This is a genomic window from Streptomyces sp. S063, assembly GCF_002832675.1.
Lineage (GTDB): Bacteria > Actinomycetota > Actinomycetes > Streptomycetales > Streptomycetaceae > Streptomyces > Streptomyces sindenensis.
The window spans coordinates 743484-858826 of record NZ_CP021707.1; the positions used below are offsets into that span (position 1 = coordinate 743484).

91 protein-coding genes, 3 rRNA genes, 10 pseudogenes and 1 riboswitch (2 of these 105 cut by a window edge) are annotated in these 115343 nt (G+C 71.4%); of the genes and pseudogenes, 41 read left to right on the forward strand and 63 right to left on the reverse strand.

Going from position 1 to position 115343, the window contains the following annotated elements:
• Window positions 1-624, forward strand: partial view of an MFS transporter gene (locus CCZ36_RS03275; RefSeq protein ID WP_128816997.1) — the 3' end only. It extends 627 nt beyond the left edge of the window; 624 of the gene's 1251 nt are visible here — the last part of the coding sequence; its start codon lies beyond the left edge, outside the window; the stop codon is at window positions 622-624.
• Between the two features lie 6 nt (window positions 625-630).
• Here the strand turns inward: CCZ36_RS03275 and CCZ36_RS03280 are convergent, their stop codons facing one another.
• Together CCZ36_RS03280 and CCZ36_RS03285 are read right to left on the reverse strand one after the other, a co-directional pair.
• On the reverse strand, window positions 631-1248 hold the full coding sequence (locus tag CCZ36_RS03280; protein ID WP_069736099.1) for a sigma-70 family RNA polymerase sigma factor: 618 nt from the start codon (window positions 1246-1248) through the stop codon (window positions 631-633).
• Window positions 1249-1592: 344 nt separating this feature from the next.
• Window positions 1593-2267, reverse strand: a complete 675-nt coding sequence (locus tag CCZ36_RS03285; protein ID WP_069736098.1) for a hypothetical protein — start codon at window positions 2265-2267, stop codon at window positions 1593-1595.
• A gap of 228 nt (window positions 2268-2495) precedes the next feature.
• Here CCZ36_RS03285 and CCZ36_RS03290 point away from each other — a divergent pair, with 228 nt between their 5' ends.
• The 4 genes from CCZ36_RS03290 to lnt all read left to right on the forward strand — a co-directional run bounded on the left by CCZ36_RS03290 (window position 2496) and on the right by lnt (window position 6940).
• Window positions 2496-3509 carry a ferric reductase-like transmembrane domain-containing protein gene (locus tag CCZ36_RS03290; RefSeq protein ID WP_128816998.1) on the forward strand — a complete coding sequence of 338 codons (1014 nt, stop codon included), beginning with the start codon at window positions 2496-2498 and terminating at the stop codon, window positions 3507-3509.
• Window positions 3510-3582: 73 nt separating this feature from the next.
• The gene (locus CCZ36_RS03295; RefSeq protein ID WP_069736096.1) at window positions 3583-4452 is read left to right on the forward strand and encodes a universal stress protein; all 870 of its coding nucleotides are present in this window, start codon (window positions 3583-3585) and stop codon (window positions 4450-4452) included.
• Window positions 4453-4546: 94 nt separating this feature from the next.
• Window positions 4547-5044 carry a nuclear transport factor 2 family protein gene (locus CCZ36_RS03300; RefSeq protein WP_069742475.1) on the forward strand — a complete coding sequence of 166 codons (498 nt, stop codon included), beginning with the start codon at window positions 4547-4549 and terminating at the stop codon, window positions 5042-5044.
• Window positions 5045-5173: 129 nt separating this feature from the next.
• Complete coding sequence (gene lnt / locus CCZ36_RS03305) at window positions 5174-6940, forward strand: apolipoprotein N-acyltransferase (RefSeq protein WP_128816999.1); 1767 nt, start codon at window positions 5174-5176, stop codon at window positions 6938-6940.
• Here the strand turns inward: lnt and CCZ36_RS03310 are convergent.
• Entirely contained in the window at window positions 6864-7769 is a 906-nt protein-coding gene (locus CCZ36_RS03310; protein ID WP_069736220.1) for a Gfo/Idh/MocA family protein, read from the reverse strand. The genes lnt and CCZ36_RS03310 overlap by 77 nt on opposite strands.
• 135 nt (window positions 7770-7904) lie before the next feature.
• Between CCZ36_RS03310 and CCZ36_RS03315 the strand changes: the two genes are divergently transcribed.
• Window positions 7905-8426, forward strand: a complete 522-nt coding sequence (locus tag CCZ36_RS03315) for a DinB family protein (protein ID WP_443069790.1) — start codon at window positions 7905-7907, stop codon at window positions 8424-8426.
• A gap of 154 nt (window positions 8427-8580) precedes the next feature.
• Window positions 8581-9063 carry a hypothetical protein gene (locus CCZ36_RS03320; RefSeq protein ID WP_128817001.1) on the forward strand — a complete coding sequence of 161 codons (483 nt, stop codon included), beginning with the start codon at window positions 8581-8583 and terminating at the stop codon, window positions 9061-9063.
• Window positions 9064-9097: 34 nt separating this feature from the next.
• Here the strand turns inward: CCZ36_RS03320 and CCZ36_RS03325 are convergent, their stop codons facing one another.
• The 16 genes from CCZ36_RS03325 to CCZ36_RS03405 form a co-directional block, all read right to left on the reverse strand.
• Window positions 9098-9571, reverse strand: coding sequence for a hypothetical protein (locus CCZ36_RS03325; RefSeq protein WP_069736092.1), 474 nt, complete (start codon window positions 9569-9571; stop codon window positions 9098-9100).
• A gap of 116 nt (window positions 9572-9687) precedes the next feature.
• On the reverse strand, window positions 9688-10377 hold the full coding sequence (locus CCZ36_RS03330) for a uracil-DNA glycosylase (RefSeq protein ID WP_176734681.1): 690 nt from the start codon (window positions 10375-10377) through the stop codon (window positions 9688-9690).
• A gap of 98 nt (window positions 10378-10475) precedes the next feature.
• Window positions 10476-12056, reverse strand: coding sequence for an ABC transporter substrate-binding protein (locus CCZ36_RS03335; RefSeq protein WP_128817002.1), 1581 nt, complete (start codon window positions 12054-12056; stop codon window positions 10476-10478).
• Between the two features lie 118 nt (window positions 12057-12174).
• The gene (locus tag CCZ36_RS03340; RefSeq protein ID WP_065489216.1) at window positions 12175-12930 is read right to left on the reverse strand and encodes an SDR family oxidoreductase; all 756 of its coding nucleotides are present in this window, start codon (window positions 12928-12930) and stop codon (window positions 12175-12177) included.
• Between the two features lie 20 nt (window positions 12931-12950).
• The gene (gene fabG / locus CCZ36_RS03345; RefSeq protein ID WP_006122981.1) at window positions 12951-13712 is read right to left on the reverse strand and encodes a 3-oxoacyl-ACP reductase FabG; all 762 of its coding nucleotides are present in this window, start codon (window positions 13710-13712) and stop codon (window positions 12951-12953) included.
• Between the two features lie 239 nt (window positions 13713-13951).
• The gene (locus CCZ36_RS03350; RefSeq protein ID WP_010062244.1) at window positions 13952-14335 is read right to left on the reverse strand and encodes a DUF3037 domain-containing protein; all 384 of its coding nucleotides are present in this window, start codon (window positions 14333-14335) and stop codon (window positions 13952-13954) included.
• Entirely contained in the window at window positions 14332-15213 is an 882-nt protein-coding gene (locus CCZ36_RS03355; RefSeq protein ID WP_079134299.1) for a HipA family kinase, read from the reverse strand. The genes CCZ36_RS03350 and CCZ36_RS03355 overlap by 4 nt, the downstream gene beginning before the upstream one ends.
• A 131-nt stretch (window positions 15214-15344) precedes the next feature.
• The gene (locus CCZ36_RS03365; RefSeq protein ID WP_069736089.1) at window positions 15345-16589 is read right to left on the reverse strand and encodes an ATP-grasp domain-containing protein; all 1245 of its coding nucleotides are present in this window, start codon (window positions 16587-16589) and stop codon (window positions 15345-15347) included.
• 78 nt (window positions 16590-16667) lie between these two features.
• Window positions 16668-17669, reverse strand: a complete 1002-nt coding sequence (locus tag CCZ36_RS03370) for a TauD/TfdA family dioxygenase (protein WP_128817003.1) — start codon at window positions 17667-17669, stop codon at window positions 16668-16670.
• Window positions 17670-17683: 14 nt separating this feature from the next.
• The gene (locus CCZ36_RS03375) at window positions 17684-18715 is read right to left on the reverse strand and encodes a fatty acid desaturase family protein (protein WP_237302589.1); all 1032 of its coding nucleotides are present in this window, start codon (window positions 18713-18715) and stop codon (window positions 17684-17686) included.
• A gap of 63 nt (window positions 18716-18778) precedes the next feature.
• On the reverse strand, window positions 18779-19378 hold the full coding sequence (folE, locus tag CCZ36_RS03380) for a GTP cyclohydrolase I (protein WP_237302590.1): 600 nt from the start codon (window positions 19376-19378) through the stop codon (window positions 18779-18781).
• Window positions 19379-20086 carry a 7-carboxy-7-deazaguanine synthase QueE gene (locus tag CCZ36_RS03385; protein ID WP_237302591.1) on the reverse strand — a complete coding sequence of 236 codons (708 nt, stop codon included), beginning with the start codon at window positions 20084-20086 and terminating at the stop codon, window positions 19379-19381.
• Entirely contained in the window at window positions 20083-20445 is a 363-nt protein-coding gene (queD, locus tag CCZ36_RS03390) for a 6-carboxytetrahydropterin synthase QueD (RefSeq protein ID WP_010070067.1), read from the reverse strand. Before queD ends, CCZ36_RS03385 begins: the two co-directional genes overlap by 4 nt.
• Before the next feature lie 4 nt (window positions 20446-20449).
• On the reverse strand, window positions 20450-21121 hold the full coding sequence (gene queC, locus CCZ36_RS03395; protein WP_069736088.1) for a 7-cyano-7-deazaguanine synthase QueC: 672 nt from the start codon (window positions 21119-21121) through the stop codon (window positions 20450-20452).
• Window positions 21122-21353: 232 nt separating this feature from the next.
• Window positions 21354-22367: an ATP-grasp domain-containing protein gene (locus CCZ36_RS03400; RefSeq protein WP_237302592.1), complete on the reverse strand. Its 1014-nt coding sequence runs from the start codon at window positions 22365-22367 to the stop codon at window positions 21354-21356.
• A 439-nt stretch (window positions 22368-22806) separates the two neighbouring features.
• Complete coding sequence (locus CCZ36_RS03405) at window positions 22807-23799, reverse strand: LuxR C-terminal-related transcriptional regulator (RefSeq protein ID WP_237302593.1); 993 nt, start codon at window positions 23797-23799, stop codon at window positions 22807-22809.
• A gap of 498 nt (window positions 23800-24297) precedes the next feature.
• On the opposite strand from CCZ36_RS03405, the gene CCZ36_RS03410 reads away from it, so the two are divergent.
• The 3 genes from CCZ36_RS03410 to CCZ36_RS03420 all read left to right on the forward strand — a co-directional run bounded on the left by CCZ36_RS03410 (window position 24298) and on the right by CCZ36_RS03420 (window position 27070).
• Window positions 24298-24477, forward strand: a complete 180-nt coding sequence (locus CCZ36_RS03410) for a hypothetical protein (protein ID WP_069736086.1) — start codon at window positions 24298-24300, stop codon at window positions 24475-24477.
• A 119-nt stretch (window positions 24478-24596) separates the two neighbouring features.
• Window positions 24597-25844: an ATP-grasp domain-containing protein gene (locus tag CCZ36_RS03415; protein WP_128817004.1), complete on the forward strand. Its 1248-nt coding sequence runs from the start codon at window positions 24597-24599 to the stop codon at window positions 25842-25844.
• Window positions 25841-27070: an MFS transporter gene (locus CCZ36_RS03420; protein WP_128817005.1), complete on the forward strand. Its 1230-nt coding sequence runs from the start codon at window positions 25841-25843 to the stop codon at window positions 27068-27070. The genes CCZ36_RS03415 and CCZ36_RS03420 overlap by 4 nt, the downstream gene beginning before the upstream one ends.
• 147 nt (window positions 27071-27217) lie before the next feature.
• Here CCZ36_RS03420 and CCZ36_RS03425 read toward each other — a convergent pair whose 3' ends face one another.
• On the reverse strand, window positions 27218-27916 hold the full coding sequence (locus CCZ36_RS03425; protein WP_128817006.1) for a B3/B4 domain-containing protein: 699 nt from the start codon (window positions 27914-27916) through the stop codon (window positions 27218-27220).
• 274 nt (window positions 27917-28190) lie between these two features.
• On the opposite strand from CCZ36_RS03425, the pseudogene CCZ36_RS03430 reads away from it, so the two are divergent.
• The 4 genes and pseudogenes from CCZ36_RS03430 to CCZ36_RS03445 all read left to right on the forward strand — a co-directional run bounded on the left by CCZ36_RS03430 (window position 28191) and on the right by CCZ36_RS03445 (window position 31664).
• Window positions 28191-29190, forward strand: a pseudogene (locus CCZ36_RS03430) (helix-turn-helix domain-containing protein).
• Window positions 29191-29343: 153 nt separating this feature from the next.
• Window positions 29344-30057 carry a C39 family peptidase gene (locus CCZ36_RS03435; RefSeq protein WP_128817007.1) on the forward strand — a complete coding sequence of 238 codons (714 nt, stop codon included), beginning with the start codon at window positions 29344-29346 and terminating at the stop codon, window positions 30055-30057.
• A 47-nt stretch (window positions 30058-30104) separates the two neighbouring features.
• Window positions 30105-31094 carry an alpha/beta hydrolase gene (locus CCZ36_RS03440; RefSeq protein ID WP_128817008.1) on the forward strand — a complete coding sequence of 330 codons (990 nt, stop codon included), beginning with the start codon at window positions 30105-30107 and terminating at the stop codon, window positions 31092-31094.
• A gap of 114 nt (window positions 31095-31208) precedes the next feature.
• Window positions 31209-31664 carry a Rieske (2Fe-2S) protein gene (locus CCZ36_RS03445; RefSeq protein WP_069736082.1) on the forward strand — a complete coding sequence of 152 codons (456 nt, stop codon included), beginning with the start codon at window positions 31209-31211 and terminating at the stop codon, window positions 31662-31664.
• On the opposite strand, the pseudogene CCZ36_RS35510 reads toward CCZ36_RS03445, so the two are convergent.
• Window positions 31651-32062, reverse strand: a pseudogene (locus CCZ36_RS35510) (cysteine hydrolase); the annotation flags it as partial. The gene CCZ36_RS03445 and the pseudogene CCZ36_RS35510 overlap by 14 nt on opposite strands.
• A gap of 102 nt (window positions 32063-32164) precedes the next feature.
• Here CCZ36_RS35510 and CCZ36_RS03455 point away from each other — a divergent pair.
• Entirely contained in the window at window positions 32165-32635 is a 471-nt protein-coding gene (locus tag CCZ36_RS03455; RefSeq protein ID WP_128817009.1) for a pyridoxamine 5'-phosphate oxidase family protein, read from the forward strand.
• 40 nt (window positions 32636-32675) lie between these two features.
• On the opposite strand, the gene CCZ36_RS03460 is transcribed toward CCZ36_RS03455, so the two are convergent.
• Window positions 32676-33590 (reverse strand): LysR family transcriptional regulator, encoded by a 915-nt coding sequence (locus CCZ36_RS03460; protein ID WP_069736080.1) that lies wholly within the window; start codon window positions 33588-33590, stop codon window positions 32676-32678.
• A gap of 74 nt (window positions 33591-33664) precedes the next feature.
• Between CCZ36_RS03460 and CCZ36_RS03465 the strand changes: the two genes are divergently transcribed.
• On the forward strand, window positions 33665-34756 hold the full coding sequence (locus tag CCZ36_RS03465; protein ID WP_128817010.1) for a DMT family transporter: 1092 nt from the start codon (window positions 33665-33667) through the stop codon (window positions 34754-34756).
• Here the strand turns inward: CCZ36_RS03465 and CCZ36_RS03470 are convergent.
• Entirely contained in the window at window positions 34747-36078 is a 1332-nt protein-coding gene (locus CCZ36_RS03470; RefSeq protein ID WP_079149473.1) for an aminotransferase class I/II-fold pyridoxal phosphate-dependent enzyme, read from the reverse strand. The two genes, CCZ36_RS03465 and CCZ36_RS03470, sit on opposite strands and share 10 nt — an antisense overlap.
• A 37-nt stretch (window positions 36079-36115) precedes the next feature.
• Here CCZ36_RS03470 and CCZ36_RS03475 point away from each other — a divergent pair, with 37 nt between their 5' ends.
• Window positions 36116-36811, forward strand: coding sequence for a pyridoxamine 5'-phosphate oxidase family protein (locus CCZ36_RS03475; protein ID WP_069736077.1), 696 nt, complete (start codon window positions 36116-36118; stop codon window positions 36809-36811).
• Window positions 36812-36904: 93 nt separating this feature from the next.
• On the opposite strand, the gene CCZ36_RS03480 is transcribed toward CCZ36_RS03475, so the two are convergent.
• The 3 genes and pseudogenes from CCZ36_RS03480 to CCZ36_RS03490 form a co-directional block, all read right to left on the reverse strand.
• A complete protein-coding gene (locus CCZ36_RS03480) occupies window positions 36905-37864 on the reverse strand; it encodes a DMT family transporter (RefSeq protein ID WP_069736076.1) in 960 nt (319 codons plus the stop codon).
• Window positions 37865-38029: 165 nt separating this feature from the next.
• Window positions 38030-39054 (reverse strand): annotated as a pseudogene (locus CCZ36_RS03485) (EamA family transporter).
• 86 nt (window positions 39055-39140) lie between these two features.
• The gene (locus CCZ36_RS03490; protein WP_079134302.1) at window positions 39141-39683 is read right to left on the reverse strand and encodes a Clp protease N-terminal domain-containing protein; all 543 of its coding nucleotides are present in this window, start codon (window positions 39681-39683) and stop codon (window positions 39141-39143) included.
• Between the two features lie 246 nt (window positions 39684-39929).
• Between CCZ36_RS03490 and CCZ36_RS03495 the strand changes: the two genes are divergently transcribed.
• The 3 genes from CCZ36_RS03495 (at window position 39930) to CCZ36_RS03505 (ending at window position 42093) form a co-directional block, all read left to right on the forward strand.
• Window positions 39930-40124, forward strand: a complete 195-nt coding sequence (locus CCZ36_RS03495; protein ID WP_069736074.1) for a hypothetical protein — start codon at window positions 39930-39932, stop codon at window positions 40122-40124.
• 202 nt (window positions 40125-40326) lie between these two features.
• On the forward strand, window positions 40327-40896 hold the full coding sequence (locus CCZ36_RS03500; RefSeq protein ID WP_069736073.1) for a DinB family protein: 570 nt from the start codon (window positions 40327-40329) through the stop codon (window positions 40894-40896).
• A 78-nt stretch (window positions 40897-40974) separates the two neighbouring features.
• Window positions 40975-42093, forward strand: coding sequence for an NADAR family protein (locus CCZ36_RS03505; RefSeq protein WP_128817011.1), 1119 nt, complete (start codon window positions 40975-40977; stop codon window positions 42091-42093).
• A 46-nt stretch (window positions 42094-42139) separates the two neighbouring features.
• On the opposite strand, the gene CCZ36_RS03510 is transcribed toward CCZ36_RS03505, so the two are convergent.
• The gene (locus tag CCZ36_RS03510; protein WP_128817012.1) at window positions 42140-43111 is read right to left on the reverse strand and encodes a helix-turn-helix transcriptional regulator; all 972 of its coding nucleotides are present in this window, start codon (window positions 43109-43111) and stop codon (window positions 42140-42142) included.
• Window positions 43112-43223: 112 nt separating this feature from the next.
• Here CCZ36_RS03510 and CCZ36_RS03515 point away from each other — a divergent pair, with 112 nt between their 5' ends.
• Window positions 43224-43625, forward strand: coding sequence for a RidA family protein (locus CCZ36_RS03515; protein ID WP_069736070.1), 402 nt, complete (start codon window positions 43224-43226; stop codon window positions 43623-43625).
• A 262-nt stretch (window positions 43626-43887) separates the two neighbouring features.
• The gene (locus CCZ36_RS03520; RefSeq protein WP_128817013.1) at window positions 43888-44709 is read left to right on the forward strand and encodes a PhzF family phenazine biosynthesis protein; all 822 of its coding nucleotides are present in this window, start codon (window positions 43888-43890) and stop codon (window positions 44707-44709) included.
• A 32-nt stretch (window positions 44710-44741) separates the two neighbouring features.
• Here the strand turns inward: CCZ36_RS03520 and CCZ36_RS03525 are convergent, their stop codons facing one another.
• Window positions 44742-45542: a CPBP family intramembrane glutamic endopeptidase gene (locus tag CCZ36_RS03525; RefSeq protein WP_128817014.1), complete on the reverse strand. Its 801-nt coding sequence runs from the start codon at window positions 45540-45542 to the stop codon at window positions 44742-44744.
• Window positions 45543-45706: 164 nt separating this feature from the next.
• Here CCZ36_RS03525 and CCZ36_RS03530 point away from each other — a divergent pair, with 164 nt between their 5' ends.
• Window positions 45707-47500 carry a substrate-binding and VWA domain-containing protein gene (locus tag CCZ36_RS03530; RefSeq protein WP_237302594.1) on the forward strand — a complete coding sequence of 598 codons (1794 nt, stop codon included), beginning with the start codon at window positions 45707-45709 and terminating at the stop codon, window positions 47498-47500.
• 131 nt (window positions 47501-47631) lie between these two features.
• On the opposite strand, the gene CCZ36_RS03535 is transcribed toward CCZ36_RS03530, so the two are convergent.
• The gene (locus tag CCZ36_RS03535) at window positions 47632-49137 is read right to left on the reverse strand and encodes a glutamate--cysteine ligase (protein WP_069736067.1); all 1506 of its coding nucleotides are present in this window, start codon (window positions 49135-49137) and stop codon (window positions 47632-47634) included.
• Window positions 49138-49621: 484 nt separating this feature from the next.
• Between CCZ36_RS03535 and CCZ36_RS03540 the strand changes: the two genes are divergently transcribed.
• Both CCZ36_RS03540 and CCZ36_RS03545 read left to right on the forward strand, forming a co-directional pair.
• Window positions 49622-50206 carry a hypothetical protein gene (locus CCZ36_RS03540; RefSeq protein ID WP_069736066.1) on the forward strand — a complete coding sequence of 195 codons (585 nt, stop codon included), beginning with the start codon at window positions 49622-49624 and terminating at the stop codon, window positions 50204-50206.
• Between the two features lie 331 nt (window positions 50207-50537).
• Window positions 50538-50744 carry a DUF5999 family protein gene (locus CCZ36_RS03545; RefSeq protein ID WP_069736065.1) on the forward strand — a complete coding sequence of 69 codons (207 nt, stop codon included), beginning with the start codon at window positions 50538-50540 and terminating at the stop codon, window positions 50742-50744.
• Window positions 50745-50862: 118 nt separating this feature from the next.
• Here CCZ36_RS03545 and gcvP read toward each other — a convergent pair whose 3' ends face one another.
• Window positions 50863-53787 carry an aminomethyl-transferring glycine dehydrogenase gene (gcvP, locus tag CCZ36_RS03550; RefSeq protein ID WP_128817015.1) on the reverse strand — a complete coding sequence of 975 codons (2925 nt, stop codon included), beginning with the start codon at window positions 53785-53787 and terminating at the stop codon, window positions 50863-50865.
• 152 nt (window positions 53788-53939) lie between these two features.
• Window positions 53940-54037: riboswitch (glycine riboswitch) on the reverse strand.
• A 132-nt stretch (window positions 54038-54169) separates the two neighbouring features.
• Here gcvP and CCZ36_RS03555 point away from each other — a divergent pair.
• Entirely contained in the window at window positions 54170-54544 is a 375-nt protein-coding gene (locus CCZ36_RS03555) for a PRC-barrel domain-containing protein (protein ID WP_069736210.1), read from the forward strand.
• Here the strand turns inward: CCZ36_RS03555 and CCZ36_RS03560 are convergent.
• From CCZ36_RS03560 to CCZ36_RS03625, 13 genes and pseudogenes are all read right to left on the reverse strand, one after another.
• Window positions 54463-55923, reverse strand: coding sequence for a DNA polymerase IV (locus CCZ36_RS03560; protein ID WP_069736063.1), 1461 nt, complete (start codon window positions 55921-55923; stop codon window positions 54463-54465). The genes CCZ36_RS03555 and CCZ36_RS03560 overlap by 82 nt on opposite strands.
• A gap of 125 nt (window positions 55924-56048) precedes the next feature.
• Window positions 56049-56675: a MerR family transcriptional regulator gene (locus tag CCZ36_RS03565; RefSeq protein WP_069736062.1), complete on the reverse strand. Its 627-nt coding sequence runs from the start codon at window positions 56673-56675 to the stop codon at window positions 56049-56051.
• A 170-nt stretch (window positions 56676-56845) separates the two neighbouring features.
• On the reverse strand, window positions 56846-57319 hold the full coding sequence (locus tag CCZ36_RS03570; protein ID WP_006123076.1) for a bifunctional nuclease family protein: 474 nt from the start codon (window positions 57317-57319) through the stop codon (window positions 56846-56848).
• Between the two features lie 53 nt (window positions 57320-57372).
• The gene (ftsR, locus tag CCZ36_RS03575; protein ID WP_128817016.1) at window positions 57373-58116 is read right to left on the reverse strand and encodes a transcriptional regulator FtsR; all 744 of its coding nucleotides are present in this window, start codon (window positions 58114-58116) and stop codon (window positions 57373-57375) included.
• Window positions 58117-58157: 41 nt separating this feature from the next.
• Window positions 58158-58936: pseudogene (locus CCZ36_RS03580) on the reverse strand (FHA domain-containing protein).
• Between the two features lie 190 nt (window positions 58937-59126).
• Window positions 59127-59939: a DUF881 domain-containing protein gene (locus CCZ36_RS03590; RefSeq protein ID WP_069744129.1), complete on the reverse strand. Its 813-nt coding sequence runs from the start codon at window positions 59937-59939 to the stop codon at window positions 59127-59129.
• A 5-nt stretch (window positions 59940-59944) separates the two neighbouring features.
• Window positions 59945-60277, reverse strand: coding sequence for a small basic family protein (locus tag CCZ36_RS03595; protein ID WP_003970459.1), 333 nt, complete (start codon window positions 60275-60277; stop codon window positions 59945-59947).
• Window positions 60274-61188: a DUF881 domain-containing protein gene (locus tag CCZ36_RS03600; protein ID WP_128817018.1), complete on the reverse strand. Its 915-nt coding sequence runs from the start codon at window positions 61186-61188 to the stop codon at window positions 60274-60276. Before CCZ36_RS03600 ends, CCZ36_RS03595 begins: the two co-directional genes overlap by 4 nt.
• Window positions 61189-61285: 97 nt before the next feature.
• A complete protein-coding gene (locus CCZ36_RS03605; protein ID WP_069736058.1) occupies window positions 61286-63781 on the reverse strand; it encodes a mannose-1-phosphate guanyltransferase in 2496 nt (831 codons plus the stop codon).
• A 112-nt stretch (window positions 63782-63893) separates the two neighbouring features.
• Window positions 63894-64502 (reverse strand): CDP-alcohol phosphatidyltransferase family protein, encoded by a 609-nt coding sequence (locus CCZ36_RS03610; RefSeq protein ID WP_069736057.1) that lies wholly within the window; start codon window positions 64500-64502, stop codon window positions 63894-63896.
• Between the two features lie 157 nt (window positions 64503-64659).
• Window positions 64660-64776 (reverse strand): 5S ribosomal RNA (gene rrf / locus CCZ36_RS03615).
• A gap of 78 nt (window positions 64777-64854) precedes the next feature.
• Window positions 64855-67978: ribosomal RNA gene (locus CCZ36_RS03620) — 23S ribosomal RNA — on the reverse strand.
• 297 nt (window positions 67979-68275) lie between these two features.
• Window positions 68276-69802, reverse strand: a 16S ribosomal RNA gene (locus tag CCZ36_RS03625).
• Together the 16S, 23S and 5S rRNA genes form the textbook arrangement of a ribosomal RNA operon.
• Before the next feature lie 702 nt (window positions 69803-70504).
• Here CCZ36_RS03625 and CCZ36_RS03635 point away from each other — a divergent pair.
• Window positions 70505-70953 (forward strand): annotated as a pseudogene (locus CCZ36_RS03635) (PTS sugar transporter subunit IIA).
• A 75-nt stretch (window positions 70954-71028) separates the two neighbouring features.
• Entirely contained in the window at window positions 71029-72699 is a 1671-nt protein-coding gene (gene ptsP / locus CCZ36_RS03640; RefSeq protein WP_128817019.1) for a phosphoenolpyruvate--protein phosphotransferase, read from the forward strand.
• A 94-nt stretch (window positions 72700-72793) separates the two neighbouring features.
• Here ptsP and CCZ36_RS03645 read toward each other — a convergent pair.
• Together CCZ36_RS03645 and CCZ36_RS03650 are read right to left on the reverse strand one after the other, a co-directional pair.
• A pseudogene (locus CCZ36_RS03645) lies at window positions 72794-73764 on the reverse strand (hypothetical protein).
• A gap of 63 nt (window positions 73765-73827) precedes the next feature.
• On the reverse strand, window positions 73828-75807 hold the full coding sequence (locus CCZ36_RS03650; protein WP_069740686.1) for an acetoacetate--CoA ligase: 1980 nt from the start codon (window positions 75805-75807) through the stop codon (window positions 73828-73830).
• Window positions 75808-76024: 217 nt separating this feature from the next.
• Between CCZ36_RS03650 and CCZ36_RS03655 the strand changes: the two are divergent.
• A pseudogene (locus CCZ36_RS03655) lies at window positions 76025-78386 on the forward strand (glycoside hydrolase family 31 protein).
• A gap of 74 nt (window positions 78387-78460) precedes the next feature.
• Here CCZ36_RS03655 and CCZ36_RS03660 read toward each other — a convergent pair.
• Window positions 78461-79027 (reverse strand): NUDIX domain-containing protein, encoded by a 567-nt coding sequence (locus CCZ36_RS03660; RefSeq protein ID WP_069740640.1) that lies wholly within the window; start codon window positions 79025-79027, stop codon window positions 78461-78463.
• A 70-nt stretch (window positions 79028-79097) separates the two neighbouring features.
• Here CCZ36_RS03660 and CCZ36_RS03665 point away from each other — a divergent pair.
• The 4 genes and pseudogenes from CCZ36_RS03665 to CCZ36_RS03675 all read left to right on the forward strand — a co-directional run bounded on the left by CCZ36_RS03665 (window position 79098) and on the right by CCZ36_RS03675 (window position 82000).
• Window positions 79098-79894: pseudogene (locus CCZ36_RS03665) on the forward strand (M15 family metallopeptidase).
• A 126-nt stretch (window positions 79895-80020) separates the two neighbouring features.
• Window positions 80021-80383: a DUF962 domain-containing protein gene (locus CCZ36_RS03670; RefSeq protein WP_069740642.1), complete on the forward strand. Its 363-nt coding sequence runs from the start codon at window positions 80021-80023 to the stop codon at window positions 80381-80383.
• 109 nt (window positions 80384-80492) lie between these two features.
• Window positions 80493-80825: pseudogene (locus CCZ36_RS35515) on the forward strand (Zn-ribbon domain-containing OB-fold protein); the annotation flags it as partial.
• Between the two features lie 164 nt (window positions 80826-80989).
• Complete coding sequence (locus CCZ36_RS03675) at window positions 80990-82000, forward strand: lipid-transfer protein (RefSeq protein ID WP_164873448.1); 1011 nt, start codon at window positions 80990-80992, stop codon at window positions 81998-82000.
• A 202-nt stretch (window positions 82001-82202) separates the two neighbouring features.
• On the opposite strand, the gene CCZ36_RS03680 is transcribed toward CCZ36_RS03675, so the two are convergent.
• The 4 genes from CCZ36_RS03680 to CCZ36_RS03695 are packed head-to-tail and all read right to left on the reverse strand — an operon-like array spanning window position 82203 to window position 86782.
• Window positions 82203-82811: a GTP-binding protein gene (locus CCZ36_RS03680; RefSeq protein ID WP_069744515.1), complete on the reverse strand. Its 609-nt coding sequence runs from the start codon at window positions 82809-82811 to the stop codon at window positions 82203-82205.
• A complete protein-coding gene (locus CCZ36_RS03685) occupies window positions 82792-83226 on the reverse strand; it encodes a DUF742 domain-containing protein (RefSeq protein WP_069740646.1) in 435 nt (144 codons plus the stop codon). The genes CCZ36_RS03680 and CCZ36_RS03685 overlap by 20 nt, the downstream gene beginning before the upstream one ends.
• Before the next feature lie 11 nt (window positions 83227-83237).
• On the reverse strand, window positions 83238-83681 hold the full coding sequence (locus CCZ36_RS03690) for a roadblock/LC7 domain-containing protein (RefSeq protein ID WP_069740644.1): 444 nt from the start codon (window positions 83679-83681) through the stop codon (window positions 83238-83240).
• A complete protein-coding gene (locus CCZ36_RS03695) occupies window positions 83678-86782 on the reverse strand; it encodes a sensor histidine kinase (RefSeq protein ID WP_128817020.1) in 3105 nt (1034 codons plus the stop codon). Before CCZ36_RS03695 ends, CCZ36_RS03690 begins: the two co-directional genes overlap by 4 nt.
• Window positions 86783-87354: 572 nt before the next feature.
• Here CCZ36_RS03695 and CCZ36_RS03700 point away from each other — a divergent pair.
• Entirely contained in the window at window positions 87355-87708 is a 354-nt protein-coding gene (locus CCZ36_RS03700; RefSeq protein ID WP_069740694.1) for a hypothetical protein, read from the forward strand.
• A 78-nt stretch (window positions 87709-87786) separates the two neighbouring features.
• On the opposite strand, the gene CCZ36_RS03705 is transcribed toward CCZ36_RS03700, so the two are convergent.
• From CCZ36_RS03705 to CCZ36_RS03740, 7 genes are all read right to left on the reverse strand, one after another.
• Complete coding sequence (locus CCZ36_RS03705; protein ID WP_443069791.1) at window positions 87787-92190, reverse strand: hypothetical protein; 4404 nt, start codon at window positions 92188-92190, stop codon at window positions 87787-87789.
• A 448-nt stretch (window positions 92191-92638) separates the two neighbouring features.
• Window positions 92639-93610, reverse strand: coding sequence for a hypothetical protein (locus CCZ36_RS03710; protein ID WP_069737284.1), 972 nt, complete (start codon window positions 93608-93610; stop codon window positions 92639-92641).
• Window positions 93611-93710: 100 nt separating this feature from the next.
• Complete coding sequence (locus tag CCZ36_RS03715; protein ID WP_069737285.1) at window positions 93711-95240, reverse strand: hypothetical protein; 1530 nt, start codon at window positions 95238-95240, stop codon at window positions 93711-93713.
• 45 nt (window positions 95241-95285) lie between these two features.
• A complete protein-coding gene (locus tag CCZ36_RS03720) occupies window positions 95286-98957 on the reverse strand; it encodes a hydantoinase B/oxoprolinase family protein (RefSeq protein ID WP_128817021.1) in 3672 nt (1223 codons plus the stop codon).
• A gap of 71 nt (window positions 98958-99028) precedes the next feature.
• Window positions 99029-99601 (reverse strand): DUF4240 domain-containing protein, encoded by a 573-nt coding sequence (locus CCZ36_RS03725; protein ID WP_069737286.1) that lies wholly within the window; start codon window positions 99599-99601, stop codon window positions 99029-99031.
• Between the two features lie 80 nt (window positions 99602-99681).
• Entirely contained in the window at window positions 99682-101100 is a 1419-nt protein-coding gene (locus CCZ36_RS03730; protein ID WP_069737287.1) for a HEAT repeat domain-containing protein, read from the reverse strand.
• Window positions 101101-101390: 290 nt separating this feature from the next.
• On the reverse strand, window positions 101391-101783 hold the full coding sequence (locus CCZ36_RS03740) for an ankyrin repeat domain-containing protein (protein ID WP_069737288.1): 393 nt from the start codon (window positions 101781-101783) through the stop codon (window positions 101391-101393).
• 330 nt (window positions 101784-102113) lie between these two features.
• On the opposite strand from CCZ36_RS03740, the gene CCZ36_RS03745 reads away from it, so the two are divergent.
• Window positions 102114-102308, forward strand: a complete 195-nt coding sequence (locus CCZ36_RS03745; protein WP_006123109.1) for a hypothetical protein — start codon at window positions 102114-102116, stop codon at window positions 102306-102308.
• Window positions 102309-102345: 37 nt separating this feature from the next.
• Window positions 102346-104015: pseudogene (locus CCZ36_RS03750) on the forward strand (hypothetical protein).
• Window positions 104016-104095: 80 nt separating this feature from the next.
• Here CCZ36_RS03750 and CCZ36_RS03755 read toward each other — a convergent pair.
• Window positions 104096-105595: an SCO1417 family MocR-like transcription factor gene (locus CCZ36_RS03755; protein WP_069737290.1), complete on the reverse strand. Its 1500-nt coding sequence runs from the start codon at window positions 105593-105595 to the stop codon at window positions 104096-104098.
• A gap of 102 nt (window positions 105596-105697) precedes the next feature.
• On the opposite strand from CCZ36_RS03755, the gene yczE reads away from it, so the two are divergent.
• The 4 genes from yczE to CCZ36_RS03775 all read left to right on the forward strand — a co-directional run bounded on the left by yczE (window position 105698) and on the right by CCZ36_RS03775 (window position 109235).
• Window positions 105698-106417 (forward strand): membrane protein YczE, encoded by a 720-nt coding sequence (gene yczE / locus CCZ36_RS03760; RefSeq protein ID WP_128817022.1) that lies wholly within the window; start codon window positions 105698-105700, stop codon window positions 106415-106417.
• The gene (locus tag CCZ36_RS03765) at window positions 106414-107175 is read left to right on the forward strand and encodes a glycerophosphodiester phosphodiesterase (RefSeq protein ID WP_069737292.1); all 762 of its coding nucleotides are present in this window, start codon (window positions 106414-106416) and stop codon (window positions 107173-107175) included. The genes yczE and CCZ36_RS03765 overlap by 4 nt, the downstream gene beginning before the upstream one ends.
• A gap of 46 nt (window positions 107176-107221) precedes the next feature.
• A complete protein-coding gene (locus CCZ36_RS03770) occupies window positions 107222-108595 on the forward strand; it encodes an MFS transporter (RefSeq protein WP_128817023.1) in 1374 nt (457 codons plus the stop codon).
• 265 nt (window positions 108596-108860) lie between these two features.
• Window positions 108861-109235: an RNA polymerase-binding protein RbpA gene (locus CCZ36_RS03775; RefSeq protein ID WP_003959706.1), complete on the forward strand. Its 375-nt coding sequence runs from the start codon at window positions 108861-108863 to the stop codon at window positions 109233-109235.
• A gap of 86 nt (window positions 109236-109321) precedes the next feature.
• Here CCZ36_RS03775 and fxsA read toward each other — a convergent pair whose 3' ends face one another.
• The 4 genes from fxsA to CCZ36_RS03795 all read right to left on the reverse strand — a co-directional run bounded on the left by fxsA (window position 109322) and on the right by CCZ36_RS03795 (window position 113557).
• Window positions 109322-109939, reverse strand: coding sequence for an FxsA family membrane protein (gene fxsA, locus CCZ36_RS03780; RefSeq protein WP_128817024.1), 618 nt, complete (start codon window positions 109937-109939; stop codon window positions 109322-109324).
• A 154-nt stretch (window positions 109940-110093) separates the two neighbouring features.
• Window positions 110094-110861 (reverse strand): polyprenol monophosphomannose synthase, encoded by a 768-nt coding sequence (locus tag CCZ36_RS03785; RefSeq protein WP_069737295.1) that lies wholly within the window; start codon window positions 110859-110861, stop codon window positions 110094-110096.
• Between the two features lie 484 nt (window positions 110862-111345).
• Complete coding sequence (locus tag CCZ36_RS03790; RefSeq protein WP_069737296.1) at window positions 111346-112992, reverse strand: amidohydrolase; 1647 nt, start codon at window positions 112990-112992, stop codon at window positions 111346-111348.
• A gap of 124 nt (window positions 112993-113116) precedes the next feature.
• Window positions 113117-113557: an Lrp/AsnC family transcriptional regulator gene (locus tag CCZ36_RS03795; RefSeq protein WP_010057405.1), complete on the reverse strand. Its 441-nt coding sequence runs from the start codon at window positions 113555-113557 to the stop codon at window positions 113117-113119.
• A gap of 203 nt (window positions 113558-113760) precedes the next feature.
• Between CCZ36_RS03795 and CCZ36_RS03800 the strand changes: the two genes are divergently transcribed.
• Complete coding sequence (locus CCZ36_RS03800) at window positions 113761-114159, forward strand: hypothetical protein (protein WP_010070124.1); 399 nt, start codon at window positions 113761-113763, stop codon at window positions 114157-114159.
• 429 nt (window positions 114160-114588) lie between these two features.
• On the opposite strand, the gene CCZ36_RS03810 is transcribed toward CCZ36_RS03800, so the two are convergent.
• On the reverse strand, window positions 114589-115343 hold the 3' portion of the coding sequence (locus tag CCZ36_RS03810) for an acyl-CoA dehydrogenase family protein (protein ID WP_069737297.1). 418 nt of this gene lie beyond the right edge of the window; 755 of the gene's 1173 nt are visible here — the last part of the coding sequence; the start codon falls outside the window, past its right edge — the gene reads right to left on this strand; its stop codon occupies window positions 114589-114591.

The window sequence follows — 115343 nt, forward strand, 5'->3', positions numbered from 1 at the left end:
ACCGCCGCGGAGGCGCGGGACACCGGTGAACGGGCCTCCGGCTTCTCGCCTTTCCTGGTGACCGTACTGAGCGTGTACGCGTTCATGTTCTTCCAGCACTATCTGGCGCTGTACGCGGTCCCCCGGACGTCGGCCGCCTTCTACGGGGCTGTCCTGACGGGGTACGCGGCCCTCCTCGTCGTCGCCCAGCCGCTGCTGGCGGAGCGGATCGGCGCGATGAGCTACCCGGCCGCGCTGCGGTGGGGGTTCGGGGCGATGGCGGCGGGGACGGCCGCGATCGGGGTCGGCGGGCACGCGGGGATCGCGGTCGGCGGGGTGCTGCTGTGTCTCGGGGAGATCGTGCTCTTCCTGAAGAACGACCTGGAGGCGCTGGCCCGTTCGCCCTCCGCCCCGGCGAGCGTCTTCGGACGGCAGCGGCTGGCGGCGGGCATCGGGGCGTTCGCGAGCGGGGTGGTGGGCGGTCAGCTGTACGGAGCGGCGGAGGCGGCGGGCTCGGCGCGGGCGTTCTGGGCGGCGGTCTGCCTCCAGTGCCTGCTGCTGCCCTCGGCCTTGCTGCTCCGCCGCCGTACCGCCCGGGGCCGTACCACCCGGGGCCGTGCGGGGCCCCGGGCGGATGGCGCGTGAACCGGGCTAGCCCTCTCGGACGAGGTCGGCCGGGGCGGCGGGTTCCGCGCGCCAGTGGTCGGCGAGTTCGCGGCGGGCGCGCGCCACGCGGGAGCGGACCGTGCCGATCGGGCAGCCGGCGACGGCCGCGGCCTCCTCGTAGGAAACGCCCAGCAGTTGGGTGAGGACGAAGGCCTGGCGGCGGTCCGGCTCCAGCCGGCGCAGGGCGTCCAGCACCGCCGCGGACTCCTCGAAGCCGGGCAGATGGCGGGGCTGGGCGCGCTCCGCGGCGGTCTGCCAGTCCGCGGTGTCGGCGGTCCGGGGGCGTACGGCGGCCGCCCGGTGGCGGTCGATGACGACGCGCCGCGCGATCGACATCAGCCAGGTCCGGGCGCAGGACCGCCCCGCGAACCGGGCCAGTCCGCTCATCGCCCGCAGGTAGGTCTCCTGGGCCAGGTCGTCGGCGCCCGGGGCGTCCGAGCTGAGGTAGGCGACGAACCGGCGGACGTCCTCGTAGGTCGCCCGGACGAACCGGTCGGCGGCCTCCCGGTCCCCGCCGCCCGCGGCCAGCGCCCAGTCGGTGATCTGCCCGTCGTTCTGCCGGGCGGCCGGGACCCGGGGGCGGGGCGGCGGGGTGGCGGACACCCGGAGGACCGGGGGCCGGGTGGCGATGGGCCGGGCGGGCGGTGCGGCATCCCGTGATGCGGCGGGGGCCGGCCGTACGGCGGTCAGGGGCACCGCGGCGGGTTGCGCGACTGGTTGTGCGGCGGGTCGCACGGCGGCCGGCAGTGCGGTAGCGGGAAGTGTCACAGCAGTCCTTCGCGTCCTTGCGGAGCCGCGGCGGCGGTCGCCCGGCTCCGGTGGCCGGTTCCGTTCCGGACGCGCCGCCGGGGGCGGGCCCGGGAGAACCGGCATGCCTGTCACGGGTGTGCGCGAGGGCGCACACCCGTACCGCCCCCGGCGCACAGAGGCCGGAGGACGGATGGAGGTCAGAGGAAGCGGAGGGCGAGCGGCGGCCCGCGCCGGGAGAGGGTGTGCAGGGCGAGCAGGTCCTGGGGGCGGCGACCGGCCCGGCGTCGGGTGCGTCGCCGGGCGGGCGGCACCGGGGCGGGCGGCGTCGCGGCCCACAGCCGCCGGGCCGTCCGCAGCGGGGCACGGACGAACAGCACCAGGCAGCGGCCCAGCCGGGCGAGAGCGACCTCGCCGCGCCACAGCCACCAGCCGCAGATGAGCCCGGCCAGCGCGTGGGCCGCGGCCATCCCGAGAGTGAACACCGTGCCGTCGAAGGCGGCCAGAAGCCCCATCAGGTCCGACGAGCCGCCGATCGGGACCTCGTGCGCGGAGTGGTCCATCGCAGCCGACGCGTGGTGCCCGCCGCCCGCGTGGCGCCCGCCGATGCCGGACGGCAGCCAGGATCCGGCACCGGAGAAGACGGCGTGCAGCCCCAACTGGCCCAGGACATGGGCGGCGACGGTCGCCGGAGCGCTCCGCTCCCGTGCCGCGAGCCACCATCCCGCCCCGCACACCGGCAGCAGGGCCGCGGCCTGGACGGGCAGGGGCAGGGGCGCGCCGGACATCAGCGCGTGGCCGAGGCCGGACACGGCGACGCACACGACCGCGAACAGCGCGGTGCGCCCGAGTCGGAGTGCGGTTCCGGCCCCCATGGCAGCCATGGTGCCAGCCGTACCCACCCCGGCGAGAAGAGCACCAGATGCCGAAACAATGGGAGTTCGCCTCGTTTGCCCCCTCCGCACCATCGCGTGATCCACGTCACACAACAGGGCCGGGAACTTTACCCTCCCGGTGCCCGACTGCTCCAACAACGCGTCTGCGTACGCCTCGTGGCCCGGGGCCGCCGCATCCGCCCCCGCCCCCCGCTCCGAAGAGGCCGCATGACGAACCCGTCCCCCGCCCCCGAGCCGGCAGCGGCCGCCGAGACGTCCGAAAGCGCCGCACCCGGCGACCGCCAGGTCCCCGGACCACGGCGGGCGGGAGAGCCGAGACGGCCGACGCTCCGCTCCGACCTCCGGGCCTCGTGGCCCGACGGGCTGGTGGCGCTCGTCATCACCGCGGCGGTCTTCGTCCTGCTCTACCTGCGCATCCGCAACAAGACCTCCTCCACGGTCACCGTGATGCCGTTCATGGCGGACGCGGGCGGCTTCTGGATGTACTTCCTCAGCCAGGCGTTCGGCTGGTCCGCCCTGCTCTGGGCCTGGGGCACCGTCATCCTCGGGCTCCTGCTGTCCGGGCCGCGCCCCTCCCGCCTGCCGCTGTCGGGACCCCGGCTGGAACGCCTGCACCGCACCACGAGCCTCAACACCATCGCCCTGATCGCGGCCCACGCCCTGCTCTTCGCGGCCGAACTGGTCCGGCACGACACGGCCGCCTGGAACTCCGCCGTCGCCACCGCGTTCGTGGAGGCCTTCGTCCCCGGCGGCTACGACTCGGGGACCGGGCGGGTCGCCATCCCCGTCGGTCAGGCGGCGCTCTACCTCGCGATCCCGCTCGGCCTGCTCTTCTACGTACGCCACCGCATCGGCCCCAAGACCTGGCGGGTCCTGCACCGGTGCGTGATCGTCGTGTACGTCCTGAGCGTCTGGCACACCCTGCTGTACGGGACCAACGTCTGGTACGACGGCTGGTTCCGCACCGGTGTCTGGCTGCTCCAGCTCCCGATCGCCGCCCTGCTGCTCCTGCGGCTGCTGCGGCCCGCCCGCCGCTCCGAGAAGCTGCCCGGCAGGCCCGGGGCGAGTGCCGGGGCCCGTACGGGGTGGGTGCTGCGGCTGGGCGGCCGGCTCGTGGTGGCGGCGGTCCTGGTGGCCCTGGTCGCCGTCGTGGCCAGTGGCAGGGACGGCGGGCGCAGCGTGCCCCCGGAGGACACCTCCTCCACCCACAACCACGACTGACCCGGATGACACGAGGAGAGGCCGTCCGCCACCCCGTACGGGCGCCGTCGGCCGGCGACGTACGCTCGGAGCCATGACCACCAACGATCTTCCCGTGATCGCCGCCGTCGACGGCTCCACGCACAGTCGGCAGGCGCTGGACTGGGCCACCCGCGAAGCCGTGCGGCGCGGACTGCCGCTGCTGATCGTCCACGTCCGCCCGCTCACCCGGCAGGTCGACGAGGAGACCGGGCGGCGCGAGGCCGAGGCGCTGCTGGCCGAGTCCGTACGCCGGAGCGCGCTCATCGCCCCGGAGCTGCGGCCGTCGACCCTGGCCCCGCTGGACTTCCCGTCGGCGGCCCTGGTCTCGCTCGGCCGGGACGCCTCGATGATCGTGGTCGGATCGCGCGGGCTCGGCGGCTTCCGCTCGCTGATGATCGGTTCCAACAGCCTGGCCACCGCGTCGATGGCGAGCTGCCCCGTCGTCGTGGTGCAGGACGACCGCCCCGAGGGGACCGACGACCGGGGTGCGGACGCGGACGCCTTCACCGACATCGTGGCGGGGGTGGCCGCCGACGAGAGCAGCGAGGCGGTCCTGGAGTTCGCCTTCGCCACCGCGGCCTCCCGGCCGGGCGCCCGGCTGCGGATCGTCCACGGCTGGACGATGTTCTCCTCGATGCTCGCGGGCGGCCCCGTCCTGGACCGGCAGGAGGCGGCGGGGTCCGCCGCCCGGACGCTCGCCGAGCTGACCTCGGGCTGGCACGAGAAGTACCCGCAGGTGGAGATCGTCCGGGAGCCGGTCAACGGTTCCGCCTCACGCACCCTGGTGACCGCGTCGGCCACGGCGGCCCTGACGGTGGTCGGCCGCCGCAAGGGCGGCGAGTCGCTCGGGCTCGGGCTGTCGCCGGTGGCGCAGACGGCGGTCACGCACGCCCTGGGGCCGGTCGCCGTCGTCCCGTGCTGAGGCCGGTTCCCCCGGCGTGCGCCGGGGGACCGCCCGCGCGTCGTGTCGGCGCGGGCCTCTTGGTTCGGCGGGCCGCTTGACCGAGACTTGACCGATGACACAGCGTGTGGCGCTCGCGACCGTGATGGACCGGCTTGCCATCGATGCGGTGATCACCGGATATGCGGTGGCCGTCGACGACGGGGCCTGGGCGGACTACGGGGCCCTGTTCACCCCGGACGGCCGCGCGGACTACCGGGGCGCGGGCGGCGTGGAGGGCCCGGCCGAGGAGGTCGCCCGGTGGCTGGAGGAGACGATGCGCCTCTTCCCCGTACGCCAGCATCTGATCGTCAACCGCCGGATCGACCTGGAGGACCTGGGCGGCTACACGGGCGACCGGGCCGAGGTGCGGGCCGACTACCTCAATCCGATGTGCCTGGCGCGGCAGGCGGCGAGCGGGCCGGAGGGGGGACCTCCCGGGCAGTCGGGCACCGCCACGCCCGACTTCGTGACCGGCGGCCGCTACGCCTTCGCGCTGGACCGCGCGGAGGCGGGCTGGCTGATTCGCAGGGTCACCGTCCACGAGAAGTGGCGTCGGGCCCCGGGCCCGTAGAGCAGTCGGCCGTGCCCCGCTCGGCCCGCGTCCTGTGTCCGGCGGGGATCACCTCCCTCACACTGGGTATCCAGGGGTCGACGCGGCGGGGGCGATCGCCCGCCCGCGCAGGACCGAGGAGGGCACGGCATGCGAATCCGGGGCGGGCGTCTCCCGGTCGGCCGGAATGCGGCCGCCCCCTCCGGAAGCGGCGGCTCCGGCACGCCCGGCGGCAGCGCCTCCGGCGATGAAACGTCCGGAGGCGGCACGGCCCCAGAAGGCACGCCCGGCGGCGGCACGCCCGGTGCCGGGTCCCCGGCGGGCGGCCCGGACTCCGCCGGTGCCGGGCGGCTCGCGTCCCCCTGGTTCCGGGCCGCCGCGCTTCTGCTCGTCGGGGCGCTGCCCGCGCTCACCTTTCCCGCGCCCGGGCTCTGGTGGTTCGCCTATGTGGCGCTGGTCCCCTGGCTGTTGCTGATCCGCACGGCACGCTCGCCGCGCCGGGCGGTGCTGGACGGGTGGATCGGCGGCATCGGGTTCGTCATCGGCGTGCACCACTGGCTGATGCCGAGCCTCCACGTCTTCATCGTGCTGCTGGCCGCCCTGCTCGGTCTGCTCTGGGCGCCCTGGGGTCTGCTGGTGTCCCGGCTGCTCGGCGGCTCTCCCTCCGCCCGGCGGGCCGCGGCGGCCGTGGTCGTCGTGCCCTCCGGATGGCTGCTGATCGAGCTGGTCCGGTCCTGGGAGGGGCTCGGCGGGCCCTGGGGGCTCCTCGGGGCGAGCCAGTGGGAGGTCTCCCCGGCCCTGCGGGTCGCCTCGGTGGGCGGGGTGTGGCTGGTGAGTCTGCTGGTGCTGGCGGTGAACACCGGGGTGGCACTGCTGATCGCCGCTCCCGCCGCCCGTACGGCCGCCGGGGCCGTGCTCCTGGTGTGCGCCCTGTCCGTCACCGCGGTGTGGGCCTGGGCGCCCCGGCCCACGAACGCGGGCACGGTCAGGATCGCCGTCGTGCAGCCGGGGGTGGTGGAGGGGCCCGGGAGCGTCGCGCGCCGCCTCGACCGGGGCGAGGAGCTGACCCGCTCGCTGGCGGGCCGGGGCGTGGACCTCGTGGTGTGGGGTGAGAGCAGCATCGGGGCCGGGGCGTGGGAGGGCCCGGAGACCGCGCGGCGGCTGGCGGAGCTGTCCCGTCTGGTCGGCGCGGATCTGCTGGTCAATGTGGACGCCCGGCAGACGGACGGTTCGGGGCGGTCGGGGATCTTCAAATCGGCGGTGCTCGTCGGTCCCGACGGGCCGACGGGGGACCGCTACGACAAGATGCGTCTCGTTCCGTTCGGCGAGTACGTCCCGGCCCGCTCCCTGCTGGGGTGGGCGACCTCCGTGGGCAGGGCGGCGGGCGAGGACCGGCTGCGCGGCGACCGGCAGGTGGTGATGACCCTGCCGGACGGGGCGCGGGGGCTGCGGATCGGCCCGCTGGTCTGCTTCGAGACGGCGTTCCCCGACATGAGCCGCAGGCTGGTGCGCGACGGTGCGCGGGTGCTCGTCGCCCAGTCCGCCACCTCGACGTTCCAGGACAGCTGGGCCCCGGCCCAGCACGCGTCGCTGGGGGCGCTGCGGGCCGCCGAGAACGGCCGCCCGGTGGTTCACGCCACGCTCACCGGGGTCAGTGCGGCGTACGGGCCCCGGGGCGACCGGGTGGGTCACCCGCTCGCCACGGACGCGAGCGCGGCGGAGGTCTTCGACCTGCCGCTGGCCCGCGGGCAGACGCTCTACGGCCGGTTCGGCGACTGGCCGGTGTACGGGGCGTTCGCGGCGCTCGCCGCGCTGTGTGCCGCCGAAGGGCTGCGGGCGCTCAGGCGGCCTGCTCCAAGGCCTCCCGGACCACCCGCTCGCACAGCTCATGGGTCGCCAGGGCATCCCGGGCGCTGAGCGTCTCACCCCGGCGTACGGCGTCGAGGAAGGCGTGCACGCAGGCCTCGATGCCGCGCTGCCGGGCCACCGGGACCCAGTCGCCGCGACGCCGCACCGAGGGCCGGCCCTTGTGGTCGACGATGTCCGCGAGGTTGAGGACCTGTCGCTTGGTGTCCTGGCCGGAGACTTCGAGGATCTCCTCGGTCGAGCCGTTCAGCCGGTTCATCATGCCGATCGCGGTGAATCCGTCGCCGGACAGCTGGAGGACCACGTGGTGCATCAGGCCGTCCACGATCCGGGCCCGCACGGTGGTGTGGTCGACGGGGCGCGGGGCCAGGAAGCGCAGGGTGTCGACGACGTGGATGAAGTCGTCGAGGATCATCGTCCGGGGGTCCTCGGGCAGGCCGACGCGGTTCTTCTGCATGAGGATCAGCTCGCGCGGGTGCTCCGCGCACTGCGCGTAGCCGGGGGCGAAACGGCGGTTGAAGCCGACGGCGAGGCTGACACCGTGTTCCTCGGCGAGGTTCACCAGCCGCTCGGACTCGGCGTACTCGTAGGCGATCGGCTTGTCGACATAGGTGGCGACGCCGGCGTCGAGGAGCCGCTCCACGATCTGCGGGTGCACGGCCGTGGGGGCATGCACGAACGCCGCGTCCAGCCCCGCGTCGAGCAGGGAGTCGAGGGTCTCGTGCCGGGCCCCGGCCGGAACGCGGTGGGCGTCGCCGACCGCGTGGAGCGTGGCGGGGGTGCGGGTCTGCAGGTGCGGTTCGACGCCCGGTACGGCGGTGAGCACCGGCAGGTACGCCTTCTGCGCGATATCGCCGAGTCCGATGCAACCGATCTTCACGAGGGTCTCCCTGTCGCCGTGCCGGGCCGCTGTGCGCGGCTGTTCGCGCCCCGGCAGCATACGTCGCGGCCACCCGGGGCCCTGCTGCCGGTCCGTTCACAAAACCCCTGGCCAGGCCCATGATCATGGGTCACCATGACCCCCATGACTTTTCCCGAGCGCCCCGAACCCGCCATCGACTCCGCCGAGCGCCCCATGCTGGAGGGCTGGCTGGACTACCACCGCGAGACGCTGGTCGCGAAGTGCGCGGGTCTCACGGACGCGCAGCTGCGCGAGGCTTCCGTGCCGCCCTCCGCGCTGACCCTGCTCGGCCTCGTACAGCATCTCGCCGAGGTGGAGCGCTACTGGTTCCGCGAGATCCTGGCGGGCGAGGAACTCCCGGACCTCTACTCCACCGAGGAGGACCCGGACGCGGACTTCACGGTGTCGGAGACCGCCACCTGGGCCGGGACGGAGGCCGTCTGGCGGGCGGAGACCGCGGCGGCGCGCGAGAGCGCCGCCGCGTTCGGCCTGGACGACTTCTCCAAGGGCGTCAGCTCGTCGGGCAAGCCGTTCAATCTGCGCTGGATATACACGCACATGATCGAGGAGTACGCCCGCCACAACGGCCACGCCGACCTGGTGCGCGAGCGGGTCGACGGCGCCACCGGGGTCTGACCGCCCCGAGCCGTCGGCGAGCCCGGCGGGCGCTGCCGGGCTCCGGTGGCCCCGGTCGGCGTGGTGCGGGGCGCCGTGCTGACCGGGTCACTCGTGCGGGCCATTCCCCGCCCACCGGGCCCCCGGCGCGGGACCCCGCAGCAGAGTTGGCCGGGTGCAGAGAACCAGAATCACCGCGAAACTCCTGGTGGGGTTAGCGGTCACCGCCGTCTCCGGATGCGTCTCGGTGGCGCCCGGGACCGTCCCTTCCGCTCCTCACCCCGGTCCGGGGGCCACCGGGCCGGCTCAGGACGTGGCTCCGCAGATCGTGCAGCCTCCCGGCCGTGAGGGGCTGGAGGTCGTGCCGGATCCGAGCCGGCCGCCGCCCGACCGGCCGTCCTCCCCCGCGCCCCCGGCCGTCGGCTCCGCGGAGGCCCGGCGCGGCGGACCGGCGGGGGTCGCCCGGCCGCCCGAGCGCGCGGACCGGCCGCAGCGACGGGCCCCCGACCGGGCCCCGAGGGTCCCGTCCGTCACCGTGCCCGCCCTGCCACGCCTCCCCGGCGGCGGTGCGGACGTCTGTGCGCTCGGCCGGGGGTACGGCGGCTGGCCCGCGGGCAGCCCGCAGGCCCGCATCTGCTCGGAGACGTACGGCCACTGACGCTGCTGCCCCCGGAGGCCCTGGTCCCCGGGGGTCACTGGTCCCGCAGGCGGAGCTCCAGGCGGTCGATGGCGGCGCGGACCCCGTCGCCGTACCCGTCGTCCGGGAGCGATGCGGCGGCGGCGCGGGCTCGTTGGAGGTGGATGCGGGCGGAGTCGGGGCGCTGGAGCTTGAGGTAGTCCGCCGCGAGGTTGAGGTGCAGCGAGGGGTAGAACGCCCGGACGGCCGGAAGGTCCGGGTGCTGCGCCGACCGCCCACCGCCCGCCCCCTCGGCAGCCGTCAGGGCCCGCAGGTCCCAGGCCAGCTCGTCGCCGGGGTCGTCCTGGGTGTCGGCCATGTAGTGCGCGAGGGTGCAGCGGTGCAGGGCGTCGCCGTCCGCTCCGAGCTCCGACCAGAGCGCACCGAAGCGGTTGCGGGCCTCCTCCCGGTCACCTCCGTGGAGCAGCATGATCGCCTGGCCGATCCTGGTCATGACGGCGTCCTCGGACGTCTCCTGCCGCTCCACCACTGCTGTCTCCTCGTCGCCCGTCCAACCGGTCGCCCCTGTCCGTCCGACGCTAACGGCAGGCTTGCGCAGAACCGGTCAGACACGGGCGCGGCGGGTGCCCCTGCCGGGGGAACCCGTCAGCCGAGGTCGGGGATCCGCCAGTCGATCGGCTGGTGCCCCTGGGCGGCCACGGCCTCGTTGATCTGCGTGAAGGGGCGGGAGCCGAAGAACTTCTTGGCGGACAGCGGCGAGGGGTGTGCGCCCTTCACCACGATGTGGCGCTCCTCGTCGATCAAGGGCAGCTTCTTCTGCGCGTAATTGCCCCAGAGCACGAAGACCGCCGGATCGGGCCGGTCCGCGACGGCGCGGATCACGGCGTCGGTGATCTTCTCCCAGCCCTTGTTCTTGTGGGAGTTGGCCTCGCCGCCCCGGACGGTCAGCACGGCGTTGAGCAGGAGCACGCCCTGTTCGGCCCAGGGCATCAGATAACCGTTGTCCGGGATGGGCAGGCCCAGCTCCTGCTGCATCTCCTTGTAGATGTTGCGCAGGGACGGCGGCGTCCTGACGCCGGGCCGCACGGAGAAGCAGAGCCCGTGCCCCTGGCCCGCGCCGTGATACGGGTCCTGGCCGAGGACGAGGACCTTCACCTTGTCGTAAGGCGTGGCGTCCAGCGCGGCGAAGACCTGCTCGCGGGGCGGGTACACGGGACCCTTGGCCCGCTCCTCCTCGACGAAGTCCGCCAGCTCCTTGACGTACGGCTTCTGCAGTTCTTCGCCGAGGACGCCGCGCCAGGACTCGGGCAGCAGGTCGATATCGGTCACGTCCACAACCTCCGGTGAGCAACAGGTTCTTGGTCCCAGAACCTACCGGTCACCACTGACAACGGGCCCCCGAGGAGGCCCGTCGTCCCTTCATCGCCGGTCTGCTACCAGCTGGCCTTGCGGTACAGCTCCCACAGCTGCATGACCGTCTGCGGGTCGAGTGCCCGCTCGCCGCCGCCGATGTCCTCGCCCGCGGCGATGTACAGCTTGCCCTGCCACAGCGGCAGCAGGCGGACGTCGTCGACCAGGATCTCCTGGGCCCGCTCGAACTGCTTGCTGACCGCGCCCCGGTCGCTCTCCTGCCGCGAGGCGGGGATCAGCTGCTGGGTGATCTCCTTGTTGATGTACGGGCTGCCGGTGACGGGCTCCTGGCCCACGAACGGGGCGACGAAGTTGTCGGGGTCCGGGAAGTCGGGGAACCAGCCGCGGCCGAAGACCGGGTACTCGCCCTTGTTGAAGCCTTCCTGGAACTTCTGCCAGGGCTCGCCCCGCAGCGTGATCTTGAACAGTCCGGAGGCCTCCAGCTGCCGCTTGAGCTCCTGGAACTCGGGCTCCGTGGCGGAGCCGTAGCGGTCGGTGGTGTACCAGAAGGTCATCTTCACGGGCTCGGTGATGCCTGCCCCGGAGAGGATGCTCTTCGCCTTGTCCGCATCCGGATCGCCGAAGGTGTCGAAGAAGCTCGTGGTGTGTCCGGCGATGCCCTTGGGGATCATGGAGTAGAGGGGCTCGGCGGTGCCCCGGTAGACCTTGGCGACCAGCGCGTCGCGGTCCACGACATGGGCGATGGCCTTGCGGACGGCGGGGTTCGCGGCGGCCGGGTCCTTCGGGTTGAAGACCAGGAAGCGGATGTCCGCGCCCGTGCTCTCGACGATCTGGAGGCCGGCGTTGTCGTCCTTGTTGTCCTCCAGGCTGACGACCTCCTCGGCGGTCAGACCGCGGTAGGTGGCGTCGATCTCGTCGGCCTTGAGCGCGCTCACCATGTCCGCGGACTTCTCGAAGTAGCGGATGGTGACCGCGTCGTTCTTCCGCTTGGCGAAGCCGTTGTAGTCCGGGTTCTTCTTCAGCTCGGCGGTCTTCCCGCCCTCGTAGGACTCCAGGAGGTACGGGCCGGAGCCGGTGACCTTGCCGTCGTCGCGGATCTTGTCCTTGCGGTAGTCGCCGGGGGCGACGAGCGACATGGCGGGCGTGGCCAGGATGAACGGGAACGTGGCGTCGGACTTGTTCAGGTGGAAGACGACCGTGTCCTCGCCCTTGGTCTCGATCCGGTCCAGCGAGCCGAGCATCCCGGCCGGGCCGCCCTTGAAGTGGATGTCCACGATGCGGTCGATGGAGTACTTCACGGCCTCGGCGTCGAGCTTCTCGCCGTTGGAGAACTTGAGGTTCTTCTTGAGCGTGCACCGGTACGCCATGCTCGTGGCGTCGGTGAACTTGCAGGATTCCGCCGCGTCAGGCTCCGGGCTCGTGCTGCCGGTGGGGAAGCTCACCAGGGTCTGGTAAACGTTCCGCATCAATTCCCAGGATCCGTCCCAGGCCGCCGCCGGATCGAGCGTGGACGGGGAACTGGTCGTACCGACGGTTATCTTCTGGTCCGTTTCCGATCCGCTGTCGGAAAGGAGACCGCAGCCGGCCAGCAGAGAAAGGGAAGCTAGGGCTGCAGCAGCCTGCAGACTGGCCCGGTAGAACACGTGCACGCTCCTCGATCAGCCATGGGTCGGCAGACCATACCGCAGCGCCCCACCAGGTCAATCCGGTGGCCCGGCGGGGCACTTGACTCAATCAGGGCCAAATCGGTTCAGGCCGCTCTCAGCCCACACCCGCGTTGAGGAAAATTCCTCCGTCGACCACGAGGGTCTGTCCGGTGATCCAGTCGGACTGTGCCGAGGTCAGGAAGGCGGCCGCGCCTCCGATGTCCTCGGGCACGCCGAGCCGGCCCAGCGGATAGGCGGCGGCCGCCTCCGCCTCGCGGCCCTCGTAGAGCGCCTCGGCGAACTTCGTCTTGACCACGGCCGGGGCGATCGCGTTGACCCGGACGACCGGGGCGAACTCGTGCGCCAGCTGGGCGGTCAGGTTGATCATGGCCGCCTTCGACATGCCGTACGCGCCGATGAACGGCGAGGGGGCGACGCCGGCGACGGAGGCGATGTTGACGATCGCCCCGCCGTTCTCCTTCTGCCAGGCCTTCCAGGTCTGCTGGGCGAAGCCGAGCGCCGAGATCACATTGGTCTCGTAGACCTTGCGGGCCACATTGAGGTCGAGTTCGGCCATCGGGCCGAAGACCGGGTTGGTCCCCGCGTTGTTCACCAGGTAGTCGACCCGGCCGAACGCCTCCATGGTCCGCTCGACCGCCGCCGCCTGATGGGCCTCGTCGTGCGCCTTGCCGGGGATCGCGATGACCCGGTCGGCGCCGAGCCGCTCCACGGCCTCCTTGAGGGCGTCCTCGCCCCGCCCGGTGATGGCGACCCGGTCCCCGCGGGCGACGAGCGCCTCGGCGATCCCGTAGCCGATGCCCCGGCTGGCGCCCGTGACGAGGGCGACCTTTCCGCTGTCCTGCACCGTCATGTTGTCCGCTGCCCTTCGGATCAGTTGAGGGGTCCGCCGGCCACGTACATGACCTGGCCGGAGACGAAGCCCGCGTCGTCGCCCGCGAAGAAGGCGATGGCGTTCGCGACGTCCTCGGGACGGCCGACGCGCTGGACGGGGATCTGGGTGGCGGCCGCCGCCTGGAACTCCTCGAAGCCCATGCCGACGCGCTCGGCGGTCTGCGCGGTCATCTCGGTGACGATGAATCCGGGCGCGACGGCGTTGGCGGTGACGCCGAACTTGCCGAGCTCCTTGGCGAGGGTCTTGGTGAGGCCCTGGAGGCCCGCCTTGACTGCGGAGTAGTTGGCCTGGCCCCGGTTGCCGAGGGCCGAGGAGGAGGAGAGCGAGACGATCCGGCCGAACTTGGCCTCGACCATGTGGGCCTGGACGGCCTTCGCCATCAGGAACGCGCCCTTGAGGTGCACGTTCATCACGATGTCCCAGTCGGACTCGCTCATCTTGAACAGCAGGTTGTCACGGAGCACGCCGGCGTTGTTCACGAGGATCGTCGGCGCGCCCAGCTCGGCGGCGACCCGCGCGACGGCGGCCTCCACCTGACCGGCGTCCGACACGTCGCAGCCGACGGCCAGCGCGGTGCCCCCGGCGGCGGTGATCTTCTCGACCGTGTCCTTGCAGGCCGCCTCGTCGAGATCGAGTACGGCGACGGCGCGGCCCTCGGCCGCGAGGCGTACGGCGGTGGCGGCGCCGATGCCCCGCGCCGCTCCCGTCACGATGGCGACGCGCTGCTCGGTGGTGGACATGCTTGGTTCTCCTCGCCCTTGGATAGCGGCCCAGCCGACATCGGGGCACTTCCCCGCCAGTCCCTGACACTCCCTGGCAGCAAGACCCTCGATTGCTGAGCAACCGCTTAGTACCTTCAGCAGACGTGACGCTAGAAGCCCTGGCACCCGGTGTCAACGGCGCACGCCCCGGCGGGCCGTACGTCACACCGGGCGGGAGCGTCCGCCGCTGTGCCGTCGTGGTCCCACCGGGGCGCGGATCAGCGCACGAGGAGGTCGAGCAGCCGTTCCACCTCACCGGCCGGGTCGGTGGTCAGCCCGCTGTGCACGGCCCCGGGCTGGACCACCGTGGAGCGCGGGGCGATCAGCCAGCGGAACCGCCGTCCGGCGTCGTCGCCCGCCGCCTGGCCCGCCTCCGCACCGCCGCCGCAGACCCCTTCGACGGCGCGCAGGGCGGCCCGCACCCCGACCACGTCGGCGTCCGGGTCCAGCGCCTTCAGCTTCGCCTCGTCGAGGTACGTCCGGGCCGCCACGAACGAGTGGGCCCGGCAGTAGACGAGCACCCCGGCGTTGAAGCACTCCCCCCGCTCGACCCGGGGCACGACGCGCAGGAGCGCGTACTCGAAGACATCGCGCCGCGTCATCGGCCGCCCTCCTCGCCGGTACGGGCGGCCGCCGCGGCGCGGTCGTCGTCCGCGGCCCGCTTCCGCCGGGGCGGCAGCCGGTCCGTGAGCCAGCCCGGGGCCTGGGAGGGCCGGGCCGCGGTGGGCGCGTCCAGTGTGATCCGCTCGTGGATGGTCGCGGCCCGCGCGAGCAGCGGGGCGACATAGGCCCGGCGCACCTCGTCGGCGGAGTCGAAACCGGGCTCGCCGGCCAGCCAGACGTCCGGCACATCGGCGGCGACCTCGGTGAGCAGCTCCTCGGTGACCAGCGGGGCGAGCTCGGCGGCGGCGGCCGCGATGTCGGGCCCGAAGGGGGCCAGGACATGGTCGGAGGCGTTGTACGGCTTGGCGGCGGAGGCCTGGGCGCCCGGCCAGTTGTGGTGCCAGATCATGGTCGCGCCGTGGTCGATCAGCCAGAGGTCGCCGTGCCAGACGAGCAGGTTGGGGTTGCGCCAGGAACGGTCCACGTTGTTGATCAGCGCGTCGAACCAGACGACCCGCCCGGCCTCGGCCGCCCCGACCTCGTAGGCGAGCGGATCGAACCCGAACGAGCCCGGCAGGTAGTCCATGCCGAGATTCAGGCCGCCGCTCGCCTTGAGCAGCTCCTGCACCTCCTGGTCCGGCTCCGCCAGTCCGATGACCGGGTCCAGCTCGATGGTCACCAGCTCCGGCACCCGCAGCCCGAGCCGGCGGCCGAGCTCCCCGCAGATGATCTCGGCGACGAGGGTCTTGCGGCCCTGTCCGGCCCCGGTGAACTTCATGACGTACGTACCGAGATCGTCGGCCTCGACGATGCCGGGGAGCGAGCCGCCCTCACGCAGAGGCGTGACATAGCGGGTCGCTACGACCTCTTGCAACACTTTCCCGTCCCTTGCTGCCCGCTTCCGGCATGAAGTGAGCATAGTAACCGGGGGTGATCGCAGGCGAGGATCGCCTCGTCCTCCGCGGGTGGACGAGGCGATCCCGCGTCGGCCGGTCGACCGGCTCGTTCTCAGGTTTCGTCGATGACCAGCTCGACCGTGTCCCGGACGCGGGCGAGCAGCTCCACCACGCCCGCGTGGTCCGGAGCGGACACCCAGACTCCGATCGGGATGTTGAGGGTGTTGTCGGTGATCGGCACGTGGTCCCCCGGCTCGTAGATCGACAGCACCTTGTCGACACCCGGCATCTTCCGGACCTCGTCGAGGCCACGGATCTCCCGGAGGGTGCCCGCCGGACCGTCGTTGCGGATGGCGCTGGCACCGCAGGACTGCCGGAAGCGCACGGGCGCGTCCAGACAGGCGGGCCGGACACCGAGGTAGCAGTCGAGTGCCTGCTCGAACGGGTTCAGGTCGGTGTGCGCGAGCCACTGGTCCGTCATCGGGCCACCGGGAAGCCGCGCGCCGACCTCCATGAGATGCACGCCGTCGGGGCCGACCTTCACCTCGGTGTGGCTGGGGCCCAGCCGCACGTCGAACGCCGTGAGAGCGGCGCGTACGTAGTCGGCGGCGGCCTGGTAGTCCGGATCGTCCTCGGGCAGCTTGGCCGACTCCCAGTACGGGAAGTCGTAGTCGCTGTCGTCGGGCTGCCGGTATTCCCAGATGTCGACGATGCGGTGCTCGCCGTTGTGGCTGAAGCAGTTCACCGCCAGCTCGCGCCCGCGGATGTACTGCTCGACGAGCCACTCGTCGACCTGCCAGCCGAACTGGTTCTTCGCGTGCATCGTGGATGTCCGGGCCGCGTCCTCGGGGCTGCTCAGCAGGTACGTGCCGTACGAGCCGGCCCCCGTGGTGTGCTTGGCGATGGCCGGAAAGCCGATCTCCGAGGCGGCCGCGGCGATCTTGGCGGTGCTGTCCACGAGAACGAACCGCGGGATGCGCAGGCCGGCTTCGGCCGCGACCCGGCGCATGTCCGCCTTGTTCCGGCGCGCGGCCGCCTTGGCGAGGCCGTTGCCGGGCAGCGACAGCCGCTCCGCCAGGGTGTCGGCCAGGTGCACCGCCGAGTCCATGGCCGGGACCACACCGATGAGTTGCACACCGAGCGAGTCGATCCGGGTGAGGATCTCGTCGGCGTCGGCTGAGTAGACGCTGACGTCGTCGCCGTCCGCGTGATCGGGCCAGTTCTCCGCGATCACCTCCTGGGCCACCGTGTACACGGAGATCGTCGAGAAGCCGCGCCGGCGTGCCTCGGTCTTGTAATGGGCACCGGTACGGACCGGGTCCAGAAGCAGAACGGCTGGCGATTCATTGGCAGGCATGAGTGGGGCGAACTCCTGTGAGGCAGAGGAAGGTTCGGCGGGTGGGCGCCCGCCTGCGGTGATGGGGCGGCCGGCGGGTCAGAAGATGCCCTGGATGTCCCCCGTCGCGGGCAGGACCCGCTTGTTCGGCATCATCAGACGCGCCCAGCCCGGCACCGCACGATGCGAGTAGAAGCGGCGCAGCCAGCGGTCGCGCCCGTCGTAGCGGGGGGTGAAGGCGGACCGCCCGTGGGCCGCGATGTGGTTGTTGACGAGCAGCAGGTCACCGGGCTCCAGGACGACCTCGACGCAGACGGCCTCCAGGGCCTCGGCCAGTGCCCCCAGGGCCCGCTCGGCCTCGAGGTCGGCCGGCTTGGTGTTGAACGAGTCGAAACGGAGGAACTCGTAGCCGGGATCGCCGAAGAGGACCCGGTGCTCCGCCGTCGCGGGCCGCTCGCCGGTCAGGCCCCGGGTGAACGAGGTCGGGAACAGGCTCCGGAACCGCAGCCGTCGCAGCACGGCGTTCTCGTCCTCGGACAGGTGGGCCACGGCGTGCCTGATGGAGGCGACGCGGGTCGCCGTGGCTTCGTGCCCCTGCCGCAGGCTCAGCAGTCCGAGGAAATCCGGCCGCAGGGGGTGGTGGACGTTCTCGGTGTGGAAGTCGAAGGCGACGGAGCCGCTGTTCTCCATCCGGTGCTCCTCCCCGCGCACCGGGTGCACGTCGTGGAGGAGGTCGCCGTTCTTCTCGTCGGCGTAGCCGATGAGACTGCCCAGTACGTCCCCCACCAGGGCGAGCGTGCCGTTGCTGGCGTGTCCGACGAGCGCCCGCGTCCCGTAGGCGAGTGGTGTGTCGGGGATGTCGCCGGTGGCCACCCCCTTGACGAGCAGGTATCCGCTGCTCGCGGTGCCCTCGCGGAAGTCCACCAGTGCGTCGCGCAGGTGAGCGGGGACATCGGGGAGGAACTCCGACAGATCGGAGGAGTGCGGGGGGTCAAGAAGCCCGGCCGACTTCTCCGACAGCTCCCACAGGGTCCCCGCCTCGTCCCGCGTGAGCCGGAGGGCGGGCTGTGCCACGTGCTTTTCCCGTACGGCGAGTGCCACGTCTGCTCCTTGACTCACAGAGAACTCTTGATCTTGAGGGATGGGGGCGGGGACGTGGGCGCGCGAGGCGTGGCGGCCTCGCGGGCCGGTCCGCCCGGAGCCACTCCTCCAGGCGTTGTCAGGATCCTGTCCCGTGTCCGCAGCCGCCGGGCGAACTCCTCGTCCTCGGACAGCAGGAGGTGGTGGATCCGGGACAGCGAGTGGTGCGGGATGCCGGGCCACATGTGGTGAACGGTGTGGTAGCCGTCCGCGTGCGGGTGGAAGAGCCAGCGCTGGAGACGCCCGGTGTTCGACACCGTGGCGTCGAACACCGTACGGGCGTCGGAGTACACGTGCTCGTCGGCCTCCGCGACCAGTCGCAGCGGCGGCAGCAGCAGGAAGTGCGCGAAGAGCCAGACCCCGGCCGCGACGGCGCCGGTGCGCAGGTCCAGCAGAAGGGCGGTGGGCGCCCCCACGCACAGGACGCTCCACAGCAGTGCCACGAGCGGAGCCAGGGCGTTGGTGCGCAGCTCCCGAAGCCAGCCCAGCTGGTAGCGCAGCAGCCGGGTGCACACGCCGGCGACGAAGAGCCTCGCCGAGGTGCGGGGAAGTGCCTCCATGTCGAGCTCGGCGTAACGGTATCTGTCGGGATCCTCGGCCGTACCGAACCGGCCGTGGTGAAGCAGATGGCTGGTCCGGTACGCGCTGATCCGGCTCCCCGTGGGGGCGGCGGCGAGGAGATAGCCCAGGACGTCGTTCAAGCGCCGCCGGTGCCTGCTCCAGTTGTAGTGGGAGGCTTCATGGACGAGGTTCTCCAGGGCCCGCAGCTGGCGGGCGATGACCACCCCGGCGAGCAGCGCCGGGACGATCGAGGCGAGCGGGTGGTTGACGATGAGCCAGGCCGCGCCGGCCGCCATCAGGCCGACGACCAGGTGATCCAGCAGAGCGCAGGAAGTGGTGACCCAAAGACGCGTCCTGTGCGCGTCCTTGATGTCCAGGCGAAGCCGCGAGGGGGCGGTGTACCCCTTCGCATAGGGCCTGACCGTGAGTTGGTCCTTCTCCGACACGGGCATCAGCATCTCTCCGACAACGATGAACGGTTACCGAGCTGGTCGTGAGCGGTGCACGGTTCAGGAGCCGTTCATCAGGCTGAGGAGTTCGGTCCGCTCGAAGCTGTTCTCGCGGAAGACGCCCTGGAAGACGGCGGAGGTCATCTGCGCCCCCGTCTTGATACCGCGCATCGTCATGCACAGGTGCTCTCCGCGGCCGATGACGGCCACGTCGGGCGACTTGGTGATCTCCTCGATCTCGGCCGCGATGTCGGCGACGAGGCGTTCCTGCACCTGGAGCTTGTGAGCGTGCTTGTGGGCGATCCGGGCGAACTTCGACAGCCCGAGGAGGCTGTCGTGGGCCCGGTAGGCCACCTGGAGGTCGCAATTGAAGGGCAGGAGGTGGTGCTCGCAGAGCGACCAGACGCGCATGCCGGAGACCATGACGGTCTGGTTGCTGGCGACACTGCTGAAGACGGTGTCGAGGTTTCCGGCGTCGTAGTCGACGAACTCGCGCCACCAACGCGCGTAGCGCCGAGGGGTGTCGCGCAGGCCCTCGCGGTCCGGGTCCTCCCCGATCTCGATCAGGAGGCGCCGGGCTATGGACTCGAGCGGGTCGCCTCCCTGCACCTCGTCCTGTTCCAGGATGGTGATGGCGGAAGCGTCCATGTCGATGCTCATTTAGATTCCTCTCTTGTCGCCCCAGGCCAGGACGTGCAGGCGGGTGGAGAGATTCCAGCCACGCCGCACGACCTCGTCCGCGAGGGAACTCAAGTGCTGACTGATGTGTGCCACGCTCTTGCCCTCAGGCATGATCCAGATCGGGGAGATCCCGAAGTCCGCCTGCAGGACAGCTACTTCGTCCAGGTCGTCGGTGGTGCGGCAGACGAACTTGAACGCCACGTCGGGGGTCTGCGCCAGCTTGCTCAGGGCAGCGGGCACGATCCGCTTGGACGCGGGGTCCCCGGCGTGGGCAAGCTTCGGGGAGACGTTGAAGCGCACTCCGGGTGTGATGATCTCGTCGTCCGGGGCCACGGTCCCGTTCGTCTCGAACTCCACGGTGACGCCCGCATCGAGCAGCCTCTTCAGCACGGGGCGCAGCCGGCGCTGCTGGCTCAACGGCTCGCCACCGCTGATGACGACGAGGTCGGTCCCGAGCGCGAGGAGCTCGTCGACCACTTCGTCGACGTCCCTGTTGTGCAGTTCCTTGCGGGGGTCGAACGCGGTCTTCTCGTCACTCGTCCCCTTCCAGTCCCAGGTGTACGGGGTGTCGCACCAGTGGCAGGACAGGTTGCACCCGCCCAGCCGCAGGAAGGCGCACTGACGGCCGGCCGACGGGCCCTCGCCCTGGACCGTGGGGCCGAAGATCTCATTGACGACGATGCTCACGGCCGGTACTCGGCCCAGGTCTTGTCGGTCTCCGAGACGCGGACGGCGCTGAGCTCGGGGTAGCGCTCCGTCCACTGGTCATAGATCCACATGGCCATGTTCTCGGCGGACGGGTTCCGGTCCTCGATGATGTCGTTGAGGTGCCGGTGGTCCAGCGTGTGGTCGAGCCACTTCTTGAAGTCGGCCAGGTCGCCGTAGTCCCGTACGAAACCGGGCTCGGTCAGCTGGTCCGGGGCCGCGGAGAGCTTCAGCTCGATGATGTAGTTGTGCCCGTGCAGCCGGGCGCACTGGTGGTCCGAGGGCAGGTGTTCCAGCCGATGACTCGCCGAGAAGTGAAATTCCTTCGTGATGTGCAGCATCAACCTACTCCTTGAAGTAAACCGTGGGGTCAGTCGTCTCTGCGCGCTCGAACGCCTGGATCCGGTCGACGCACGCGGCGCATGTTCCGCAGTGCACCTCAGTGCCCTTGAAGCAGCTCCAGGTCTCGGCCCAGTCGACACCCAGCTTTTCGCCGAGCCGAATGACGTCGTGCTTGTGGAGATCGATGAAGGGGGCCACGACCTCCAGATGCGCCGGCGCGTATCCGGCGCACGCAATCTTCTCCATCGCATTGAAAGAGGAGATGAATTCGGCCGAACAGTCGGGTGCGGTCGACGCATCGCCCGCCAGAGCCCCGATGGCAACCTGATCCGCCTTGACAGCGGCGGCCTTTCCATAGGCTACGGACAGCAGAATCACATTGCGATTCGGTACGACGTTAACACTTCCGGGGGCCGTGTAGTGCTGATCCGGAACATCGACCTGGGAATCCGTCAGGGAGTATCCGGGAAGCATGGAAGCGACGTTCGACAGATCGACGATCTCGTGCTCGGCGCCGATACGGTCGGCCGCGATCCGGGCGTAGTCGTGTTCTTTGCGATGCCGCTGACCGTAGTCGATGGAGAGCAGATGTACCTCATGCCCTTCGGCATGAAGATGATGGGCGAGCACGACGGAGTCGAGCCCGCCGGAAACAATCGCGATCACACGTGCCACGGTGACGCCTTCCTGCAAACGGAATGGGTGGTGGGGCCCGGACGCGGGCACACTGCGGTGTCCTTCGCATCAGCGGCGTACGGTCTTCCGCGCACGCCTCGGTGACGGGCCGTCGGGCAGCCGGGAAAGAGAAACCCGGAAAGAAGGGGAAGGTGCGGTAAGAATTGAGCAGCGGAGTCGGCGCCCCTCGCATCGAGGGCAGCCCCACACTCCGGAAAGGCGGCCGGGCGACCTAATCCACCGGGGTGCCGACCAGGCGGACGAGTGGTGTCGCGGCACGCAGAGCATCGGCGCACTCCTGCGGAGAGACACCGGTCGTGACCACGTACGCATACCGTCCGGCCACATGATCGCGGGGCGGCAGCCGAAGGCGGCGGCCCGGCTCCGCCATGGGCGTCACCTCGTGGACCCCCGCCGGCAGCTCCTCCTCGACCGTCAGGGAGGTGACGTCGAGATCGTGCTCGGGATACAGGAACTCGACGTGGGCGGAGGCGGTGCGCACCGGCGCCACGTCGGGCCGGCCGCCCGCGGCGAGGTCGGCGGCCACCATGCCGTAGTCGACGCCCGTGGCCAGGCGGGCCGCGTACGGGATGAGGTCGCCGCCGAGGCGGGCGTTGACCTCCACCAGGCGCGGGCCGGTCCGGGTCAGCCGCAGCTCGGTGTGGGTCACCAGCGTGTCGAGTCCGAGCGCGGTGTGCGCCTCCTGGAGGACGCGCCGCACCTCCGGGTCGTGCAGCAGCGGGTCGTCCGCGCTGACCGTGTGGCCGACCTCCTCGAAGTGCGGGGCGAAGCCGAGGGCCTTGCGGGCCACGAACATCGGGGTCACGCGGCCGTTGTGGCACACGCTCTCGACACTGACCTCGGGGCCGTCCAGGTATTCCTCGACGAGCACCCACGCGCGGTCGCGCGGGATCTCGTCGAAGTACGCCGCCGCCGCCTCGGAGTAGGCGGAGTCCAGGGCCTCGGGCCCGTCCGCCCGCACGACCCCGACGCTGGCCGCGAGGGCACGCGGCTTCAGCACGACGGGGTAACCGATCGCCCCCGCCGCCTCCCGCGCCTCTTCCAGCGAAGCGACGGCACGGGAGACGGGCTGCGCCACACCGGCGGCCGCCAGGGCCTGGCGGCCGAGGTGCTTGTCCCGGCAGGCGAGAACGCCTTCGGCGTTCGCCGTCGGCAGCTTCAGCTCCTCGGCCATCCTGGCCGCGATCGGCACCCGGATCTCGTCGTAGCAGAGAACGCCGGCCATCTCCACGCTCTCGGTGAGCCGAACGGCGGCCTCGATCGATTCGAATGCGTCGAGCGTGTCGACGATCGTGTTTCCCCGGAGATAACGTGATTCCCAGGTGGGCTCCTTGGGAGCGAACAGCCAGAGATCATAGAAGTCGGCAACCGACTTCAGAATGTATTCACGCCACAGTTGCCCGCCGCTCCCCACCAGAAGAAGACACTGGCGAGTTGATCGGTCATGTGACCCGGCTTCCGCCGCATCCCCTTGTGGCTCACCAACTCGTGGCATTGCAGGAACCCCGTTCAACGTTTTCGCGATAAGCCTTGATCCGACTTCGATCCAGCGCACACCACTGTTACCTGATCGTCTCACCACGTCTACAGCGAACGAGGATCGAAAACACGTCGGCAGTAAAACGAGGGGGGAGAAATCGGATATTAGCCAGATAGCCGATGAATCACGTGACACCGCCGGCATCACTCTTCGCCAGCTGTTCATGCAGGAGATAACCGGCATGGAGCCGGTTACGTGCTCCTATTTCCTGCATGAGGTCGGCAATGTGCCGCTGACAGGTCCTCAGAGAGAGCCCCACCCGCGCCGCGATCTTCTTGTCGCTCTCCCCCACCACAAGGAGGCGCATGATGGTGTCCTTGACCTCGGAGGAGACGTGTACGATCTGGCCCTTGCTGTAGCTCAGGGGGAAGGGGCGGGCTCCGACCCAGGTCCGCTCGAAGGTGTCCACCAGCACGTCGATGACGTTCTCGTTGCGCAGGACGAGGGCCCCCTCGGGGTGTCCTTTCAGCGCAAGGACGGCCACCCGCCGGTCGAAGACGAGCATGCGCGGGAAGCCGCTGGCCGTGGTGCGGACCTCCCCGCCGAGCGGTGCCACATGTTCGACGTAGGCGGCCGTGCCTTGATGGAACTGCGCGGTGTGCTGGTACAACGTGCGCATGCGGACACCGCGTTCCAGCAGCTCCTGGGCGAACGTCAGGGCGGTCTCGAGCTGCTTCACCGGCCGGCCGCCGCCCGGCTGGGAGGTGAGCACCTCCGTCGTGGCCCGTGCGCTGAACTCCTCGATGAGGGTCAGCACCACGTCCAGGTCACGGACCACCTCGATCTGTCCGGCGGCCGATTCCACCTCGTCCCAGTAGACCGGCAGCAGTGACCCGAGGTCGGCTCGAATCCGGTCCGCCTTCTCCTGCATGACGGAGATCTCGCGTACCAGCGGCCCGAGGAGGCGCAGTTGGGCCGAGTCGGGCGCCACGGCGGCGAACAGGTCGCCTCCCGCGTCCTGTTGGAGCAGTCGCAGCTCCACCAGGCCCGCGATCACCCGGTCGGCCTCCGATGCGTCCAGGCCGAGTTCCTCCGCCACGACCTCCGCGGTCAGCGCGCGGCGTCGCACGGCCAGGGCGTACGCGCGCCGCATGTCCGTGGACAGATGCATATCCATATATCGACCAAGCGCCCCTCGTGGTGCTTCGCGTCCCCCCGCGCGCCATGCGCCACCCCGTGTCATCTGAGCAGACCTAATCTGGTCAGTGGGGGGTCCGGACCAGCGACTATCGAACTTCGCACGCGCGTGAGGCCTTGTCAAAGGCGCTTTTTTTCGGCCGGTGTTGGCCTGAAATGATTGACCCTCCGAGAGATCAATGGTGTAAGCGGGCCGATAACGGAGAACGCGGGTTATGTATCGCCCCCTGTACGGAAATGGCCCGGCATCCGACTTATACCGAGGGGAACCAGGGGGCTGTCGCCGGTGAACGCCGCGCCGGTCCACGACAGTCACCAGAGTCCTCATATGCACCCCTTGTGCCCCTTGTACCCCTAGCGGGTTCCCGCCAACAGAGATTCGACCCGGGTCGGCTCTGGACATGTCGCTGCGCGACCACAAAGAGTGGTCACCGACCATGCGCACAGAACGCGGGAACGCACGGGGGAACAACCGAACATGAGACTTGTCACCGAAATCCTGAAGAGCTCCCTGCTGGCGGCGACGCTGCTCGGTCTCGCAGGGCCGACCATCGACGCCTCCAACCGGTCGACGCAGGCCGATACGCGGGCGAATTCCGCCTCGTGCGGCCACGCCTGCCCGAACAACGCGCCGGGGGCAGATCTCGGCTGGGGCTGATCCGCGTCCTCACCTCACCCTTCCCCGCACCCCAGCACACGCCGCCGTGCGAGCGGAACGGCCTTTGGTGATTTCGTACGCCCATGCCGCTCGTCCTCCGCACCCTGTGAGGTGACGCCTTGCTCCACACCCGTCGTCGTCCGGTCGGTTCCGTCCTCCTCCTCGGCGGAACCCGCCCCGAACCGGTCAGAGCCGCCAAGGCGGCCGGACTCTCCATCACCTACCTCGGAGCCGCGGCGCGGACACCCCGTGACATCCTCGACAACGCCGACGGGTGCCTCCTGCTGGAGGACCCCACACCGGAGAACATGACCGAGGCCGCCCGGAAGCTGCACGCCGAGAAGTCGTTCGGTGTGGTCGTCACCATGGTCGACCGGTACCTGGAGGCCGCCGCCCTCCTCAACGCGGAATTCGGCCTTCCGGCCAATACCGTCGACACCGTGCGGTCGATGAACGACAAGCACCGGATGCGCGCGGCGGCCCTGCACTCCGCCTGCGCCCCGGTGGCCCACGCCGCCGTCCGCACCGCCGAGGACCTGCGGTCCTTCGCGGGCCGGCACGGCTACCCCTTCATCCTGAAGCCGGTGGACGGCTCGGCGAGCCGCGGCGTCGCCCTCGTGTCCGACGCCGCCACGCTCGAGTCCGCGGCCCGGGCCATGACCGGTTCGGCCGCGCCGGAGTCCCGCTGGATCGCCGAAGAGTTCCTCTCCGGACCCGAGTTCAGCGTGGAGACTTTCAGCACCGACGGCAGCCACCACGTGGTGGCCGTCACCGAGAAGTTCAAGGGCGACAACTTCGTCGAGATCGGCCATCTGGTCCCGGCCCGGGTCCGCGCGGCGGATCACGCCGCCATGGCCGCGGAGGTCGGTGCCCTGCTCGACGCCGTCGGCCTGAACGAGGGCGTCGCCCACACCGAGGTCGTCCTCACGGACGCCGGACCGAGGGTTGTCGAGACCCACAGCCGCCCGGGCGGGGACGGCATCGTCGAACTCGTACGCCTGGCCAAGGGTGTCGACCTCCAGCAGATGACCTTCGACTGGTTCGCGGGCAAGCCCGTCGACCCACTCCTGGCACCAGCGGCGAGAGCCTCGGCCACCTGGTCCCTCACGCCGCCCGAGGGCACCGTCACGGCCGTCTCCGGTCTCGACGAGGCGCTCCGCCACGAAGGGGTGACGGAGGGGTACACGGTCCTCGAACCGGGTGACACGGTCCGTCCGCTGCGCAGCTCCGACGACCGCAGCGGGGCGGTCATCACCGTCGCCCCCGGCCCCGACGCCGCGCTCGCGCGGGCGCGGGCGGCCGTGGATCTCATCGATGTGACCGTCGTCCCGGCCGGCGTCGACCTCGGGGGGCCGGTTCCGCGATGAGCGGAGAACGCTCCTACGGATACCGGGTGCTCTTCTCCGAGCCGGGGATCCTCGTCTACGCCCTCGCAGCCGCCTTCGGCAAGCTCCAGGCGGGCATGTTCGCACTGGGCACCCTGTACGCGGTCGCCGACCAGCGCTCGTACAGCGCCGGCGCGTTCGTCGTGGCCGTATCGGCCCTCGGCGGACTGTCCACCCCGCTGCGAGGCCGGCTCCTCGACCGCTACTCCTACGGCCCGGTCCTGTGGACGATCATGGCCATCCATACGGTCCTGGTGGGGGGGCTGCTGGTCAACGAGCACAGGGGAGGGCCGTTCTGGGTCACGGTCGCCTCGGGCCTGCTGGGCAACCTCGCCGCTCCCCCCATCGGCGTCGTCACCCGTGTGATGTGGCGGTCGGTCACCACGGAGAAGAGCCGTCCCACAGCCCTGGCCTTCGACTCGGTCCTGGCCGACGCCGGCTTCATCCTCGGCCCGGCCCTGGCCGCGCTCGTCTGCGCCACCCTCGCTCCCTGGGCCGGTCTGGCGGCCGTCCTCTTCTTCACCGCGGTGGCCATGCTGCTGCTGCCGAAGAACATCGGCGACGACAAGACCTCGGCCCGGCAGGGCGACCGCCATTGGGCCGGGCCGCTCACCAGCCCGCGGCTGGTCCTCCTGCTCGGCGCGGCCCTGTGCTTCGCCACGTCCGTGAGCGTGCTGGAGATCGCCCTGGCGACGCCCCACGGCGACGGGGACTCGAAGGTGCTGAGCGGACTGCTGGTGAGTGTGCTGGCCACCGGCAGCATCGTGGGCGGTCTGCTGATCGGCGCGATGACGCCGGAACTGGCCAAGCGGGCGACTCGACTGCCGGTTCTGCTGATGTCCCTGGCCGTCTTCTCCACCGCGCTCGCCTTCGGCAACAAGGCGGGCTGGCTGGTCGCCGTACCGCTCTGCCTGCTCACCGGCCTCTCCTTCGGCCCGTCCTTCGTCGCCGTGTACGGCCGCTCCGGTGACCTCGCGCCCGCGGGCATGGCCGCCGAGACCCAGGCGTGGGCCGGCACCGCCCTCCAGCTCGGCTCCGCCGCCGGTGCCGGCGCCGGCGGTGTGCTGCTGGACATCTGGGGCCCTCCGGGCGCACTGGCCCTCGCCCCGATAGCCGCCGTGATCGGCGCGGCGAGCGCCTTCGCGGGCGACCGCCTGCGGACACCGGTGGCCGAGCCCCGGGGGGACGCGATTCCGGAGAGCCTGTAGTGGGGTTCACGCTGAACCTCCGGCCGGAAGGGCCGGACATCGGCCGGCCTGCCCGGCGTTGTCCCGGTCGGCCGTGCGGCCGACCGGGACAGCGGTCACGTCCGGGATGCCGGCGGCCCGCTCTTCACCGCGAGGCGTCCCTTGCCCCTATGCCGACACCGGGGCGTGCACCTCGATGCGGGCGGAGGGGCTGAACTTCGCCAGCGCTTCGGCCAGTTCGGCGGCGGCCGTCTCCAGTTCGGCCACCGGCATGGGGGCCAGGCCCTCCAACAGGAAGAGACCGGACGTCGTCTCCTCGGTGAGGCGGGTGCGCGGACCCTGACGCCAGTTCCAGCGGCGGCAGGTGACACCGGCGTCGTCGCACCACACCACCTCGCCCGCGTCGGGGTGTTCGACGGTCCTCTCGCCACCGGTCACGGTGACGAAGTCCTCGTCTCCCTCGGCGCGTACCAGTCGCATCCCGCCCTCGATGAGGTCGAGGTCCTCACCACCCACGGGGATCAAGTGGGCAACGCTGATGGCGTTGTAGAGGTCCACCAGCAGGTTGATCCGGGGCAGACCGGCGTCGGACAGTGCCCGCTTGGCCAGCGCTTCCGCCGAGTTGCGGGTGCGTGAGGGCTTGGAGCCGAAGGCGGTGTACGTCTCCCGCCAGGAGGCCACGTGCGGGTCCTCGTGGGGAGCACGTCCGTCCAGGCGCACGGCGAGGCGGCGGGCGGCCTCGTCGAGGAAGGCGGAACTCTCCTCGGAACTGGGTCCGTTGACAAGGTCGTACGCCTCGATCGCGACATGCGTGAAGGTCGGCGCGAGGGTGTAAACCTCGTCGGCCACGGTCAGCTGGAACGTCATCTGTCTCGCCTCGGGGGGCTGGAAGGTCACAGGGGCGACCGGGCCCAGGACGACTGTCACGGCGCCGAGAACGGCCGCGAATTCACCCTACAGGACCGGCCGATTCCCCTGTGGGCCTCCTTGACCCCGAGTGACGACGGCGGTACGGGAGCCGACCGGGCATGCTCCGGGTACGTTCGACGCGTTCCTGGCGCGAACCCGGGAGATGTCGACGCCCGGCATATCCCGTCCCGGTGGCGGGTAGTGGCCCCACGCGCCTCTCCCTGGAGCGTCCATGCTGCGGATCCACTTCACCCCGAGGACCTGACGCGGGTCAGGGTGGCCCCGGGTCCGGACTTCCTGTGGGAGATCACCAACAGCGTGCAGACCCTGCAACGGACCGACGGGGAGCGGGTGTTCGGCACCTGGCGGCGCTGGGTGCGGCCGCGGCTCCCGGAGAGCCGCCGGCTGCTCTCCCCGCTTCTGCCGCCCCGCGGGTACTCCCCGACTTCCTCACCCCCACCTCGGGTGACCGCACCACGCTCCGGGCAGCCGTCGACACCCTGCTCGGTACGCCGCGGCCGAGACTGCGGGCGGAGCTGAGCCGGCTGGCCGGGACGAGACGGCTGCCCGGCTGGGCCGCCGCCCTGGCCGAAGGCGACCCGGACGCGCTCGCCAGGCTGGGCAAGGCGCTCCACGCCTATCAGGCAGAGGTGCTCGTACCCCACTGGCGGCACGTCCGCGCGGCACTGGAGGCGGACCGGGCTCTGCGGACACGGCATCTGATGGACGGCGGCACCGAGGCGCTGCTGGCCGGTCTCGGGCCCGACGTCCGGTGGCGGCCGCCCGTGCTGGAGGTCACCTACCCGGTCGAGCAGCATCTGCGGCTGAACGGGCGGGGCCTGGTGCTCCAGCCGTCGTTCTTCTGCTGGCCCACCCCGACCACCCTGGCGGACGGTGACCTACCGCCCGTTCTGGTACACCCCATCCGCCACTCGGCCGACTGGGCGGAGGGCGCGGCGGCCCCGGAACGGGCAGCGGGCCCGAACCCTCTCGGCCGTCTGCTCGGGCAGACCCGCGCCGACCTGCTGCGGGCCACCCGCGCCGGGTGCTCGACCATGGAGGCGGCCCGGATGCTCCAGGTGACCCACCCGGCCGTCAGCCAGCACATGAACGTCCTGCGTGCGGCGGGCCTGACCACCACTGTCCGCACGACCGGTCGCGCCTTTCACGTGGCGACTGCCGAGGGGCGTGCGTTGCTGGCCGCCGAGGACCGCCGGGCGGGGACCGGGTAGAGCGGCGAACTCTCGTACGTAAGCCAGGACTTACAGCGCTTGTGCCCGTCACCGCCGGGCCCCCACGCTGTCTTCTGTCACCGCCCCGGCCGGACGGCCCCACCCCGCCCCGCCGCGACGTTCCCGTACGGCACCGCCCCCACAGGAGCCCTCATGCGCGCGAGACTTGTCCCCGGCACGATCGCAGCACTCGCGATCGGAGCACTTCTTCTCCCCGGCACCGCCGAGGCCTCCCCCGCCCCCGCCGTCCCGGTCGTGGACGTACGGGCCCACGACTCGACGTCCGGCACGGCCCTCGCCTCCGGATACGGCAAGCCGGGAACCAGGCTGCGCGTCGACGCCGGACGGTCGAGCAACGCCCGCTGGCTGGAGATCGACTACCAGGTCCAGCAGACCGGTTACTGGTGCGGTCCCGCCGCGACCCGCATCGCGCTCTCCGCCCGCACCGCCGCACCGAGCCAGGGCGAGCTGGCGGCGCAGCTCGGCACGACCGAGGCGGGCACCGATCACATCGGCCAGATCACCGCGGTGCTCAACGCCCGTCTGGGCAGCGGTTGGTACGAGACGAAGGAGATGCCGAACGACCCGCCCACCCAGGCACAGCGGGACCTCCTGTGGCACGACATCGTCTTCGACATCGACCGCAACTATCCGCTGGTCGCCAACATCGTGGCCCCTCCGGGCAACCAGCCGCCCGGCTACCCGCCGGACCAGACGATCTACCACTACTTCACCGTCTTCGGCTACGACGCGGTCGACCGCACGGTCCTCATCGCCGACCCCGCGTCCTTCGGCGGCAACCAGATCTACTGGATCTCCTTCGATCAACTCGCCACCCTGATCCCGCCGAAGGGCTACTCCGCCTGACGCGCCGCGCACCGCCCTCACTCCCACCCCCTGACCAGGAGGACACGTTGAGCACCCAACGGCCCACCCGCAGAGGCGTCCTGAAGGCCGCCGCCGGAATCTCCGCGACCACCGCGCTCGGCGCGGGAGGCGTCCTGGCGTCGGCGTCGGCCGCCCACGCGGTGGGCGACGGCTTCGGTCTGCGCATCGTGGACCGCGACGAACGCGATCCCCGTATGCGCTACTTCCGCTTCGCGACCGACGCGATCGGCTGGAACCCCGGCGTCAACGTCCTGCTGCCGGACGGCTACCACTCCGGCGGGCGCAGGTATCCGGTGCTGTATCTGTTCCACGGGGGCGGAACCGGACAGGACTTCATCACCTTCGACCGGATGGGAATCCGCGCCTGGACCGCCGGGAAGCCGCTCATCGTGGTGATGCCGGACGGCGGGGCCGCGGGCTGGTACTCCAACCCGGTCGTCTCCAACGTCGGCCCCCGCAACTGGGAGACCTTCCACATCGGCCAACTGCTCCCGTGGGTGGACGCCAACTTCCGTACGTACGCGGAGTACGACGGCCGGGCGGTCTCCGGCTTCTCGATGGGCGGGTTCGGCGCCCTGAAGTACGCGGCCAAGTACTACGGGCACTTCGCCTCGGCCAGCTCTCACTCCGGCCCGGCCAGCCTGCGCCGCGACGCCGGTCTCGTCACCCACTGGGCCAACCTCTCCTCGGCCGCGGTGGAGTTGGGCGGCGGTACGGTCTACGGCGCGCCCCTGTGGGACGAGGCGCGGGTCAGTGCGGACAATCCGGTGCAGCGCGTCGGGAGTTACCGGAACAAGCGGGTGTTCCTGGTGGCGGGCACCAGCCCCGACCCGGTCAACTGGTTCGACACCGTCAACGAGACCCAGGTCCTGGCCGGGCAGCGGGAGTTCCGGGGCACGCTGGGCGCGGCGGGGATTCCGCACGAGTTTCACGAGGTGCCCGGCGGCCACTTCGTCCGGCCCGATCTGTTCCGGCGGGACCTGGACGGGATCGTCGCCCGCCTCCGTAAGGCCTGACGGGCCGGGGCCACCTGCGTACGGCGCGGTCGTCGGCGTGAACATCGCGGTCTCCGGGCACGTACCTCTGACCGACGTGCCCGAGACGGGGACACCGACGAAGGGAATGCCGCGATGAGCGCAACGCAGGAGCACCGGAGCCTCCTCGGACGCCGCACGGTCGTCGCCGCGGTGGGAGCGGCCGGAGCGGCTGCCGCCCTCACCGCGTGCGGCGGCGGATCGGACGATACGGGAGGCTCCGACGCGGTCGAGCAGCCCGGGAGCGGGGGCGAGAAGCAGGGCGGTGCGGTGCTTGCCGCCACCGCCGACATTCCGGAGGGCGGCGGATTGGTCATCGCCGCGCAGAAGATCGTGGTGACCCAGCCGAAGCCGGGCGAGTTCAAAGCGTTCTCGTCCACGTGCACCCACCAGGGCTGCGCGGTCAAGGACGTCTCGGCCGGGACGATCACCTGCCCCTGCCACAACTCCACCTTCGACGCCGCCACGGGCAGCCCGACCGGTGGGCCCGCCACCCAGCCGTTGCCGGCCCGGGAGATCACCGTCGAGGGCGACTCGATCAGGCTGGCGTAGCCGCCCCCTGTCTGCGGGGCCGCTGCCAGCCGCCGAGGACCGCGTCGGTGGTGGTGACGGTGGCGACCAGGGCCAGGGTGTACGGACCATGGCGGGGGTGTATTCGGCGGGCACCCCCGCGATGGCGTCGGCCGGGACGACGGCCGTGTAGGAGCTGCGACCCGGACGGCGGTGCTGCCGGTGTGCTGCTGGACGGGCAGCCGGGCGGCGGCGCGGAAGAGCCGGGCGTTGCGGTTGCCGCCACGCCCGTCGGGCCGGCTCTCGGCGACCGCGTGCATCACCTGGACGCCGCTCCCGTGGGCGGCGGCGACGAGCCGGGCGACGTTGGCCAGCGCGCCCGATGACCGTGCGGCGCCGGCGAGTTCGGGCAGGGCGCTGTCCGGGCCCACGACGCCCTGATCTCCGGGCGCGCGAGAGTAGCGGCCATTGCGTCACGAAGGAAGAGCGACCATGATTCCTGACACGCAGTCAGTGTCGTGGACATCAGGGAGAGGGCGGCCATGACCGACACCCAGCGGCGAGGCCGCCGGATCATGATGACGCCCGAGGAGCGGGACGCCTATCTCGGCGAACAGCGCACCTGCCGGGTGGCGACGCTCGGCACGGACGGCGCTCCGCACGTCGGGGCGCTGTGGTTCGTCTGGGACGGCGGCTCCCTCTGGCTGTACTCCATCACGCGCAGCCTGCGCTGGTCCCAGCTGCGCGAGGACGCCAGGATCGCCGTGGTCGTGGACGACGGCGAAGGGTACGAGGAACTGCGCGGCGTGGAGCTCACCGGCCGGGCGGAGTTCGTCGGCGAGGCGCCCCGCACCGGCGAACCGTGCCCCGAACTCGTGGAGCCGGAGCGCCTGTTCCCCGTGAAGTACTTCGGGATGACAGAGATGCCGCACGACGGGCGGCACGCCTGGCTGCGGCTCACCCCGGAGAAGATCACCTCCTGGGACTTCCGCAAGCTCGCCGGCCTCACCTGAACCCGGGCCCCGGGACCACTGTTATCGGGCCCTCAAAGGCTCACCCGCCGTCGGCCGCCACGCCCGCACCCGCCGCACGCAGCGCCGCCACCGCCGCCCGGACCGACGGGCGGCGGTCCACGTCCGTACGCCAGACCGCGTGGACATGCCGCCGCATGGTCTGCCGCACGGGCACCAGGCGCACCCCTTCGGGAACTGGCCCGCGCCCCAGCCGTGGTGCCACACACACGCCGAACCCGGCTGCGATCAGGGCCAGTTGCGTATGGTGCTCACCGGCCAGGTGGGCGATGCGCGGCTCGATGCCCCGGGAGCGCAGCGTGAACATCAGCCAGTCGTAACAGAATTCACCCTCGGGCCAGGACACCCACGGATCGTCCGCGAAGTCCTCCAGGTCCACCTCGTCGCGGTCCGCCAGCGGATGCCCGGCGGGCATGGCGATGTCCGGTGCGTCGTCGAGGAGCTCGGCCTTGGTCAGCCCACCGGGAACGGGCAGCCGCTTGTTGCTCCAGTCGAGCACGACAGCGATGTCGACATCTCCGCGGAACACCGCGCGCAGCCCCTGCTCCGGCTCCAACTCCCGTGTGCGGACGGTGAGATCGGGGTGGTCCGCGCGCAGAGAGGTGAGCATCGCGGGGAACAGCCCCCGGGCCGCGGTCGGGAAGGCACAGATCCGCACCTCGCCGACGACCTCCCCCCGCTGGGCCTCGATGTCGGACTGGGCGAGCTCCACCTGCGACAGGATCCGCGCGGCATGGTCCGCGAGCAGCCGGCCGGCATCGGTGAGGCGGACACCGCGGCCGTTCTTGGCGAGCAGCCGCTGTCCCACCTCGCGCTCCAGCTTGGCCATCTGCTGCGAGACCGCCGAGGTCGTGACGTGCAGCCCGTCGGCCGCCCCGCTGACCGAGCCGTGCCGGGCGAGGGCGTCCAGGGTGCGCAGCCGCTCCAGGTTCAACATGTAAGCGATGCTACGCGATCGAGCACAGAAACATTCGCTTGTTCTACGACGTCACTTTCGTCAGGCTGGACCCCATGAGCGCTCCCTGCGAGCCGAGGGCCACGGCCCCGGCGCCAGCCCCACCTCCTCCCGCTCCGCCCGTGCCGTCGGCGACGGCCACGGCATCGGCCCCGGCCGCCCGGCGGCCGGCTCTGGACTGGCGGATCCGGTTCGCGGGGCTCTCGCTCATCTGGGGGTTCAGCTTTCTGCTGATCAAGGTCGGGACCGAGGGGTACGCCCCGTTCCAGGTCACCTTCGGCCGTCTGCTGGCCGGTACGGCGGTGGTGGTCGCCGCCATGGCGATGCGCCGGGAACGGCTGCCGCGTTCGGCCCGGACCTGGGGGCACCTCACGGTCGCGGCGCTGCTCCTCAACGCGCTGCCGTTCTCGCTGTTCGCCTACGCGGAGCTGACGATCCCCTCGACCCTGGCCGGGATCTGCAACGCGACCTCGCCGCTGTGGGGCATGGTGCTCTCGGTGGTCGCCCTGTCGGAGGACCGCCCGACCCGCCGCCGGGTGGCCGGTCTGGGCGTCGGCTTCCTCGGCGTGCTCACCGTGCTGGGCGCCTGGCAGGGCTTCTCCGGACTGGACCTGCCGGGCACGGGAATGGCGCTGCTCGCCTCGTTCTGCTACCCGGTCGGCTGGATCTACGTCCGCCGCACCCTGGCAGGAACCGGATCGTCGACCCTGGCGCTGACGGGCAGCCAGCTCTGCCTCGCCACGGCGCAACTGGCGGTGGTGACGCCCCTGTTCACCTCCGCACCCACCACCTTCCCGCTCCTGCCCACACTCTGTGTCCTCGCCCTGGGTGCGCTGGGCACGGGCCTGGCAGTGCTGCTCCAGTACGGCCTGGTCCAGGAGGTCGGTCCGACGACGGCGCAGATGGTCACGTACTTCATCCCGGTGATCGCGACGGCGGCGGGCGTCGCGCTGCTCGGCGAACAGCTGAGCTGGAACACCCCGGTCGGGGCGCTGATCGTGCTCGTCGGGGCGGCCCTCACGCAGAGCCGCCCGCGCCGAGGCGCCGCCAGCACCCCGACCTCTCCTCCGACCCCGGAGGGCAGCCTGCCCGCCGCTCCGCCCCCGACCGAGCACGCCGGGCGCGGCCCCCGCCCGCCTCAGCCGTAACTGACCGGCCTCACCGGCCCCGCGGCGGCGGCCACCGCGTCCGCCAGGGGGCCGATGTCCGCCGCGGCCAGCGGGGAGACGGTGAGCCGAACCGCCTGGGGCGTGTCCAGCCGGAAGCGGCCCCCCGGAGCCACCGCCCAGCCCGCGTGGAGCAGCCGGGCGACAGCCCCGGTCTCGTCGCTCACCGGCACCCACACGTTCATCCCGCTGCGGCCCCCGGCGCTGACACCGCGCTCCGCCAGCGCCTGGACGAGCGCCTTCCGGCGATCACCGTAGGACCGCGCGACCGTACGGGAATCGACGGCGCCCGAGGTCCACAGGTGGAGCACGGCGCGCTGGAGCAGCCGGCTGACCCAGCCCGGCCCGAGCCGCTGCCGCCCCTCCACGCGGTCGAGCGTGACGGTGTCCCCGGTGAGCGTGGCGACCCGCAGATCCGGCCCGTACGCCTTGGCCGTCGAGCGGATGAACGCCCAGTGGGCCGTCGCCCCGGCCAGCGGATGCAGCGGCAGGTCGACGATGGCGTGCCCGTGGTCGTCCTCGATCAGCAGCACGTCCGGGTGGCGGTCGAGGACCGCGCGCAGCTCCCGGGCACGCCGGGCGTCCACCGACGCACCGGTCGGGTTCTGCGCCCGGCACGTGACGACGAGGGCCCGCGCCCCGGCCCGCAGCGCCCGCTCCACATCGGCGGCCAGCGGGCCGGAGTCGTCCACACCGACCGGTACGGCACGGAGCCCGAGCGCCGGTACGAGGTCGAGCACGCTGCCCCAGCCGGGGTCCTCCACGGCCACCGTGTCGCCCGGCCTGAGGTGCGCCGCGAGCACTCGCTCGATCGCGTCCAGGGCGCCGGACGTCACGGCGACCGGCCCGGCGGGGACCCCGTCGGCGTCCAGCGCGGCACGGGCGTACGCGGCGAACTCCGGGACCACCGGGGGCTGCCCGTACAGACCGTGGCACTCCGCATCGGCTGCGGCAGCCGCGGCGAACGCCGGCCCGAGGTCCGGCAGCAGCTCCGGATCGGGGTTGCCCTCGCCGAGGTCCCGGACGCCCGGCGGCGCCTCGATCCGCAGCGAGCCGCGCGAGGTGCTGGCCGGGGCGGCCCGCACCCGGCTGCCCCGACGGCCCGCCGTCTCGATCACCCCGCGCTCGCGCAGCGTCCGGTAGGCGGCCGCGACGGTGTTGGGATTGACCTCCAGGCGCGCTGCCAACTCCCGCATGGGGGGCAGCACATGGCCCGGCGGCAGGTCTCCCGAGCTGACCCCGCGCTCGACGCTGGCGGCGATCTCCGATGCGCGCCGCCCACTGATCCGATACTCTCCTAGCACAAACGATATTATGCACTAGTGCAATGGAGTTCAGCAAATGCAGCACACCGCAACGCCCGACAGCACGGGGCAGGGCGTCGCCGCCCCCTACCTGCCCACCGAACGCACGGTCCCCACCCGGTCCAAGGACCGCGCCTCCTACGACCGGGAGCTGGTCCACTCGATCCTCGACGAGGCCTACCTCTGCCATCTGGGCTTCGTGCGCGACGGTGCCCCGGTCGTCCTGCCGACCCTTTTCGGCCGGATGGGTGAGCGGCTGTACGTCCACGGCTCGACGGGCTCGCGACCGCTGCGGGCGGCGAAGAGTTCGGATCCGGGGCTTCCGGTCTGCCTGACGGTCACCCATGTCGACGCCCTGGTGCTGGCCCGGTCCGCCTTCCACCACTCGATGAACTACCGCTCGGTGGTGGTGCACGGCACGGCCGTGACGGTGACCGACCCCGAAGAGCTGCGGTTCGCGCTGGACGCGATCGTGGACCAGGTGGTGCCCGGCCGCTCCCAGGACTCGCGGCCCGCCAACGGCAAGGAGCTGGCCGCGACCGCGGTCATCCGGCTGGACCTGAACGAGGTGTCCGCGAAGGTCCGCACCGGCGGCCCCAATGACGAGCCCGAGGACGGCGCCCTCCCGCACTGGACCGGCATCGTCCCGCTCACCCGGGGCTACGCTCCGCCGGTTCCGGCGGACGACCTGGACCCGGCCATCGGCGTACCGGACTACCTGTCGGCGCTCTGACGGGTGCGGAGGCCCGCCACCCCAGGGGGCGAGGCCTCCGCCGACGTCATCAGGGTCCGGCAGAGCCCGTCAGCAGGGGCCGACAGAGCCCCGTCACACCGACACGGGCTCCTTCCGGCGGGCGACCGCCGCGCCGCGCGCCTCGGCGAGGGCCAGCCCGGCCACGGCGGCCAGCAGGAGCAGCGTGCCGAGGACCGTGGCCGCCGTCAGCCGCTCCCGCAGGACGGTCACCGCGATGACGGCCGCGCTCACCGGCTCCAGGAGCATGATCACGGAGACGGTGGCCGCCCGGACGGCGGCCGCCCCGGCGAAGTACAGCGCGTAGGCGAGCGCGGTGGGGACCGCCGCCACGTAGACGATCAGCCACAGCACCTGCCCGGTCTCGGCGGTGTACGGCACCAGCCCCTCGGCCAGGGCCATGGGCAGCAGGCCCACCGCTCCGATGCCGAACGCCCAGGCACTGGTGGTCAGCGCGTCACCGCCGCCGCCGTCCCGCCCGAGCCACCGGGTGAGCAGGGTGATCGCGGCGTACCCGGAGGCGGACAACAGCGCGAGCAGCACCCCGGCCGGGACCACATCGCCGCCCTCGCCGCCCAGGACCAGCACGACGAGCCCGGTCAGCGCCCCGGTCACGGCGACCAGACCGCCCCGGCCGAGGCGTTCGCCCAGCAGCAGGCGCGCCCCGACGGCGATCAGGACGGGCCCGGCGCCGAGCGTCACGACGGTGCCGACGGCGAGGCCGGTGACCTCGACCGCCGCGAAGTACGCGCTCTGGAACACGGTGAGCCCGATGCCGGTGCCGACGATGCGGAGCATCCGGCGACGCCGGGGTTCGGGCTCCCGGGGCGTACGGCGGGGGCGCAGGGCGAGCGCCCCGGCGAGCAGGACGAGACCGCCCGCGCAGCGCCAGAAGGACAGGGCGAGGGGGCCGAGATCGCTGACCCGGAAGATCAGGGACGCGGCCGCGCCGGCGGTGCCCCAGGCGACTCCGGCGACGACGAGATACAGCAGGCTCCGCCCGACGGGCAGCGCGGATACGACAGGAAAGGACATATGACTTCTCCGGCAGAAGACGAAGGCATGGTGACGGGTCGCTCGGCTCCGCACGCGGGCAGCGACGAACCGCTCGGGGACTGCCCGAGCCCGGTCTTCGTCAGGAGTGGCCGCGCGCGCTAGGCGACAGGCGGCGGCAGCACAGTCAGATGCATGATCGGCATGCTATTGCGGGGCCCGGCCGTGGGACAACTCGCCCTCGACCGGCCCGGCCACCGCCCCGGTGCCGGCCCCGGCGGCCACCGGACCCGAGGGTGGCTTCGGGGCGGCGGACTGGGCGATGAAGGCACCGGCCAGCACGACGCATCCGCCGATGAGCTGCGGCGCGGAGAGGTGCTCGCCGAGGAGCACCCAGGCCAGCCCGGTCGCGATGACGGCTTCGAGGCAGGCGACGACCCCGGCCACCTGCGGCGAGAGCATCCGGACCGACACGACCCCGGTGACGTACGCGAGCACGGTGGCGAGCAGCACGATCCAGCCGAGCAGCAGCCAGGCGGGAACCTCGTCGCCGTTCATGCCGGCGCTGCCGCCGAGCAGCGCCCAGTCCATGCCCCAGGGGCGGGCGACGACCGTGAGGACGGCCGCGCCGACGATCAGTCCGTACGCGATGACGCCGACGGGGTGCGGGGGTTCGGCCCCGTCCCCGGACCGGCCGTCCTGCCCGCCGTGGTCGGACAGGACGAAGTACCCCACCTGGCAACAGGCGGCGCCGAGGGCGAGCAGCAGTCCGAGGAGATCGAAGCCGAGCCCGGCCCAGATCTCGACGACACACGCGAGTCCACCGACGGCCAGCACCACCCCGACGGCCGCGGCCCGGGTGACGGGCCTGCGCTGCACGAAGCGGACCCAGCCGAGAACGAGGGCGGGTGCGAGATATTCGACCAGAAGCGCCACCCCGACGGGGATACGGGAGATCGAGGCGAAGTAGAACGCCTGGACCCCGGCGACGGCGAAGAGGCCGAACCCGGCGAGCAGGGCGGGACGTTCCCGTACGAGGTTCCGGTGATGCCAGGCGACCGGCAGCATGATGACGGCGGCGCCCGCGACGCGCAGCCAGACCACGTGCAGCGGGTCGAGCCCCGCCTCGATCAGCGGCTTGGCCGCCACCCGGAACCGCCGAACGCAAAGGCCGAGAGCAGGGCGAGCCCCAGCCCGGCGCTTCTGCCCTGAAACCTCGAAGACGCGTGCATCGGCACATCATGGCAGCAGTCGACAGCACCGTCATCCTCGTGACACCTGTCGAGACGACGCCTCCGCGGGCCTGCACCACGGCGCCTCAGCCGCGCCGCGACCCCTTGGTCGCGAGCACCGCCGCACGGTCGGCCAGCCACCGCGCGTCCACGCCCCCACGGGCGAGCACCTCCACCGCGCGCGACTCGGCGTCGGCGGCCAGCGCGGCGAGCAGGTCGAGCCCGCGGGCCCGGTCCTCGCCGCGCGACGCCGCGCGGTACATCGCGTCGCCCATCGCGGCCAGCGCCGAGGGCGACCAGCCGTCGGCGGCCGGATCGCGCACGACCGGAACGGCCCCGGAGTCCTCGACGGAGCCCTGCCAGCGGAGCCCGTAACCGATGCTGCGCTGGACGAGATAGCCGAGCACCCTGGCCAGCTGGGGTCCGCCGTCGAAGGCCTCACGGACCTCGGGGTCCGACTCGATCAGCGAGTGCAGGAGGTGGGCGGTGTCGATCTGACGGTCCCCGTCCCGCAGCGCGCGCCTGCGCGCACCGGTCAGCACCGCTGCCTGTTCGTCGGTGAAGCGGGCATCGATCTCGGGGTGGTTCGGTGCGGGCTGCTCAGGTATCCGCGGCGTCCGGTTTTGCACCCCTCTACCCCATCAGTCCCGGAGCCGAAAGGCATCGCCGGGACGACCCATTGGGTATCCCACCGAGGTTGGGGACGGTGGCGCGGTCCGTCATCCTTGCGGATGAAATCATGCCGGGGGACGCAACCATGCGGCATCCGGGGCGCGCGCCGCCTTGCATCGCACGCCCCCACGGCAACCGCGGACCCCGCGCACGCGCGTCCCTCACGCCACAACGCACACGGCGGGACGCGAGGGGAGGATCGAGTGTTCTGGATGGTGGCCCTGCTCGCCCAGGACGGGCTGCAGTACGTCTACCGCGTCTACGCACCCGACGACGCCCTGCCCGCCGATCTCTTCTGGACGGCCTTCCACTGCCACGACGACGGACCCCACCCCCGCGCCTCCGACCGCTTCGACGCCGCGGAGATCTGGCGGCACCGACAGCCCCAGCAGATCTGACGGCTCATCAGTATGGAACGTTGGCACACCCCCCGCTACGTTCCGCGACTCCGATACCGGACGAACCAGGGGTGGTCGCATGGCCGACGTCAGCGCCGAGGCACGTATCGAGGCGCCCGCCCTTTCCCTACCTGTGCCGGCGGGCGTCGACGACCACGGACAACGATGATCACGCTGCTCAGCAGGCCTGTACCGTGCGGCCATGACAAGAAGCGAGCGGCTCGCGGAGCAGTTGGACTGGTACTGGCACAAGAACCTGCGGCCACGGCTGGACGGCCTTACCGACGAGGAGTACTTCTGGGAGCCGGTGCGAGACTGCTGGAGCGTCCGCCCGCGTGGTACGTCGACCGCACCGACGCCGGCAGGTTCGGGGGAATGGACGATGGACTCCGCACCCCCCGACCTGGTGCCGACGCCCGCGCCGGTGACCACGATCGCCTGGCGACTGGCGCACATCATCGTCTCGTGCCTGGGCTATCGGGTCGGATGGTACTTCGGCGGCCAGGACGTCGACTCCCGGACGTTCGCCTACGCGGGGACCGCCGACGAGGCGCTGAAACAGCTCGATGAGATGTACGGAAGGTGGAACACGGGTGTCCGCGAGCTCCCGGACACCGTCCTGGACCATCCGCCCGCGGTGGGACCCGAGCGGTTTCCCCTGGAGAACAGGGTCCTGCACGTCAACAGGGAGCTGATCCATCACGGCGCCGAGATCTCCCTGCTGCGCGACCTCTACCTGCGGCGGGACGGAGCCGTACCGCACCGCACATGACGGTCGGTAACCGGTGGGCAAGCTTCGGCGTCGAAGAATCAAGATCCGCCCCGGCGGCCTCTGCGGCACAATCGCCGGATGATCGGCAGACGGATCACCCATCGCATCGCGGACGGCGTCCGCATACCCGGAACCTGGCGGCACGCCTTCATCCGCAACGGCACGTACTTCCTCACCGACCTCTTCATCTACGCCGACGGACTCATCGACTGCTGGGGCCTGGTCACGCTCGAGGAGTTCGAGGAGAAGCTGCGGACCGGCTGGGTGGCCACCACCCTCCCGGAGGGCGCCGAGGCATCCGCGCACCATCTGGCGACCTGGAAGTTCGGCGAGCCGCGGAGTCGGCTCACCCCGGAACTGGTCATCGCCGAAGTCCGCGACACCATTGACCAGTTGAACGAGCGGCCCGACTCGACCGGCCGCTGTCTCGCCGCCGTCGACGTCTTCCTCGCGGACCGGACCGAGGAGAACCGGGCCGCGGCGGAGGCCGCTTTCCTCGCCGTCCCGGCCTCGCGGCGCCGCTACGCGCTGGGCGACATGGACAGCAAGGACTGGCCGCTGCGGGTTCTCGTGGCCGGGCCCGGGGGCCGGACCTATCTGCCCGGCGACCCTCCGGTCTCGCAGGAGAGCTACGACAGGGCCCTCGCGTACTTCGAGGAGCGCGCCCACTGGAGGCGGAAGCACGGCGAACGCGTCCCGGCGGACGGTCCGGCGGTCCCGCACGCCCCCGCGATCCAGCTCTACGAGTCGTATCCGAACAAGCCGGTGACCGACCCCGGCCACCGCGGACTGCGCAACGACTACCCCGCCCCCATCACCGTCGGGGAAGTCCTCCACCCCTCCGTCGCCCACGCCTACTGGGCCCTGTCGGTCGCACAGCCGGAGGTCAGCAGCGAGATCACCGCGGCGGACACCGCTGCCGCGGCACGCAGGCTCGCGGCCGCGGCACCCCGCCGTGAGGGCTGGGAGCACAGCCGCGCCGCCGTCATGACCGGCCTGCTTCGCGCCAAGTACGACCAGCATCCCGAGCTGGCCGAGATCCTGCTGGCGACGGGCGACGCCACCCTGATCTACGACGACGTGGAGTCGGCCTTCTGGGGCGACAACGCCGGCCGCGGCCGCAACTGGACCGGCCGTCTCCTCGAACTCGTCCGCTCCGAACTGCACCTGCGGCGAAACGGGATCCCCGGCCTGTGACCGGGCGGACCGGCCCTGAAGGAGGCGGCGGTGAGCGCCGCTTCCCTCAGGGCGCGTCCCCGTAGCGGGCCACGATCATGGCCGCACGGTCGCGCAGGGCGCTGCGCAGGGACTGGGGTGCCAGGGCTTCCGCGTCCGTACCGAGCTGCCACAGCGCCCATTCGGCGTGCCGGGCGTCCTGGAAGGTGACCTCCAACCGCGACCAGCCGTCCGCTTCGAGGTCCTCCGCGCGGACGGCCCGCACGGTGCCCAGCAGCTCTTCCCGTCGCGTCGGGCTCACCCGAACGAGCGCGGTGATGTGGTCGTCGGAGAGGAACCGCGCGGAACGTTCCCGCCAGATCCGGTCCAGGTCGACGCGGTCCGGCCGCTCCGCCGCCTCGGGCAGTTCCTCCGCCGCCAGCACGCGCGCCAGCCGGTAGGTGCGGTCCTCGCCGGATCGCGTGGCCAGCAGATAGCCCCGGTCCCGTACGGTCACCAGGCCGATCGGGTCCACCGTGCGCCACTGCGGCGCCCGGCCCGTGGCGGCGTAGTGGATACGCAGCTTGCGCCCGGCGAGCACGGAGCGGCGGACCGCCATCATGATGGCGTCGGGAACCTCGTCGGTGACCGTGCGACGGGAGAGCAGATCGGTCTCCGGGTCGACGAGGAACCGCTGGGCAGCGTCGCCCGCGGCGGTCTGATGGCTCTCGGGCAGGGCGTCGACCACCTTCCGCATGGCCGAGGCGAGCGCCGACCCGAGCCCGAACACCTGCTCTCCTCGCCCCGATCCGGCGGCCAGCAGGGCAAGGGCCTCGTCGTGGTTCAGCCCGGTGAGCTCGGTCCGGAAGCCGGGCAGCAGCGCGAACCCGCCGTGCCGGCCGCGTTCGGCGTAGACCGGGACGCCGGCCGAGGACAGCGCCTCGATATCACGCAGCACCGTGCGGGTGGACACTTCCAGCTCGCGAGCCAGGGTGTCGGCGGTCAGCCGGCCGCGCTGCCGCAACAGCAGGACCAGCGAGACCAGTCGGTCGGCGCGCATGCCGGAACCCTAGCGAAATACCTGACCAAGGGTGTCGTCATTGATGGGAAGGCTCCCTTCACGACGTACGCACGTACGTACGGACGCACCCTCTCGATCGAACGGAGCTGAAGTGGCAGCGGAACGAACGGCCGTCAACCCGGTGACCTGGTCCGTCGACCTGGGCTTCAACCAGGGCGAACTCGTCTCCGGGCAGTCCCGGACCCTGTACATCGCGGGGCAGACCGCGACGGGCGACGACGGCAAGCCCCGGCACGACGGCGACATGGCGGCCCAGTTGGCGCTGAGCGTCGACAATCTGGAGGCCGTCCTGAGCGAGGCCGGTATGTCTCTCGCGAACGTCGTGCGGCTCAACGTCTTCACGACCGACGTCGATCTGCTCCTCCAGCACTACGGCACGCTGGCGGGACGGCTGGGCGCGGCCGGGGTGGCACCGGCCAGCACGATGCTCGGGGTGACGCGGCTGGCGGTCCCCGGGCTGATGGTCGAGCTGGAGGGCACCGCCGTCGCCTGACGCGGCCGCGTCCGCCGGTCCGACGCGGCAGGGCCGGACCGGCGGGCGCGACGCCTTCGTCTCCTGCGACCGGCCCGCCGACCGGCTTCCGCCAGGACGTGTGCCACAGGTCCGCGCGCGGCCCCCACCGCCGTCGGCACCCCCGGACGGCCGACCCCCGGGCCCGGCTGGCCCGTGCGACCCGGCCCGTTCGGCGGGGCAGGGGCCAGACACCGCGAATTGGCCTTGGCCGCCCTCCGCGCCGCCGTCCTACGGTCGGCACATGAGGATTCGCATCGTCGACGCGTTCACCGACCGCCCCTTCTCCGGCAACCCCGCCGGTGTGCTCCTGCTGGAGGGCGGCTCGTTCCCGGCCGCCGAACGCCTTCAGGAGATCGCCGCCGAGGTCAACCTCTCCGAGACGGCCTTCGCCCACCCGCTGCCGCCGGGCGGCGCGGCCGACTGGGCGCTGCGCTGGTTCACCCCGGTCGCCGAGGTCGACATGTGCGGGCACGCGACGCTGGCCACCGCCCACGTCCTGCACACCGCGGGCCTGGCCACCGGCCCGGTGCGCTTCACCGCGCGCTGCGGGATCCTCCGCGCGACCGCCCACCCGGACGGCTCCCTCACCCTGGACTTCCCGACCTCCCCGCTGTCCGAGGAGCCGGTGCCGTACGGACTCGCCGACGCCCTCGGGGCCGACCCCGTATCGGTGCACGACACCGGCGAGCACATCGGTGACCTGCTCGTCGAGCTCCGCGACGAGGCGACCGTACGGGCACTCGCCCCGGATTTCACCGCCCTGGCGGCCCACTCCCGGCGCGGCGTCATCGCCACCGCCGCGGCCGAGGACCCCGCCCGTGGCTACGACTACGTCTCGCGCGGCTTCTTCCCCGGCGTCGGCATCGACGAGGACCCGGTCACCGGCAGCGCCCACACCGCGCTGGCCCCCTTCTGGTCGGCCCGCCTCGGCCGCGACGACCTCACCGGGCTCCAGGCGTCGGCCCGCTCGGGGCTGGTCCGCACCGCGCTGCGCGGCGAGCGCACCCTGCTGACCGGCTCCGCGGTCACGGTGATCGACGGCGAACTGCTCACCGCCTTCTGAACCCCGCAACCCGCTGAACGCCGCAGCAGCACCTACGGCGTCGGCAGCCAGTCCACCCGGCCCGCGAGCAGCGCGTACCCGACGAACGCCCCGATGTCCAGGAGCGCGTGCGCGACGACCAGCGGGCCCACCCGGCCCCAGCGCCGGTAGAGCAGTACGAAGACGACGCCCATCACCACGTTGCCGACGAAGCCGCCGATCCCCTGGTACAGGTGGTAGGACCCGCGCAGTACGGAGCTGGCCACCAGGGCGGCCATCGGCGTCCAGCCCAACTGCCCGAGCCTGCGCAGCAGATACCCGACGACGATGACCTCCTCCACCACGGAGTTCTGGATCGCCGAGAGGATCAGTACGGGGAACTTCCACCAGACGTCGGGCAGGGACTCGGGGACGACCGTCAGGTTGAACCCGGTGGCGCGGGCCACGAGGTAGAAGGCGAGGCCCGCGCTGCCGATGCCGGCCGCGACGAGGGTTCCCCGCCCGAGGTCGGACCAGGGCCTGGCCCGGTCGAACCCGATGGCCCGCAGGCCCGCCCCCTCCCGGATCAGCAGATGCGCGACCAGCGCGACCGGCACCAGTGCCGTTGCGATCCCGAACATTTGCCATGCCAGATCAAGCCATGGGCGGCCCGGAGCGTACGAGCCGTTGAGCGTCGCCGCCTGGTCCTTCAATCCTCCCGGTTTCGTCAGGGATCCGACGAAACTGATGAGGGCCGAGAGTGCGCTGGCGCCCAGGGAGAGCGCCAGGACCAGCACGACCTCGGACCGCAGGACCCTTCGTGACACGGTCTCTTGGGGATAAGAATCAGCCACGCGCCCGGCCTCCACCTGCACACCTGCCTTTTGTTCTGCAATCGCGTCTCATCCCACCGACCGTCCCGCTAGGGTCTCGAATACAGGTACGAAGATCATGCGCGACAGGCCGGGGGACGACCACCATCGCTGATGGCCGGGTCCCCCTTTTCCTTGTTTGATCCTCAAGGAGGGGTACCACCGACATGGGACGTCATAGCTTGCCCGACAGCCACGCGGCGGAGGGACGCCGGGGCCACCCGAGCACCCGGCGACGGCGTCGTACGGTCGCCATCGCCACCCTGCTCGTCCTCGCCGTGGCGACGGGAACGGCTGTCGCGGCCAAGGGCGGCCTGTTGTCGTTCTCGGAGTCCTGCGAGGACTCCGCGGTGCACCTGTCCGTGGTCGCGTCCCCGGACATCGCCCCCGCCGTACGTTCCATAGCCGAGCAGGCCCGCGCTGGCGACGTGAAGGCGGACGGCCACTGCCTCGTGGTGGACGTGCTGGCCCGGGACTCGCACAAGGTCGCCGACGTCCTCGCGGCGGGCGACACGGAACCCGACTTCCAGGTCTGGCTGCCCGACTCCGATCTGTGGCTGGAGCGGGCCAAGGGGCTCGGCCAGGGCATCCCCGTCTCGCCGTCCGACTCGGTGGCCTCCTCCCCCGTGGCCCTGGCCATGGTGCCGTCCGCCTCGCGGGCCCTGGGCTGGCCCCGTAAGACCTACACCTGGGCCGAGTTGGTGGCCGGGGCGCTCGGCTCGGACCGGGTACGCCTCGGCGCCGCGGACCCGGCGCGCAGTGCCACCGGACTGCTGGCGCTCGCCGGCATCGGCGCCTCGTCCGCGCGGCAGGGCGGGGACAGCGACACCCGGGTCGCCCAGACCGCGAAGGTGCTGGCCGAGCGGATGTCGGACGGCGACGCACAGGTGCTGGAGACCCTGGCCCGGAGCACGTCCGGGGCCGAGGAGGGCCACCCGAAGCGCAACCAGGCGGTCCTGATCTCCGAGCAGGCGGCCTTCGCCCACAACGCGGAGGCGACCGGCACCGGCAAGCTGGACCTCTTCTACCCGGAGGACGGCACTCCGCTGCTGGACTACCCGTACACGCTGGTTAACGAGGCGCGGCTGAGCACGGCGGAGTCCCGCGCGGCCCTGCGCTTCATGAACCTGCTGGGCGACAGGGAGGCTCGGGCCACGTTCGCCGAGCACGGGTTCCGGGCCGGTGACGGCAGCGCGAAGGACTCCCTCGTCGCGGCGGCCGGTGGCAGGAAACCCCAGCCGTACGCGGAGCCGGCCGCCGAGGCGCCCTCGGCCGAGGCGCTCCAGGAGACGCTCGGGATGTGGACGATCACCGTGCAGAGCGCCCGGCTGACCACGGTGGTCGACGCGTCGGGCTCCATGGCGACGCTCGTGCCGGGGCGGAGCCAGTCCCGGATGGACGTCACCAAGGAGTCACTGATCCAGGCGCTGGACCAGTTCACGCCCGACGACGAGATCGGGCTGTGGGAGTTCGCCACCACGCTGGACGGCCGGAAGGACTACCGGCGGCTCATGGAGACGAAGCGGCTCGGCGACCGGGCGGCGGGCGGCGGGACCCACCGGGAGAAGCTCACAGCCGCGTTCGCGGGGCTCCAGCCGGTGCCCGGCGGTGCCACCGGGCTGTACGACACGACGCTGGCCTCGTACAAGGAGGCCCGGGCGACGTATGTGAAGGGGAAGTTCAACGCCCTGGTGATCCTCACCGACGGCTCCAACCAGGACACGAACGGCATCTCGCGGAGCGGGCTCATCGCGGAGCTGAAGAAGCTCGTCGACCCGGAGCGCCCGGTCCCGGTCATCGCGATCGCGGTGGGCCCCGACGCGGACCGCGACGAGGTCGCCGAGATCGCCCGGGTCACCGGCGGCGACGGCTACGAGGTGAGCGACCCGGCGGAGATCCAGGCGGTGATCCTCCAGGCCATCATGGCGGCGGGACAGAACGGCCGCGCCGCCCGGGAATGAGGGTCCGGACCGGCCGCACCGCACCGGAGCCGCGGGTCCGCCCCTGCCCCACCGGAGCGCGGACCCGGCCGACCGCAGCGGGGCGACGGGACCACCGGCCGGTCCCGTCGCTCCCCCGCCTACGACCGCTCTCAGGGTGCCGGGAACCCCACCGGCCAGGTGTGCACCGGCTCCCCCGCGTGCATCAGCTCGGCGTAGCGCCGCGTCATGGCCGCGAGTGCCGCCTCCCGTCCGAGCCCGGCATCCCGGGCCCGGTCGTACGTGGCGACCTGCCAGGAGGCCCCGTTGACGCGCCGCTTGCACCGCTCCTCGATCACGCCGAGGTAGCGGTCCCGGTCCGTGGGCCCGATGTGCCAGGCGTCCAGGCCGGCGGCGGCCAGCGGCAGCAGTTCCTCCAGCACCAGCTGTACGGCGGGGACCCTGGCCAGTCCGCCGGAGCGGCCCGACCTGGGCCACAGCAGCTCGGCCTCGATGCCGCGCCGGCAGGCCTCGGTGAAGTTCTCCTCGGCGGCCTCGAACGGCAGTCGGCTCCACACCGGCCGGGGCTCCTCGGCGAGCGCCCGTACGAGCCCGTAGTAGAACGCGGCGTTGGCGATCACGTCGGTGACCGTCGGACCGGCGGGCAGGACACGGTTCTCCACCCGCAGATGGGGAACGCCGTCGGCGATCCCGTACACCGGACGGTTCCACCGGTAGACGGTGCCGTTGTGCAGCACCAGCTCGCCCAGCGCGGGCACCCCGCCCTCGTCCAGCACCTCCAGAGGGTCCTCGTCGTCGCAGATCGGCAGGAGCGGCGGGAAGTACCGCAGGTTCTCCTCGAACAGCTCGTGCGCGGAGCCGATCCAGCGCTCCCCGAACCAGGTCCTGGGGCGTACGCCCTGGTTCACCAGCTCCGGCGGCCGTACGTCGGTGGCCTGCTGGAACAGGGGCGGCCGGGACTCGCGCCACAGTTCCTTGCCGAACAGGAACGGGGCGTTGGCGCCCAGCGCGATCTGGACGCCGGTGATCGCCTGCGCGGCGTTCCAGACGTCGGCGAACCGGGCCGGCGTCACCTGGAGATGCAGCTGGACCGAGGTGCAGGCCGATTCCGGGGCGATCGATGGCGAGGTGCAGACCAAGCGCTCGACGCCTTCGATATCCAGGGCGAAATCCTCCCCCCGGGCGGCCGCCATTTGGTCGTTGAGCAGGGTGTAGCGGTCCACGTCCGAGAGATTCGCGGACACCACGTCGTGCTCCCCCAGGGTGGGCAGGATTCCGATCATCACGATCCCCGCGTCGACCTCACCCGCCTTCCGGTGCGCATAGGCGAGGCCTGTCCGCAACTCCTCCGAGAGCTGATCGAATACCCGGCCGCCGAGGCGGTGCGGGACGATATTCACTTCGAGATTGAACATCCCCAGTTCGGTCTGGAAATCTCGGCTCGCGATGCGCCGGAGCACCTGCTGATTCATCATCCGGGGCATCCCGTCGGAACCCGCGAGATTCAGCTCTATCTCCAGCCCCATCAGGTTCCGCGGACGGTCGAACCTCCGCTCTTCCAGAAGCCTCCCCAGACCCTCCAGGCACCGGTTGAGCTTCGTCCGGTACGCCTGTCGATCGGACAGGTCAACGGCTCCCGCCACGACCTTCTCCCCCATCGAGGGGTCCCTCCTCCAGTGGGCGGCCCGCGGCCCAGGCCGCTCGCATCACGATCGATAATGCCCAGCGGGAGTGATCCGTAACGCCCCCATGGGCCTCCGATACCCGATAGTCTGGTTGCAGGAGACCTGGGGCACATTCCCACGGCATGCGGCACGAGGCATTTTCGGCTGGATCATGCGTGGTGAAAACACCGACGAGTTTCGGCCGTCCGTGCCACCGGAAGGGTGCCAGGTCGGAGTCGACCGCGGCAGTTCATATCCTCAGGAATACCGCGTTTCGAAGGCCGGATGACGCCTTGCTTGGCATATCCCCGACTGCTAGCGGAAACACTGTGTGAACACGCGTCATATAAACTCCGCTCAACGAGGCAGAGAGTTGATACGACTCGCCCGTCACCGGCCTCCTCTGGCCCGTACGCCGACAGCGCCGTCTGCACCCGCCCAAGCTCCACCGTGTCTCCGAAGTGAGAGGCGACCCACTATGCCGCTGCATGTTCCCTCGGCTCCCGCGCCCGCCCTGCGCAGCGTTCTCGCGGCCCTCGGTTCTCCCACCGCCGTCCGCGAAGCCCGCACCCCCGCTCTCCGGTCCGTCCAGGGACCGCTGAGCCCCGAACTTCCGCTCCCCGTACATGTGCTGGACCGGATCGCCCCCACCGGGACCGCGCCGCTGACCCGCCTGGCGGCCTGGCGCTTCCTGATCCGGAGCGAGGGCCGCGCGGTCGCCGCGGCGGACACCGTGCTCACCCCCGACGGCTGGACGTTCTCGCACTTCTTCGAGGGCCCCTACCTCGCCTCGACGGAGCTGGCCGTCCGGCAGGCGGAGGCGTCGGCCACCGGCTGCCAGGCGCGGCTGCTGTCCATCCCGGAGCTGTACATGCTCACCCTGTGGCTGCACGGCGACACCGAGGCCGATCCCTCCGGCGGGGTGCTCGCGCCGGCGGACGTCCTGGTGCCCCTGGCGCCGGCCCCGCCGGGCATCGCCGCGCACCGCCCGCACCGGGTCGCCGATCTGCTGCCCGTCATCTCGCTGCGGGTGGCCCCGGGGCCGCTCCTCAGCTCGGCCTGACCGACGTCGGCCCGTCCGGCACAGCGCCCCCGCGGCGCCCCGTCCGCCCTCCGCACGCCGGGCGGTGGAAGGGGTCACTGCGGGGGCGCTGTGCTGCCCACTCGGACTAGCCCCATCCGGCCACCCCGAACCACCCAAAGGGACTGTGCAGTTGCGGTGAACCGTCCGCGCGGGTGACGCGTCATGGGAGGAGTACGGGTGCTGCAGCGAAATCCCTGCGGATTCTTCCCCGTAGGGCAACACTGGGACCGGACCGACTGATACGGGGGCGGCCATGAACGACTCATCCAGCCGCAGGACACTCGACTCGACGCAGCGAAAGAACCCATCCATGTGCCAGCACCAGCCACTCTGCCCCACCGCTGATTCGCCCGACCGGGAGGCCGCCCGCCTGACGGCCCACCACCCCGAACAGGGGTGGAGCCTCCTGTGCAACGGCGTCCTGCTCTTCGAGGACACCGGCGAACTGCTGCCCGACGGGCAGATCATCGCCCCGCACCGGCCGCTGGCAGCCGGCCGCGTGGTGAAGGCCGCCTGAGAGGGCGGACGCACGGAAGGAACCGTACGGAAAAAGGGGGCCCGGAGAGATCTCCGCACCGGCCCCGACGCATGTCCGGCGCGCGCCGCTTACGGCGCACGCCCTACGACACGCTGGTTCAGTTGTCGTACTCGTCCAGCGGCGGGCAGGAGCAGACCAGGTTCCGGTCGCCGAAGGCCCCGTCGATGCGGCGCACCGGCGGCCAGTACTTGTCGGCGGCGGACACCCCGGTCGGGAAGACCGCTTCCTCGCGGCTGTAGCCGTGCTCCCAGTCACCGCCGAGCGCGGCGGCGGTGTGCGGGGCGTTGGCCAGCGGGTTGTCGTCCGCGCTCCACTCCCCCGAGGCGACCTTCTCGATCTCGGCGCGGATCGCGATCATGGTGTCGCAGAACCGGTCGAGCTCCGCGAGGTCCTCGCTCTCGGTCGGCTCGATCATCAGCGTGCCGGCCACGGGGAACGACATGGTCGGCGAGTGGAAGCCGTAGTCGATGAGGCGCTTGGCGACGTCGTCGATGGAGACGCCGGTCGCCTTGGAGATCGGGCGCAGGTCCACGATGCACTCGTGCGCGACCAGTCCGGCCGGGCCGTTGTACAGGATCGGGAAGTGCGGCTCCAGGCGCTTGGCGATGTAGTTCGCGGCCAGCACCGCGACCTGCGTGGCCCGCTTGAGGCCCTCGCCGCCCATCAGACGGACGTACGCCCACGAGATCGGCAGAATGCCCGCGGAGCCCCACGGGGCGGCCGAGATCGGGCCCACACCGGTCTCCGGGCCGGCGCCGGGCTGGAGGGGGTGGTTGGGGAGGTACGGGGCGAGGTGGGCGCGGACGCCGACCGGGCCGACGCCGGGGCCGCCGCCGCCGTGCGGGATGCAGAAGGTCTTGTGCAGGTTCAGGTGCGAGACGTCGCCGCCGAACTTGCCGGGCTTGGCGAGCCCGACCAGCGCGTTGAGGTTGGCGCCGTCGACGTACACCTGGCCGCCCGCGTCGTGCACCTCGCCGCAGATGTCGGCGACGTGCTCCTCGAACACCCCGTGCGTGGACGGGTACGTGATCATGAGGACTGCCAGCTCGTCGCGGTGCTGCTCGATCTTGGCACGCAGGTCCGCGATGTCGACCTCGCCGTCGTCGGCGGTCTTCACCACGACGACCCTCATGCCCGCCATGACGGCGCTGGCGGCGTTGGTGCCGTGCGCGGAGGACGGGATGAGGCAGACGGTGCGCTGATCGTCGCCGTTGGCCCGGTGGTACGCCCGGACGGCCAGCAGACCGGCGAACTCGCCCTGGGAGCCCGCATTGGGCTGGATGGAGACGGCGTCGTAGCCGGTGACCTCGGCCAGGCGCTCCTCCAGCTCACGGATGAGGGTGAGGAAGCCCTGCGCCTGCTCGGCCGGTGCGAAGGGGTGCAGCGCGCCGAACTCGGGCCAGGTGATCGACTCCATCTCGGCGGTCGCGTTCAGCTTCATGGTGCAGGAGCCGAGCGGGATCATGCCGCGGTCCAGCGCGTAGTCGCGGTCGGCGAGCTTGCGCAGGTAGCGCAGCATCGCGGTCTCGGAGCGGTGCTGGTGGAAGACCGGGTGGGTCAGGATGTCGTCGGAGCGCAGCAGCGCCTCGGGCAGCGCGTCGGCGACCGTGGCGTCCAGCGCCTCGACGTCGCCCTCGGCGCCGAAGGCCGCCCAGACGGCGGAGATCTGGGAGCGGGTGGTGGTCTCGTCGCAGGCGATGGAGACGTGGTCGGCGTCGACGAGGCGGAGGTTGACCCCGCGCTCGCGGGCGTCGGCGACGATGCCCGCGGCCTTGCCGGGGACCCGGACGGTCAGGGTGTCGAAGAACGCGCCGTGCACGACGTCGGCCCCGGCGGTGCGCAGGCCGTCGGCGAGGATCGCGGCGTAGCGGTGGGTGCGCCGGGCGATCGTCCGCAGCCCTTCGGGGCCGTGGTAGACCGCGTACATCCCGGCCATCACGGCGAGGAGCACCTGCGCGGTACAGATGTTGCTGGTGGCCTTCTCGCGGCGGATGTGCTGCTCGCGGGTCTGGAGGGCCAGGCGGTAGGCCTTGTTGCCGTCGGCGTCGACGGAGACGCCGACGAGGCGGCCGGGGAGGGAGCGGGCGAACTTCTCGCGGACCGCCATGAAGCCGGCGTGCGGGCCGCCGAAGCCCATCGGGACGCCGAAGCGCTGGGTGGTGCCGACCGCGATGTCGGCGCCGAGCGCGCCGGGCGAGGTGAGCAGCGTGAGGGCCAGCAGGTCGGCGGCGACGGTGACGATCGCGCCCAGCTCGTGGGCCTGCTCGATGACGGGCTCGATGGCGCGCACGGCACCGGAGGCGCCCGGGTACTGGAGCAGGACGCCGAAGACGCCGCGCTCGGCGATCTCGGCGGGGATGCCTTCGCTCAGGTCGGCGACGACGACCTCGACACCGGTGGGCTCGGCGCGGGTCTCGATGACCGCGACGGTCTGGGGCAGGGTGTCGGCGTCGACCAGGAAGACGCCCTTCTTGACCTTGCCGACGCGCCGGGAGAGGGCCATCGCCTCGGCGGCCGCGGTGCCCTCGTCGAGCAGGGAGGCGCCGGAGGTGGGCAGCCCGGTCAGCTCGGCGACCATCGTCTGGAAGTTCAGGAGGGCTTCGAGGCGGCCCTGGGAGATCTCCGGCTGGTACGGCGTGTAGGCCGTGTACCACGCGGGGTTCTCCATGACGTTGCGCAGGATGACGGGCGGCGTGAAGGTGCCGTAGTAGCCGAGGCCGATCATCGGGGCGAGCACCTTGTTGCGGTCGGCCAGTGAGCGCAGCTCGGCCAGCACCTCCGCCTCGGTGCGCGCCGAGGGAAGGTTCAGGGCCTCCGCACTCTTGATCACGTCGGGCACCGCGGCGGCGGTCAGCTCGTCGAGGGAGCCGTATCCGACCTGGGCGAGCATCTTCGCCTGGGCCTCGGCATCGGGCCCTATGTGGCGCTGCTCGAACGGAATGCCCTGCTCCAGCTGGGAGAGCGGAGTGCGACGGGGGTCATGGTGGAGGCCTCCTGGTCTGTCACGACCTGCGAGGGGCACCACGGCGCGGGTGCCCGAACGGCCTCCCCCTCTGTCATCTCAACCTGAGAGCTTCACCGGCCGCCCGGGGGCGTGCCGGCTTTCACCGTCGGTGAGGGTCGGGTCCCCTTGGGCCTGCGCCCGCACGGATCCGCCCTGCTTTCCAGAGTGACCTCGTCCGTGCGGTACGGGGGCCTGAGAGATTCCGGGGAGGAGTTGCTCCTTCGGCGCCTCCGGATTCTCCACCGGAGGACTCTCCCGCACGGGGTCAGCAGCCACTGCCAGCCTACCAGCGGCCACCGCGGCGGAGCTCTCGAGTGGCCGAGGCCACGGATGTGCACTTGTGTGGTGCTGGTGGGCCACAGGGACCGCCGTGAGCGGTCCGCGACCAGTGGGAGGCACCGTGCAGACGGATATCGATCCGCGCCGCCTGATCGGCCGCAAGGCGTTCGATCGCAAGGGCGCCAAGATCGGAACGGTGGATGAGGTCTATCTCGACGACGCGACCGGTGTGCCCGAGTGGGCGGCCGTCCGCACCGGCCTGTTCAGCAGGGACGCCTTCGTCCCGCTGGAGCCCAGCGAATTCGTCGAGGACGCGCTGCACGTGCCCTTCGACCGGGCGTTGATCAAGGGGGCGCCGGACTTCGGCGTCGGCCGGCACCTCTCGCCCGAACAGGAGCTGCAGCTCTACCGGCACTACGGGCTGGACTCCCCGCCCTCAGCGGCCCCGGCGCCCGACGACCGGGACTTCGGCAGGCTGGCGGGCCAGGAGGAGTAGTCGGGCACCTCGCGGACGAGCGGCAGGGGATCGGCGGGCCGCAGCAGCGGGTCGTCGATCCGGAATGTGAGGACCCGGCCGGGAGCGCTCCACGGTTCCTCGAACCGGACGGTGACCCGGCCGATGCCGCTCCCCTGCACCCAGCCGTGCCCGTGCTCCTCGTGGTGCACGTCGTGTCCGGCCGGCCAGCGCCGCGCGGCGAGCTGCTCGGCGCTGTCCGCCTCGGGCTCCGGGACGGGCTCCTCCGCGCCGGCCTCCGCGGCCGGCGCGTGGTGCTCCCGGTCCCGCCGCGCGAGCTCCCGGGCGTCGGCGGCCTGGGCGAACAGGTCCTCCTGGGTGTAGTCGGCGAGCCCCGTCACCCCTACGCCCAGGAGCCGTACGCCGCCCGTGGTGTCGACGGACTCCAGCAGCCGCCCCGCCGCCTCGCGGACCACGGTGGGGTCGTCCGTGGGGCCTCTGAGCGTCTCGGAACGGGTCAGCGTGGAGAAGTCGTAACGGCGCACCTTCAGCACCACCGTGCGGCCCGACCGGTCGGCTGCGCGCAATCGCTCCACGCACCGCACGGCCAGCCGCTCGACCTCGGCACGCACCCGCACCCGGTCGTGCAGGTCCACGTCGAAGGTGTCCTCCACCGATACGGACTTGGCGTCCCGCTCGGCGACCACCGGCCGGTCGTCGAGCCCGAGCGCCATCCGGTAGAGCCCGTGGCCGTGGGCCTTGCCGACCAGCCGTACGAGCTCCGCCTCACCCGCCTCGGCCAGATCGTGGACGGTGGTCATCCCGGCCCGTCGGAGGTGGTCGCCGGTGGCCGGGCCGACCCCGGGCAGGATGCGGACGGACATGGGGGCGAGCAGGTCGCGCTCGGTGCCCGGCTCGATGACGAGCAGGCCGTCGGGCTTGGCCTCCTCGGAGGCGATCTTGGCGAGCATCTTGGAACCGGCCAGCCCGACGGATCCGCTGAGGCCCGTCACCGCCCGGATGGCCGCACGCAGCCCCTCCCCCGTGGCACGGGCCGAAGCCGAGTCGTCCGCCGTCCCGCCGGCCTCCAGGTCCACGAAGGCCTCGTCCAGGCTGAGCGGCTCCACCAGGGGAGACAGCCGGCCCAGCAGCTCCATCACCTGGTCGCTCACCGTCCGGTACAGCGAGAAGCGGGGCACCAGGTAGGCCGCGTTGGGGGCGAGCCGCCGGGCCTGCGCGGTGGGCATCGCCGAGTGCACGCCCAGGCGCCGGGCCTCGTACGAGGCGGTGGCGACCACGCCGCGCGGGCCGAGGCCGCCCACCACGACCGCCTTGCCGCGCAGACTCGGCTTGGCCGCCTGCTCCGCCGAGGCGTAGAAGGCGTCCATGTCCAGGTGGAGGATGGTGGGCGCGGGTCTCACACCGTCGATGCTGCCCTACGGCACTGACAACGGGACGGTCCGGCACCCCGTGAGGCACCGGACCGTCCCGCGTCCGTCGTCCTGTCGCGTCGTACGCCCGCGTCGGGCCGCTCGGCCCGGGGTGCTCAGCCCGCGCGGTTACGCCGCCGAGCCAGCTCGTCCGTGGGGTTGTGGCCGATGAGCGTCTCGCCGGTGTCGACCCGCTCGCCGTGCAGCTGCGACAGCGCCGCGTCCACGTCCCGCCAGACGACGCCGACGGCGATCCCGAAGACGCCCTGCCCGCCCTGGAGCAGGCTGACGACCTCGTCGGGCGAGGAGCATTCGTAGACCGTCGCCCCGTCGCTCATCAGCGTCATGCGTTCGAGGTCCTGGAATCCGCGGTCCCGTAGGTGCTGCACCGTGGTGCGGATGTTCTGAAGTGCGACCCCGGTGTCCAGGAACCGCTTGACGATCTTGAGGAGGACCACGTCCCGGAAACTGTAGAGACGCTGGGTCCCCGACCCGTAGGCCGGGCGCACACTGGGCTCGACCAGTCCCGTACGCGCCCAGTAGTCCAGTTGGCGGTAGGTGATCCCCGCCGCCGCGCACGCCGTCGGCCCGCGATAGCCGATGTCGTCGGCACCGCTCGCCGCTGCCATGCCGCCCGCTGCCACCGCCGCCGGTTGAACCGGCTGCCTGATGGTGTGGTCGGCTCCACTGCCGTGCTGCGGATACGGCCCACCCGCCGCCGCTCCGTCGCCGCTGCTTCTCACGCCGACCTCCGTCCTTGACCTGCCCACTCGAAGGTAGGCAGTCACTCGGGGTGCGTCAACGATCGCCACACTCGGCACGCCGAGTGATAATCACCCTGAGGGTGGTTTCCCGTGTCTCGTTTCCGGGAAAGGCTTGTCGGATGCGCTGACGGCACCCCCTTGCGGGACGGTCACTGACTGTTCGTTCCGAAGTCCTCCGGAGAGATCTGGTCGAGGAATTCGCGGAACTTCTCCACCTCGTCCTCCTGCTCGTCGGGGATCGCGATGCCCGCATCGTCCAGCACGCCGTCACTGCCGTAGATCGGCGTGCCGGTCCGCAGGGCGAGCGCTATGGCGTCGGAGGGCCGGGCGCTCACCTCGACTCCGCTGGCGAAGACGAGCTCCGCGTAGAAGACCCCTTCGCGCAGGTCCGTGATGCGGACCTCGGTGAGCTCCTGGCCCACGGCCTCGAGCACATCCTTGAACAGGTCATGGGTCAGCGGCCTGGCGGGAGCCATGCCCTGCTGGGCGAAGGCAATCGCGGTCGCCTCCCCCGGACCGATCCAAATGGGGAGGTACCGGTCGCCTCCCACCTCACGCAGGAGAACGATCGGCTGGTTGGAGGGCATTTCCACCCGGACACCGACAACGTCGAGCTCGTTCACACAGCAACCCTAGGACGTGCTCGCCATGTTTGGGTAGTCGGGCACCGCCGAGGTCAGTGCAGACGGGTGCGCAGAGCGCTCTGCACGAGCGCCGCGTGCAGCCGTACGGACAGCTCGGCGAGCTCGTTCGCGGTGGCCTCGGCATGGGCCCTGGTCTGCGGATTACGGTGCCGGCGCAGGGGCGCGACCACCTGCTCCACCAGGCCCGCCTCCCGGTCGGCGGAGGCTCGCATGGCCCGAAGGTGACGTGGTTCCAGACCGAAACGACCCAGATCCGCCACCAGCTTGGCGACCGTCACCATCTCGGCCTCGTAGCCGCCGTCCGGGGACGGGACGATGAGCCCGTAGGACTCCCACTCGGTCAGCCGCTCCTCGTCGACCTCGGCGGCCGCGAGCAGCTCGGCCCGCCCGATCCGGGCGGCGGTCGGCCCACCGGAGCCGGCCTCCCACACTCCGTCGGAGAGGTCCCGCTGCGCACCGGGCGAGGGCAGAACGGGCTGCTCCCCCCGGGCCAGCGCGTCCAGGTGCTCCCGGATGACCTTCAGCGGCAGATAGTGATCCCGCTGCATCCGGAGCACCTGGGCCAGGCGCTCCACATCACGCGGGGCGAACTTCCGGTATCCGGAAGGAGTACGCTGCGGCTCGATGAGCCCCTCGGCCTCCAGGAACCGGATCTTGGAGATGGTGACTTCGGGAAACTCCTCGCGCAGCTGGATCAGCACCGTTCCGATGCTCATCGGTCGCGCTTCCGCGGTGGCGGTGCCGTGTCCGGCACCGCCTGTCGGTGTTCGCAGCATGGGCCTTCCTGGGGGTCCCCCGGACGGAGTCCGGGGGCTGGTCACACGCCCCGCGGGCTCGCATAGAAGACCAGGCGGTACTTTCCGATCTGGACTTCGTCGCCGTTGGACAGCGGGACCGAATCGATGCGCTCACGGTTGACGTAGGTGCCGTTGAGGCTGCCGACATCGCCCACGGTGAAGCTACCTTCCGGACTCCTGCGGAACTCCACATGACGCCGCGACACGGTCACGTCGTCGAGGAAGATGTCGCTCTGCGGGTGACGGCCGGCCGTGGTCAGATCGCTGTCGAGCAGGAAGCGGCTGCCGGAATTCGGACCGCGCCGCACGACGAGCAGCGCCGAGCCCGCGGGCAGGGCGTCGACCGCGGCCTGGGCCTCCGGGGAGAGCGAGGGCAGAGAGGTCTGGCCGGTCGCCTCCGCCTCGTACGCCTCGAGACCGGAGATGGAGATCGTGGACGTCGTCTCCGAGGGACGCTCGGGAACGCCGCCCCGCAGCGGCGCGCCGCAGTTGGAGCAGAACTTGCTGGCCTCCGCGTTGCGGTGACCGCACCTCGTACAGACCGGCATCGACGAGCCCTCCGGGGTGAACCCTCCACCCGTACTCGAGGCTGATGGTGCGCCGAAACCTATGCGTCCGGCACCGGCAGGGTCAACAGCCGACACGCCGTCACCCCCGGGGCTCCGGACACCTCGTCGCGGAAGAGCGGACGCTCCGCCTCCTGCTCCTCGCCCTGAGCGTGGCGCGGAGCGCGGTGGCGGGCAGCACTGTTGCTGTCCTCGCGTGCACTCTTCCCGAACAACTTCGCAAACAACTTCACGGGCGATTCCCCTTGACCGACATAGACCCGCCCGTGGGGCAGGACGAACCCTGATTGAACACACCTGCCGACCCGGACATCTTCACAACGTCCGTATCCACCCGACAGTTTCCACCACGCACCACCAATCCGGTGCGGCGACCCCCCGCAACCGTCCGACCCGGTCCACCGGCCCCCGGACCCGCCCCGATCACGGGGAGGACGACCGAGCGTAGTCAGGCCGCTGCGCCGGTCGCAAGGCGTCGACGACGATGTCGTCGGACCGCTCCACGAGCACGGTGGCCTGCTCCTTCTCCAGCGTCTGGACCACACCGCCGGGGATGTTGAGAGCGGGCTCCAGATCCTGCGGCTTGCCGATCACCGTGAACTCGTACGGCGCTTCGATCTTCTTCCCGTCGACCTGGACGTCCCCGGCTCCCCCGGAGAAGTAGGTGTTGGCCACCACCCGCACTCCGTTGACCTCGATCGCCTCGGCCCCCGCCGCCCTCAGCTCCTGAAGGGCATCGAGCAGCATGTCGGGCGCGACCGCGCGCGCGGGGTCGGTGATCGTCAGCGTGATGCCGGGGCCCTGTGCCGCGACGGTGCCCGCGAGGATGCCGAGCTGGCGTTCCTTCTCCAGCGTCTGCTTCCGGGCCTCCTCGGCCTGGTCGGAGCTGTTCTCCAGTTCGGTGCGTTGGTCGTCCAGCCGCTGCTTCTCGTCCTCCAGCCGCTGGGTCCGGTCGTCGACCTCGTCGAGGATGCGGACCAGGTCCTCCTGCCGGGCGCCACGCAGCGCGCTGTCGTCGCTGGTGGACCGCACCTGGATGGCGAGCCCCAGGCCGAGCCCGAACAGCAGGACGGCGACGATCAGTTGGGCGCGGCTCAGCCGCGGCGGCCACAGGCCCGCCTTGAGGCGCTGCCGGCCGGTCACCTCCGTGGCGGGGGGCGGCGGCACTGAGGTGTCCGGGACGGCGGACGCGCCGCCCTCGGGCTGTTCGCTGCGGGAGTTCTCGTCGTTGTTCATCGGCCTCAAGCCCGGAAGACGTGCCGGCGGATCGCGGCGGCGTTGGAGAAGATCCGGATGCCGAGCACGACCACCACACCCGTGGAGAGCTGGGCGCCGACGCCCAGCTTGTCGCCGAGGAAGACGATCAGCGCGGCCACCACGACGTTGGAGAGGAAGGAGACCACGAAGACCTTGTCGACGAAGATCCCGTCGAGCATGGCCCGCAGGCCGCCGAACACGGCGTCGAGCGCGGCGACCACCGCGATCGGCAGGTAGGGCTCGACCACCGCCGGTACCTCGGGCCGGACCAACAGTCCGACCACGACTCCCACGACGAGGCCCAGTACGGCGATCACGATGTGCCCTTCCCTGTGTCTGCCGCACCACTGCCGGCGGCCTTCGGCTCTGCTGTACGGACGATCAGGCTCGGCGCCGCCGGAAGCTGGACCTTCGCCTGGTCGGAGATGCTGGTGCGGATGTCGAAGCTCTCCTTGAGCGCCTGCAGGTACTGGCCGTCGGCACTGTCCTGGAACGCCGTCGCGAGCTTCTTCCCGTCCCCCACCGCGAGCACCGTGTACGGCGGTACGAGCGGTCTGTTGTCGACCAGTATGGCGTCGCCGGCGGCCCGGATGGCCGACAGGGCCGTCAACCTCTGCCCATTGATGGCGACGGCCTCGGCGCCGGATTCCCACAGACCGTTGACGACGCGTTGCATGTCGCGGTCGCGCACCCGTCCGGTGTCGGCGAAGCCCGAGGACTCCCGGGGCCCGCCGCCTCCCTGGTCGGTGTTCTTCGCGTCGTCGACGATCAGCTTCACTCCGGGGCCCTCGACGGGGGTCGCCCCCGCCAGCAGGGCCACCAGCTGCCCCTGATCCCCGCCGTGCTGTTCAAGGGCCTTGCGCTGACGTTCGCTCACATCGGCGCGGAGCTTGTCGACGTTCGACTCCAGGGTGTCGGCGGCCTCCGTCTCGGCGTTGATGCGGTCGATCAGCTCTTCGCGCTCCTTGGCCACGACCGGAGCCGAGATCCGCGCCTCGGCGGCGCCGAGGGTGACCACGAGGGCGGCCACCACCAGTCCGGCGGCGAGGCCGAGCTTCGACTTGAGCGTCCGGGGCAGCCCCGCGCTCCCGTCGGCCTTGCGCCGTGCCGAGGCCTCCGCGTACCCGTCGTCGAGGCTGTGGTCCATCACGTTGTTCAGCAGCGACATGGAGGCATCGGGGCGTGCGGACGGCGGGGCGGTGCTCCGATCGGGGGACTGCTGCGACATGCCGCACATCGTCGCACGTCATCACAGCTACCGCCGAATGGCCCCACCGGTGCGCCGCGACCCCCTGCGCGGGGCGTCGCGGCGCACCGTTCCCGGATCAGTCTCCCGCGCTGTCCACGACCGCGGCCCACTCGTCGAGGAGCGCCTGGGCCGAGGCGTCGTCCGGGCCCTCCGCCCACAGATGGGTGACGGCTTCCGCCCGGTCGGGCAGGACCATGATCCACCGGCCGTCCGGCTCGACCACCCGGACCCCGTCGGTGGTGTCCACGCTGCGGTCTCCGGCCGCTTCGACGACCCGGCGCATGACGAGCCCCTTGACGGCCCACGGCGTCGCCAGGTCGCGGCGCAGGACGTGCGCCCGGGGGATGCGGGCGTCGATCTGGCTCAGGGTGAGCTGGGTGCGTGCGACGAGCCCGATGAGCCGGACGAAGGCGGCGGTCCCGTCGAAGACGCTGCTGAATTCGGGAACGATGAATCCGCCGCGCCCGTCTCCTCCGAAGATGGTGTCCTCTTCACGGCCCACCCGGGTCAGGTCGTCGGGCGAGGTGGTCGTCCACTCCACCTGGGTGCCGTGGTAGGCCGCCACCTGCTCGGCGACGCGCGTGGTCGTCACGGGCAGGGCGACCCGGCCGCTGCGCCGCTCGGCGGCGACGAGATCGAGGAGGACCAGCAAGGCCCGGTCGTCCTCGATGATCCGGCCCAGTTCGTCGACGAGAGAGAGCCGCTCGCCCACCGGGTCGAACCGCACCCCGAAGGCCGCCCGCGCGGAGGACACGATCTCCCCGAGCCGCACCAGACCGGCGCGCCGGGTGTCGGTGGACTCGGTGGGCCGCGCCTCGTCGAGCCCGGGGTTGATCGTCAGCGCGTCCACCCCGAGCCGTCCGAGGAGGCTGGGCAGAACGAGCCCGGCGCTGCCGTTGGACGCGTCGACGACGACCTTGAGCCCGGACTCGGCGATGCCCTCGACGTCGACGTTCCGCAGGAGGGACCCGGTGTACGAGTCGAACACGCTGGACGGGAAGTGCAGGTCCCCGATCTCGCCGGGGAAGGCACGGCGGTACTCCTGGCGTGCGTAGACCCGGTCGAGCTTGCGCTGCTGTGCCTGCGAGAGGTCCGCGCCCCGCTCGTCGATGAACATGATGTCCACGGAGTCGGGAACACCGGGCGACGTTCGGATCATGATGCCGCCGGCGCTGCCCCGGGCGGTCTGCTGGCGGGCGACCGGCAGCGGTACGTTCTCCAGGTCGCGTACGTCGATGGCGCTGGCCTGGAGGGCCGAGATGACGGCCCGCTTGAGGGCGCGGGCGCCTCGGGAGTGATCGCGGGCGGTCGTGACCGTCGAGCCCTTCTTGAGGGTCGTGGCGTAGGCGCCGGCCAGGCGTACGGCCAGTTCGGGGGTGATCTCGACGTTCAGGATTCCGGAGACCCCGCGTGCTCCGAAGAGGTGTGCCTGTCCCCGGGACTCCCAGATGACCGAGGTGTTGACGAACGCGCCGGCCTCGATGGTCTTGAACGGGTACACACGGACGTTGCCCTGGATGATCGACTCCTCGCCGACCAGGCATTCGTCACCGATGACGGCGCCGTCCTCAATGCGGGCCGCACGCATGATGTCGGTGTTCTTGCCGACCACGCAGCCCCGCAGATTGCTGTGCTGTCCGATGTAGACGTTGTCGTGCACCACGGCCTTGTGGAGAAAGGCCCCGGTCTTGACGACGACGTTCGACCCCACCACCGTGTGCTCGCGGATCTCGACGTCGGCCTCGACCTTGGCATAGTCGCCGATGTACAGCGGTCCGCGCAGCACGGCGTCGGGGTGGACCTCGGCCCCTTCGGCGACCCACACGCCGGGCGAGATCTCGAAGCCGTCGATCTCCACGTCGACCTTGCGCTCCAGGACGTCCGCCTGGGCCTTCACATAGCTCTCGTGGGTGCCGACGTCCTCCCAGTAGCCCTCGGCGATATAGCCGTAGATGGGCTTGCCCTCCTTCATCAGCTGAGGGAAGACATCTCCGGACCAGTCGACCGAGGTGTCGGCCTGGACGTAGTCGAAGACCTCGGGCTCCATGACGTAGATGCCCGTGTTCACGGTGTCCGAGAAGACCTGCCCCCAGGTCGGCTTCTCCAGGAACCGTTCGACCTGGCCGTTCTCGTCCACGATGGTGATGCCGAATTCCAGCGGATTGGGAACCCGGGTGAGGCAGACCGTGACGAGCCCGCCCTTTTCCTTGTGGAAGGCGATGAGGTCGGTGAGGTCGAAGTCGGTGAGCGCGTCACCGGAAATGACGAGGAACGTGTCGTCCTTCAACGCCTCCTCGGCGTTCTTCACACTGCCTGCGGTGCCGAGTGGCTTCTCCTCGTTGGCATAGGTGAGCTCCATTCCGAGCTCCTCGCCGTCCCCGAAGTAGTTCTTGACGAGGGAGGCGAGGAACTGGACGGTCACTACGGTTTCGCTGAGCCCATGCCGCTTGAGCAGCCTCAGGACGTGCTCCATGATCGGCCTGTTGGCCACGGGCAGGAGCGGTTTGGGCATGCTCGAGGTCATGGGGCGAAGACGTGTGCCTTCGCCACCAGCCATCACGACGGCCTTCATGTCGGAAACGTCCTCCTAGAAGAGACGACGGTCAGCCGACTTCGCCCGTCGGGGCATCATTCACACCATCTGGGGCGGACCGGCCACATTGCGCGGCGCCCCATCAACGAGCTCAATCGGCTACTGCGTCCGCCTTCACGAGCCGGCGGACCTGAACCACATAGAGGATTCCTGCCCACCAGTAGAGCGTTGTACCCCATCCTGCGAACGCCCATCCGAAAACGGCGGCCAGTGTGGCCAGCCAACCACTCCCGTCGCTGAGCAGCAACAAGGGGAACGCGTACATCAGGTTGAAGGTTGCAGCTTTCCCGAGGAAGTTGACCTGCGGCGGCGGATAGCCGTGACGGCGCAGGATGGCCACCATCACGAGAAGCATCAGTTCCCGGGCCAGAAGCAGCGCGGTGACCCAGAGCGGCAGAATCTCCCGCCAGGTGAGGCCAACCAGGGTGGAAAGGATGTAGAGCCGGTCGGCCGCGGGGTCCAGGAGCCGACCCAGGCTGCTGATCTGGTTCCACTTGCGGGCGAGCTTCCCGTCGAGGTAGTCGCTGACGCCGCTGAGCATCAGTACCAGCAGCGCCCAGTTGTCGCTGTTGGGCCCACCGAAGACGGGACGAAGAATCAGCCACAGGAAGAGCGGTACCCCGACAAGGCGCGCCATGCTGAGGATGTTGGGGATGGTGAGGACCCGGTCCGTCTGGACCCGGGTCTCCTGGACCTCCACCCGGGAGCCTCCTGTGAAGAACGTGCCAATGATGCCCCCTGACCTTACCCTCAGCTTCCGCCCTCGGGCGCAGGGGGGTGGAGGGTGGACCTCAGGTAAAGGTCCGGAACGCAGAAAAGCCCCGCACCAGAAGGTGCGGGGCTTTCCCGGAAAGATTGTTCGGCGGCGTCCTACTCTCCCACAGGGTCCCCCCTGCAGTACCATCGGCGCTGAAAGGCTTAGCTTCCGGGTTCGGAATGTAACCGGGCGTTTCCCTAACGCAATGACCACCGAAACACTATGAAACTATGAACACCGGGCAACAACACAGCTGTTCGTTATTTCAGAACTAACACAGTGGACGCGAGCAACTGAGGACAAGCCCTCGGCCTATTAGTACCAGTCAGCTCCACCCGTTACCGGGCTTCCACATCTGGCCTATCAACCCAGTCGTCTACTGGGAGCCTTAACCCCTCAAGAGGGTGGGAATACTCATCTCGAAGCAGGCTTCCCGCTTAGATGCTTTCAGCGGTTATCCTTTCCGAACGTAGCCAACCAGCCATGCCCTTGGCAGGACAACTGGCACACCAGAGGTTCGTCCGTCCCGGTCCTCTCGTACTAGGGACAGCCCTTCTCAATATTCCTACGCGCACAGCGGATAGGGACCGAACTGTCTCACGACGTTCTAAACCCAGCTCGCGTACCGCTTTAATGGGCGAACAGCCCAACCCTTGGGACCGACTCCAGCCCCAGGATGCGACGAGCCGACATCGAGGTGCCAAACCATCCCGTCGATATGGACTCTTGGGGAAGATCAGCCTGTTATCCCCGGGGTACCTTTTATCCGTTGAGCGACAGCGCTTCCACAAGCCACTGCCGGATCACTAGTCCCGACTTTCGTCCCTGCTCGACCCGTCGGTCTCACAGTCAAGCTCCCTTGTGCACTTACACTCAACACCTGATTACCAACCAGGCTGAGGGAACCTTTGGGCGCCTCCGTTACTCTTTAGGAGGCAACCGCCCCAGTTAAACTACCCATCAGACACTGTCCCTGATCCGGATCACGGACCCAGGTTAGACATCCAGCACGACCAGAGTGGTATTTCAACGACGACTCCACAACCACTGGCGTGGCCGCTTCACAGTCTCCCACCTATCCTACACAAGCCGAACCGAACACCAATATCAAACTATAGTAAAGGTCCCGGGGTCTTTCCGTCCTGCTGCGCGAAACGAGCATCTTTACTCGTAGTGCAATTTCACCGGGCCTATGGTTGAGACAGTCGAGAAGTCGTTACGCCATTCGTGCAGGTCGGAACTTACCCGACAAGGAATTTCGCTACCTTAGGATGGTTATAGTTACCACCGCCGTTTACTGGCGCTTAAGTTCTCAGCTTCGCCACCCCGAAGAGCAGCTAACCGGTCCCCTTAACGTTCCAGCACCGGGCAGGCGTCAGTCCGTATACATCGCCTTACGGCTTCGCACGGACCTGTGTTTTTAGTAAACAGTCGCTTCTCGCTGGTCTCTGCGGCCACCCCCAGCTCACCGAGTAAATCGGATCACCAGTGATGGCCCCCCTTCTCCCGAAGTTACGGGGGCATTTTGCCGAGTTCCTTAACCATAGTTCACCCGAACGCCTCGGTATTCTCTACCTGACCACCTGAGTCGGTTTAGGGTACGGGCCGCCATGAAACTCGCTAGAGGCTTTTCTCGACAGCATAGGATCATCCACTTCACCACAATCGGCTCGGCATCAGGTCTCAGACTTATGCACGACGGATTTGCCTACCGTGCGTCCTACACCCTTACCCCGGGACAACCACCGCCCGGGCTGGACTACCTTCCTGCGTCACCCCATCGCTTACCTACTACAAGTCTGGTTCATCGGCTCCACCACTACCCTCAACTCCGAAGAGATCGGGCCGGCTTCACGGACTTAGCATCGCCTGATTCAGTACTGGGCGTTTCAAAGCGGGTACCGGAATATCAACCGGTTGTCCATCGACTACGCCTGTCGGCCTCGCCTTAGGTCCCGACTTACCCTGGGCAGATCAGCTTGACCCAGGAACCCTTAGTCAATCGGCGCACACGTTTCTCACGTGTGTATCGCTACTCATGCCTGCATTCTCACTCGTGAACCGTCCACAACTCGCTTCCGCGGCTGCTTCACCCGGCACACGACGCTCCCCTACCCATCCATACAGGCGTTGGCCCTATGTGTATGAATGACACGACTTCGGCGGTACGCTTGAGCCCCGCTACATTGTCGGCGCGGAATCACTTGACCAGTGAGCTATTACGCACTCTTTCAAGGGTGGCTGCTTCTAAGCCAACCTCCTGGTTGTCTCTGCGACTCCACATCCTTTCCCACTTAGCGTACGCTTAGGGGCCTTAGTCGATGCTCTGGGCTGTTTCCCTCTCGACCATGGAGCTTATCCCCCACAGTCTCACTGCCGCGCTCTCACTTACCGGCATTCGGAGTTTGGCTAAGGTCAGTAACCCGGTAGGGCCCATCGCCTATCCAGTGCTCTACCTCCGGCAAGAAACACACGACGCTGCACCTAAATGCATTTCGGGGAGAACCAGCTATCACGGAGTTTGATTGGCCTTTCACCCCTAACCACAGGTCATCCCCCAGGTTTTCAACCCTGGTGGGTTCGGTCCTCCACGAAGTCTTACCTCCGCTTCAACCTGCCCATGGCTAGATCACTCCGCTTCGGGTCTAGAGCGTGCAACTCAAACGCCCTGTTCGGACTCGCTTTCGCTACGGCTTCCCCACACGGGTTAACCTCGCTACACACCGCTAACTCGCAGGCTCATTCTTCAAAAGGCACGCAGTCACGACGCACCGAGCAAGCTCGATGCGCGACGCTCCCACGGCTTGTAGGCACACGGTTTCAGGTACTATTTCACTCCGCTCCCGCGGTACTTTTCACCATTCCCTCACGGTACTATCCGCTATCGGTCACCAGGGAATATTTAGGCTTAGCGGGTGGTCCCGCCAGATTCACACGGGATTTCTCGGGCCCCGTGCTACTTGGGTGTCTCTCAAACAAGCCGCTGATGTTTCAGCTACGGGGGTCTTACCCTCTACGCCGGACCTTTCGCATGTCCTTCGCCTACATCAACGGTTTCTGACTCGTCTCACAGCCGGCAGACTATGAAAGAGAGATCCCACAACCCCGCATGCGCAACCCCTGCCGGGTATCACACGCATACGGTTTGGCCTCATCCAGTTTCGCTCGCCACTACTCCCGGAATCACGGTTGTTTTCTCTTCCTGAGGGTACTGAGATGTTTCACTTCCCCTCGTTCCCTCCACACTGCCTATGTGTTCAGCAGCGGGTGACAGCCCATGACGACTGCCGGGTTTCCCCATTCGGAAACCCCCGGATCAAAGCTTGGTTGACAGCTCCCCGGGGACTATCGTGGCCTCCCACGTCCTTCATCGGTTCCTGGTGCCAAGGCATCCACCGTGCGCCCTTAAAAACTTGGCCACAGATGCTCGCGTCCACTGTGCAGTTCTCAAACAACGACCAGCCACCCATCACCCCACCCGCAAAGGTGAGTTCACTGGGACCGGATCAGAAGGAACAACCTTACGGCCGCACCCTCAGACACCCAACAACGTGCCCGGCCCGATGCCCTGATCACCACGTTCCACGCCGAAGCAGTACTAGTGACAACCAGATCATCGTGCCGAATAGTCAACGTTCCACCCATGAGCTGACCACCGTCGAACATTTGCCGACGTAGTGGCTCTGGACCCCCGAAAGGGTCTAGATGCTCCTTAGAAAGGAGGTGATCCAGCCGCACCTTCCGGTACGGCTACCTTGTTACGACTTCGTCCCAATCGCCAGTCCCACCTTCGACAGCTCCCTCCCACAAGGGGTTGGGCCACCGGCTTCGGGTGTTACCGACTTTCGTGACGTGACGGGCGGTGTGTACAAGGCCCGGGAACGTATTCACCGCAGCAATGCTGATCTGCGATTACTAGCAACTCCGACTTCATGGGGTCGAGTTGCAGACCCCAATCCGAACTGAGACCGGCTTTTTGAGATTCGCTCCGCCTCGCGGCATCGCAGCTCATTGTACCGGCCATTGTAGCACGTGTGCAGCCCAAGACATAAGGGGCATGATGACTTGACGTCGTCCCCACCTTCCTCCGAGTTGACCCCGGCAGTCTCCTGTGAGTCCCCATCACCCCGAAGGGCATGCTGGCAACACAGAACAAGGGTTGCGCTCGTTGCGGGACTTAACCCAACATCTCACGACACGAGCTGACGACAGCCATGCACCACCTGTATACCGACCACAAGGGGGCACCATCTCTGATGCTTTCCGGTATATGTCAAGCCTTGGTAAGGTTCTTCGCGTTGCGTCGAATTAAGCCACATGCTCCGCTGCTTGTGCGGGCCCCCGTCAATTCCTTTGAGTTTTAGCCTTGCGGCCGTACTCCCCAGGCGGGGAACTTAATGCGTTAGCTGCGGCACCGACGACGTGGAATGTCGCCAACACCTAGTTCCCAACGTTTACGGCGTGGACTACCAGGGTATCTAATCCTGTTCGCTCCCCACGCTTTCGCTCCTCAGCGTCAGTAATGGCCCAGAGATCCGCCTTCGCCACCGGTGTTCCTCCTGATATCTGCGCATTTCACCGCTACACCAGGAATTCCGATCTCCCCTACCACACTCTAGCTAGCCCGTATCGAATGCAGACCCGGGGTTAAGCCCCGGGCTTTCACATCCGACGTGACAAGCCGCCTACGAGCTCTTTACGCCCAATAATTCCGGACAACGCTTGCGCCCTACGTATTACCGCGGCTGCTGGCACGTAGTTAGCCGGCGCTTCTTCTGCAGGTACCGTCACTTTCGCTTCTTCCCTGCTGAAAGAGGTTTACAACCCGAAGGCCGTCATCCCTCACGCGGCGTCGCTGCATCAGGCTTTCGCCCATTGTGCAATATTCCCCACTGCTGCCTCCCGTAGGAGTCTGGGCCGTGTCTCAGTCCCAGTGTGGCCGGTCGCCCTCTCAGGCCGGCTACCCGTCGTCGCCTTGGTAGGCCATTACCCCACCAACAAGCTGATAGGCCGCGGGCTCATCCTTCACCGCCGGAGCTTTCAACCCCGTCCCATGCGGGACAGAGTGTTATCCGGTATTAGACCCCGTTTCCAGGGCTTGTCCCAGAGTGAAGGGCAGATTGCCCACGTGTTACTCACCCGTTCGCCACTAATCCACCACCGAAGCGGCTTCATCGTTCGACTTGCATGTGTTAAGCACGCCGCCAGCGTTCGTCCTGAGCCAGGATCAAACTCTCCGTGAATGTTTACCCGTAATCGGGTGCACACACACGAGAGCGGAACAACCGGTCGGAATAAGACCCGTTGTTCACAGCGTCCTCGCTGTGTATTGCCTACCGCCGCACATGGCGACCGTAGGACTTTCAAAGGAACCACCAACCTGCCGAAGCAGGCCGGGTATCAACATATCTGGCGTTGACTTTTGGCACGCTGTTGAGTTCTCAAGGAACGGACGCTTCCTTCGGTCCCGTATCACCGGGGCCCTCCGGGCGCTTCCCTTCATTTACTTCTTTGTCCTGCTGTCTTGCGTTTCCGACTCTATCAGACTCTTTCGTGTCCGATTCCCGGTCGAAGCGGGCCATGCAGTTTCGCTTTCCAGGTTCTTCGCTTTCGCGTTTCCCCTTTCGGCGGGTCCGACTCTATCAGGCCTTTTCCGTCTCCTTGACCACGGTCTGCGGGCATGCCGAAGGGTGGTTCATGGTTAGGATCTTGGCTGGAAAGTCGCCGCCGACCCCGACTCAAAGTCGCGTTGGGGTCAGGCAGGAGTACGACAGTACAGGTCGCCGGGGACCGAGGCAAATCGTTTCTGGTGCACCCCTAGGTCCGCCAAGCGGTAGGTCTCGGGCGGAACCGGGACTTCATATGACTTACGCTGCTGAGCAGTACGCCGTCCCCCATCAGTCGCGGCGGCGACACCTGAATCTCCACCCCCTGGGAGGCTCCCCATGACCAACGTGACGTCCCCTCTTGCTGGACGCGCCATCGGACTCACCGAGGTTCCCGACCCGGTCTTCTCCGGCGCGATGGTCGGTCCCGGTACCGCCATCGACCCCGTGCGTGAGCCCTCCGAGGCCGTGTCCCCGGTCGACGGCATCGTCGTCTCCCTCCACCCCCACGCGTTCGTCGTCGTCGACGCGGACGGGCACGGGGTTCTGACGCACCTCGGTATCGACACCGTCCAGCTCAACGGCGAGGGCTTCGAGCTTCTCGTGAACAAGGGGGACACCGTGACCCGGGCCAGGGCATCGTCCGCTGGGACCCGGTCGCCGTCGAGGCCGCCGGCAAGTCACCCATCTGCCCGATCGTGGCCCTGGAGGCCACCGCCGAGTCGCTCTCCGATGTCCGTGAGGACGGGGACGTGAAGATCGGCGACACGCTGTTCGGCTGGCAGTAGCGCTCGGGCGCGGCCACCAGCCAGTTGCACAACCACCGCGGCGACTCGGTCGCCGCACAACCGGAGACGGGTGAAATGGAGACAACGCTGCGAGGCGTCGGCGTGAGCCACGGTGTGGCCATCGGCGAGGTTCGGCACATGGGTACGGCGGTGCTGGAGCCGCCCGCCAAATCGATTCCCGCCGAGGAGGCCGAGCGCGAACAGGGGCGTGCCCGGCAGGCGGTGGAGGCCGTGGCGGCCGATCTGGTCGCGCGCGGCAATCTGGCCGGTGGCGAGGCACAGCACGTGCTCGAGGCGCAGGCCATGATGGCGCAGGACCCCGAGCTGATGTCCGATGTCGACCGGCGTATCGCCGTCGGCAGCACCGCCGAGCGTGCCGTGTACGACGCGTTCGCCGCGTACCGGGCGTTGCTCGCCAACGCCGGGGAGTACCTGGCGGGGCGGGTCGCGGACCTCGACGACGTACGGAACCGGATCGTGGCGCGGCTGCTCGGTGTACCGATGCCCGGCGTGCCGGACAGCGACCAGCCGTACGTGCTGATCGCGCGGGACCTTGCGCCGGCCGACACCGCGCTCCTCGACCCGACGCTGGTGCTCGGCTTCGTCACCGAGGAGGGCGGGCCGACCAGCCACAGCGCGATCCTGGCGCGGGCGCTCGGTGTTCCGGCCGTGGTGGCGCTGCCCGGCGCCGGCGAGCTGGCCGAGGGCACGGTCGTCGCGGTGGACGGCAGCACGGGTGAGATCTTCGTCGACCCGAGTGCGGAGAAGCGGGCCGAGATGGAGGCCGCCGCCGCGGCGCGTAAGGCCGCGCTGTCCGCCTCGACCGGTCCCGGTGCCACCTCCGACGGGCACAAGGTGCCGCTGCTCGCCAATGTCGGCGGTCCGGCCGACGTGCCCGCGGCGGTCGAGGCGGGAGCCGAGGGTGTCGGGCTGTTCCGTACCGAGTTCCTGTTCCTGGACGACAGCAAGCAGGCTCCTTCCGAGGAGAAGCAGGTCGCGGCCTACCGCGCCGTGCTGGAGGCGTTCCCCGAGGGGCGTGTCGTCGTGCGGGTGCTGGACGCCGGCGCGGACAAGCCGCTGGACTTCCTGACCCCGGCCGACGAGCCGAACCCGGCGCTCGGCGTCCGCGGGCTGCGAAGCCTGCTGGACCACCCCGAGGTGCTGCGTACCCAGCTGACCGCGCTGGCGAAGGCCGCCGAGGGTTTGCCGGTGTACCTGGAGGTCATGGCCCCCATGGTGGCCGACCGCATCGACGCCAAGGCGTTCGCGGACGCGTGCCGCGAGGCGGGGCTGCGCGCGAAGTTCGGCGCGATGGTGGAGATTCCGTCGGCCGCTCTTCGGGCGCGGTCGATCCTCCAGGAGGTGGAGTTCCTGTCGCTGGGCACCAACGACCTGGCGCAGTACACCTTCGCGGCCGACCGTCAGGTGGGCGCGGTGTCGCGGCTCCAGGATCCGTGGCAGCCGGCGCTGCTGGATCTCGTGGCGCTGTCCGCCGAGGCCGCTCGTGCCGAGGGCAAGAGCTGCGGTGTGTGCGGTGAGGCCGCGGCCGACCCGCTGTTGGCCTGTGTGCTGACGGGTCTGGGTGTCACCTCGCTCTCCATGGGTGCGGCGTCCATTCCTTATGTGCGGGCCACACTGGCCAAGTACACGCTGGCGCAGTGCGAGCGGGCGGCGAACGCCGCTCGGTCCGCCGACTCGGCCGACGAGGCGCGCAGCGCTGCGCAGGCCGTGCTCTCGGGTGAGTAGGCGAGTGGGCGCGTAGCAGCAGCGGTTCTCGGGGAGGGGCCTTCCGCCGCTGGCGGGAGGCCCCTCTCTCTTTTGCCCTGGTTCGTTGTCGTGGTCAGCGGTGGGTTTCCGGGGGCTCCGCTCCGATGTCGAATCCCGCGCAGTACTCGACGCCGGACTCCGGGGAGACGGGCTCTCCGGTGTCCGCGTCCGTGCAGTAGGCGTTGAAGACCTCGCCCGCGGTGAGCGGGGCGAGGCCGCCGTGGGCCAGGCGCCAGCCGTGGACGCGGTCCGGGCTGTCCGGGGCGCTGGTGCGCAGGACCACTCCCCGCGTGATTCCAGGGCTACGGCCACCGCGAGGACGGTGGCGAACTCGGCGCCCTCCGCGCTGTCGAGGCGGGCCGGTCCTGCGGTGTCGCGGTGGGTGTGGAGCACGGCCAGGAGCTGGTCGTTGTCCGTCGGGACGCTGCACACCAGGTGGTGGGTGCCCGGTCCGGCCGTCTCCAGCAGCCGCATCAGGAGGTGCGAGGCGCGGTCGAAGGCCGCGCGTCCGATGTCCTGGCCGCAGTCGGCGCAGGTGCCGAGGTCGGCGAGGAGGAGGGTGGCGTACTCCCAGGTGGCCTGGCGGACCGCGCGGGAGACGAGGACGGGGATGAGGTCGTCGATGCCCTGGCCGGTGTAGGCGACCGTGGCTCCGGCGGCGGCGATCTCCGCGGTGAAGCGGCTGCGGCTCGTCCCCGTGTCGGCGTCGAGGCCCGACTCGGCGCAGAACTCCTCGTAGTCCTCCGGGTCGAAGAGGGCGACGGTGGTGTGCACGCCCTGGGCCGCGAGCGCTTTGAGCAGGGCCTCGACCTGTTGGAGGTAGACGGTGTGGTCGTCGAAGGGGAAGGTGCCGTAGCGCCGCATGGCCGCGAAGTCCTGGGCGTCGACGAGGAGGCCGACGGTGCTGGGTGCTTCGCGGCGCAGCGTGCGTCGCAGGGTGGTGGTGTGCGGGGTCCCGTGCCTCCTGCCGCGCTTCTTGCGGTGCGTCGCGTTGTGCTGGGTGTTGTGCTTCGTGCTGCGCTTGGTGTCGTCGGTCTGCGCCATGTGTCCCCCTGTGCGCGGTGAATCATTGCTCACTCAGCGTAATCAGGGGGACTGACAGTGGCGTTACGCGCGGCGCCTCGCCGCCAGGTCGGCGTAGAAGTGGAGGAGGTCGAGGTTGTCGACGGAGCCGGGGTTGACCGCCTTGGCCAGCTCGGTTCCCTGAAGGAGGCGCTTGACCGGAACCTCGATGCGCTTGCCGGTGAGGGTGTGCGGGATGGCGGGTACCTCGATGACCTCGTCCGGGACGTGGCGCGGGGAGAGGTTGTCGCGGATGGTCTGCTTGATCGCGGCGCGCAGGTCGTCGTCGAGGGTGGCGCCTTCGGTGAGGTGGACGAAGAGCGGCATCCAGTAGCCGCCGTCGGGTTCTTCGAGGCCGATGACGAGGGATTCGCGGATCTCGGGGAGCCGTTCGACGGCTTCGTAGATGTCGGCGGAGCCCATGCGGACGCCCTGGCGGTTCAGGGTGGAGTCGGAGCGGCCGTGGATGATCACCGAGCCGTGGTCGGTGATGGTGATCCAGTCGCCGTGCCGCCAGACGCCGGGGTACATGTCGAAGTAGCTGTCGTGGTAGCGGCTGCCGTCGGGGTCGTTCCAGAAGCGGATCGGCATGGAGGGCAGCGGGTTGGTGACGACCAGTTCGCCGACCTCGTTGATCAGCGGCTTGCCCGACGGGTCCCAGGACTGGAGGTCGGTGCCGAGGCAGGGGGCCTGGAGTTCGCCGATGTGCACGGGGAGGGTGGGGACGGCTCCGGCGAAGCAGGAGCAGACGTCGGTGCCGCCGCTGACGGAGGCGATCCAGAGGTCGTCGGCGACCTCGTCGTGGAGCCAGCGGAAGCCGTCGGGCGGGAGCGGGGAGCCGGTGGTGGCGACGCACTGGATCCGGGAGAGGTCGAAGTCGCGGCCGGGGTGGATGTCTGCCTTGCGGCAGGCCATGACGTACGCGGCGGAGGTGCCGTAGAGGGTGGCGCCGGTCTGTTCGGCGACCCGCCACTGGGCGCTGACGTCCGGATAGCCGGGGCTGCCGTCGTACAGGACGACGGTGGTGCCGGTGAGGAGGCCGGAGACGAGGAAGTTCCACATCATCCAGCCGGTGGAGGTGTACCAGAAGAAGCGGTCCTCGGGGCCGAGGTCGCAGTGGAGGCCGAGCTGCTTGAAGTGTTCGAGCAGGATGCCGCCCTGGGACTGGACGATGGCCTTGGGCAGGCCGGTGGTGCCGGAGGAGTAGAGGACCCAGAGCGGGTGGTCGAAGGGGACCTGTTCGAAGACCGGCTCGGTGTCGGCGGAGGTGAGGGCGGCCCAGGCGAGGGCGCCTTCGGGGGCGTCGGTGCCGAGCAGCGGGATGTGGACGACGGCGCGCAGGGTGGGCAGTTCGCGGCGCAGCTCGGCGACGGTCTCGGTGCGGTCGTGTTCCTTGCCGCCGTAGCGGTAGCCGTCGACGGTGAACAGGACGACGGGTTCGATCTGCTGGAAGCGGTCGAGGACGCTGCGGGCGCCGAAGTCGGGGGCGCAGGAGGTCCAGACGCCGCCGACGGCCGCGGTCGCGAGGAAGGCGACGACGGCCTGCGGGATGTTGGGGAGGTAGCCGCTGACGCGGTCGCCGGGGGTGACGCCCAGGGCGCGGAGTTCGGCGGCGAGCGCGCCGACCTGGCGGCGGAGTTCGGCCCAGCTGATGGGGACCTGGGCGTGGGTCTCGTCGACGTACAGCAGGGCGGGGAGGTCGGCGCGGGCCGGGTCCTCGGCGGTGCGCAGGGCGTGTTCGGCGTAGTTGAGGGTGGCGCCGGGGAACCAGGTGGCGCCGGGCATGGCGCGGTCGCCGAGGACGCACTCGTACGGCGAGGAGAAGCGGATGTCGAACCACTCGGCGACGGCCTGCCAGAAGGTGTCGAGCTCGTCGACGGACCAGCGGTGCAGGGCGGCGTACCCGCCGTCGGCCGGGGCGCCGTACCGGGTCGCTGCCCAGTTCTGGAAGCGGGTGACGGCCGCGGCCTCGATGCGGTCGGGGCCGGGCTGCCAGAGCGGGGCGTCGGGCGTGGCTGCGGTCATGAGGGCTGCTCCCTGGCTGTACGGGTACGCGGGGTGGGCGTCGGCGCGCACGGGCTGGGGTGTGCGCGTGAGCGGCTGACGAGGACGATGCCATGTGATCGTCTTCGGCACCAGGGTGGCCCCGCCCTCCGGGGTGCCGGGGGGCGGCGGCCGACCTGGGTGAACGGGAGTTGAACGGAAGGTTCTGCGGGTCGGGCGGGGTGGCAGGGTGTGCGCCATGGACGGTCGTGACCTGGTGCGTCGGGTGAGGTTGGTCGGTTCGGTGCGGGGCTGCGCACGGTGCGTTCGGCGTGGCGGCGCCGGGCCGCGGATACGGCGGCGCTGCCGGCGCGCGGGGCGGAGCGGGCCCGCGTGCCCGGTGCGGCGGCGGGGGCGGAGCCGGGGCCCGGCGGCGGTGTGGTGCGGTTCGCCCGTTCGGAGCTGCGCATCCGTGTGTCGGTGGGCGGTGCGGTGTTCTGGGCGTGGGACGGGGCGGAGCCGCTGCCCTCGTACGCGGTGGCGGGCGAGGCTCCCGCGCCGGACGAGCGGGCGGTGCTGGAGCCGGGCAAGGACGGCGGCTGGCAGGTGGTCGCGGAGCGGCTGACGGTGGAGGTGTCGCGGACCGGGGCGGTGGAGCTGCGGACACCGGGCGGCGTGCTGTTGCGGCGTGAGCTGCCGCCGCGGTGGTGGGAGCCGGAGGGCGGGGGCCCGGTGCGGTGGGTGCAGCGCTCGGAGGTGCCGGCGGACGCGCGGTTCTTCGGGCTGGGCGGGCGTGCGGGCGGGCCCCGGTTGCGGGACGGGGTGTACCGGCTGTGGAACACCGATCCCGGCGGGCGTTTCGGGCCCGGGGACGATCCGCTGTATCTGACGATGCCGGTGCAGGTGGTGGTGTCGGACGCGGGGACGCATCTGGCGTTCCACGACAACTCCTGGGCGGGCCGGGTGGTGCTGCGGGAGGGCGAGGAGGGCGCCGGTTCGGGGCATGACCGGCCGGGCGCCTGCGAGGTGCGGATGGAGGGCGGGCCGCTGCGCTGCTGGGTGGTGGTGGGGACGCCGGCGCGAGTGCTCCAGGGGTGGACGGCGCTGACGGGTGCTCCGGCGCTGCCCCGTCCTGGGCGCTGGGGCCGCAGCACGCCCGGTGGGGGCTGGGCGGCGAGGAGGGGGTGCGGCGGGTCGTCGACGGGTACCGGGAGCGGGGGCTGCCGTTGTCGGTGCTGCATCTGGACATCGACCACTACGACGGGCACCGGGTGTTCACGGTGGACCGGGAGCGGTTCCCCGATCTGCCCGCGCTGGCGAAGGAGCTCCGTGGGGACGGGGTGCGGCTGGTGTCGATCGTGGATCCGGCGGTGAAGGCGGAGCCGGGCGACGCGGTGTTCGACGGGGGGCGGGAGACCGGGGAGCGTGGGGCGTTCGTCCGGGACGCGCGGGGGCGGGTGGTGGTCGGGGAGGTGTGGCCGGGGGCCTGCGTCTATCCGGACTTCACTGATCCGGTTGTGCGGGATTGGTGGGGATCTCTGTACGAGGAGCGGCTTGCGCAGGGCTTCTCGGGGGTCTGGCACGACATGAACGAGCCGGTGTCCTTCGCGGCGTTCGGGGATCCGTCGTTGCCGCGTTCGGCCCGGCACGTCCTGGAGGGCGCAGGGGGCGACCATCGCGAGGCGCACAACGTGTACGCGCTGGCGATGGCGCGGGCCGGGTACGAGGGGCTGCTCCGGCTGCGGCCCGACGAGCGGCCCTTCCTCTTCTCGCGGTCGGGCTGGGCCGGGATGCAGAGGTACGGGGGCACCTGGTCCGGTGATGTGTCGACGGGGTGGCAGGGGCTGCGTGCGTCGTTGTCGCTGGTGCTGGGGCTCGGTCTGTGCGGGGTGCCCTACTCGGGTCCGGATGTGGGCGGGTTCGACGGGTTCCCGTCGCCCGAGCTGTATCTGCGGTGGTTCCAGCTGGGGGCGTACCTGCCGTTGTTCCGGACGCACTCGGCGATCGACGCGGGGCGGCGGGAGCCGTGGGAGTTCGGGCCCGAGGTGCTGGAGCACGCGCGGGCGGCGCTGGTGGAGCGGGAGCGGCTGCACCCGTACTTCGTGTCGCTGTCGCATGTGGCCCGGCTGACGGGTGCTCCCTATGTGCGGCCGGTGTGGTGGGGTGCGCCGGGCGACCGGACGCTGCGGGAGTGCGAGGACGCGTTCCTGCTGGGCGACGCGCTGCTGGTGGCTCCCGTGCTGGAGCCGGGGGTGCGGCGGCGGGCGGTGCGGCTGCCGAGGGGGCGGTGGTACGACACGGTGACCGGGCGGGCGTACGAAGGTCCGGGCCAGGTGCTGGTCGACGCCCCGCTGTCGGGGGTGCCGGTGCTGGCACGGGCGGGGGCGGTGATTCCGGTGCGGGGTGCGGACGGCGACCCGGAGCTGGAGGTGTGGGCGCCCGCGCCGGGGCGTACGGGCGGGGGCCTGGTGGTGCGGGATCCCGGCGACGGATGGGCGGAGGCGGAGATCGAGCGGTACGTGACGCGGTGGGAGGGGGGCCGTGTGGTGGTGGAGCGGGACGGCGGGGAGCGTGAGGTCGGCGGTCGGGTGCGGGTGAGAGGGGTGGCTGACGCCCGGTAGACGGTCCCCGGGGCCTGGGGCGGGCGTCTGTACGCGTCGGGCCGGGCGCCGGAGTCGGTCCCGGCCCGGCACGCTCAGCCGTACCGGCCCGCGAACCAGGCTTCGGCGGCTTCCGTGTGCAGCGGGAACGCCAGGGGCCGGGGGCGGTAGAGGATCCCGTAGCCGGATGTCTCGTCGGTCGGGGTCGACGGGGGCAGGCTCGCGAGGGGGCGGGCCGGGAGGAGGCCGAAGACCAGGAGGTGGCCGGCCGTGTCGCTGAGGACGTCGGCGAGCCGGACGTCCCGGGCGGCGGCCTCGATGCCGGTCTCCTCGCGGAGTTCGCGGGCCACCGCGGTACGCCAGTCCTCGGCGTGGTCGATGAATCCGCCGGGCAGGGCCGCGCCGCCCTTCTGCGGCTCGATGGTGCGGGTGATGACGACGAGTCCGGTGGCGCTCGGGCCGTCGACCGGGAGCAGGGCCACGGCGACGGGGAGCGGGTTGCGGTAGGCGGTGGTTCCGCAGTGTGTGCAGGTGCGGGGCCAGGCGTCGGCGGACGGGAGGGCGGTGTACGGGGCTCCACAGGTGCCGCAGTGGGAGTCCCGTACGTACCGGGGTGGCTGCTGCGGGGCGGTCGGGTAAGGGCGGTTGCCGGGTTCGGACACGGGCGGACTGTATCGGACGGGTTCTTCCGTGCGGGCCGCCCAGCTGATAGACGGTGTGCCCATGACAGGAATGCGTACCGCTCTGCGTGCCCTGGCCGTCACGGCCGCCGCCCTCCTCGCCGCCCCGCGCTCTCCCCCGCGGCACAGGCGCGTCCGGAACCCCGAGCGCCCGAGGGGTTCGTGACGCTGCGTTCGGTGGATCCGACGATCATCCAGGAGATGCGTTACACCACTGCGCACACCTTCATGGGTGAGCGGGTGGACGGGTACCGGCAGCCGGTCTGCATCCTGACCCGGCCGGCCGCACGCGCCCTGCACCTGGCGCAGAAGCGGCTGTTGCGTCAGGGCTATTCGCTGAAGGTGTACGACTGCTACCGGCCGCAGCGGGCGGTGGACCACTTCGTACGGTGGGCGAAGGATCTCGACGACCAGACGATGAAGGGGGAGTTCTATCCGCTGGTCGACAAGGACCGCCTGTTCGAGGACGGTTACATCGCGGAGAAGTCCGGGCACAGCCGGGGCAGCACGGTGGACCTGACCCTGGTCCGGCTTCCCGCCCTGCCGACCAGGCCGTACCGTCCGGGCGAACGGCTGACGCCCTGCTTCGCGCCGAAGGACGAGCGGTTCCCCGACAACTCGGTGGACATGGGCACGGGTTACGACTGCTTCGACACCCTCTCACACACCGACGACCCCCGGATCACGGGCGCGCAGCGCTCCAACCGGCAGTTCCTCAAGAGGACGTTGACCGAGGTGGGGTTCGTGAACCTGCCGGAGGAGTGGTGGCACTTCACCTACAAGCCGGAGCCGTTCCCGGACACCTACTTCGACTTCCCGGTGGATCGCAGGCCGGTGGGCAGGCGCTGAGCCGGTAGGCAGGCTCCGAAGAGAACGGACGACCGGGACCACCCCCGTGGGCTCCGGCCGACCGTTCTTCCTTTCGGACGCGAACGGGGCGTGTTCGGTTGCCGATCGGGCGACTACGGTGCCCGTATGTCACAGCAGACGTTCGAAACGTACGAGGAGTTCTGGCCGTACTACGTGGCGATGCACTCCCGGGCCGCCACCCGCTGGGTCCATCTGACCGGCACGCTGACCGGGCTCGCGATCTCCGCATACGGGCTCGCGCGGGGCCGGAAACGGTACCTGGCGGCCCTGCCGGTGATCGGGTACGGCGCAGCGTGGCCCGCGCACTTCCTCATCGAGAAGAACAACCCGGCCACCTTCGGACATCCTCTGTGGTCGCTGCGCGGGGACGCGCAGATGATCCGGACGATGCTCGCGGGCCGGGACGCGGAGCTGGCGGAGACCGCGGCGAAGTGGCTGGCCGAACACGGGGAGGACGGGTCCGGCTGAGACCTCCCCGGCCGGACCTCTCGCCGGTCACCGATGCCCGTCGCACACTGATGACGATCCGTCAGGTCCAGTGCCGGGAGGGGCTTCGTCCCGCACGCGTACACCCGTGGTGGCCGGTCGGTTCACCGAGGACGCCGCGGAGGAGGACTTCCGGCTGCTGGGCACCCGGTGCTCGGCCTGCCGGACGGTCCACTTCCCCCGGGCGGACGGCCAGTGCCGCAGCCCGGCTTGTTCCGGCGAGGAGTTGGAGGAGGCGCCGCTGTCGAAGCGGGGCACGGTGTGGTCCTGCACCGACGGGCGCTACGGGCCGCCCCCTCCGTACGTCAGCGACCCCGACGTCCCCTGGACCCCGTACACGCTGGTCGCCGTCGAGCTGGCCGCCGAACGCATGGTCGTGCTGGGGCAGGCCGCCCCCGGGGCGGGCGTGGCCGACCTTGACGTGGCCGTCCTCGGGGCCGGAACGCACCCGTGGGGCAGGCGGTTTCTAGGCTTCGTCGCGTACGGCCGGATCGCCGCGCGGGCCGCCCTCGCGGACGCGGGCATCGGCTGGCCCGAGATCCGGTCGGTGGTCGGCGCGCAGACGGTACGCGGGGCTATCCGGGGTACGTGGCGGGCGCGACGTTCGCCCGGGCGCTCGGGTGGGAGGGGGCGCGGGTGGCGTCCGTGTACGCCGCGTGCGCTTCCGGGGCGCAGGCCATCGACACGGCGCGGGCGCAGATCCTGGCGGGCCTGGCGGACGAGGTGCTGGTGGTGGGGGCCGACGCGGCGCCCAAGGGGTTCTTCGCCCCGGCGGGCGGGGAGCGGCCGGACGATCCGGACTGGCTGCGCTTCCGGGTGCTCGGGGCGACGAACCCGGCGTACTTCGGGCTCTACGCCCGCCGCCGCATGGCGCTGTACGGGGACACTCAGGAGGACTTCGCGCTGGTCAAGGTGAAGAACGCGGCGGTCGGAGCGTTCAACGAGTACGCCCGCTACCGCACTCCGGTGACGGCCGAGGAAGTCGCCGCCTTCCGCGATGGTCGCCGATCCACTGCGGCTGCTGGACATCTGCGCCACGTCCGACGGAGCCGCCGCGCTGGTGCTGGGCAGCTGAAGCTCGCGCGGCGGCGCGGGGTGCGTGATCCGGTGCGGATCCGGGCCGTCTCCACGGTGACGCCGACCTTCCCGAGGACCGTCCTGGATCTGCCGGACATCGGCACGGACTCGGCGGTGGCGGTGGATCCCTCACCCGAGAGCTTCCGGGCCTCGATCGCGCGGACCGCGTACGAGGAGGCCGGCATCGGGCCGGCGGATCTCTCGCTGGCCGAGGTCTACGACCTCTCCACCGCGCTGGAGTTGGAGTGGTACGAGGACATCGGGCTGTGCGGTCCGGGCGAGAGGGCGAAGCTCCTGCGCTCCGGGGCGACCGCGCCGGGCGGCCGGGTTCCGGTGAACGCGAGCGGCGGTCTGGCCTCGTTCGGCGAGGCGGTCCCCGCTCAGGCCGTCGCGCAGGTATGCGAGCTGACCCAGCAGTTGCGGGGGCGGGCCGGTCAGCGGCAGGTGGCGGGTGCCCGGGTCGGCATCACCGCGAACCAGGGGCTGTTCGGGCACGGCTCGGCGGTGATAGCGGTCCGCTGAACCCGGAGACTCCACTGATCCCGGAGAATCCGCTGATCGCCGAGCGGCCCGTCTCAACAGTTTTTCTCTGTCCTTCACTTGACTGGCCGTCACCGCGGCAGAACACTCAGGACCCGGCGCGCCGGGCGACGTGCGGCTCGTACCCCTGTCGGCGGGGGTACGAGCCGTACGCGTACCGCAGACCGGACCGGACTCGCCCGGCTCAGGTGGCGACGGGTTCGCGGGCCCGTGCAGCGCGCTCCAGCGCGTGCTCCACGACCGCGACCAGGACATCGCGCACGGAGGACCGGTCCCGGGCGTCGCAGACGAGCAGCGGGACCTCGGGGTCGAGGTCGAGGGCGGCCCGCACGGTCTGGGTGGGGAACCGCTCGGCGCCCTCGAAGGTGTTGACCGCGACCGTGAACGGGATCCGCCTGCGCTCGAAGTAGTCGACCGCGGCGAAGCAGTCCTCCAGACGCCGGGTGTCGGCGAGGACGACCGCACCCAGGGAGCCCTGGGCCAATTCGTCCCAGAGGAACCAGAAGCGGTCCTGGCCCGGGGTGCCGAACAGGTAGAGGACGAGGTCCTCCCGCAGCGTGATCCGGCCGAAGTCCATCGCGACCGTGGTGGTGGTCTTGGACTCGACCCCTGCCAGATCGTCCACCGGGCGGCCCGCCTCGCTGAGGCGTTCCTCGGTGCGCAGCGGTCTGATCTCACTGACCGCGCCGACCGCGGTCGTCTTGCCGACGCCGAACCCTCCCGCCACCAGGATCTTCAGGGTGACGGGCTCGACGGGCCGCTGCTTGACGCGGCTAGAGCGCCCGAAGGCCATTGATTACCTCGCGGAGAATGTTCACGTCCGGCAGCTCGGCCGGCGGAACGGGACGGGTGACGTGCACCAGCTCGTCCTCGACGAGATCGCCGACCAGGACTCGTACCACCCCCACGGGGAGGTCGAGTTCGGCCGCGATCTCGGCGATCGACTGGGGTCTGTCGCTGCAGAGTTCGACGATGGCCACGTGTTCCGGGGCGAGCGTCTGGTCCCGGCCGGGGTCGTCCGCGGCCGGTTCCGGCACGACGAGCGCGATCAGGTCGAGGCGGTGACGGGAGGCGCTGCTGGTCCGCCCCCGGGTCATCGCGTACGGGCGGACCACCGGTCCCGCGTCCGCGTCGTACCACCGGGAGGCCTGGGGGTCGACGGTCCCGCCCGGGGCCCCGGGGGCGCCCCGGGGGGAGTCAGCGCTCATGCCCGCCACGCTCACCCTCCGGCGGGCGTACCGGTCGTCCGCGGGGCGTTGGCCAGATGGGCCCCCACGCGCTTGACCATCAGGGTCATCTCGTACGCGACCTGGCCCACGTCGGAGTCGGCGTCGGCGAGGACGGCGAGACAGCTGCCGTCGCCGGCCGCCGTGACGAAGAGGAACGCCTCGTCCAGCTCGACGACGGTCTGGCGTACCCGGCCCGCGTCGAAGTGGTGGCCGACGCCCTTGGCGAGGCTGTGGAACCCGGAGGCGACGGCGGCGAGATGCTCACTGTCCTCGCGGGTCAGGTCCGCCGAGGCGCCGGTGGCGAGTCCGTCGCTGGAGAGCACCAGCGCCTTGCTGATGCTGGCGACGCGCTGGACGAGTTCGTCGAGCAGCCAGTTCAGTTCGCCCGAGCCGTGGCGGGCGGGGTTGTGTGCTGCGGCGTTCGGTGCGGTCATCGACCGTCCCCTCCCGGAGTGGTTCCTCGTGCTGTTCCACCGGGGTCGCCGGTGATCGCGGTGTCATCGGCGGATTCGGTGGTCGTGGTGGACGCGGTGTTCTCGATCGCCCCGGCGTTCTCGGCGTTCCCGGTGGTCTCAGCGCTCTCGGTGTTCTCCCGGCGGCCTCGCTGCCAGCCCCGCTGGAGCGAGGCCATCCGGTTGCGCACCTCGTCGGCGTCGCGCTCTGCGTCGTCGAAGGCGTCCACGGGCGGCCGGTGCACCGTCCGCTCCGCGGGGTCCGCACGGAGCTGGCGGGCCAGGCTGGCCTGCCGGACCCGTCGGGGCAGTCCGCCGATGGTGTCGGGTGCCGGCGGGACGGCCGGCACCCCGGCCTCCTCGCGCCCGGTGGTCCGCGGTGTCGCCGGGGCGCGGGGCGGCTCCGTGGTGCGGGAGGCCTCTGGCGTACGGGACGTACGGGAGGAGTCCGATGCGCGGGAGACCTCCGACGTACGGGAGTCACCCGGTGCTCGGTGGGCGGCGGCCCGCACGGTCCAGGGGGCGTCGGCGGTACGGGACCCGTCGGCCGCCTCGGGCGTCCGGTCCGCGGTGTGCGGGACCGGTCCGGTGGCCTTCGCGGGCAGCGTGGTCGCGTCGTCGTCCGCCGCGTCGACCCGGCGGCCCCGGTCGGTGACCAGCGTCGGCGGGGTGCGGCGGGGCAGCGGTACGGGCGCGGCGGGTCGCATCGGGCGGACCTCCGCCGCGGGCTCGTCGTCGCGGTCGCGGGCCTGCTGGTGCTGGTCCGGGTCGGTGGTCCGGCGCGGGCGGCCGCCGGGCTTGTCGCGGCGGGGCTCGCGGTCGCCGTCGCGGCGCAGATCCCGGGCGCGGAAGATGCCACCGCGCTCGCTCTCGGTGTCCTCCAGGTCGGACACGCCGTCCAGGACGGGTCCGAGAGCCGGGTCCAGGGCCGGATCCGGCGAACGGTCCAGCGGGTCGCCGGCGAAGTCCAGCGCGCCGACCGGGGCCTCCAGCTCGACCGGCCCGTCCAGGACGCCCGGCCCGGTGAGGCCGGTGGGCACCGGTGACAGGACCGCGGACCTGCCGTTGACGCGGCGCTCGCCGCCCGCTGCCGTGCCCGGCGCGCCCGCCGTCGGCCCGGAGCTCCGGCCGCCGCCGATGGCCCGCTCGGCCCGGCGGTCCAGGCGGAACCCGGTGCCGTGGGTGTCGGGGGCGTCGGTCAGCAGGGCCGCCGGGATGAACACGACCGCGGTGGTGCCTCCGTACGGCGACTTCTGCAGGGAGACCCGGACGTTCTGGCGCTGGGCGAGCCGGCTGACGACGAAGAGGCCCAGCCGGTCGGTGTCGGAGAGCTCGAAGTCGGGGGTCTCGGCGAGCCGTAGGTTGGCGTCGAGGAGGACCTCGGGGGCCATCCCCAGACCACGGTCGTGGATTTCGAGCGTGAAGCCGTTGGAGACGCGTTCGCCGTGTACCTGGACCGCGGTGTGCGGGGGTGAGAAGACGGTGGCGTTCTCCAGGAGTTCGGCGATCAGGTGGGTGAGGTCGGCGACGGCGGGGCCGCCGACTCCGATCCGGGGCAGGCGGCGGACCTCGATGCGTTCGTAGTCCTCGACCTCGGCGACGGCGGCCCGCACCACGTCCATCAGCTGGATGGGCTTGCGCCACTGGCGGGAGGGGGCGGCGCCGGAGAGGATCACGAGGCCTTCGGCGTGCCGCCGCATACGGGTGGTGAGGTGGTCGAGGCGGAACAGGTCGGCCAGTTCGTCGCCGTTCTCGGTACGGCGCTCCATCGCGTCCAGCAGGGTGAGCTGGCGGTGCAGGAGGACCTGGTTGCGGCGGGCGAGGTTGACGAAGACCTCGGAGACGCCGCGCCGCATGTCCGCCTGTTTGACGGCGGCCTCGACGGCGGCCCGCTGGAGGGTGTTGAGCGCCTGGCCGACCTGGCCGATCTCGTCGGGTTCGTAACTGAGGTGCGGGGCCTCGGTCTCGACGTCGACCTGTTCGCCCGCGGCCAGCCGGCGCATCACGCTCGGCAGCCGTACGCCGGAGACCTCATGGGCGTCCTTGCGCAGCCGGGAGAGGTCGCGGACGAGTTCACGGCCGATGCGGACGGAGACGAAGACCGAGACGATCAGGGCCAGGAAGCCGAGGATTCCGGCGATCCCGGCCTGGGCGAGGACCCGGTAGGCGGCCGGTTCGGCGCGGTCCTGGAAACGGTTGCCCATCTCGGTGGAGTCGCCCGCCAGCCGGTCGAGGACGGGCACGGCCGCCTCTTCCCAGCGGTCGGCGTCGACGGCGGCCGGGCGCTTCGTCGGCCCGGCGCCGATCAGGGCGTCCTCGGCGGTGCGCAGGGGTTCGGTGTCGGGGCTGCCCCAGAACTGCTCGACTCGGCGGCGTTCGGCGGCGGGGAGGTTCTCCAGGCTGACCTCGTAGAGCAGCTCGCGCTGCGCCACGAGGCCGGATATCCGGCGCAGTTCGGCGGTGGTGAAGCGGCCGGCGATGAGGCCGGAGGCGATGAGCGCGTCCTCGCGCGAGAGCATCTCGCGGGCCCGGGAGATCCCGACCAGGGCCCGCATCTGCTTGTCCATCGACACGTTCTCCAGGGTGTGGAGTCCGTTGAGGAAGCGGTACGAGGGGTCGACGAGGCCGTTGTAGAAGTCCAGCGCCTTGGCGCGGCTGATGGTGCGCTTCTCGACCGATTCGCGCAGCGCCTCCAGTCCGTCGACGGCGCTCAGGATCGCGTCCAGGCGGCTGCTGTCGACGGCGCTCAGCGATTCGCGGACATCCTGCTCCCGGGCGTTCTCCCTGACCTGGCTCACGATGCGGTCGGTGGCGGCGCGCCGGCCCATGAGGACGGGGAGCGCGTCGGAGGCCCGGGGGTCGGCGAGGAAGACCAGGGTCTGCCGTCGCTCGTCCTGGACGGCGCGGACGGCGTCCTCCAGGGGTTCGCTCACCTTCTCCACGATGGATCCGGCGCTCATCAGTTCGTCGGCCTGGCGGCCGGTGACATAGGTGGCGAAGACCCAGAGGCCGGTGAGGGAGACGAGCGGCACCATCAGCAACGCCACGATCTTCCTGCGGATGGACTTCCCGCGAAAGCGCATGGCCTCCCCCAGATCGGCCCCGCACGGCGGCTGCGGGGGTCGCCCCGCACGGCGGCTGCGCGGGTTGTCTTCTCCGTCAATAAACGGCGCGAGCCTACTACTGACACCGAGACAACTCGAAGACACGTCCGGATGATTTTCAGCCGTCCACTCGGTAGTTGATCATGAGTTGTCCCGGTATTCCGGGAGATGAAATTCGCAAAAGCGACCGAGGGCACCGCCCGGACTCCTCAGTACCGGCACGTATCAGTTGGCTGGAATTCTTCGCTCCGTGACCTTCTGTGCCCTGCGCGTGCTTTTCCTGGGGAATCTTCGGGACGGGTGGTTCGTCCATATGTACGGGGTAGACGCACGGTGGGGTCGTGCGCGGCAGGACGGACGTGTTCCGCCCGCGTAGAACCGGCGCAAGCCGGGCAGCCACCCTGAAGTCGGACAGTGGCGGGGAGTTGAAGAACGTGAGTACGCAGGAACGCGGGAGCGCCGCAGCACCGGCTGCCGCACGGCCGGAGGCCGCGGAGGGGGCAGGGGTCCCGCGGCAGTTGTGGGTGGAGGAGCCGGCCTCGAAGCGGCGGATGCCCGATGCGGTGCGGACGGCCGCCGTGCGCGCCGTGCTGATCATGTCGGTGACGATCATCCAGGCGATGGTCGCCTTCCTCAGCACGTTGACCGGCTCCTGGCTGGCCTTCCCGATGGTGCTCAGCAGTGTGGCCAGCACGGTGGTCGCCACCTGGGCGGTGCTCGACGTGTGGGTGACCCGGCAGGTGTGGAACCAGCGCAACGGCGTGGTGTCCGTGCCGAGCAGCACGGCCCGTCAGATACGTCGTGAGCGGCGCCGTTCCCGCCGGGCCGAGCGGGCGGCCGAGCGGGACGGCACGGGCGGTGGCATAGCCGGCCGCCGGAGCACCGGCGGTCTCTCCCGCGCCTGACGGCTGCTGCCCGCGCTCGACCGACCGGCGGTTGTCGTCGGCCCGGCGGGCAGCCATGGGCTGCTCCCGGCCCCGCGGTTACGCCCCGGGGCCCCGGGCTGCCGGGGGCTCGACGGCGGGCTGTTCGTTGCGTTTGAACATCCGGGTCGCCGTGATCTCGCCGTGGACGGTCTCGCCCTCCGGGTCCTGCTGGGGCAGACCGGGCCGCAGGTGCTCCTCCACGCTGATGTACTTCAGCCCGGCCCTCAGGTCGGCGTCGTTGCGCAGCCGGATGACGAGGGGGAATTCGGCGAGCGCGGTCGTGTCGAACAGGCCGGTCGTGTAAAGCAGTTGTACGCCCAGCGCGTCCGACACGGCCCGCTGGAGCTCCAGCAGATATGTGGCGTTGGCGCGGCCGATCGGGTTGTCGAGGAACAGGGTGCCCGCGTGCCGGTGGCGGTCGCGGCCACGGTCGTTGCTGCGCAGGGCCGCCATCGTGCAGTAGAGGGCGATGGCGGCGGTGAGCAGCTGGCCGCCGGAGAAGACGTCGCCCATCTGCCCGACCGGTACGCGCTCGGCGCGCAGCACGGCGTCCGGCTTCAGGATCTCCACCGCGATGCCCTTGGGCCGCAACGCCGCCTCGACCCCCCGCAGCAGCAGGGACATGCCGTCCCGGCGCAGATCGGAGTTCTTCTTGAGGGCGGCGCTGGTGGCTTCGTCGATGACCTCGCCGAGGCGTTCGGTGAGGGTGGCCTGGTCGGGTTCCTCGAAGCGGATGCGGAGGAATTCCTGACCCGACCACTCCCCCAGTCCTTCGGGAAGCTGGGAGAGCCGCTGGGCGGAGCGCAGGGTGGTGAGCGCCGACTCGACGAGTCCGCGCAGCCGGTCGACGATCGAGTCGCGGTTGCGCTCCAGCTGGACCAGCTCGTCGGTGAGGACGCGCAGCCTGGGGGCGAAGGCGTCGGCCCACTTCCGGGCGTGCTCGGGCAGGGCGGAGGCGGGCAGTTCGCGGATCTGCTGGCGGGCGGGGGTGCGGACCTGTTCGTACCGGGTGGAGTTGGCGTGCCGGACGAGGATGTCGCTCGCCTCCCGGACGGCGCTCTCGGCGGCCGAGAGGTCGGCGTTGCAGCCGCGCAGGGAGCGGCGGGACTCGGCGGCGGACTGCCGGGCCTCCTCCAGAGTGCCGGGGTACGGGTCGGGGTCCTCGGTGCCCTCCTCCGCGCCGTGGTCGCGCAGGAGGTCCCGCAGGAGGGCCGCGGTCTCCTCGAAGCCGCCGGCGGAGTCCTCGGCGGTGCGGTGGGCGTGCAACAGCTCGCTGTGGGCGGCGCGGGCGGTGTCCAGGGTGGCGGTGGCGTCGGCCAGTTCGGCGTTGGCGGTACGCAGGAGGGCCTGGGCGCTCTCGGCGTCGGCCGGGACCAGCTCGTCCGGCAGCTCGGTGTGGTGGGGGCGGTCGTCGTCGGGGGCCAGCCGTTCGGCCTCGCCGCGCAGCCGCCCCAGGTGCTCGCTGGCGGTGGAGGCCCGGGTCTCCAGGAGCTGGACGTGCGCTTCGGCTCGGGCGGCGGCGGCTTGGCGGGACGGGCCGTCGGCTCCGTCGGTCCCTTCCAGGAGCTGGGCGGCGCGGGTGCGGACCTTGTTGGTGAGGCGGTCCAGCTCGGCCAGGGCGGCGCTCTCGTCGCTCTCGGCGCGGGCCTGTTCGGCGCGCAGATCGGCGCCGACGCCGACCTTCTCGTACAGCTGGGACGCGGCCCGGTAGGCCTCGCGCAGGGCGGGCAGGGCGGCGCGGGCCTTCGACTCGTCCTCCTCGGGGAGGGCTTCGGGGACGCCGGCGATCTCGGCGCGCTCGGCCCGCAGGGCGCGGGCGGTGCGGCGGGCGTCGTCCCCGGCGCGCTGGGCGGCGCGGCGGTCCTCGTCGGCGGCGCGGGCGAGGTCGAGGCAGACGGCGGCGCGGGCCTCGGACTCGGCGGCCTCGTCGACCAGTTCGCGCAGGCGGGCCTGCCAGCCGGAACGTTCGCGGAGCCGGTGGGCCAGTCCTGCCAGGGCGTCGGCGGCGCGGCGGGCCCGCTGGGCGGCCTCCTGGCGCTCGTCGCGGACCCGGGCGGTGTCGGCGGCGGCCTCGTCTGCCTCGGCGCGGGCGGTGCGGGCCTCGGCGAGGACGGCTTCGGCGCTCTCCGCGGCCGTACGGGCGGTGGCGGCGGCCTCGGCGAGTTCGGCGAGCATGCCGGGCGGGCAGTCGGCGCGCCAGGAGCCGATGCGGGAGGCGAGGGCGCGGTCGCCGGAGAGGCGGGCGGCCAGCGTCCTGATGTCCTCGTCGCGGGCGGCGGCGCGGCTGCGCAGCGCGTGGCGTTCCTCGTCGGCGGCGTGTTCGTCGTGCATGGCCGGGTTCGGCGGGACGAGGAATACGTCGTCGCCCGGGGTCTCGGTGCCGGGGGCCGGGACGGGGGCGAGGAGGGCGGCGGCGGTGCCGACGGCGACGGCCGAGCGGGGCAGCAGGGCCGCCCCGGCGAGAACTTCGCGGGCGCGGGTATGGGCGTCGGGGTCGGTGATGACGACGCCGTCGACCAGTTCGGGGCGGGCGGCGAGGACGGTGGCGTGGTCGGCCGGGTCGACGGCCTGCGCGAGGTAGCGCCAGCCGGGCAGGGCGGGGATGCCGTGCTCGCCGAGATATTCGACGGTGGCCAGGACGTCGGGCCCGGGCGGCAGCAGCCCGCCCTCGCCGAGCGCGCCGAGGATGCGGGCGTCGTCGGCGGCGGCGGTGCGCAGGTCGAAGAGGCGGCGTTCGGCGGCGGCGACGGACTGGTCGAGGAGGTCGCGCAGTTCGTCGGCGCTGCGGTCGAACTCCTCGGCGGTCAGGGGCTGCTGGGCGGCGGGCTGGTCCGCGAGGGCGACGGCGCGGTCCGGGGAGGCGTCGGGGGCGGTGCCCGTGCCGTCGCTCCGGTGGCCGGTCGTCGCGGCGTCGTCGCCGGTGGGGGTGGTGCGGACGGTGCCCTGGTCGGGACCCGTCTCGTCGCCGGACTCCCGGCGGGGGTGCGGGACGCCGGTGCCCGAGGGCAGGCCGAGCAGGTCCGCGATGCGGGGGTCGGCGGCGATCGACGCGGCGGCCAGGTACTCGTCCTCGTAGCTCCGCTCCGCGGCCTTGGCCGCGTCGGCGGCGCGGGCGGCGGCCAGTTCGGCGCGGCTCTCGGCGGCGGCCGCCTCGCGGGCGGTGTCGGCGGCGCCGCGGGCGGCTTCACGGGCGGTGTCCCAGGCGGCGACGGCGGACTGTTCGGCGTCGCTGGCGGCGAGGGCCGCGCGGGCGGGGTCGGCGTCGGGCGCGGTGTCGTCGAGCCAGCCGGCCCGGACGGCTTCGGCGGTCTCCTGGCCGACCTCGGCGAGGCGCTGGCGCAGGTGTCCGGCCTCGCTGCGGGCGCGCTGGGCCTCGGTGGCGGCGACCGTGGCGTCCCGGTGGGCGCGTTCGCCGGTGGCCTGGAGGGTGTCGGAGCGCTCCTCCTCCTCGTTGGCGAGGCGTTCGCCCTCCTCGGCGGCCTTGTGGAGGGCGCGGACGAGGTCGGTGGCGGCGGCGGAGCGGGCGGCGAGGGCGGGGGCGGCGTCCCGTTCGGCCTCGCGGATGGCGGCGGCGACCCTGGCCGAGCGGTCGGCTGCGGCGCGGTGGCGCAGAACGGCTTCGGCGGCCTGCCAGGCGGAGTGCAGGGTGCGGGCCTCGACCAGCTCCTTGCGTCCGGCTGCGGCGCTCTTCTCGGCCGCGGTCAGGGCCAGCGAGGCGTGGCGGTACGCGAGTTCGGCGGCGATCAGGGCGCGGCGGCCCCGGGTGGACTCGGCTTCGGTGACGGTGTGGGCGGCGGCGGTGACGCGTTCGGCCAGCTCGGCGGTGCGGCCGCGCTCCTCGGCCGCGCGGGCGGAGAGGCGGCGGGCCAGGGTGCGGGTGCGTCGTTCGGCCCCGGCGTGGATGTCGCGGGCCCGGGCACGGGCGTCGGTGGCCTCGACGATCCGGCCGAGGAGGTCGACGGAGCCCGCGGTGAAGTCGCGCTCGGCGGTCAGCTCGGCGCGGCGGCCCAGTTTGTTGCCGAAGCCGCTGACCAGGTCGGCGAGTCCGTCGGTGTCGCGGGTGTCGGTGACGGCGCGGAGCAGGAGGTCGGTGAAGTCGGAGTCCTTCTTCACCGCGAAGAGGCCGGCGGCCTCGCCCTCGTCGGCGTTCATCTCGCGCTGGTAGCGGAAGAGTTCGGGGTCGAGGCCGAGGTCGCCGAGGTGTTCGTTCCAGCGGTCGTGGATCTCTTCCCAGTGCACGTCGAGGTGTGCGTAGAACTTGCCCGCGTCCATCAGCGCGTCGCGGAAGCCCTTCATGGTGCGCCGCCTGCCACGGGCGCCGGAGACGCCTTCGGCGGGGCGGCCCACGGCGGAGGCCTCGGCGACGGGCAGACTGTCCAGGCTGAGCCCGGGGCCGGGGCGGAACGAATACCAGGCCTCGGCGAACTTGCGCGGGTCGTTGGAGACCTGGCGGCCCGCCACTCGCTGACCTTGCCGACGACGACGCACTCACCGGTGAGGGTGTGCTGCCACTCCAGGGCGACGTGCCCGCAGTCGTCGGCGAGGAGGAACTTGCGCAGCACGCCGGAGCTGGCGCCGCCGAGGGTGTTGCGGTGACCGGGGAGCATCACCGAGAAGATCAGCTTGAGCAGGACGGACTTGCCACCGCCGTTCTCCAGGAAGAGGACGCCCGCCGGGGCGGGGCGGCGGGGCGGGCCGACCGGCTCGTCCTCGAAGAACTCCGCCTGGGCGGGGGCGGGGTTGGGGACGGGTTCGCCGACGCCGCGCAGGTCGAGGACGGTGTCGGCGTAGCGCGCACCGGCAGGTCCGATGGAGTAGAGGCGGACCCGGGACAACTCGTACATGGCGGCGGACTCTCGTCGTTCGGTGAGCGGGGGTGAAGCGGCGGGGGTGTGCGGACCGGTCGGGGTCAGGAGTGGAAGGGCAGGCCCGCGTCGGCGGCCAGCTCCACGCTGTCGGGGTCGGGCGGCGGCAGCAGGGTGGCGGAGCCGTCGCTGACGGGGACGACGCCGAGCTCCAGCAGTTCGGCCATGGCGGCGCTGCCCGCCAGGTCGCGGACCTGGAGCTGGTAGCGGGCGGTGGTGCGGTAGGCGCCGCCCGCGTCGTCGCCGGTGCGCTGGAGGAAGCCGGAGTCGGTGAGGAAGGCGACGGCCTTGCCGATGATGCCGGTGGTGGATCCGGCGAGCCGACGGGCGTCCTTGGTGGCGCCGGTGGAGCTGCGGCGGGCGTAGATCCGCCAGCCGGCTTCGAGCCCGGGGGCGTCGCTGGCCGGGTCGGTGTTGTCGCCCTGTTCCTCGGCGCGCTCCTCCAGCCTTCGGCAGGCCTGGCGTACGAAGGCGTCGACGCCGTTGACCGTGATGCGGCCGATGTACGCGTCGTCGGCGAGGTCCTCGGGGCGGGGGAAGGCGAGGGCAGCGACGGCAAGGTGGGCGAGGCCGTGCAGGAAGCGGTCGGCGGCGTCGGAGGAGGCGCGGCGGGCGTAGTCGCCCATGCGGACGGCGAAGACGGAGTCCTCGCCCGCCGTGACGGCCATCCCGGCGCGCGGGGAGACCTCCAGGACGACGAGGCCGAGACCGGTGGCGACGGCGTCGGCGAGCCGGGCGAAGGCGCTCTCCTCCCGGTAGCGCCGCAGCAGGTCGGCGTATTCGGCGTCGCGGGCGGGCAGCAGCTTGGGCTGGAGCCCGAAGGAGACCAGCCGGGCGGCGTCGGCGGCGTCGGCCGGGGTGACGGCCGGCTGTCCGGCCGGCTCGGCGGGCTGCGGTGAGCTGTGCGCGGAGTCGGCCCCGTACGTCGTGGAGGGAGCCCCGTACGTCGTGGAGGGGCCGGCGTGCGCGGAGGGCTCGGTCCACGCGTCGGGGTGCTCGGCGTCGTGGTCGCTCACGGCTGGGACTCCTCGGTACGGATGTGGTGCGGGTGCGGAGGGCGGGCGGGGTCGACCGCGACGGAAGAGAGGGCGGAGGGCGCGGGGCGGGCGGGGCCGGTCACGAGGCCTCCTGGCGGTCGGCGGCCATGCCGACCGCGTCCAGCAACGCGGTGCCCACGATGAGGTCGGCGCCGCCGAACTCCGGGTCGTCCAGCTCCGCGCCGTCGTCCACGGCGAACAGCAGGCGCCGCTCGCCCTGGCGGTAGGCGGTGCCGACGGGCGGGCTGGCGGCGTGGACGGCGAGCAGGGCGACCAGATACGGGAGGTCGGTGTCGCCGGTGCGCCGGGCCTCGGCGAGCAGTCCGGAGAGCCGGCGCGGGGCGTCGTGCTCCAGGTCGAGCAGGGTCATGGCCCGGGCGAGCTGCTCCTCGCTGAACCGGCTGTCGTCGGGGGTGGCGATCAGGTCGGGCTCGGGCATCTCCGCGCCCAGGTGCTCGCGCTCCAGCGGCGGGGTGAGCAGCAGGTCGACCAGGTCCCCGATCCGTACGGAGGTGGGGGTGCGCAGTCCGGTGCCGTGGGCGAAGAACGCGTCGGTGGCCCGGGTGGACTGCTCGACGGGGAGCGGGAGGAGCGGGGCGAGGAGCTGCCCGTACAGATCGAGGCCCGCGTGGGGGGCCGGCGGTGCGAAGGCCTGCCGGTCCTGTTCGGCGCGGAAGAGGGGGCCCGCTTCCAGCAGGCGGGACTGGAGCTGGGTGTGGCGGCGGATGCAGTCCTTGACGATGTCGACGAGCTCGGCGGCCCGGCGCTTGTGCTCGGGGTCCTCGGCCTCGTCGCGGGCCTTGCGGATGTTGGTGAGGATCGCGTTCTCGTGGCGGTAGCGGTCGGCCACGTGGTCGAGGGCCTCGGCGATCATGTCCGGGACGGTGTGGAGCCAGTCGACGGCGCGGACGTTGCGCCGGGTGGCCTCCAGGGTGCGGCGCAGGGTCTCGGCGTACTGCACGGTGCGGTAGCGGGCCTGTTCGGCGGCGAGCTGGGCGTCGGCGAGGCGGCCCCGGCTGATCAGGACCTCCAGCTTGACCTCGGCGGCGATCTGGGCGCTGGTGACATCGGTGTCCAGCGCGCCGACGAGGACGTTGACCGCTTCGTCGGTGGCGCGGAGGTAGACCGTGCCGCCGTAGCCGGGGACCTCCTCGATGAGCTTGAAGTCGTAGTCGCGGCGGACGTAGACGCCGTCGGTGTTGAAGGTGCCGTAGACGGCGCGGAAGCCGCGGTCGACACTGCCGACGTTGATCAGGTTCTCCAGGACCCAGCGGGCGACCCGTTCGTGCTCGGCGACGGGGCGGTCGGGGGCCTGGGCGGCGACGCGGGGCAGCAGCCTGGCCACTATCTGGTCGTGGTCGGCCCCGGTGTCGAAGTCCATGTTGAGCGTGACGTGGTCGATCGCGGCGAGAGCGACCTCCGCCATGGCGTACACCGTGTACTCGCCGGCCAGATTCGCCTTGCGGACGTCCAGGTCGTGCAGCGGCGCCGTGCACGCGAGGGCGCGCAGCCGCCGCGAGAGCCCCTCGTCGGCGGCGGGGCCCGGGGCAGGCCGCGGCCCCGCGCTGAGCTGCGGCGCAGCGGTGTCCGTGTTGGCAGGCGAAGTCACGTGGGACAGATTAGGTCCTCGCACTGACAACGGTCGAAACGGCGTTTATGCGACCGGTCCCGTGCGAGGGCTGCCTCCGTGCCGGACCGTACCCCCACCGCCCGGTGTGCGCACCACGAGCACGTCCCCGGCCTCCAGTTCGGCGGTGTCGCAGCCTTCCAGCGGGACGACCTCGCCGCCCTCCCGCTCGATGTACTGCTCCCCGAGCGCTCCCGGCTCCCCGCCGCCCGCTCCGTACGGCGGGACGCGGCGATGGCCGGAGAGCAGGGCGATGGTGACGGGTTCCAGGAAGCGGATACGGCGCTCGACGCCGTGGCCGCCGTGCCACCGGCCCGCTCCCCCGCTGTCCTCCCGTACGGCGAACGACTCCAGGCGCACCGGCAGCCGCCACTCCAGGATCTCGGGGTCGGTGAGCCGGGAGTTGGTCATATGGGTCTGTACGGCGTCGGCGCCGTCGAAGCCGTCCCCCGCTCCGGAGCCGCTGGCGATCGTCTCGTAGTACTGGACGTGGTCGTTGCCGAAGGTGAGGTTGTTCATGGTCCCCGAGCCCTCGGCCTGACCGCCGATCGCCCCGTACAGGGCTCCGGTGACCGCCTGGGAGGTCTCCACGTTGCCCGCGACGGTCGCCGCCGGATAGCTGGGGTCGAGCATCGAGCCGGGCGGGATGGTCACGTCCAGCGGCTTGAGGCAGCCGCTGTTGAGCGGGATGTCCGCCCCGACGAGAGTGCGGAAGACGTAGAGGACGGCGGCCATGACGACGGAGCGGGGCGCGTTGGCGTTGCCGGGCTGCTGGGGGGAGGTCCCGGTGAAGTCGAGGTGGGCGCTGCGGGCGTCCCGGTCCACGGTGAGGCGGACCTGGATCACGGCCCCGCTGTCGGTCTCGTAACGGCAGTGGCCGTCGTGGAGTCCGGCGACGATGCGGCGTACGGACTCCTCGGCGTTGTCCTGGACGTGGCCCATGTAGGCGTCCACGACGTCGGCCCCGAACTGCTCGGTCATGCGTCGCAGTTCGGCGATGCCCTTCTCGTTGGCGGCGATCTGGGCGCGCAGGTCGGCGAGGTTGGTGTCCGGGGAGCGGGAAGGGTGCGGGGCGGAGGCGAGCAGGTCGCGGGTCTCCTCCTCGCGCAGCCGGCCGTCGCGGACGAGCGGCCAGTTGTCGAAGAGGACGCCCTCTTCGTGGATCGTCCGGCTGAAGGCGGGCATGGAGCCGGGGGTGATGCCGCCGATCTCGGCGTGGTGGCCGCGCGAGGCGACCAGGAACCGGAGCTTCCCCTCCTCGAAGACGGGCGTGACCACGGTGACGTCGGGCAGGTGGGTGCCGCCGTGGTACGGGTCGTTGACGGCGTACACGTCGCCGGGGCGCAGGGTGTCCTCGTTGCGCCGGAGCACCTCCTTGATGGACTCCCCCATGGAGCCGAGATGGACCGGGATGTGCGGGGCGTTGGCGATGAGGTTGCCCTCGGCGTCGAACAGGGCGCAGGAGAAGTCGAGGCGTTCCTTGATGTTGACGGAGTGGGCGGTGTTCTCCAGGCGGACGCCCATCTGCTCGGCGATGGACATGAAAAGGTTGTTGAAGACCTCCAGCATCACCGGGTCGACCCGGGTGCCGACGGCGGTGCGTTCGGGGCGGGGGGTGCTGCGGGTGAGGACGAGATGGCCGGTGGGGGCCGCTTCGGCCTGCCAGCCGGGGTCGACGACGGTGGTGGCGTCGTCCTCGGCGACGATCGCGGGCCCGGTGACGGCGGTGCCGGCGTGCAGATCCGTCCGCCGGTGGAGCGGGGCGCGCTGCCACCGGCCCTCGGCGTACAGGTCGACGGTGTCGGCCGGGCGCGGTGGGGTTTCGCGGGGACCGGGCCCGGGGCCGGAGCCGACGCCGGTGACGAGGCCGGTGCCGTCGGCGGCCCCCGTGACGTCCGTGGCTCCGGTGACCCCCGTGGCCCCGGTGGCTTCCACCGAGACCGTCTCGACGACGACGGGCTTGTCCATGGTGAAGCCGAACCGGGCCCGGTGGGCGGCCGCGAACGCCTCGGTCATCGCCGCCCCCGTGTCCAGGTCCACCGGCAGCGCCGCGTCCGTCCCCGCGTACCGCAGCAGGATCCGGGCCCGGGTGGTGATCGCGGAGTCGGGCACTCCGTCGGCGCGCAGGGCTTCGCGGGTACGGTCGGCCAGCTCGGCGCAGAGCCGCTCCACCCGCTCCCGGCAGGCCGCGTCGAGCTGTTCCTCCACCGACTGCTCGCGCATCGCGGTCGCGTCGGCCAGCCCGATGCCGTACGCGGAGAGCACCCCGGCGAGCGGGGGTACGAGGACGGTGCCGATGCCGAGGGCGTCGGCGACCGCGCAGACGTGCTGGCCGCCCGCGCCGCCGAAGCCGGTGAGCGCGTAGCGGGTGACGTCGTGGCCGCGCTGTACGGAGATCTTCTTGACGGCGTTGGCCATGTTGAGCACGGCGATCTCCAGGAAGCCCGCCGCCACCCCGGCCTCGTCCGGCCGCCGTCCGGTGGCGCGCCCTACCTCGTCGGCGAGCTCGGTGAACCGCTCGCGTACGTGGCGGGCGTCGAGCGGAAGGTCGCCGTCCGCGCCGAAGACGGCCGGGAAGTGGGCGGGCTGGACACGGCCGAGCATCACGTTGGCGTCGGTGACGGTGAGGGGGCCGCCCCGGCGGTAACAGGCGGGGCCGGGGTCGGCGCCGGCCGAGTCGGGGCCGACGCGGTAGCGGCTGCCGTCGAAGTGCAGGACGGAGCCGCCGCCGGCCGCGACGGTGTGGATGCTCATCATCGGGGCACGCATCCGGACCCCGGCGACCTGTGTCCCCAGCTCGCGTTCGAACTCCCCGGCGTAGTGCGACACATCGGTGGAGGTGCCGCCCATGTCGAAGCCGATGACCCGGTCGTGGCCGGCCTGCTGCGAGGTGCGGACCATGCCGACGACGCCCCCCGCCGGTCCGGAGAGGACGGCGTCCTTGCCGCGGAAGCGGGCGGCTTCGCGCAGACCTCCGTTGGACTGGAGGAACATCAGCCGGATCCCGTCGAGTCGGGCGGCGACCTCGTCGACGTACCGGCCGAGGACGGGTGAGAGATAGGCGTCGACGACCGTGGTGTCGCCCCGGGGGACGAGCCTGATCAGCGGGCTGACCTCGTGGGAGCTGCTGACCTGGGTGAAGCCCGCCTCCCGGGCCGCCTCGGCGACGGCCCGTTCGTGGGCGGGATGGCGGTAGCCGTGCATCAGGACCACGGCGGCGGCACGCAGCCCTTCGGCATGGGCGGCGCGCAGTCGTTCGCGTACGGAGTCGAGCTCCAGGGGCCGTACGGTGCGGCCGTGGGCGTCGATGCGTTCGGGGACCTCGATCACGCGCTCGTGAACGGTCTCGGGCAGGACGATGTGCCGGTCGAAGAGGCGCGGCCGGTTCTGGTACGCGATCCGCAGCGCGTCCCGGAAGCCCTCGGTGATCAGCAGAACGGTCGGTTCGCCCCGCCGCTCCAGCAGGGCGTTGGTGGCAACGGTGGTGCCCATCCGGACGGCGGCGACCCGGTCGGCCGGCACCGGTTCATCGGGGTCCAGGCCGAGCAGCAGCCGGATTCCGGCGACGGCGGCGTCGTCGTAGCGGCCGGGGTCGTGGGAGAGGAGCTTGCGGGTGATCAGCCGGCCGTCGGGGCGACGGCCCACGATGTCGGTGAAGGTGCCGCCCCGGTCGATCCAGAATTCCCAGCGTCCGGTCATGGCGCCATTCTGTGCCCGCGCCCATGACCTCGCAGGGGCGGGAAGTCGTACGGGAGCGCTCAGTGCGGGCCTCAGTCCAGGAAGAGCGCCGCCAGCCGGGGCAGCCGCCTGCGGTTCGCCTCGTCGTCCTCGGCGTCCCAGCTCTCGCCCTCCGGTGCCGCCGGGCGTATCCGCTCGCGCAGCGCCGCCTCCACGGCGGCGTCGAGCGAGCCGGTCTCGCCCCGGACACGCCGGTAGGCCTCGGTCACCGGCGCGCTCAGCGACTCGTATCCGATCCACCCTCGCTCGCCGCGGCCCATCCGCCCCACCACCGGCAAGTCGGCCAGCGCGTCGGGGTCGGCCAGCGCCCGGGTGAAGGTCTCCCGCCCGAGCAGGGCGAGCCCGTCGCGGAAGTCCATGAAGCCGTCGTCGCCGCAGCCGCCCTCGATGAGGTAGGCGGCGTTCCAGAGGGGCCACCGGTAGGCGGAATCAGTCACCCCGACCGCCGTGACCGCGAACGCCGCTATCCGTTCCGGCTCCAGGGCGGCGAGCACGTCGGTCAGCGCGTCCGGCAGCGGATCGTCGGGCGCGTCCCGGTCGTCCGCCCGGTCCCCGGCCACGTCACGAGCCCGTTCGACGAGCCCCCACCACTCGTTGCTGTCCATGGGGAAAAGCCTAGGAGGAGGGTCTGACAACGACCCTCCTCCTGAGTTCTGGGCTCCGGGGCCCTGCCGCCGTCCTGTCGTCAGACGGCCGACGCGTCCGGCCCGATCCGGCTGCGCACCGCCGTCTGGACCTCGGCCTCCTCGGCCGGGTCGGCGGCGAGGCGGCGCAGGCGTTCGGCGACGCGGATGTCGCCGGTCTCGGCGTGCAGAGCGGCCACCTCGCGGGTGGTCTCCTCGCAGTCCCAGAGGCACTCCACCGCGAATCCGGTCGCGAAGGACGGGTCGGTGGCGGCCAGGGCGCGGGCGGCCCGACCCCGCAGGTGCGAGGAGGACGTCTCGCGGTAGACGTGGCGCAGGACGGGGGCGGCGCAGGCGATGCCGAGGCGGCCGGCTCCGTCCACGAGGGTCCACAGCCGGGGGGCGTCGGGTCCGTCGCCGCGTACGGCCTCCCGGAGCGCGCCGAGGACTTGGGGAGCGTCCTGGGCGGTGCCTCGGCAGGCGAGCACTCCGGAGGCGGAGGCGCCGAGGCCGTCGGGGCGGCGGGCCCAGCGCCGGGCCCGCTCGACGGCGTCGTCGCCGGTCATCCGCTCGAAGGCGGCGATGGCCGTGAGGGCGACGGTACGGGAGGGGCTGATGGCGGCGGCCTCGATGAGGTCGAGGACGACGGGCTCACCGGCCTCCGCGAGGTAGTGCAGGGCGGCGCAGCGGGCGCCTTCCGGGCCGCTGCGGGCGGCCTCGACGATCTGGGGAAGGTCGTCGGGGCCGGCGACGGCGGTGAGGCAGCGGGCCGCGGGGACGTGCAGTTCGCTGCCGCGTTCCAGGGCCTGCTGGGCCCAGTCGAAAACGGCCTGGACACTCCAGCCGGGGCGGGGGCCCCCGGGGCGCATCTGGCGCTGCCATCGGTCGAACGAGCCCTGTTCGCCGGCGGCCCGGACGCGGGCGCCGACGGCTTCGCGCGGGTCGTCGGCCCACAGCCGCCAGGGTCGCGGCTCGAAGGAGTCGCGTACGGCGGCGGCGAGGTCGGCCGCGCCCTGGTCCGTGGCCGGGAAGCGGGCGAGGACGGGCAGCGCGAGGGAGCGCAGGCCGGCGTCGTCGTCGCGCAGGGCCAGCTCGTCCAGGGCCCAGGCCCAGTTGGCGCCGGTGGCCGCGTAGCGGCGGAGCAGGGCCAGGGCGTCGTCGCGTCCGTAGGAGGCGAGGTGGCCGAGGACGGAGAGCGCCAGACCGGTGCGGGTTTCGTCGGTATCGATGTGGTCGTCGGGATCGGCGAGGTGTCGCTCGATCTCCTCGATACCGCCGTCGAGGTCGAGGTAGAGGCGCGCGTAGTAGAGGGAGCGGTTCTCCACCTGCCAGTCGTGGCGGGGGTCGCTCACGACGCAGTGGTTGAGGGCCGCGAGGGCCTCGGGGCGCGGTGCGGCGAGCGCGTGGAGCGTGCCGTCGCCGCGGCCCCTCTGCAGCAGGCCGAGCAGGGTGCCGCTCGGCGCTATGAACGGATCGAACATGGGAGAAAGCCTCACATCAAGCTGTCGACGCAACCGGGACTGTGCAGTGCCCCGTGCCTCGCGGCACGGGGGGATGTCCGGGGGGACACCGTTACGCCGCGCAGTGACATGATCGGCCGACCGCCGTCTTTCGCCTGGTGTAGAGCATCTTCCTCTGCCTCTCGTCGGTGGCCCTGAGCGGGCCCGCGACGTCATGATGACCCAGCCATTTCGCCACCGCGACCACATTTACGACGGACCGGTCAGCAAAGCCCACGGCGGACGCGCCCAGCGGCGCCCCCGCCGGCGTCTCACCGCGCACCGAGGCGTTCCAGCAGGTCGGACTTGCCGAACATCCGGGCCGTGTCCAGCGCCGACGGTGTTCCGGCGGCCGGGTCGGCGCCCGCGGCGAGCAGGGCGTCGATGACGGCGTCCTCGCCCTTGAAGACGGCTCCGGCCAGCGGGGTCTGGCCCCGGTCGTTGGCCCGGTCCGGGTCGGCGTCGCGGGCGACGAGGGCGGCGACCGTGGCGGCGTGCCCGTGGTAGGCGGCGAGCATGAGCAGCGTGTCGCCCCGGTCGTTGGTGAGGTTGGCGGGGACTCCGGCCTCGACGTACGCGGTGAGGGCCTCGGTGTCGCCGGTGCGGGCCAGGTCGAAGACCTTGGTCGCCAGCTCGACCACCTCGGGATCGGGGGTTTCGCTCATCGGGACGGAGCCGCCTTCCTTTGACTGCTGCCACGGCTGCTCACCGCCGCGGTTGACCTGGTGGGGAGTACGGCGGGGGCCGTACGAGTGAATCGACAGGGTACTGCTCCCGGGCCGACATGACCCGGCCCGGATGCGGCAAGGGATCACCGCGGCTGATCCTGCCCGGCACGGACCGGGTGATGCCGCTCCCTGGGGGCCGACTTCTGTGAGCCAGTCAAGTGAAAGCGCGGGATATTCACTCGATTGCACCTTTTGTCGTATAGATACTTCCCGTGATCCTGGAAGGACTCATGGTGACTGTCCCCTTCAACCAGGAGAGAACCGCTCATGATCCTTTCCATCTCGGGCGTGGTCCTGCTCGCCATCATCGTCTTCCTGTTCTTCAAGAAGGACGGGCTCAAGGCCTCCCACGCCATCGTCTGCGCCCTGTTCGGCTTCTACCTGGCCGGCACCGCCATCGCCCCGAGCATCACGGCGGGCGGAGCGAGCCTCGCCGGCCTGCTGGGCGGGATCAAGTTCTGACGCTCCGCGACCGCTCCCACCCCTTCAGGAGACCGACGTGGCCCGGCGACCACTCCCCCGCATTCTGAGCAGCGGCAGCGCTTCGATCACTCGCAGCAGAGAGATCGCGCGCACGGCCGCCGACAGTGCCACCGATGTCCTCCATCCACTGATCACGGTGGTCCGCGGACTGCGGCTGCTGGCCGTGTCCGGCCGGCAGAAGTGGGTCGCCACCCCCAAGGAACGGCGCGGTCCCAAGCTGTTCCTCGCCGCGGCCTGCGTACTGGTGGTGGCGCTCGTGCCGTACGGGCCGATCCTGGCCCTGATCACGGTGATGGGCGCTGCCGCGTGGAAGGGGCGGGAGCGGACCCCCGTGCGGACCGGGCCCGACGAGTCGGAGACCGCGCGTCTGCGGTCCCTGTACGAGGCGCTCGTACCGTACTTCTCCACGGCCGACGACCCCGACCCGCTGTTCGCGCACGGCGGCGACTGGTCGAAGGCCTTCGACGCGTACGCCTTCGACCAGGACGGGAGGCTCACGAGCCTCCGGATCTCCTACCCCGCGTACTTCATGGACGGCGACGCCGCCGCCCGCTCCCGGATCGAGCAGTTGCTCCACACCAAGTCCGGCCGGGGCCGCGAGTACCGCTTCGGCTGGGACGAGGAGGCCAACCGCCTCGTTCTGACCGTGTTGGACGCCCTCTCCACGACGGTCGCCGCCCAGCGCTTCGTCACCGCCCCCGGCGAGACGGTCCTCGGCTTCACCGATCCGGACTCCGTCTCGCGCACCGTCCCCGTGCTCGACGGCGACACCATGGTGGACGCCTCGCCCGTCGTCTGGCGGACCGGCGGCCGCTCCACCGAACCACATCTGCTGGCCGTGGGACAGCCCGGCGGCGGCACCACGACCCTGCTCCGCTCGATCGCCCTGCAGGCCCTCCAGAACGGCGACGTGATCATCGTCGACGGCGGCGGAGCCGGCGAGTACGCCGCTCTCACCGGCCGCGACGGCGTCCTCGCCGTGGAGTCCGGGCTCGGCGGAACGCTGGCCACGCTGGAGTGGGCGGCACACGAGACGGAACGCCGCCTGATCACCGCCAACCTGGCCCGGCAGAGCGGCCGCCCGGCGCCGGAGGACATCCGCCGCCCCCTGTGGATCCTGCTCGACCGCCCCGGCGTCCTCGGCCATCTCGCGGCGGCCGACGGCAGGCCGGACCCGCAGGAGCTGCTCCGGATCCCGCTGCGGCACGGCCGGGCCGCCCAGGTCACCGTCGTACTGGCCGAGCAGTTCGACGCGCTGGACACCCTCACGGAGACCGTCCGGACCCACACCCGCGCCCGCGCCGTCCTCGGACCGGCCTGCCCCGAGCAGATCGAGGCCGTCCTCGGCGCCGGACCGCACACCACTCCCCGCCCGAGGTCCCCGCGGGCCGCGGCTATGTCCGGCTCGGCGCGGGCCCCGTCCTGCGGCTCCAGGTGCCCACCACCCCGGACCCGTACGACGACGCCACGAGCGACGCGCACCGGCGGGCGGTGCTGGACCTGCTGCCCGGCCGGGGCGACCCGATCGAGGCGGCGCCCGTGCGGGAGCCCGCCGACGAGGGCCCGGCGACGGCACCGGTGCCCGTGGCGGCGGAAACGACGGCCGTTCCGGTGGAGGCGGTGGTCGCCGAGGCCCGGCCGTCCGAGCCGCTGGCGAAGGCGCAGCCGGCCGGCGCCGAGAGCTGAGCGGCGCACCCGGACGGCACGGCGGGCGGGGAGCGGGCCTGATGGTCCGTTCCCCGCCCGCCGTCCTGTCGTGCCGGCCCTCAGGCCACGAAGGAGCGCGGGGCGTCGGCCCCCACGCCCGCCCCGGAGCGCACCAGGTCCACCGCCGCGGCCAGCCGTACGGCCGCCTCGTCGGCGACCGGCCCGCTCACCGTGAAGGGCAGCCGTACGTATCCCTCGAAGGCCCCGTCGACCCCGAAGCGGGGGCCCGACGGCACGCGGACGCCGACGCGTTCGCCCGCCACGGCCAGCCGCGAACCGGAGATGCCCCCGGTGCGCACCCAGAGCGTCAGGCCGCCGCGCGGCACGGTGAACTCCCAGTCCGGCAGCTCCCGGCGCACCGCCGTGACCAGGGCGTCCCGGTTCTCCCGCGCCTGGCTCCGCCGGACCTCGACGGCCTGTTCCCAGCCGCCGGTGCCCATGAGCCAGTTGATGGCGAGCTGTTCCAGGACGGGCGTGCCCATGTCGGCGTAGGCGCGGGCGGCGACCAGGCTGCGGATGACGTCCGGGGCCGCGCGCACCCAGCCGATGCGCATACCGGCCCAGAAGGCCTTGCTGGCCGATCCGACGGTGAGGACCGTGCTGCCGGCCGGGTCGAAGGCGCAGACCCGGCGCGGCATGTCGATGTCGGCGTCCAGGCGGAGTTCGTTCATGGTCTCGTCGACGACCAGGACCGTTCCGGCGGACCGGGCCGCCTCCACCAGATCGCGGCGCTGCTGCTCGTCGGCGAGCGCGCCGGTCGGGTTGTGGAAGTCGGCGACCACATAGGCGAGCCGGGGCGCGGCGTCCCGCAGCACCTGGCGCCAGCGGTTCATGTCCCAGCCGCCGAGCCCCTCCTCCATGGCGACCGGGACGAGGCGGGCGCCCGCCTCGCGCATCAGCTGGAGGATGTTGGCGTAACTGGGGGACTCGACCGCGATCCGTTCGCCGCGGCCCGCGAAGAGGTGGCAGATCGCGTCGATGGCGCCCATCGCGCCGGTGGTGACCATGATCTGTTCGGGCATGGTCGGGATACCGAGGGCGGTGTAGCGGTCGGCGATCATCCGGCGCAGGGCGGGCAGCCCGGCCGGGTAGTCGCCGTGCGTGTGGGCGTACGGCGGCAGCTCCTCCAGCGCCCCCTGGACCGCCCGGGTCAGCCAGGGCTCGGGGGCGGGAAGGGCCGCGCAGCCCAGGTCGATCATCGAGCCGAGCGACTCCGGTGGCAGCGGTTCGAGGCCGCGGGCGGGCAGCGGGTTGCCGGCCGGGACGGCGGTCCAGCTGCCCGCGCCGCGCCGCGACTCCAGGAAGCCTTCGGCGCGCAGGGCCTCATAGGCGGCGGCGACGGTCGTACGGCTCACGGACAGGGCGAGGGCCAGTTCGCGTTCGGCGGGGAGCCGGGCGGCGACCGGGACGCGGCCTTCCAGGACGAGCAGCCGTACGCCGTCGGCGAGCGCGCGGTACGCGGGCGGCTTGCGGCCGCCCGGGCCGGTGGGCCGCGCCTGTTGCGACCGGAGCTGCCGGGCGAGCTGGGCCGCTCCCACCGTCGATGTCCACTGCGCCATCGAAATCAGTCCACCTTCCTCGAATTGGCCATAGTTGCTGGCCGATCCCCTGCCACAGGGTGGCACAGAGCAGTCCACCATCACTACATCAGGGGGCACAACGTGGCCAGGACCACCGACCGGAGCACCACTCATCTCACGCGGCGGCTGGTCCAGCTGTACGTGGGTCTGGCGCTGTACGGGGTGAGCTCGGCGCTCCTGGTGCGCGCGGGGCTGGGTCTGGAGCCGTGGGGTGTGCTGCACCAGGGCCTCGCGGAGCTGACCGGGATCTCGATCGGCGTGGTGTCGATCATCGTGGGCGCGGTGGTGCTGCTGCTATGGATCCCGCTGCGCCAGCGGCCGGGGCTCGGCACCGTCTCGAACGTCTTCGTGGTGGGGCTCGCGATGGACGGGACGCTCGCGGTGGTGGGCGACCTGGACGCGCTCGGCGTCCGTATCCCGGTGCTGGTGCTCGGCATCGTCCTCAACGGCGTGGCGACCGGGCTGTACATCGCGGCCCGGTTCGGACCCGGCCCCCGGGACGGCCTGATGACCGGGCTGAACCACATCACCGGCCGCTCGATCCGGCTGGTCCGTACGGCGATCGAGGTGGCGGTCGTGGTGACCGGCTTCCTGCTGGGCGGATCGCTGGGGGTGGGCACGGTGCTGTACGCGCTGGCCATCGGCCCGCTGGCACAGTTCTTCCTGCGCCTGTTCGCGCTCCCCGAGGCTTCCGGGCCGGGTGCCACCGTCACCTCGGGCGAGCCGTCCACCCCCGCGCCGGCCGCCGGTTCCGGGCCCGTTGCCGCTCCGACGTCCGGGCAGGCCATACTGCCGCAGTGAACCCGAGCCACCCCTATCTGGACCACCCGACGCCGATCGCCTTCGCCCATCGCGGCGGGGCGGCGGACGGAGTGGAGAACACCGTGACCGCCTTCCGCCGGGCATCGGACGCGGGCTACCGCTACTTCGAGACCGATGTGCACACCACGGCGGACGGCCGGCTGGTCGCCTTCCACGACCCGACGCTGGACCGGGTCACCGACGCCCGGGGCCGGATCGCCGACCTCCCCTGGGGCGAGGTGAGCCGGGCCCGGGTCGGGGGCAGCGAACCGCTCCCGCTCTTCGAGGAGCTGCTGGAGGAGTTCCCCGAGGCCCGCTGGAACGTGGACCTGAAGGCCGAATCGGCGCTGGAGCCGCTGCTCGGCCTGATCCGCCGGACCGGTGCCTGGGACCGGATCTGTGTCGGCTCGTTCTCGGAGGCCCGGGTGGCCCGGGCGCACCGCCTGGCGGGGCCCCGGCTGGCCACGTCGTACGGGGTGCGGGGCGTCCTGGCGCTGCGCCTGCGTTCGTACGGGATCCCGGCGGCGCTGCGCGCGGGCGCGGTCTGCGCGCAGGTCCCCGAGCGGCAGGGCGCCGTCCCGGTGGTGGACGCCCGCTTCGTCCGGACCGCGCACGCACTGGGGCTCCAGGTGCACGTCTGGACGGTGAACGAACCGGAGCGGATGGCGGCGCTCCTGGACCTCGGGGTGGATGGCATCATGACCGATCACATCGAGACGCTGCGTACGGTGCTGAGCGAGCGGGGGGCCTGGTCCTGACGCCCGGACCGTCCACGTCCACCGGGGACGAGCGAGGGGACGCGGGATGAACACGGGGACAGCGGGGAAGGCCGATCCGTCGGGGCGGCCGCCGGACGGCGCGTCGGCCGCCGCCCGCAAGCGTGAGCAGCAGGGCTGGTACTTCTACGACTTCGCGTGCTCCGTCTACTCCACCAGCGTCCTGACCGTCTTCCTCGGTCCGTATCTGACGTCGGTCGCCAAGGCCGCGGCGGGCCCGGACGGTTTCGTGCACCCGCTGGGCATACCCGTGCGGGCGGGCTCGCTGTTCGCGTACTCCGTCTCGGCGTCCATCGTGGTGGCCGTGATCCTGATGCCGATCGTGGGCGCGGCGGCGGACCGTACGGGGCGCAAGAAGCCGCTGCTGGCGGCGGCCGCGTACACCGGGGCGGCGGCGACGGCCGGGATGTTCTTCCTGGACGGCCACCGCTATCTGCTGGGCGCTTTCCTGCTGATCGTGGCGAACGCCTCGATCTCGGTGTCGATGGTGCTGTACAACGCCTATCTGCCGCAGATCTCCGAGCCGGAGGAGCGCGACGCGGTCTCCTCGCGCGGCTGGGCCTTCGGCTACACCTCGGGCGCCCTCGTCCTGGTCCTCAACCTGATCCTCTACACCGGTCACGACTCCTTCGGGCTCGCGGAGTCCGACGCGGTGCGGATCTGCCTGGCCTCGGCCGGTGTGTGGTGGGGCGCGTTCACGCTCGTACCGCTGCGCCGGCTGCGCGACCGGCGGGTGAGGCCGGACGGCGAGGGGGCGGTCGGCTCCGGCTGGAAACAGCTGCGGGCCACCCTGCGCGACATGCGGCGCCACCCGCTCACGCTCTCCTTCCTGCTGGCCTACCTCGTCTACAACGACGGCATCCAGACAGTGATCTCGCAGGCCTCGCTGTACGGCTCCGAGGAACTGGGCCTGGACCAGACGACGCTGATCGTCGCGGTGCTGCTGGTGCAGATCCTGGCGGTGGCAGGGGCGCTCGGCATGGGACGACTCGCCCGGACGTACGGCGCGAAGCGCACGATCCTGGGGTCGCTGATCGTGTGGACCCTGATCCTGCTCTCCGCCTATCTGCTGCCCGCCGACGCGCCGGTGTTCTTCTTCGTCCTGGCGGCGGCGATCGGCCTGGTGCTGGGCGGGAGCCAGGCGCTCTCCCGGTCGCTGTTCTCGCATCTGGTGCCGCGCGGCAAGGAGGCGGAGTACTTCTCCGCGTACGAGATGAGCGACCGCGGGCTGAGCTGGCTGGGGCCTCTGGTGTTCGGCCTGGCGTACCAGCTGACCGGCAGCTACCGGGACGCGATCATCTCGCTGGTGGCGTTCTTCGCCCTCGGCGCGGTGCTGCTCGCGCGGGTCCCGGTGAGGCGTGCGGTGGAGGCCGCGGGGAACCCCGTGCCGGAACGGATTTAGACGTTGAAGTCAAAGGCCGGTAGTATACGTCTTTGGCCTGCCCGGAGGACCGTTACTGCCAGTGGAAGCGGCTCTACCGTTGGGTGACAACATCCACCAGAGGTGACAAACCGGGCATGGGCGGGTACTCAACCCAGATAAAGCAGCGGCACGACGGGCGACGTATGACCCGCAACGGGAATCTTTACCGCCGACCGGACGTTGACCGGATGACGACGACAGCGACATTTTGTCCTGTGGGCGACAAGCCCGGGAGGCACGATTCATGAGTGAGCGAGCTCTCCGCGGCACGCGACTTGTGGTTACCAGCTACGAGACGGACCGCGGCATCGATCTGGCCCCGCGCCAGGCGGTGGAGTACGCATGCCAGAACGGACATCGATTCGAGATGCCGTTCTCGGTAGAAGCAGAGATTCCGCCGGAGTGGGAGTGCAAGGCGTGCGGCGCCCAGGCACTCCTGGTGGACGGGGACGGCCCCGAAGAGAAGAAGGGCAAGCCGGCGCGCACGCACTGGGACATGCTCATGGAGCGGCGCACCCGCGAGGAGCTGGAAGAGGTGCTGGCCGAGAGGCTGGCGGTTCTCCGTTCCGGAGCCATGAACATCGCCGTGCACCCGCGGGACAGCAGGAAGTCTGCCTGACCGCGTAACACCGCACAGCACCAAGAGCCGCGGGCCGTGACACAGAACGTGTGTCACGGCCCGCGGCTCTTGTGCGTGCGGCTCCCTCAGGGCGTGAGGGGCGGGCGCCGGTCCTGAGGGCCCCGGGGGTCGTCGTCGGGTCCGCCCGGCGTCCGGGGGCCGTCGTCGCGGATGACCTCGCCCTGGACGACCTTTCCGTCCGGGCGGTGCATCCGGGCCTGCTGGAACGCGTCGCCGAGGCTGCCGGGCGTCGCCGCCCGCATCCGGCGTTCCAGCGAGCGTTCCGCGTAACGGCTGATCATGGTGCGCACCGGCGGCACCAGCAGGAGCAGCCCGGCCGCGTCCGAGATCAGTCCGGGGATCAGGAGCAGCAGCCCGCCCAGCATCAGCAGCCCGTTGCCCCGGGAGCCCTTGCCGTCGGCGGGGGCCGCAGGCGGCGTGGCAGGGGCGCCGGGCTGCCCCGGCATCTGCTGGAGGGTCTCGGTGAGGTTCTTGAAGGCGCGCCGGCCGGCGCTCTTGATGACCACGGCGCCGAGCGCGGCTCCGGCCACCAGGATCAGCAGGACCACGAGGCCCCCCGCGGCCGAGGCGACCAGGGTCAGGAGCCAGATCTCCAGGACCAGCCAGGCGGCCAGGGCCAGCGGCAGGAATCTACGGGCGCGCGAGCGCCGGGGACGGGTCGGGGGCGGAGTGCCGGTCGTCATACCCCCAGTGTGCCCGTACCGGCGTGCAAGCGGCGTAAGGGGGTGATCATGAAGCGGCCGGCCGGCCGCCCCGGGCTCGATGATGGGATCCGCCCTCCCGGCTCGGCCCCCGGTCGCGGGCCCCGGAGGGTCTCAGGTCGCGGGCCCCGGGGTGTCAGAGGCTCTTGCGGCCCAGGACCTTGTTGGCGCGGGACGTGATGCCCCAGCCGGTGACCCGCCAGAGCGCCTCGACGAGGATGTCGCGGCTCATCTTGGAGTCGCCGACCTCCCGGTCGACGAAGGTGATGGGCACCTCGACCACGTGGTAGCCCGCCTCGACCGCGCGGCGGGCGAGGTCCACCTGGAAGCAGTAACCCTGCGACGCGACCTCACCGAGCCCGAGGCCGTTCAACGTCTCGGTGCGGAAGGCCCGGTAGCCGCCGGTGACGTCCCGGACGGAGAGGCCGAGGGCGAGCCGGGAGTAGAGGCTGCCGCCGCGCGAGATGACCTCGCGGCTCCTGGGCCAGTTGACCACCCGGCCGCCGGGCACCCAGCGGGATCCCAGGACCAGGTCGGCGCCCTTGAGCGCGGTGAGCAGCCGGGGCAGTTCCTCGGGCTGGTGGGAGCCGTCGGCGTCCATCTCGACGAGGACGCCGTAGCCGTGCTCGGAGCCCCAGGCGAAGCCCGCGAGGTAGGCGGCGCCGAGCCCTTCCTTGCCCTTGCGGTGCAGAACGTGGACCTGGTCGTCGGCGGCAGCGATCGCGTCGGCCGCCTTGCCGGTGCCGTCGGGGCTGTTGTCGTCGGCCACCAGGATGTCGGCGTCCGGGACGGCGGCGCGTACCCGGTCGACGATCGGCTTGATGTTCTCGACCTCGTTGTAGGTCGGGATGATCACCAGCACCTTGCCGAGCGGGCCGAACTGCCTCTGACCGCCGTCGTTCACTACTGCCCCTTAGAGTCCGTACACAGGGGGACACCATATCCAGCACACCACCCGGAAGGTCGCGCCCCCACGGTGGAACTGCGGATCGGGGCCCGGCGCCCTTCGGGCCGACCTGGGACCCGCTGGCTGCGGGTCGACCGAAAGCCGTTGTCTACTGAACGTCCGGGCCCCACCCGGGTCCCACCCTCCGTCCGGCTGAATCCTTCCCTCGCCCCCGAGGCGCGGGCGCTGAACCTGGCTGTCAGCGGTGGTGCGCCGGTGCGGCACACCGCCTCATGACCCAGCGGCGTTCGACGACTGCGTGGAGGTTCAACCGATCGGACGTCCTGTGGTGGACCCGGCCGAACCTACCGGCCCGTGGGCGCTTTCTGTCAACAGCCGTGCGACCTGCGACTTTTTCCGAAATGGCCTGGTCAGTGCCGAAGGGGCGCAGGTCGCGGACCGGCGATCGGGCCATCGATCGGTGGTACGAAATGTCCCGACGTCACTCGTTCGGTCGCACGTAGACCGTTTGTCCGAGGACCACGGTCCGCAGGCAGACGGGAAGGTCGGCGCCGGGTGTCAGGTCCGGCAGGCCGGGCGTGCCGGACCGGGGGTCGGTGGACCAGCGGGCGACCCGGTCGTCGGGGGCCTGGACCAGCAGTTCGGCGGTCCGCCAGACGGCGTAGTCGGCCGGGGCGCCGGGCACCAGGAGGCCCGCGTCGTCGCGGCCGATGGCGCGCCAGCCGCCCCGGGTGTGGGCGGTGAACCCGGCGCGGACCGAGACCCGGTGCTCCGGGGTGCGGTGGTGGGCGGCGGCCCGTACGGTGCCCCAGGGGTCCAGCGGGGTGACGGGGCTGTCGGAGCCGAAGGCGAGCGGCACTCCGGCGCGCAGCAGCGCGGCGTACGGGTTGAGGGCGGCGGCCCGCTCCGCGCCGAGGCGTTCGGCGTACATCCCGTCCGGGCCGCCCCAGGCGGCGTCGAAGGCGGGCTGGACGGAGGCGGTGAGGCCCAGCTCGGCGAAGGCGGCGATGGTCTCGGGGGTGAGCATCTCGGCGTGTTCGACGCGGTGGCGGGCGGCCCGGATCCGGTCGAGGCCGAGCGTCCCGGCGGCGGCCCTGACACCGTCCACCACGGCGGTGACCGCTCCGTCGCCGATGGCGTGGAAGCCCGCCTGGAGGCCCGCCTCGGTGCAGGCGGTGACATGGGCGGCGATCCGGGCGGCGTCCAGGTGGGCGGTGCCGGTGTGCGGGGCGTCCGTGTAGGGCTGGTGCAGGCAGGCGGTGTGCGAGCCGAGGGAGCCGTCGACGAAGAGGTCTCCGGCCGCGCCGATCGCGCCGAGTTCGCGGATGCGACGGGCGTCCTTCTCGTCCGCGATCTCCTCGGCCCAGAGGCCGAAGACGCGCGGGCCGGGCCGTTCGGCGGCCAGGGCGAGGAGGGAGGTGAAGTCCTCCTCGTCGGAGATCTCGGGCCCGCCGCACTCGTGGACGCTGCCGATGCCGAGGGAGGCGGCGTGGTCGAGGGCGGCGCGCTGGGCGGCGGCCCGCTGGGCGACCGGGAGCGCGGCGTGGGCGGCGGCCCGCACCGCGTGGTGGGCGTCGCCGGTCAGCGGCCCGTCCGGGTGGTACCCGCTCATCGCGGTGACGCCGGGGACGAGGTCCAGCAGGGCCGTCGTGGCAACCGCGGAGTGCACGTCGATACGCGGCAGGTAGAGGGGCCGGCCACCGGCCGCCTCGTCCAGCTCGGCGCGCGAGGGGTGACGCCGCTCGGGCCAGCGGGCGGCGTCCCAGCCGTGGCCGAGCAGGACGTCCCCGGGGGCGCGGCCCCGGCCGAACGCCCGGACGAGACCGAGCGCCTCGGCCAGGGTGCGGGCGCCGGAGAGGTCGAGTCCGGTCAGGGCCAGGCCGGTGGCGGTGGTGTGCACGTGGGCGTCGGTGAACGCCGGGGTGACCAGGGCGCCTTCGAGGTCGACCACCTCGTCCACACCGCTCGCGAAGGCGTCGGCGGCCCCTTCGGAACCCACCCAGGCGACATGCCCGCGTTCGACGACCATCGCGGTGGCGAACGGGTCTGCGGGGCTGTGGACGTCTCCGCCGCGCAACAGCACGGTGCGGTGGTCGGGGATGCTCTGGGGGGCGGTGCTCTGGCTCATGGGACCAGTCTCGCGCCTGCCGGCCTTCGCCCGGACCGCGGCCCCCTCCCGAGGGGCGCTGGTCCGGGCCCGGACCTGCCGGCGCCATCCCCCGGGAGGGGCCCGGACCCGTGGTTCCCGGGTCTCAGATCCGCGGGGGCCGGGCCTCGTACGGGGTGGACAGGACGACGGTGGTCCGGGTGGACACACCGGCGAGCGTACGGATCCGGGTGAGCAGGTGCTCCAGCTCCAGCGGGGTCGCCACCCGCACCTTCAGGATGTAGTTCTCGTCCCCGGCGACGCTGTGGCAGGCCTCCAGTTCGGGCACCCCGGCGAGCCGTTCGGCGATGTCGTCGGGGGCGCTCGGGTCGAACGGCTTCACCGAGATGAACGCGGTGAGGGGCAGCCCGACGGCCTCGGGGTCGACGACCGCGGCATAGCCGCGGATCACCCCGCGCTGCTCCAGCCTGCGGACACGCTGATGAACCGCCGAGGTGGACAGGCCCGTGGCCTTGCCCAGGTCGGTGTAGCTCATCCGCCCGTCCTTGACGAGCAACTCAACGATCTGACGGTCCAGCTCCTCCATGCGGATCAACCTATGGCCCCGAGCACCGCTCGGCACAGTCGCGCGGGTCACGGAACGGCACCGGCGGGGCGGCATGTGACGAACGCCACAGGTTCGTGGGTCGGTAGCGGGCCGCCTCGCGGTTACCGGCCACGCGCGGCGGGAAGTGCTTGCTGTGGTCGAGGCCGTGTCGCCTTGTCGACCCACCCGAGGGGGGAATTCCCGTGCAGAGCCTGAAGCTCACCGAACGTACCGAACCGGAGCCTGTCGATCCGGACGACGACGGTACCGCCGACGCGTACGACATGTTCGAGATGGTCCGGGTGATCTGCCCGGACTGCGCCCAGCCCATCGCACTGCTGGCCGACGAGGACGTCCTGCCGGAGCACGCCCGGTGCCCCACGCCGTGGAATCCCTTCGTGCTCACCGTCTGCGCCGGCACCGGCCGCGGCGCGAGTGACGCCCGGCCGGCGGACGAGACGCTGGAGCTCCAGGAACAGGAGGCCGGACTGCTGCTGACGCTGCCCCAGGGTCTCGACTGGCGGATGCAGCCCTTCTCGCACGCCGGAGGCCCCGGGTCCCGTCCGCTGCGCGTGCCGCGGATGCGGCGCGAGGCCGCCTGACCCGCACCCCGTACGCCTCGCCCAGCACCACGACGGACCGCCGCCGTGGTGCCTGCGGCTCCCCCGCCCGCCGCTCGCCGGCCCGGCACGTGGGCACCGGCGAACGCGCGCCCGAATCGGCGGGGCAGTGACTCCGGCCCGCCCCACGGCGTTGGCCCCGTATGACCACGCTGCATTCACCAGTCGGGTCGGGTCGCCGCCGACTCGCCGCTCCCACCCCCGAAGAATCGGTTCCGCAGCCGGGAACACCCGCACAGCCGCTGCCCCGCTCCACGGGGAACTCACCCATGGGCGCCTCCGTGGATCCACCGATCTACAGCGCTCTGCTCAGACAGTGGGAGAGCGCCGGCAGAACCGTGCCGGGGCGCCGCGACCCGGAGTGGAACCAGGCCGCGGCCCTGCCCGCGTGGTCCGAGGGGCCGCTGCGGTTCAGCGCGTCTCGGGACCCGCGAGGTGGCGGGCGATGACCATGCGCTGGATCTGATTGGTGCCCTCCACGATCTGGAGCACCTTCGCCTCGCGCATCAGCCGTTCGACCGGGAAGTCGAGCGTGTAGCCGTATCCGCCGAGCACCTGGACGGCGTCGGTGGTCACCCGCATGGCCGCGTCCGTGCAGAACAGCTTGGCCATGGCGGCCTGCCGGGAGAAGGGCTCCCCCGCGTCCCGCAGTCGTGCCGCCTCCAGATACAGCGCCCGGCCGGCCTCGACCTGGGTGGCCATGTCGGCGAGCATGAACCGCAGCCCCTGGAAGTCCGCGATGGGGCGGCCGAACTGGCGGCGGTCGGTGGCGTAGCGGACGGCCTCGTCCAGGGCGGCCTGGGCGACCCCGATGGAGCACGCGGCGATGCCGAGTCGCCCGGAGTCGAGGGCGGACAGGGCGATGGCGAAGCCCTGGCCCTCCTCGCCGATGCGCCGGTCGTCGCCGACCCGTACGCCGTCGAAGTGGAGCTGGGCGGTGGGCGAGCCCTTCATCCCCATCTTCTTCTCGGGGAGGGCGGCGTTCAGCCCCTCGGCGTCGCCGGGGACGAGGAAGGCCGTGATGCCGCGGGCGCCCTCGACACCGGTCCTGGCCAGCACGGTGTAAAAGTCCGCGACCCCTCCGTGGGTGATCCACGCCTTGGTCCCGGTGATCACCCAGTCGTCCCCGTCCCGCACGGCCTTGGTGCGCAGCGAGGCCGCGTCGG

Bases quoted from the DNA above. Each gene is read 5' to 3' on its own strand.
- CCZ36_RS03285 (WP_069736098.1), bottom strand. From the start codon at position 2,267: ATGGGGGCCGGAACCGCACTCCGACTCGGGCGCACCGCGCTGTTCGCG.
- CCZ36_RS03290 (WP_128816998.1), top strand. From the start codon at position 2,496: ATGACGAACCCGTCCCCCGCCCCCGAGCCGGCAGCGGCCGCCGAGACG.
- CCZ36_RS03295 (WP_069736096.1), top strand. From the start codon at position 3,583: ATGACCACCAACGATCTTCCCGTGATCGCCGCCGTCGACGGCTCCACG.
- CCZ36_RS03300 (WP_069742475.1), top strand. From the start codon at position 4,547: ATGACACAGCGTGTGGCGCTCGCGACCGTGATGGACCGGCTTGCCATC.
- lnt (WP_128816999.1), top strand. From the start codon at position 5,174: ATGCGAATCCGGGGCGGGCGTCTCCCGGTCGGCCGGAATGCGGCCGCC.
- CCZ36_RS03315 (WP_443069790.1), top strand. From the start codon at position 7,905: ATGACCCCCATGACTTTTCCCGAGCGCCCCGAACCCGCCATCGACTCC.
- CCZ36_RS03340 (WP_065489216.1), bottom strand. From the start codon at position 12,930: ATGACGGTGCAGGACAGCGGAAAGGTCGCCCTCGTCACGGGCGCCAGC.
- fabG (WP_006122981.1), bottom strand. From the start codon at position 13,712: ATGTCCACCACCGAGCAGCGCGTCGCCATCGTGACGGGAGCGGCGCGG.
- CCZ36_RS03350 (WP_010062244.1), bottom strand. From the start codon at position 14,335: ATGACGCGGCGCGATGTCTTCGAGTACGCGCTCCTGCGCGTCGTGCCC.
- CCZ36_RS03365 (WP_069736089.1), bottom strand. From the start codon at position 16,589: ATGCCTGCCAATGAATCGCCAGCCGTTCTGCTTCTGGACCCGGTCCGT.
- folE (WP_237302590.1), bottom strand. From the start codon at position 19,378: ATGAGCATCGACATGGACGCTTCCGCCATCACCATCCTGGAACAGGAC.
- queD (WP_010070067.1), bottom strand. From the start codon at position 20,445: ATGCTGCACATCACGAAGGAATTTCACTTCTCGGCGAGTCATCGGCTG.
- CCZ36_RS03400 (WP_237302592.1), bottom strand. From the start codon at position 22,367: ATGGCCGGCGTTCTCTGCTACGACGAGATCCGGGTGCCGATCGCGGCC.
- CCZ36_RS03405 (WP_237302593.1), bottom strand. From the start codon at position 23,799: ATGGATATGCATCTGTCCACGGACATGCGGCGCGCGTACGCCCTGGCC.
- CCZ36_RS03410 (WP_069736086.1), top strand. From the start codon at position 24,298: ATGAGACTTGTCACCGAAATCCTGAAGAGCTCCCTGCTGGCGGCGACG.
- CCZ36_RS03420 (WP_128817005.1), top strand. From the start codon at position 25,841: ATGAGCGGAGAACGCTCCTACGGATACCGGGTGCTCTTCTCCGAGCCG.
- CCZ36_RS03425 (WP_128817006.1), bottom strand. From the start codon at position 27,916: ATGACGTTCCAGCTGACCGTGGCCGACGAGGTTTACACCCTCGCGCCG.
- CCZ36_RS03435 (WP_128817007.1), top strand. From the start codon at position 29,344: ATGCGCGCGAGACTTGTCCCCGGCACGATCGCAGCACTCGCGATCGGA.
- CCZ36_RS03445 (WP_069736082.1), top strand. From the start codon at position 31,209: ATGAGCGCAACGCAGGAGCACCGGAGCCTCCTCGGACGCCGCACGGTC.
- CCZ36_RS03455 (WP_128817009.1), top strand. From the start codon at position 32,165: ATGACCGACACCCAGCGGCGAGGCCGCCGGATCATGATGACGCCCGAG.
- CCZ36_RS03460 (WP_069736080.1), bottom strand. From the start codon at position 33,590: ATGTTGAACCTGGAGCGGCTGCGCACCCTGGACGCCCTCGCCCGGCAC.
- CCZ36_RS03465 (WP_128817010.1), top strand. From the start codon at position 33,665: ATGAGCGCTCCCTGCGAGCCGAGGGCCACGGCCCCGGCGCCAGCCCCA.
- CCZ36_RS03475 (WP_069736077.1), top strand. From the start codon at position 36,116: ATGCAGCACACCGCAACGCCCGACAGCACGGGGCAGGGCGTCGCCGCC.
- CCZ36_RS03480 (WP_069736076.1), bottom strand. From the start codon at position 37,864: ATGTCCTTTCCTGTCGTATCCGCGCTGCCCGTCGGGCGGAGCCTGCTG.
- CCZ36_RS03500 (WP_069736073.1), top strand. From the start codon at position 40,327: ATGACAAGAAGCGAGCGGCTCGCGGAGCAGTTGGACTGGTACTGGCAC.
- CCZ36_RS03505 (WP_128817011.1), top strand. From the start codon at position 40,975: ATGATCGGCAGACGGATCACCCATCGCATCGCGGACGGCGTCCGCATA.
- CCZ36_RS03510 (WP_128817012.1), bottom strand. From the start codon at position 43,111: ATGCGCGCCGACCGACTGGTCTCGCTGGTCCTGCTGTTGCGGCAGCGC.
- CCZ36_RS03520 (WP_128817013.1), top strand. From the start codon at position 43,888: ATGAGGATTCGCATCGTCGACGCGTTCACCGACCGCCCCTTCTCCGGC.
- CCZ36_RS03530 (WP_237302594.1), top strand. From the start codon at position 45,707: ATGGGACGTCATAGCTTGCCCGACAGCCACGCGGCGGAGGGACGCCGG.
- CCZ36_RS03535 (WP_069736067.1), bottom strand. From the start codon at position 49,137: ATGGGGGAGAAGGTCGTGGCGGGAGCCGTTGACCTGTCCGATCGACAG.
- CCZ36_RS03540 (WP_069736066.1), top strand. From the start codon at position 49,622: ATGCCGCTGCATGTTCCCTCGGCTCCCGCGCCCGCCCTGCGCAGCGTT.
- CCZ36_RS03545 (WP_069736065.1), top strand. From the start codon at position 50,538: ATGTGCCAGCACCAGCCACTCTGCCCCACCGCTGATTCGCCCGACCGG.
- ftsR (WP_128817016.1), bottom strand. From the start codon at position 58,116: ATGCTGCGAACACCGACAGGCGGTGCCGGACACGGCACCGCCACCGCG.
- CCZ36_RS03590 (WP_069744129.1), bottom strand. From the start codon at position 59,939: ATGAACAACGACGAGAACTCCCGCAGCGAACAGCCCGAGGGCGGCGCG.
- CCZ36_RS03600 (WP_128817018.1), bottom strand. From the start codon at position 61,188: ATGTCGCAGCAGTCCCCCGATCGGAGCACCGCCCCGCCGTCCGCACGC.
- CCZ36_RS03605 (WP_069736058.1), bottom strand. From the start codon at position 63,781: ATGAAGGCCGTCGTGATGGCTGGTGGCGAAGGCACACGTCTTCGCCCC.
- ptsP (WP_128817019.1), top strand. From the start codon at position 71,029: ATGGAGACAACGCTGCGAGGCGTCGGCGTGAGCCACGGTGTGGCCATC.
- CCZ36_RS03650 (WP_069740686.1), bottom strand. From the start codon at position 75,807: ATGACCGCAGCCACGCCCGACGCCCCGCTCTGGCAGCCCGGCCCCGAC.
- CCZ36_RS03670 (WP_069740642.1), top strand. From the start codon at position 80,021: ATGTCACAGCAGACGTTCGAAACGTACGAGGAGTTCTGGCCGTACTAC.
- CCZ36_RS03680 (WP_069744515.1), bottom strand. From the start codon at position 82,811: ATGGCCTTCGGGCGCTCTAGCCGCGTCAAGCAGCGGCCCGTCGAGCCC.
- CCZ36_RS03685 (WP_069740646.1), bottom strand. From the start codon at position 83,226: ATGAGCGCTGACTCCCCCCGGGGCGCCCCCGGGGCCCCGGGCGGGACC.
- CCZ36_RS03690 (WP_069740644.1), bottom strand. From the start codon at position 83,681: ATGACCGCACCGAACGCCGCAGCACACAACCCCGCCCGCCACGGCTCG.
- CCZ36_RS03695 (WP_128817020.1), bottom strand. From the start codon at position 86,782: ATGCGCTTTCGCGGGAAGTCCATCCGCAGGAAGATCGTGGCGTTGCTG.
- CCZ36_RS03700 (WP_069740694.1), top strand. From the start codon at position 87,355: ATGCCCGATGCGGTGCGGACGGCCGCCGTGCGCGCCGTGCTGATCATG.
- CCZ36_RS03720 (WP_128817021.1), bottom strand. From the start codon at position 98,957: ATGACCGGACGCTGGGAATTCTGGATCGACCGGGGCGGCACCTTCACC.
- CCZ36_RS03725 (WP_069737286.1), bottom strand. From the start codon at position 99,601: ATGGACAGCAACGAGTGGTGGGGGCTCGTCGAACGGGCTCGTGACGTG.
- CCZ36_RS03730 (WP_069737287.1), bottom strand. From the start codon at position 101,100: ATGTTCGATCCGTTCATAGCGCCGAGCGGCACCCTGCTCGGCCTGCTG.
- CCZ36_RS03740 (WP_069737288.1), bottom strand. From the start codon at position 101,783: ATGAGCGAAACCCCCGATCCCGAGGTGGTCGAGCTGGCGACCAAGGTC.
- CCZ36_RS03745 (WP_006123109.1), top strand. From the start codon at position 102,114: ATGATCCTTTCCATCTCGGGCGTGGTCCTGCTCGCCATCATCGTCTTC.
- CCZ36_RS03755 (WP_069737290.1), bottom strand. From the start codon at position 105,595: ATGGCGCAGTGGACATCGACGGTGGGAGCGGCCCAGCTCGCCCGGCAG.
- CCZ36_RS03770 (WP_128817023.1), top strand. From the start codon at position 107,222: ATGAACACGGGGACAGCGGGGAAGGCCGATCCGTCGGGGCGGCCGCCG.
- CCZ36_RS03775 (WP_003959706.1), top strand. From the start codon at position 108,861: ATGAGTGAGCGAGCTCTCCGCGGCACGCGACTTGTGGTTACCAGCTAC.
- fxsA (WP_128817024.1), bottom strand. From the start codon at position 109,939: ATGACGACCGGCACTCCGCCCCCGACCCGTCCCCGGCGCTCGCGCGCC.
- CCZ36_RS03790 (WP_069737296.1), bottom strand. From the start codon at position 112,992: ATGAGCCAGAGCACCGCCCCCCAGAGCATCCCCGACCACCGCACCGTG.
- CCZ36_RS03795 (WP_010057405.1), bottom strand. From the start codon at position 113,557: ATGGAGGAGCTGGACCGTCAGATCGTTGAGTTGCTCGTCAAGGACGGG.